Origin of the sequence: Streptomyces mangrovisoli, assembly GCF_000974985.2 — a bacterium.
In the GTDB taxonomy this organism is placed as follows: domain Bacteria; phylum Actinomycetota; class Actinomycetes; order Streptomycetales; family Streptomycetaceae; genus Streptomyces; species Streptomyces mangrovisoli.
Map to the genome: position 1 here is coordinate 1 of NZ_LAVA02000067.1, position 85395 is coordinate 85395.

69 protein-coding genes, 1 tRNA gene and 5 pseudogenes are annotated in these 85395 nt (G+C 71.5%); 34 read left to right on the plus strand and 41 right to left on the minus strand.

The features are described from left to right. Window positions 1-126 precede the first annotated feature (126 nt). The 9 genes and pseudogenes from WN71_RS25920 to WN71_RS25960 form a co-directional block, all read left to right on the plus strand. Window positions 127-2079 (plus strand): annotated as a pseudogene (locus tag WN71_RS25920) (sensor histidine kinase); the annotation flags it as partial. Window positions 2080-2356: 277 nt separating this feature from the next. Continuing rightward, entirely contained in the window at window positions 2357-4198 is a 1842-nt protein-coding gene (locus WN71_RS25925; RefSeq protein WP_046592328.1) for an APC family permease, read from the plus strand. Window positions 4199-4575: 377 nt separating this feature from the next. Next, the gene (gene kdpF, locus WN71_RS25930; RefSeq protein WP_016434100.1) at window positions 4576-4665 is read left to right on the plus strand and encodes a K(+)-transporting ATPase subunit F; all 90 of its coding nucleotides are present in this window, start codon (window positions 4576-4578) and stop codon (window positions 4663-4665) included. A 7-nt stretch (window positions 4666-4672) separates the two neighbouring features. Next, a complete protein-coding gene (gene kdpA / locus WN71_RS25935; protein WP_046592329.1) occupies window positions 4673-6337 on the plus strand; it encodes a potassium-transporting ATPase subunit KdpA in 1665 nt (554 codons plus the stop codon). Next, window positions 6334-8472 (plus strand): potassium-transporting ATPase subunit KdpB, encoded by a 2139-nt coding sequence (gene kdpB, locus WN71_RS25940; RefSeq protein ID WP_206300145.1) that lies wholly within the window; start codon window positions 6334-6336, stop codon window positions 8470-8472. The genes kdpA and kdpB overlap by 4 nt, the downstream gene beginning before the upstream one ends. 5 nt (window positions 8473-8477) lie before the next feature. Beyond that, complete coding sequence (locus tag WN71_RS25945; RefSeq protein ID WP_046592331.1) at window positions 8478-9146, plus strand: potassium-transporting ATPase subunit C; 669 nt, start codon at window positions 8478-8480, stop codon at window positions 9144-9146. A gap of 131 nt (window positions 9147-9277) precedes the next feature. Then, window positions 9278-9961 carry a response regulator gene (locus WN71_RS25950; protein WP_046592332.1) on the plus strand — a complete coding sequence of 228 codons (684 nt, stop codon included), beginning with the start codon at window positions 9278-9280 and terminating at the stop codon, window positions 9959-9961. 10 nt (window positions 9962-9971) lie between these two features. Then, a pseudogene (locus WN71_RS25955) lies at window positions 9972-11309 on the plus strand (HAD-IC family P-type ATPase); the annotation flags it as partial. Then, on the plus strand, window positions 11306-11704 hold the full coding sequence (locus tag WN71_RS25960) for a hypothetical protein (protein WP_046592333.1): 399 nt from the start codon (window positions 11306-11308) through the stop codon (window positions 11702-11704). The pseudogene WN71_RS25955 and the gene WN71_RS25960, both read left to right, overlap by 4 nt. A gap of 248 nt (window positions 11705-11952) precedes the next feature. On the opposite strand, the gene WN71_RS25965 is transcribed toward WN71_RS25960, so the two are convergent. Continuing rightward, window positions 11953-12744 (minus strand): alpha/beta hydrolase, encoded by a 792-nt coding sequence (locus WN71_RS25965; RefSeq protein ID WP_240529763.1) that lies wholly within the window; start codon window positions 12742-12744, stop codon window positions 11953-11955. A gap of 299 nt (window positions 12745-13043) precedes the next feature. On the opposite strand from WN71_RS25965, the gene WN71_RS25970 reads away from it, so the two are divergent. The 8 genes from WN71_RS25970 (at window position 13044) to WN71_RS26005 (ending at window position 20413) form a co-directional block, all read left to right on the plus strand. Continuing rightward, window positions 13044-14309 carry an amidohydrolase family protein gene (locus WN71_RS25970; RefSeq protein WP_046592335.1) on the plus strand — a complete coding sequence of 422 codons (1266 nt, stop codon included), beginning with the start codon at window positions 13044-13046 and terminating at the stop codon, window positions 14307-14309. A 276-nt stretch (window positions 14310-14585) separates the two neighbouring features. Further along, entirely contained in the window at window positions 14586-15029 is a 444-nt protein-coding gene (locus WN71_RS25975; protein WP_046592336.1) for a MarR family winged helix-turn-helix transcriptional regulator, read from the plus strand. Between the two features lie 167 nt (window positions 15030-15196). Beyond that, the gene (locus tag WN71_RS25980) at window positions 15197-15385 is read left to right on the plus strand and encodes a hypothetical protein (RefSeq protein ID WP_143074879.1); all 189 of its coding nucleotides are present in this window, start codon (window positions 15197-15199) and stop codon (window positions 15383-15385) included. 112 nt (window positions 15386-15497) lie between these two features. Continuing rightward, complete coding sequence (locus WN71_RS25985) at window positions 15498-15824, plus strand: hypothetical protein (protein ID WP_046592338.1); 327 nt, start codon at window positions 15498-15500, stop codon at window positions 15822-15824. Window positions 15825-15939: 115 nt separating this feature from the next. Then, window positions 15940-16563, plus strand: a complete 624-nt coding sequence (locus WN71_RS25990; RefSeq protein WP_046592339.1) for a TetR/AcrR family transcriptional regulator — start codon at window positions 15940-15942, stop codon at window positions 16561-16563. 396 nt (window positions 16564-16959) lie between these two features. After that, window positions 16960-18384 carry an MFS transporter gene (locus WN71_RS25995; RefSeq protein WP_052743233.1) on the plus strand — a complete coding sequence of 475 codons (1425 nt, stop codon included), beginning with the start codon at window positions 16960-16962 and terminating at the stop codon, window positions 18382-18384. 41 nt (window positions 18385-18425) lie between these two features. After that, window positions 18426-19769, plus strand: a complete 1344-nt coding sequence (locus tag WN71_RS26000) for an amidohydrolase (RefSeq protein WP_046592341.1) — start codon at window positions 18426-18428, stop codon at window positions 19767-19769. A 272-nt stretch (window positions 19770-20041) separates the two neighbouring features. Next, window positions 20042-20413, plus strand: coding sequence for a hypothetical protein (locus WN71_RS26005; protein ID WP_046592342.1), 372 nt, complete (start codon window positions 20042-20044; stop codon window positions 20411-20413). A gap of 2 nt (window positions 20414-20415) precedes the next feature. Here the strand turns inward: WN71_RS26005 and WN71_RS26010 are convergent, their stop codons facing one another. The 5 genes from WN71_RS26010 to WN71_RS26030 form a co-directional block, all read right to left on the minus strand. Further along, window positions 20416-21171, minus strand: a complete 756-nt coding sequence (locus tag WN71_RS26010; RefSeq protein WP_046592343.1) for an IS5/IS1182 family transposase — start codon at window positions 21169-21171, stop codon at window positions 20416-20418. A 66-nt stretch (window positions 21172-21237) separates the two neighbouring features. After that, window positions 21238-21447, minus strand: a complete 210-nt coding sequence (locus WN71_RS26015; protein ID WP_046592344.1) for a GMC family oxidoreductase N-terminal domain-containing protein — start codon at window positions 21445-21447, stop codon at window positions 21238-21240. 12 nt (window positions 21448-21459) lie between these two features. After that, on the minus strand, window positions 21460-22839 hold the full coding sequence (locus WN71_RS26020; protein ID WP_046592345.1) for an aldehyde dehydrogenase family protein: 1380 nt from the start codon (window positions 22837-22839) through the stop codon (window positions 21460-21462). Continuing rightward, complete coding sequence (locus WN71_RS26025) at window positions 22832-23902, minus strand: NAD(P)-dependent alcohol dehydrogenase (RefSeq protein WP_046592346.1); 1071 nt, start codon at window positions 23900-23902, stop codon at window positions 22832-22834. The genes WN71_RS26020 and WN71_RS26025 overlap by 8 nt, the downstream gene beginning before the upstream one ends. Next, window positions 23896-24990: an oxygenase MpaB family protein gene (locus WN71_RS26030; RefSeq protein WP_046592347.1), complete on the minus strand. Its 1095-nt coding sequence runs from the start codon at window positions 24988-24990 to the stop codon at window positions 23896-23898. The genes WN71_RS26025 and WN71_RS26030 overlap by 7 nt, the downstream gene beginning before the upstream one ends. Before the next feature lie 95 nt (window positions 24991-25085). On the opposite strand from WN71_RS26030, the gene WN71_RS42320 reads away from it, so the two are divergent. After that, complete coding sequence (locus WN71_RS42320) at window positions 25086-25772, plus strand: hypothetical protein (protein ID WP_052743234.1); 687 nt, start codon at window positions 25086-25088, stop codon at window positions 25770-25772. A gap of 413 nt (window positions 25773-26185) precedes the next feature. On the opposite strand, the gene WN71_RS26040 is transcribed toward WN71_RS42320, so the two are convergent. From WN71_RS26040 to WN71_RS26060, 5 genes are all read right to left on the minus strand, one after another. Then, entirely contained in the window at window positions 26186-26443 is a 258-nt protein-coding gene (locus WN71_RS26040) for an aldehyde dehydrogenase family protein (RefSeq protein ID WP_107469763.1), read from the minus strand. Beyond that, window positions 26440-27240, minus strand: coding sequence for an SDR family NAD(P)-dependent oxidoreductase (locus WN71_RS26045; protein WP_046592349.1), 801 nt, complete (start codon window positions 27238-27240; stop codon window positions 26440-26442). Before WN71_RS26045 ends, WN71_RS26040 begins: the two co-directional genes overlap by 4 nt. Before the next feature lie 46 nt (window positions 27241-27286). Then, the gene (locus tag WN71_RS26050) at window positions 27287-28153 is read right to left on the minus strand and encodes a fumarylacetoacetate hydrolase family protein (protein ID WP_046592350.1); all 867 of its coding nucleotides are present in this window, start codon (window positions 28151-28153) and stop codon (window positions 27287-27289) included. Then, window positions 28150-29022 (minus strand): fumarylacetoacetate hydrolase family protein, encoded by an 873-nt coding sequence (locus WN71_RS26055; RefSeq protein ID WP_046592351.1) that lies wholly within the window; start codon window positions 29020-29022, stop codon window positions 28150-28152. Before WN71_RS26055 ends, WN71_RS26050 begins: the two co-directional genes overlap by 4 nt. Window positions 29023-29135: 113 nt before the next feature. Continuing rightward, a complete protein-coding gene (locus WN71_RS26060) occupies window positions 29136-29717 on the minus strand; it encodes a carboxymuconolactone decarboxylase family protein (RefSeq protein WP_046592352.1) in 582 nt (193 codons plus the stop codon). A 112-nt stretch (window positions 29718-29829) separates the two neighbouring features. Here WN71_RS26060 and WN71_RS26065 point away from each other — a divergent pair, with 112 nt between their 5' ends. After that, window positions 29830-30648, plus strand: a complete 819-nt coding sequence (locus tag WN71_RS26065) for an IclR family transcriptional regulator (RefSeq protein ID WP_046592353.1) — start codon at window positions 29830-29832, stop codon at window positions 30646-30648. Between the two features lie 53 nt (window positions 30649-30701). Here WN71_RS26065 and WN71_RS26070 read toward each other — a convergent pair whose 3' ends face one another. After that, window positions 30702-31457 carry an SDR family NAD(P)-dependent oxidoreductase gene (locus tag WN71_RS26070; protein ID WP_046592354.1) on the minus strand — a complete coding sequence of 252 codons (756 nt, stop codon included), beginning with the start codon at window positions 31455-31457 and terminating at the stop codon, window positions 30702-30704. A gap of 312 nt (window positions 31458-31769) precedes the next feature. Here WN71_RS26070 and WN71_RS26075 point away from each other — a divergent pair, with 312 nt between their 5' ends. Continuing rightward, window positions 31770-32024, plus strand: a complete 255-nt coding sequence (locus tag WN71_RS26075; protein ID WP_046592355.1) for a hypothetical protein — start codon at window positions 31770-31772, stop codon at window positions 32022-32024. 116 nt (window positions 32025-32140) lie between these two features. After that, complete coding sequence (locus WN71_RS26080) at window positions 32141-32614, plus strand: DUF7919 family protein (protein ID WP_046592356.1); 474 nt, start codon at window positions 32141-32143, stop codon at window positions 32612-32614. 162 nt (window positions 32615-32776) lie between these two features. On the opposite strand, the gene WN71_RS26085 is transcribed toward WN71_RS26080, so the two are convergent. Then, window positions 32777-35281, minus strand: a complete 2505-nt coding sequence (locus WN71_RS26085) for a DEAD/DEAH box helicase (protein ID WP_079178128.1) — start codon at window positions 35279-35281, stop codon at window positions 32777-32779. 211 nt (window positions 35282-35492) lie between these two features. Here WN71_RS26085 and WN71_RS26090 point away from each other — a divergent pair, with 211 nt between their 5' ends. Then, complete coding sequence (locus WN71_RS26090) at window positions 35493-36338, plus strand: MOSC domain-containing protein (RefSeq protein ID WP_046592357.1); 846 nt, start codon at window positions 35493-35495, stop codon at window positions 36336-36338. Window positions 36339-36526: 188 nt separating this feature from the next. Here WN71_RS26090 and WN71_RS42895 read toward each other — a convergent pair whose 3' ends face one another. The 14 genes from WN71_RS42895 to WN71_RS26160 all read right to left on the minus strand — a co-directional run bounded on the left by WN71_RS42895 (window position 36527) and on the right by WN71_RS26160 (window position 55579). After that, window positions 36527-37714, minus strand: a complete 1188-nt coding sequence (locus tag WN71_RS42895; RefSeq protein WP_240529764.1) for a DUF2637 domain-containing protein — start codon at window positions 37712-37714, stop codon at window positions 36527-36529. A 290-nt stretch (window positions 37715-38004) separates the two neighbouring features. Next, complete coding sequence (locus WN71_RS26100) at window positions 38005-40515, minus strand: AfsR/SARP family transcriptional regulator (protein ID WP_052743211.1); 2511 nt, start codon at window positions 40513-40515, stop codon at window positions 38005-38007. Window positions 40516-40523: 8 nt separating this feature from the next. Beyond that, window positions 40524-41093 (minus strand): hypothetical protein, encoded by a 570-nt coding sequence (locus WN71_RS41085; RefSeq protein ID WP_071369880.1) that lies wholly within the window; start codon window positions 41091-41093, stop codon window positions 40524-40526. 186 nt (window positions 41094-41279) lie between these two features. Continuing rightward, window positions 41280-41510 carry a hypothetical protein gene (locus WN71_RS26110; protein ID WP_071369881.1) on the minus strand — a complete coding sequence of 77 codons (231 nt, stop codon included), beginning with the start codon at window positions 41508-41510 and terminating at the stop codon, window positions 41280-41282. Between the two features lie 168 nt (window positions 41511-41678). After that, entirely contained in the window at window positions 41679-42575 is an 897-nt protein-coding gene (locus tag WN71_RS26115) for a replication-relaxation family protein (RefSeq protein ID WP_046592061.1), read from the minus strand. Between the two features lie 260 nt (window positions 42576-42835). Then, the gene (locus tag WN71_RS26120) at window positions 42836-45385 is read right to left on the minus strand and encodes an ATP/GTP-binding protein (RefSeq protein ID WP_107469771.1); all 2550 of its coding nucleotides are present in this window, start codon (window positions 45383-45385) and stop codon (window positions 42836-42838) included. A gap of 50 nt (window positions 45386-45435) precedes the next feature. Beyond that, on the minus strand, window positions 45436-46131 hold the full coding sequence (locus WN71_RS42020; RefSeq protein ID WP_240529765.1) for a hypothetical protein: 696 nt from the start codon (window positions 46129-46131) through the stop codon (window positions 45436-45438). A 119-nt stretch (window positions 46132-46250) separates the two neighbouring features. Continuing rightward, window positions 46251-46613: a hypothetical protein gene (locus WN71_RS26130; protein WP_046592041.1), complete on the minus strand. Its 363-nt coding sequence runs from the start codon at window positions 46611-46613 to the stop codon at window positions 46251-46253. 80 nt (window positions 46614-46693) lie between these two features. After that, window positions 46694-47845 (minus strand): C40 family peptidase, encoded by a 1152-nt coding sequence (locus WN71_RS26135; RefSeq protein ID WP_240529766.1) that lies wholly within the window; start codon window positions 47843-47845, stop codon window positions 46694-46696. Further along, a complete protein-coding gene (locus WN71_RS26140) occupies window positions 47842-50628 on the minus strand; it encodes a hypothetical protein (RefSeq protein WP_052743212.1) in 2787 nt (928 codons plus the stop codon). Before WN71_RS26140 ends, WN71_RS26135 begins: the two co-directional genes overlap by 4 nt. 412 nt (window positions 50629-51040) lie before the next feature. Next, window positions 51041-53755 carry an ATP-binding protein gene (locus tag WN71_RS26145; protein ID WP_079178119.1) on the minus strand — a complete coding sequence of 905 codons (2715 nt, stop codon included), beginning with the start codon at window positions 53753-53755 and terminating at the stop codon, window positions 51041-51043. Next, window positions 53752-54288: a hypothetical protein gene (locus tag WN71_RS26150; protein WP_046592042.1), complete on the minus strand. Its 537-nt coding sequence runs from the start codon at window positions 54286-54288 to the stop codon at window positions 53752-53754. Before WN71_RS26150 ends, WN71_RS26145 begins: the two co-directional genes overlap by 4 nt. Continuing rightward, window positions 54285-54632 (minus strand): hypothetical protein, encoded by a 348-nt coding sequence (locus WN71_RS26155; RefSeq protein WP_240529767.1) that lies wholly within the window; start codon window positions 54630-54632, stop codon window positions 54285-54287. The genes WN71_RS26150 and WN71_RS26155 overlap by 4 nt, the downstream gene beginning before the upstream one ends. Beyond that, window positions 54629-55579 carry a conjugal transfer protein gene (locus tag WN71_RS26160; RefSeq protein WP_046592043.1) on the minus strand — a complete coding sequence of 317 codons (951 nt, stop codon included), beginning with the start codon at window positions 55577-55579 and terminating at the stop codon, window positions 54629-54631. The genes WN71_RS26155 and WN71_RS26160 overlap by 4 nt, the downstream gene beginning before the upstream one ends. A gap of 745 nt (window positions 55580-56324) precedes the next feature. On the opposite strand from WN71_RS26160, the gene WN71_RS26165 reads away from it, so the two are divergent. Next, window positions 56325-56861, plus strand: a complete 537-nt coding sequence (locus WN71_RS26165) for a hypothetical protein (protein ID WP_046592044.1) — start codon at window positions 56325-56327, stop codon at window positions 56859-56861. A 203-nt stretch (window positions 56862-57064) separates the two neighbouring features. Continuing rightward, window positions 57065-57661, plus strand: a complete 597-nt coding sequence (locus tag WN71_RS26170) for a class I SAM-dependent methyltransferase (protein WP_046592045.1) — start codon at window positions 57065-57067, stop codon at window positions 57659-57661. Window positions 57662-57962: 301 nt separating this feature from the next. Here the strand turns inward: WN71_RS26170 and WN71_RS26175 are convergent. Continuing rightward, window positions 57963-58034, minus strand: a tRNA-Ser gene (locus tag WN71_RS26175). A 633-nt stretch (window positions 58035-58667) separates the two neighbouring features. Here WN71_RS26175 and WN71_RS41095 point away from each other — a divergent pair. Beyond that, window positions 58668-58883, plus strand: a complete 216-nt coding sequence (locus WN71_RS41095) for a hypothetical protein (RefSeq protein ID WP_046592046.1) — start codon at window positions 58668-58670, stop codon at window positions 58881-58883. A 365-nt stretch (window positions 58884-59248) separates the two neighbouring features. On the opposite strand, the gene WN71_RS26185 is transcribed toward WN71_RS41095, so the two are convergent. Further along, window positions 59249-60115 carry a LysR family transcriptional regulator gene (locus tag WN71_RS26185; protein ID WP_046592047.1) on the minus strand — a complete coding sequence of 289 codons (867 nt, stop codon included), beginning with the start codon at window positions 60113-60115 and terminating at the stop codon, window positions 59249-59251. A gap of 188 nt (window positions 60116-60303) precedes the next feature. Between WN71_RS26185 and WN71_RS26190 the strand changes: the two genes are divergently transcribed. Beyond that, window positions 60304-60693, plus strand: a complete 390-nt coding sequence (locus WN71_RS26190) for a VOC family protein (RefSeq protein ID WP_046592048.1) — start codon at window positions 60304-60306, stop codon at window positions 60691-60693. Between the two features lie 440 nt (window positions 60694-61133). On the opposite strand, the gene WN71_RS26195 is transcribed toward WN71_RS26190, so the two are convergent. Continuing rightward, window positions 61134-61418 (minus strand): hypothetical protein, encoded by a 285-nt coding sequence (locus WN71_RS26195; RefSeq protein WP_046592049.1) that lies wholly within the window; start codon window positions 61416-61418, stop codon window positions 61134-61136. A gap of 545 nt (window positions 61419-61963) precedes the next feature. Between WN71_RS26195 and WN71_RS26200 the strand changes: the two genes are divergently transcribed. Both WN71_RS26200 and WN71_RS26205 read left to right on the plus strand, forming a co-directional pair. Continuing rightward, a complete protein-coding gene (locus tag WN71_RS26200; RefSeq protein WP_046592050.1) occupies window positions 61964-63598 on the plus strand; it encodes a M48 family metallopeptidase in 1635 nt (544 codons plus the stop codon). Between the two features lie 204 nt (window positions 63599-63802). Then, window positions 63803-64387 carry a DinB family protein gene (locus WN71_RS26205; RefSeq protein ID WP_046592067.1) on the plus strand — a complete coding sequence of 195 codons (585 nt, stop codon included), beginning with the start codon at window positions 63803-63805 and terminating at the stop codon, window positions 64385-64387. Between the two features lie 115 nt (window positions 64388-64502). Here WN71_RS26205 and WN71_RS26210 read toward each other — a convergent pair whose 3' ends face one another. The 3 genes from WN71_RS26210 to WN71_RS26220 all read right to left on the minus strand — a co-directional run bounded on the left by WN71_RS26210 (window position 64503) and on the right by WN71_RS26220 (window position 69195). Then, a complete protein-coding gene (locus WN71_RS26210) occupies window positions 64503-64892 on the minus strand; it encodes a hypothetical protein (protein WP_046592051.1) in 390 nt (129 codons plus the stop codon). 155 nt (window positions 64893-65047) lie between these two features. After that, window positions 65048-67072 (minus strand): outer membrane protein assembly factor BamB family protein, encoded by a 2025-nt coding sequence (locus WN71_RS26215; protein ID WP_167382959.1) that lies wholly within the window; start codon window positions 67070-67072, stop codon window positions 65048-65050. Window positions 67073-67137: 65 nt separating this feature from the next. Further along, window positions 67138-69195, minus strand: a complete 2058-nt coding sequence (locus WN71_RS26220; RefSeq protein ID WP_206300147.1) for a WD40 repeat domain-containing protein — start codon at window positions 69193-69195, stop codon at window positions 67138-67140. 271 nt (window positions 69196-69466) lie between these two features. On the opposite strand from WN71_RS26220, the gene WN71_RS26225 reads away from it, so the two are divergent. Beyond that, window positions 69467-71524: a WD40 repeat domain-containing protein gene (locus tag WN71_RS26225; RefSeq protein WP_107469765.1), complete on the plus strand. Its 2058-nt coding sequence runs from the start codon at window positions 69467-69469 to the stop codon at window positions 71522-71524. A 159-nt stretch (window positions 71525-71683) separates the two neighbouring features. On the opposite strand, the gene WN71_RS26230 is transcribed toward WN71_RS26225, so the two are convergent. From WN71_RS26230 to WN71_RS26240, 3 genes are all read right to left on the minus strand, one after another. After that, window positions 71684-74143, minus strand: a complete 2460-nt coding sequence (locus WN71_RS26230; protein WP_046592053.1) for a SpoIIE family protein phosphatase — start codon at window positions 74141-74143, stop codon at window positions 71684-71686. A gap of 218 nt (window positions 74144-74361) precedes the next feature. Continuing rightward, entirely contained in the window at window positions 74362-75015 is a 654-nt protein-coding gene (locus WN71_RS26235) for a hypothetical protein (RefSeq protein WP_046592054.1), read from the minus strand. A 156-nt stretch (window positions 75016-75171) separates the two neighbouring features. Then, window positions 75172-75504 (minus strand): hypothetical protein, encoded by a 333-nt coding sequence (locus tag WN71_RS26240; RefSeq protein WP_046592055.1) that lies wholly within the window; start codon window positions 75502-75504, stop codon window positions 75172-75174. A gap of 454 nt (window positions 75505-75958) precedes the next feature. Here WN71_RS26240 and WN71_RS40165 point away from each other — a divergent pair, with 454 nt between their 5' ends. Then, window positions 75959-76402, plus strand: a complete 444-nt coding sequence (locus tag WN71_RS40165; protein WP_167382960.1) for a DUF3566 domain-containing protein — start codon at window positions 75959-75961, stop codon at window positions 76400-76402. Between the two features lie 329 nt (window positions 76403-76731). On the opposite strand, the gene WN71_RS40170 is transcribed toward WN71_RS40165, so the two are convergent. Continuing rightward, the gene (locus WN71_RS40170) at window positions 76732-77388 is read right to left on the minus strand and encodes a cation efflux transmembrane domain-containing protein (RefSeq protein WP_420856529.1); all 657 of its coding nucleotides are present in this window, start codon (window positions 77386-77388) and stop codon (window positions 76732-76734) included. 293 nt (window positions 77389-77681) lie between these two features. On the opposite strand from WN71_RS40170, the pseudogene WN71_RS26250 reads away from it, so the two are divergent. Both WN71_RS26250 and WN71_RS26255 read left to right on the plus strand, forming a co-directional pair. After that, window positions 77682-79207: pseudogene (locus WN71_RS26250) on the plus strand (purine-cytosine permease family protein). Next, window positions 79204-79881 (plus strand): cyclase family protein, encoded by a 678-nt coding sequence (locus WN71_RS26255; RefSeq protein WP_240529768.1) that lies wholly within the window; start codon window positions 79204-79206, stop codon window positions 79879-79881. The pseudogene WN71_RS26250 and the gene WN71_RS26255 overlap by 4 nt, the downstream one beginning before the upstream one ends. Window positions 79882-80161: 280 nt before the next feature. Here WN71_RS26255 and WN71_RS26260 read toward each other — a convergent pair whose 3' ends face one another. The 3 genes and pseudogenes from WN71_RS26260 to istA all read right to left on the minus strand — a co-directional run bounded on the left by WN71_RS26260 (window position 80162) and on the right by istA (window position 82697). Then, window positions 80162-80503 (minus strand): hypothetical protein, encoded by a 342-nt coding sequence (locus WN71_RS26260; protein ID WP_046592056.1) that lies wholly within the window; start codon window positions 80501-80503, stop codon window positions 80162-80164. Window positions 80504-80550: 47 nt separating this feature from the next. Further along, window positions 80551-81102 (minus strand): annotated as a pseudogene (locus WN71_RS43270) (ATP-binding protein). Beyond that, the gene (istA, locus tag WN71_RS26275) at window positions 81099-82697 is read right to left on the minus strand and encodes an IS21 family transposase (protein WP_046592058.1); all 1599 of its coding nucleotides are present in this window, start codon (window positions 82695-82697) and stop codon (window positions 81099-81101) included. The pseudogene WN71_RS43270 and the gene istA overlap by 4 nt, the downstream one beginning before the upstream one ends. A 190-nt stretch (window positions 82698-82887) precedes the next feature. On the opposite strand from istA, the pseudogene WN71_RS26280 reads away from it, so the two are divergent. Continuing rightward, a pseudogene (locus WN71_RS26280) lies at window positions 82888-83232 on the plus strand (aldo/keto reductase); the annotation flags it as partial. Between the two features lie 98 nt (window positions 83233-83330). Then, window positions 83331-83687, plus strand: a complete 357-nt coding sequence (locus WN71_RS26285) for a hypothetical protein (protein ID WP_046592059.1) — start codon at window positions 83331-83333, stop codon at window positions 83685-83687. 217 nt (window positions 83688-83904) lie between these two features. On the opposite strand, the gene WN71_RS40180 is transcribed toward WN71_RS26285, so the two are convergent. After that, a partial coding sequence (locus WN71_RS40180; RefSeq protein ID WP_143074880.1) for a tetratricopeptide repeat protein occupies window positions 83905-85395 on the minus strand: 1491 nt, incomplete at its 5' end.

Below are 85395 nucleotides of genomic sequence, written 5' to 3' on the forward strand. Positions count from 1 at the left end.
CTTGGCGGGCCGTCATGCAAGATCGAGGCTAACAACCGTGCCGCCCCGCCGGGAAACGGCTTCCTTGGGAGGACAAACCCTTGTGCGCAAGAGAGTTGCACCAGTGAGCGGAGCGCGTCGGCGACGATGAGTGACGTACTACGGCCCGGACGACTGAAGATCTACCTCGGGGCGGCTCCGGGGGTCGGCAAGACCTACCGGATGCTCGACGAGGGACGGCGCCGCGCCGCGCGCGGGGCGGACGTGGTGGTGGGGTTCGCGGAGTGCCACGGGCGCTCGCACACGGAGGCGATGCTCGAAGGACTCGAGACCGTCCCCCGCATGTCCTGCACCTACCGTGGCGGACGGTTCGAGGAGATGGACCTGGCCGCGGTCATGGCGCGCCGCCCGCAGGTCGTGATCGTCGACGAGTTCGCCCACACCAATGTGCCGGGTGACGGGCGCAACCCCAAGCGCTGGCAGGACATCGCGGCCCTGCTCGACGCCGGCATGGACGTCGTGACCGCGCTGAACATCCAGCACCTGGAATCCCTGAACGACGTGGTCGAGAAGATCACGGGCGTCCCGCAGCACGAGAGGGTCCCGGACGAGGTCGTGCGCCGCGCCTCGCAGATAGAACTGGTCGACATGGAGCCCGAGGGGCTGCGCCGCCGCATGGCGCACGGCAACATCTACGCCCCCGAGAAGGTCGACGCCGCGCTCGCCAACTACTTCCGGCCCGGCAACCTCACCGCGCTGCGGCAGTTGGCGCTGCTGTGGGTGGCCGACCGGGTCGACGAGGGGCTCCAGGAGTACCGCTCGCAGCACGGCATCGACAAGGTGTGGGAGACCCGGGAACGGGTGATCGTCGCGCTCATCGGCGGGCCCGAGGGAGACACCCTGATCCGGCGGGCCGCCCGGATCGCCGACCGGTCCGCGGGCGGCGACCTGCTCGCCGTGCACGTGGCCCGCAGCGACGGCCTGGCCGGGGGTGTCTCCCATGCCTCGCTGGCCCGCCAGCGCAGACTGGTGGAGGACCTCGGCGGCAGTTACCACTCGGTGGTGGGCGACGACGTCGCCACGGCACTGGTGGAGTTCGCCCGCGCCGAGAACACGACACAACTGGTACTCGGCACGAGCCGCCGCGGCCGACTGGCACGCCTTTTGACCGGTCCCGGCACCGGGGAGACCGTGACCGAGCTGTCCGGCGACATCGACGTGCACCGGGTCACCCATGAGCGGGCCGGACGCGGCACCCTGCTGCCGTCCCGCCGCCGCACGCTGTCGACGGGCCGGCTGATCGTCGGCCCCGTGGCCGGGCTGGTGCTCCCCGTGCTCCTCACCCTCGTCCTCGCGCAGTTGCGGGACACGCTCAACCTGACCAGCGACGCGCTGCTGTTCCTGCTCGCCGTGGTCGGAGTGGCCTGCATAGGCGGCGTGACCTCGGCGGTGATCGCGTCGGTGACGGCGTCCCTGCTGCTCAACTACTGGTTCATCCCGCCCATCGGGCAGTTCACCCTGAGCGACCCGAACGCCCTGCTGGCCCTGTCGGTCTTCGCGGTCGTGGCCGCCACCGTGGCCGCGATCGTGGACCGATCGCTGCGTCTGTCGCGCCGCTCCGCCCGCGCGACGGCCGAGGCGGAGACCATGTCGTCCCTGGCCGGCAGCATCGTGCGAGGCGAGGCCACGATTCCGGCGTTGCTGGACAGGACGCGCGAGACCTTCAGCATGGAGTCGGCGGAACTGGTCGACGAGACTCCCGACTCGGCCGGTGCGACGGCCGTGCCCGCGGGCCCGGGCGCGTTCCTCGTGCTGCGCGGCCGCACGCTGTCGTCGTCCGAGCGCAGGGTGCTGGCCGCGTTCGCCGCGCACGTCGGCTCGGCGGTGGAGCGGGCCCGGCTCGCCGAGGCCGCGGCCGAGGTCGAACCGGTGCGGGCGGCCGACCGGCTGCGTACGGCGCTGCTGCGGGCCGTCGGCCACGACCTGCGCACCCCGCTCGCCGCGGGCTGGGCGGCCGTCACCTCGCTGCGCAGCCGGGACGTCGAGTTCACCCCGGACGACCGCGACGAACTCCTCGCCACCGCCGACGAGTCCATGGCGCTGACGGTAACGGCCGCCGCAGGCCGGTCGGTCCGTCCTGACGGGACTCTGACGGCTGCCCAGCGCTTTCTTGCCGTGCGGCCACGGACCGTCTCACCGCAGGGGAGTTCTTGACCGTCGCCCAGTTCACAGGCCCGTCAAGATCGCGTCAAAGTCGGTCCGCCGGGCGCGAAGATGCCGCCAGGAACCGTGGGAGGCGAGCGGGGAGGGACACAACCTTGATGCTGCCCGCGCATCAGCCTGTATGCGTGGCCGAGGCAAGAAGGAGCCCGCATCCATGTCCGTTCTCACCACTCGGCCGAGCGACGTTCCCGCCGGCGAGGAGCCTCCCGATACCGGTGAGCGCCACCGGCTGACCGCCGTGACGGGCCTGGCCGCGCTGTCGCTGGACGCGATGGCGTCGGTGGCCTACGGGCCTGAGGCGATCGTCCTTGTGCTGGCGGCCGCGGGTGCTCACGGCCTCGGCTTCACGATGCCGGTCACGCTGGCCATCGCCGGTCTGCTGGCGGTGCTGGTGGCGTCGTACCGGCAGGTCATCGCCGCCTTTCCGGACGGGGGCGGCTCCTACGCCGTCGCCAGGACCCATCTGGGCGCGCGTATCAGCCTCGTGGCGGCGGCCTCGCTGGTACTGGACTACGTCCTCAACGTCGCCGTGGCCGTCACCGCGGGCGTGGCGGCGCTGACCTCCGCCTTCCCGGGCCTCTACGACGACCGGCTGTGGTTGTGCCTGGCGGTGCTCGCCCTGATAACGGGCGTCAACCTGCGCGGGATCGTGGAGTCGGCCAGGGCGTTCATCGTGCCGACGGTCGTCTTCGTCGGCTCGATCTTCGTGCTCATCGCCGTCGGACTCTTCCGCAGCCATCCGGTCAGCACCGTGACCGCGGCCGGACATGCCTCGGTGCTGGCGGACAACGCCACGAGCGTCGGGGCCCTGCTCCTGCTGAAGGCCTTCGCCTCGGGCTGCGCCGCGCTGACGGGCGTCGAGGCCATCGCCAACGCCGTGCCGTCCTTCCGCACGCCGCGCGTCAAGCGCGCCCAGCGGGCGGAGGTCGCCCTCGGCGCCGTGCTGGGCCTCATGCTCGTCGGGCTGTCGGTGCTGATCGGCCGCTTCCACCTCCAGCCGGTCGAGGGCGTCACCGTCCTGGCCCAGCTGGCGGACGCCTCCTTCGGTCACAACGGGGCCTTCTACGTCATCCAGTTCGCGACGATGATCCTGCTGGCCCTCTCGGCGAACACCTCCTTCGGCGGCCTGCCGGTGCTGCTGAAGCTCCTCGCCCGGGACAACTACGCGCCGCATGTCTTCGCCCTGAAGGCGGACCGCCAGGTGCACCGGCACGGCGTCCTGGCCCTGGCCGTCGTCTCGGCCGCCCTGCTGGTCTTCTCCGGCGGCGACACCAACACCCTGGTGCCGCTGTTCGCCGTGGGCGTCTTCGTCGGCTTCACCGTCGCGCAGGTGGGCATGGTGAAGCACTGGCGGCTGGAGCGGGGCCGGGGCTGGCGTGGAAAGGCGCTGCTCAACGGATTCGGCGCCCTGCTCACCGGCGTCGCGGCCGTCGTGGTCACGCTGGAGAAGTTCGCGGCGGGCGCCTGGCTGGTCGTGATCGCCCTGCCGCTGATCGTGGCCGCCTTCGAGACGGTGCACCGCGCCTACGGCCGCATCGGCGAGCGGCTCGGCCTGGGCCGCATACCCGAGGTCCCGCACCGCGAGCGCTCGCTGGTGCTCGTCCCCGTCTCGACGCTGTCCCGGCTCACCTCGGAGGCCCTGACGGCCGCCTCCTCGCTCGGCGACGAGGTCCGCGCGGTGACGGTGTGCTGTCCGGATCCCGAGGACCGGGCCGCGCTGTACACCCTGGAGCGTTCCTGGGCCGCGTGGGACCCGGGAGTCCCGCTGGTGCGGCTGTCCTGCCGACGGCGCAGTCTGGGCCGTCCCATCGCCGCCTACGTCCGCGAGGTGACCGCGGCCGAGCCGGACACCCGCGTCACCGTGCTCATCCCGGAGACCGAGCCGGAGCGGCTGTGGCAGCGGCTGCTGCAGAACCAGCGCGGCGCGGTCGTCGCGCACGCGGTACGGCGGGAGACCGACGCGGTGATCTGCCGGCTCCGCTTCCGGCTGCCGTAGGGCGGGTCACCGTTTCGGCCTCCGTAGGACGCGTCAGCGTTTCCGGCCGCCCTGCGGCGGGCCACCGTTTTCCGGCCGCCGCCGAGCGGGTCACCGGGCGTGACGACGGCTCGCCCACCGGCCCGCTCACCAGCCCGTCCAGCGGCCCGCCCACCGGTTCGGACCTGGCGTCGTAAGAGTCGCGTCAAGGCCGTGGGCGGCGCCGTATGGGAGCCGTCAACGGACACCCCGATCCGGCCACAGAGGCGCTTTCCTCTACTCGTCCCGTTCAACCGAACCTCACTCCAGGAGTTCGCGATGGCCGATCTGGCCTTCGTCCTCGCCGCCCTCGCGGGATTCGCGCTGGTGGCTCTCGTCGCCAAGGGGGTGACCAAGCTGTGACCGCCGAGAACATCGTCGGCCTCGTCGTGGCCGTCGCCCTGCTGGGCTACCTCGTCCTCGCACTGATCTTCCCGGAGAGGTTCTGAGACTGACATGGGTCCCGTCCTCGCCGGCTTCCTCCAGCTGCTCGCCCTCATAGGAGCACTGGCGCTCGCCTACGTCCCCCTCGGCAACTACATGGCCAGGGTCTACTCCTCCGACAAGCACCTGCGCGTCGAGAAGTGGATCTACAAGGGCATCGGTGCCAACCCTGACACCGAGATGACCTGGCCCGCCTACCTGCGCGGTGTCCTCGCCTTCTCGGCCGTCGGCGTCCTGTTCCTCTACCTGCTCCAGCGGCTCCAGGGCATCCTGCCGGGCTCGCTCGGCTTCGACTCCGTCAACCCGGCGCAGTCGTTCAACACGGCCGTCTCGTTCGTGACGAACACGAACTGGCAGTCGTACTACGGCGAGCAGACCATGGGTCACCTCGTGCAGACCGCCGGTCTCGCCGTGCAGAACTTCCTCTCGGCCGCCGTCGGCATCGCCGTCGCGGTGGCCCTGGTGCGAGGATTCGCCCGCTCCCGCACCGGTGAGCTGGGCAACTTCTGGGCCGACCTGGTGCGCGGCACCGTCCGGATCCTGGTTCCCGGCGCGACGATCGCCGCCGTCGTGCTGGTCGCCTGCGGCGCGATCCAGAACTTCTCCGGCATCCACGAGGTCGGCCAGTTCATGGGCGGCTCGCAGCAGTGGAACGGTGGCGCGGTCGCCTCCCAGGAGGCCATCAAGGAGCTGGGCACCAACGGCGGTGGCTACTTCAACGCCAACTCCGCCCACCCCTTCGAGAACCCCACCCCGTTCTCCAACATCTTCGAGATCTTCCTGATCCTGGTGATCCCGTTCTCGCTGACACGCACCTTCGGCGTCATGGTCGGCTCGGTCAAGCAGGGCTACGCGATCCTCGCCACCATGGCGGCCATCTGGGTCGGTTTCGTCGCCCTGATGATGTGGACCGAGTTCGCCCACCACGGCACCGCGCTCCAGACGGCGGGCGGCGCGTACGAGGGCAAGGAGGTCCGCTTCGGCGTCGGCGGCTCGTCGATCTTCGCGGTGTCGACCACGCTCACCTCGACCGGCGCGGTGGACTCCTTCCACTCCTCCTTCACCGGCCTCGGCGGTGGCATCACCATCCTCGGGATGCAGTTGGGCGAGATCGCGCCCGGTGGTACGGGCTCCGGCCTGTACGGCATGTTGATCATGGCGGTCATCGCGGTCTTCATCGCCGGCCTGATGGTCGGCCGCACCCCCGAGTACCTGGGCAAGAAGATCGGCTCCCGCGAGATCAAGTTCGCGGCCTGCTACATCCTGATCACCCCGGCGCTGGTGCTGACCTTCACGGCCGCCTCGATGGCCCTGTCGACCCCGCAGCACTCGATGCTCAACTCCGGCGCGCACGGGTTCTCCGAGGTGCTCTACGCCTTCAGCTCGGCCGCGAACAACAACGGTTCGGCGTTCGCCGGCCTGAACGCGAACACCGACTGGTTCAACACGATGACCGGGCTCGCGATGCTGCTGGGCCGGTTCCTGCCGATGGTGTTCGTGCTGGCGCTGGCCGGCTCGCTCGCCGAGCAGAAGCCCGTCCCGGAGACCGCGGGCACGCTGCGCACCGAGAAGCCGCTGTTCACCGGCCTGCTGGTGGGCGCGATCCTGATCGTCACCGGTCTGACCTACTTCCCGGCACTGGCGCTGGGGCCGCTGGCCGAGGGGCTGGCGTCATGACCACCCGAACAGAGAAGTCAGAGGACTCGATGTCCACAGCCACCCCGACCCGTGCGCCGCACAGCGACGTACCCACCGGGCACAAGCCCGCCGAGAACCGTGTCGGCGCCGGCCTGTTCGACCCGAAGCAGCTCGTGAAGTCGCTGCCGGACGCGCTGCGCAAGCTCGATCCCCGGGTGATGGTCAAGTCCCCGGTGATGTTCGTGGTGTGGATCGGTTCCGTGCTGACCACGGTGTTCTCCTTCAAGGACCCGGGCGACTGGTTCGGCTGGGCGATCAGCGCCTGGCTGTGGCTGACCGTCGTCTTCGCCAACCTGGCCGAGGCGGTGGCCGAGGGCCGCGGCAAGGCGCAGGCCGACACCCTGCGCAAGGCCAAGACCGACACGGTCGCGCGCCGGCTGTCCGCCGAGGGCACGGGTGAGGAGCGGATCCCGGGCACCGACCTGAGGATCGGTGACCTGGTCGTGTGCGAGGCGGGCGACATCATCCCGGGCGACGGCGACGTCGTCGAGGGGGTCGCCTCGGTGGACGAGTCCGCGATCACCGGTGAGTCGGCGCCCGTCATCCGCGAGTCCGGCGGCGACCGCAGCGCCGTCACCGGCGGCACGAAGGTGCTGTCCGACCGCGTCGTCATCAAGATCACGACGAAGCCCGGCGAGACGTTCATCGACCGCATGATCAGCCTGGTCGAGGGCGCGGCCCGGCAGAAGACGCCCAACGAGATCGCGCTGAACATCCTGCTGGCCTCGCTGACGATCGTCTTCCTGCTGGCCTGCGCCACCCTGCCGCCGTTCGCCGACTACGCGGGCACCCACCTGACCATGGTGGTGCTGGTGGCCCTGCTGGTCTGCCTGATCCCCACGACGATCGGCGCGCTGCTCTCGGCGATCGGCATCGCGGGCATGGACCGCCTGGTCCAGCGCAATGTGCTGGCGATGTCCGGCCGCGCCGTCGAGGCGGCCGGTGACGTGTCGACGCTGCTGCTCGACAAGACGGGCACCATCACTCTCGGCAACCGTCAGGCCGCCGAGTTCCTGCCGGTGCGGGGCACCACCGACGCGGAGGTGGCCGACGCCGCCCAGCTCTCCTCCCTCGCGGACGAGACCCCGGAGGGCCGCTCGATCGTCGTGCTCGCCAAGGAGGCGTACGGGCTGCGCGAGCGGCACCAGGGCGAGCTGGCGCACGCGCAGTGGATCGCCTTCACCGCCCAGACCCGCATGTCGGGTGTGGACGTGGACGGCCGCAAGATCCGCAAGGGCGCGGCCGGTTCGGTCATCGCCTGGGTCCGTGAGCGCGGCGGCACGGTGGCCGAGGACGCGGGCGCGCTGACCGACCGGATCTCCGAGGCGGGCGGCACCCCGCTGCTCGTCGCGGTGGAGGACACGGACGGCGCCCGAGTGCTGGGCGTCATCCACCTCAAGGACGTCGTCAAGGACGGGATGCGCGAGCGGTTCGAGGAACTGCGCCGCATGGGCATCCGCACGGTCATGATCACGGGTGACAACCCGCTGACCGCGAAGGCGATCGCCGAGGAGGCGGGCGTCGACGACTTCCTCGCGGAGGCCACCCCCGAGGACAAGATGGCCCTCATCAAGCGGGAACAGGCGGGCGGCAAGCTCGTCGCGATGACCGGCGACGGCACCAACGACGCACCCGCGCTGGCCCAGGCGGACGTCGGCGTGGCGATGAACACCGGCACGTCGGCCGCGAAGGAGGCCGGCAACATGGTCGACCTCGACTCCAACCCGACCAAGCTCATCGAGATCGTCGAGATCGGCAAGCAACTCCTGATCACCCGGGGCGCGTTGACCACGTTCTCCATCGCCAACGACGTGGCGAAGTACTTCGCGATCATCCCGGCGCTGTTCGCGGCCGTCTACCCGGGCCTGGACAAGCTGAACATCATGCACCTGTCCTCGCCCCACTCCGCGATCCTCTCGGCCGTGATCTTCAACGCGCTGGTCATCATCGCCCTGGTGCCGCTGTCCCTGCGGGGCGTGCAGTACCGGCCGGTCAGCGCCGACAAGCTGCTGCGGCGCAACCTCACGATCTACGGCGTCGGCGGGCTGATCGCGCCCTTCGTCGGCATCAAGATCATCGACCTGCTCATCTCCCTCATCCCCGGGATCGGCTGAACGCCATGAACAACTCCCTCACGAACACGGCCCGGTTGCTCGGCGCGGGCCTCAGGGCCCTGCTCGTGCTGACCCTCGTGACCGGTGTGATCTACCCGCTCGTGGTCACCGGCCTCGCCCAAGGGCTCTTCCACGACAAGGCGAACGGCTCCGAGACCACGGCGGACGGCAAGGTGGTCGGCTCGTCCCTCATCGGGCAGTCCTACGACCTGCCGCTGAAGAAGGGCCAGGACACCCCGGACGCGGACCTGAAGTGGTTCCAGGGCCGGCCCGCCAACGGCCTCGGCTCCAACAGCATCAACACCCAGTACAAGCTGATCCTTTCCGGCGCCACCAACCTGTCCGCGGACAGCAAGGTGCTGCTCCAGCAGGTGAAGGACGCCCAAGCCGCGGTCGTCAAGGACAACTCCGTGCCCGGTTACACCGTCAAGCCCTCGGACGTACCCGCGGACGCGGTCACCTCCTCCGGCTCCGGCCTGGACCCGGACATCTCCCCGGCCTACGCCGACCTCCAGGTCCACCGGATCGCCCAGAAGAACGGCCTGACCGTCGCCCAGGTCCAGAAACTGGTCGACGAGCACACCGACGGCCGTACCCTCGGCTTCATCGGCGAGCCCCGGGTGAACGTCCTGGAACTCAACATCGCGCTCAAGGACCTCACCGCGAAGCAGTGACGGCCTTACGCGACCCACGCGGGAGTCGGCGGCCCGGGAACCTCCCGGAGCCGCCGACTCCCACCGTCATGACGCAGCCTCCCGGCTTCCCGCGGGGACGGCCCAACGGACGACAGGAGAGGCACACCCCCATGACCCGGGTGCTCGTCGTCGAGGACGACCCGCAGCTCGTACGGGCCCTCGTCATCAACCTGCAGGCACGTGGGTACGGAGTGGACGCGGCGCCCGACGGCGCCACCGCCCTCCGGCTCGCCGCCGCGCGTCAGCCCGACGCGGTCCTGCTCGACCTCGGACTGCCCGACATGGACGGCGTCGACGTCATCAAGGGCCTGCGCGGCTGGACCCGCGTGCCGGTCCTGGTCCTGTCCGCCCGGCAGGCGTCCGACGAGAAGGTGGCGGCGCTCGACGCCGGCGCCGACGACTACATCACCAAACCGTTCAGCATGGACGAACTCCTCGCCCGGCTGCGGGCGGCCGTGCGCCGGACCGAGGACACCCCTCTGGTGCCCGAGACGGCGCTCGTCCGGACCGGGGAGTTCAGCATCGACCTGCGCGCCAAGAAGGTCGTCCGGGGCGGGCGGGACGTACGGCTGACCCCGACCGAGTGGCACCTGCTGGAGATCCTGGTGACCAACCCGGGCCGGCTGATCACGCAGAAACACCTCCTCCAGGAGGTCTGGGGCGTCTCGCAGAGCAACAAGACCAACTATCTGCGCGTCTACATGGCCCAACTGCGCCGCAAGCTGGAGACCGACCCGTCCCACCCCCGCTACCTGATCACGGAGCCCGGCATGGGCTACCGCTTCGAGGGCTGAGATGGCACGTGGCAAGCTCCGGATCTACCTCGGCGCGGCGCCGGGCGTCGGCAAGACGTACGCGATGCTCTCCGAGGCGCACCGCCGTATCGAGCGCGGCACGGACTGCGTGGTCGGCTTCGTCGAGCACCATCACCGGCCGCGCACCGAGGTGATGCTGCACGGCCTGCAGCAGATCCCCCGCAGGGAACTCGCCTACCGGGACGGCGTCTTCACCGAGGTGACTACTCCCCCGCATTCATGCGGGGGAGTAGTCACGACCTTCATGATCGTGGCTTCGCCGTGCGCGGTCGTGCTGGCGACGATGCCGCCGTTGCTGTCGGCCGTCGCCAACGCCGGACGGCACGGCGTACTGGTCAAGTCGGCGGTCGTCATGGAACGGCTGGGGCAGGTCGACGCCGTTGCGCTCGACAAGACGGGCACCCTGACGGAAGGCGCCCCGCGCGTCACGGATGTCCTGCCGCTGGCCGGATCGGGCCTGGACGAGGAGGAGTTGCTGGTTCTGGCGGCCGCCGCGGAGCACCACAGCGAGCACCCGTTGGCGCGAGCCATCGTCGACGTCGCGCGCGAGCGCAGGCTCCTGCTGCCGGTGGCCGAGGAATTCGGCTCCACGCCCGGCGTCGGGGTGACGGCCACCGTGCAGGGACGAGTCGTCTCTGTCGGGGCGCCGGCCCGGCTGCTGCACGGCGCGTCGGACCCCGGCTCCGCCCGAGCGGCCCTGCTCGCCGGCGAGTTGGAGCAGGGCGGGCGGACCGCCGTCCTGGTCACGGCCGACGGCAGGCCGGCGGGCCTGCTCGGCATCGCCGATCGGCTGCGCCCCGATGCCGCCGCCACCGTCACCGCGCTGACGCGCCTCACGGGAACCGCACCCGTCCTGCTGACCGGCGACAACGAGCGTGCCGCCGCCCGTCTCGCCGCCGAGGTGGGCATCGAGGACGTGCGCGCCGGACTGCTGCCTCAACACAAGGTGTCCGTGGTCAGGGAGCTGGCGGTGGCCGGGCGCCAGGTGCTCGTGGTCGGTGACGGCGTCAACGACGCGCCGGCGCTCGCGGCCGCTCATACCGGTGTCGCCATGGGCCGCGTGGGCTCAGACCTCGCCCTGGAGACGGCGGACGCGGTGATCGTGCGCGACGAACTCGCCACGGTCCCCGCGGTCGTCGCGCTGTCCCGTCGGGCGCGCACTCTGGTGGTGCAGAACCTGGTGGTCGCCGGTGTCTTCATCGCGGGCCTGGTCGGCACGCTGCCGCTCCCGCTCGGCGTCGCCGGGCATGAGGGCTCCACCGTCCTCGTCGGTCTCAACGGCCTGCGGCTGCTGCGCGAACGGGCCTGGCAGAGGGCGGCCGCATGAGCCGCCGCAGGACGGCGGCCGTCGCACCGGCGCCCCGGTGCACGGTGACCGTGTGCCGGGGGTGCTGCTGCGGAACGGCCGAGGTTCCCGGTGTCGACCACGCCGCCCAACTCGCCTTGCTGCGGGCCGAGCTGAGTCAGATCGCCCGGATCCGCGTCGTCACCTGCCTCGACGCCTGCGAGCAGGCCGATGTCGTCGTCGTGCAGCCTTCGGCGGCGGGCCGGGCGAGGGGCGGACGGCCGGTCTGGCTCGGGAGGGTCAACGATCCGGACGCCACCGCTGACATCGTTGCGTGGGTGCGGGCGGGGGGACCGGGGATCGTCGATCCGCCGGAGATCCTCGACCTGTACGCGTTCGGACCGTCGCGGCGGGTTCGGCAGGGCCTGGCGGACTGAGTCCTCTCAGTGGCTCGCGTGCGGGGCGTCGGCGTCGGCCGGGTGATGGTGGCGGTGGCGCCGATCCCCTCCCGTGGTTCCACGCGCACGCGGCTCGTGGCGAGTACGGCCTTGCGAGCGGCGTGTTCGACGCCGCCGGGCACGCCCGGACCCGACCGCACGATGCGCGGCGGAGGTCCTGCGTACGCGGCGAGGTGCATGCCTCGGATGGTGAAGGCGCTTCAACGCACCCTGGCCGCCACGGCGCTTCATCGCGCCCCGGCCGTGACGGCCCTGGCGAAGTCGAGCGCCTCCTGGAAGAGCGGCTCGGGGTCCTCGACGTTCATCCACATGTGGTCGGCGCCCTCTACCGGCCTGAACCGGACGGCGACCCCGGCCCTATCCAGTGCGGCCGCGAGGTCGGAGCTCTGCCGGTAGGGGACGTGGTGGTCGGCTGTTCCGTGAACGATCAGGAACGGTGGTGCGTCGCCGCGGACGTGGGTCACGGGGCTGGCCCGGCGGGCCAGGTCGGGCACGTTCCGGGGCGGTGCGCCGAGCAGTCGGGCCTCACGGGAGTCGTCCGCGGCGGGATCGCCTACCGGGTCCGGTCCTGCCTGGTCGGCGAGGGCGAGCAGATCGGTGGGGCCGAACCAGTCGACGACCCCGACGATGCCGTCCGCCGGAGTCGACAGGGCGAGCAGGCAGGCCAGATGGGCGCCGGCGGAGGACCCCCACAGCACGGTGCGGTCGGCGTCGAAGCCGTAGGTGCCGCTGTGCTGGGTCAGCCAGGTGCGTGCTGCGGCGAGATCCTCGAGCTGGGCCGGGAACCGGGCCTCGCCGCTGAGCCGGTAGCTGACCGAGGCGACCGCGTAGCCCTGGGCCGCGGCCCGCTCGAAGGGGCCGGGCCGCCAGTCGTCGTACGCGGGCACCAGGACACCGCGGTGTCCTCTCATCCACCCGCCGCCGTGCACGAAGAGGATCAGGGGCGGGTCGGGATGTTCCCGGGGAGGCAGGTAGAGGTCCAGCCGGAGGGCACGGAAGCCGAGCGGCTGACCGAACACCAGTCCTTTGTGTCGGCGCACTCGCAGGGGAGTGGGGGAAACGCCTTCGGTATCCATGCCCATGCCCAGCGCCCGTCTCGATGAGATGGCCCCCGTCGGCGGCGGAGCGGGGCCAGACTTTCGGTGAACGAAAACGACTTTTGCAGTGCGCTCAAACCTAGCCCCGAGTGCGGGTGCTGTCCATGATGTCAGGCTCCTTGACAGTCATGAAGAGGGATTCAATACTCCCCGTCAGGGAGCCTGACATCAAAAATGGCTTTCAGCTGCTGAAACTGGACGATGGAGTCTGGAGCATTCGCATGAGCCGCGTGATCTTCACCAAGGGTCTCGTCTTCGACGGGACCGGGAGCGAGCCCTTCCCCGGCGAGGTCGTCGTCGAAGACCGGCGCATCAGCCGGGTCTCCGCCGGATGGACCGACCACGACGACGAGCCCGCCGGTACCCGCGTCGTCGACTGCACCGGGTCCACCGTCATGCCCGGCCTGATCGAGGCACACTCCCACCTGACCTTTCCCTCGGCCGTCGGCCACCTCGATCCGGGCTTCAACCCGCCGCTGGACGTCTCCTTCTTCCGCCGCGGGATCACCCCCGACCAGCACCTGGAGATCGCCGAGCGCAACGCCCGCATCCTCCTCGACGCGGGTTTCACCACCGCCTACTCGGCAGGCTCCCTCACCCCCGGCACGGTCGAGATCCGCCTGCGCGACCGCATCCGCGCCGGCTCCGTCCCCGGACCGCGCCTGCGCGCGGCCAGCCACGAGCGGGACAGCGCCCCCATCGGCAACGACGGCAAGCCCGTTCCCCAGGGACCCGACGCGGTCCGCGAGTTCATCCGGCAACAGGCCGAACTCGGCTACGACAACGTGAAGTTCCTGCTCAGCAACGACGACGTCTTCGTGCCCGGCGGCTCCCAGCAGACCCAGTACACCGCCGAGGAGACCCGGGCCGCTGGCGAGCAGGCACGGGAGTCCGGCGTCTGGCTCAACTGCCACGCCCAGTCCGCCGAAGCCGTCAAACTGGCCGTGCGCAACGGGTTCCGCGCCATCTACCACTGCACCTACGCCGACGAGGAAGCCCTCGACCTGCTCGAGGAACACCGCGAGGACCTCTTCGTCGCCCCGGCCGTCGGCATCATGTACGCCAACGTCCACGAGGGCGAGGAGTTCGGCATCGACCTGGCCATGGCCGAGAAGATGGGCTCGGTCACCGCGCTGGAGACCATGACCGAGCTCTACCCCGAGATGCGCCGCCGGGGCATCCGGGTCCTGCCGGGCGGCGACTACGGCTTCCCCAACAACCCCATCGGCCGCAACGCACGCGACCTCGAACTCTTCGTCAGCCTCTTCGGCTACCCGCCCGGCGCCGTGCTCAGCGCGGCCACCATGCTCGGCGGCCAACTCATGGGGATGGGCGACGAACTCGGCCTGCTCGCCCCGGGCTACCTGGCCGACCTGCTCGTGGTGCGCGGCAACCCCGTCCAGGACATCACGCTGCTCCAGGACCCCGACAACCTCCTCGCCATCGTGCAGGAAGGCGCCTTCCACAAGAGCGACCCGCGCCGGTAGTCCCGGGCGAGAGGCGCGTCCACCCGGCGAGGGCCACACCTCCACCGGTCGGCACCGCTCCCCGAGAGGGATTGGTGCCGACCGGTCTCGACGCCGGTCATGGAAGTACTCCCGATCATGGAAGTACTTTTGGACTGCCGCTGCCGCTGCCGCTGCCGCTGCCGCTGCCGCTGCCGCTGCCGCTGCCGCTGCGGACAGCGGCGGGCGTCAGCCGCCCGGCATCATCGACGTTCGAGACGAACCACCCGCACCGCCCGCGTGACCTTGCGAGGAGCCATGAACCAGCACACCGCCAACCTGCCCCAACTCTTCTCCGAGGGACGACGCTGGTTCGAAGAAGCCCTCTTCGCGAGCATGGAAGCCGCGGGAGAACAAGCGGTGACCACCGCCCAGGCCCAGGTGTTCGCGATGCTCGACCCGGAGGGCACGACCGTGGCGGAACTGGCCCGTCGGATGGGCGTCGCGCGGCAGTCCGCCCACCAGGCGGTGCACAGCCTGATCGGAATGGGCCTGCTGCGCCAGACACCGGCCCCCGGCTCCGCGCGCGACATCCTCATTCGCACGACGCAGGAGGGGCAGCGCGTGCACGAGCGTGCCCAGGCCACCATCAAGGTCATCGAGGACGTGCTGGCCTCGCGCATCGGGGTGGGAGAGCTGGAACCACTGCGCAAGCTGCTGGCAGCGGACTGGGGAGAGCCCCCCTGCGTGACCGCCCCCTGACCACCTGCGGGCGCACCGCACGCGCATCGCGATCCACCGCCGTCGGACGCGACGACCGCTTGTCCGGCCGCAGTACGCCGGGTGATCCTCGGAGTCGTCCTGATCGCGCCCGTTCTGCCCCTTATGCAGGACCACTTCGACCCCTCGGCGCTTGAGGCGCGGTGGCCGTGACGTCAGCGGAGGGCTGTGGCACCGCTGTCGCCGGCTCCGCCCAGCGGTGCGACGCCCGCCAGGAACACGTCGACGGAGAACTCCAGCTGCCGCCGGTCGCAGGTGTCGACGGAGTGGGTGACGAGCCGCTCGGCGAACGGGAACTTCCCGAGCGGGTGCTCCTGAAGCGCCGTGCAGCGAAGTGACCCCGCGGACCTCGCGGCTGCCGGCCCGGCTCGTTCCCCGGTACCTCGACCAGCGGGTGATCACCCTGGTGGAGGGTGGCGTGGCAAGTTCCTGAACAACGGGCAGACGCGCGTGGCCCCCGACTACGTCCTGGCGCCACCGGCCGTCGTGCCCCGGCTCGTCGAGGCCCTCCGCCGCGAGATCGCCGCCCTCTACGGCGAGGACCCCCTGACGTCGCCGGACTACGGGCGCATCGTCGACGAACGTCACGTCGACCGCATCGCCGCCCTGCTGGACGACCCCTCGAAGGTGGCCGTCAAGGCCCCGTGGTCCGGGGCGGTGGGGTTCGAAGAGGAGCCGAGGAAACCATGTGTGTCGAAATGGACCCGCCCGGCCTTGGCAGGATCGTCCCTATTGGCGCTGAGTTCGCTTTTGACGTTACGTCGCGATGACATTTGAAGGAAACTGGCAGTGACATATTGACGTCCGCGCGGGGACAGGGATCATGGGTGCACGCGCTCGGCAGATCCGGCCGGAGCGCGGCACGCGAAACCGTTCGACCCGAGGAACTCTCATGTCTGCTGCCGAGCACTCCGACACGCCCGCGTCGCGGGGCCGGGTCGGCAGGCCCCCGTCGGTCGAAGCACGGCAGCGGACGCTGAAGCTCGCCGGGGAACTGCTCGACCAGCACGGCTACCAGCGGATGACCATGGACGACCTGGCCACCGGGGCCGGCGTGTCGAAGAAGACCGTCTACCGATGGTGGCCGCACAAGGCGGCCCTGGTCGCCGACGTCATCGCCGACCGGTCCTTCGTCCGCTCCGTTCCGGACTCCGGTGACACCCGGGAGGAACTCCTGGAACTGTTCGACGCCATCCAGGCGTACACCCGCAGCCGGGACGTGCACCTGATGACGATGCTGGTGGACATGGCCGTAGCCGACGACGGAACCCTCCAGCGAGCCCTGTCCAACACCATCTCCCTGCGGCGCAACGCCGCTCGCCTCGTTCTGCAGCGCGGGATCGCCCGGGGGGATCTCCCCGTCGACCTCGACTGCGACACGCTGCTCGACCTCTGGAACGGTCTGGCCGCCTACCGCCAGTCGGTCCGTCCGGCGCCGTTGCCGGATACCACGGTCGCGCAGCTGGTCGACCTGGCTCTGGCGGGCCACACCCCGCGCATCGGCGAGGCCGGCTGACGCCTTGACCGACGTCCGGTCGGGGCCGCCGCAGCGGCCACGGCCGGCGACACCGCCGTACCGACACCGGTCGACACCCTCGCACCGGCGCCGGCCGACCTGCGTATCCACCACCGGTCGATCCGTCCGTACCCACCACTGGCCGATCCCTACGCACCCGCACCGTTCGACGCCGCCCCACCGGCCTCGCTGATGCCGTCCCGCCGACGCCCCTGACGTCGGCGCCGCAGCCGCGTCGCGCGTCGATGTGTCCTGCCCGCGAACCTCCCGCACCACCGCCGAGCACAGCCGTGCCCGCGCGGCACCCCGTCATACCCTGATGGAGCCTTCATGCCCGCGTCCCCGTCATCACCCCCGAGAGACCGCCGGCAGCCCGCGGCCGCAGGTACGGCGACCATGGCCGTCGTCGGATTTCTCGTCTTCGTCGAGCTGTGCAGCGGCATCCTCCAGGGCTCGGTGCCCACCGTGGTGCCGGTCATCGGCGCCGACCTGCACGTCAGCTCCGGTGACCTGAACTGGGTCACCAGCCTCACCCTGTTGGTCTCGGGCATCTCGGTGCCGCTGGTGTCCAAGCTGGGCGACATCTACGGCCACCGCCGCATGATGCGCCTCACCATGGCCGTGGTGGCGCTCGGCTCCGTCGTGGTGGCCACGGCCGGCTCCTTCTGGCTGCTCCTGGTCGGCCGCGCGCTCCAGGGACTGTTCGCGACGTGGCTCCCGCTGGAGTTCGCCATCGTCCGCGACCGCCTGCGCGGCAAGACCGCGGGGACCGCGATCGGTCTGCTCGTCGGCGCACTCACCGTCGGCGCCACCGTCGGCTCCGTCGGCATCGGACTGCTCGCCCAGAGCGTCCACACCGCCCACGCGCTGCTCTGGTTCCCCGCCGTCGCCGTACTGCTGTGCCTGCCCGTGGTGTTCTTCCTCGTCCCGGAGTCGACCACCCGAAGCCGTTCCCGCGTGGACTGGACCGGCGCCGCGCTCCTGTCGACCGGTCTCGGCGCCGGAATGGTGGCGCTGGCACAGGCGAGTTCGTGGGGCTGGGGCTCGTCCGGCGTGATCGCGCTGTCGTGCGCGGCGGTGGTCCTGCTGGTCCTCTTCGTCGTGCTCGAACTGCGCAGCGACGACCCGCTGGTCGACATCCGGCTGATCACCCGCCGTTCGATGGCACCGCTGTACGTCCTCAGCTTCGTCCTGGGCTTCGCCATCTTCGGCAGCGGCACCGCCAACGCCACCTTCATGGCCACCCCGCGCACGCTCGGCTTCGGGTTCGGATACGGCACGCTCGGCATCAGCCTGATGTCCCTGCCGATGGCCCTCGCCGCGTTGCTCGCCGGAACCATGGCGTCCCGCGTCGTGAGCGGCCTCGGTGCCCGCGCCACCACGGTCGGCGGCTTCACGCTGATCCTGGCCGGCTACCTCACCCAGGCCCTCGCCCACGCAGCCGTCTGGCAGTTCGCGATCGCCGGCGTGCTGCTCGGCCTGGGCGCGGGTGTCGTCATCGGCTCCATCCCGGCCCTCATCATGCAGGGCCTTCCGGCCGACCAGACCGGCATCGGCACCGGCATCTACAACACCCTCAAGACGCTGGCCGGTTCGGTGGCCGGGGCGGCCTTCGCGGTCGTCATGAACCAGAACCAGCTCAAGATTCCCGGGGTCCACCTCTCCGACGAACACGGCTACGTACTGGTCTGGTCGATCTGCGCCGCCGTCGCCGTGATCGGAGTCGCCGCCGCCGCGCTGGTGCGCACCCCCGCCGCGGCCGACCCCTCCACCGCACCCGGCGCCCTCCCGCGTGCCGAGGGCGAACCCCAGCCCGCCTGAACCCCGCCCGACCGTACGAACGAAGAACGGACACGACACCCATGACCAGTGTGGACGACATCAAGGCCCGGGTCTGCGAGGCCATCGACCGGGCGGCCGACCGGATCACCGCCCTCAGCGACGACATCCTGCGCCACCCGGAGACCGGCTACAAGGAGACCCGGACCTCCGGCGTGGTCGTCGAGCAGATGAAGCAGCTCGGCCTGGACCCGCAGACCGGCCTGGCCCGCACGGGCGTCAAGGGCCGCCTGCGCGGGCGCTCACAGGGCCCGACCGTGGCGGTCGTGGGCGAGCTGGACAGTCTGATCATCCCCGACCACCCCTTCGCCGACCCGGTCACCGGCGCGGCCCACGCCTGCGGACACAACGCGCAGATAGCCTCCATGATCGGCGCGGGCATCGGCCTGGCCGAGGTCTCCGGCGAACTGGACGGCGACGTGGTGCTGTTCGCCGTGCCGGCGGAGGAGTGCATCGAGGTGGACTGGCGGCTCGGCCTGCGCGACCAGGGCGAGCTCCACCACACCGCGGGCAAGGCGGAGTTGATCCGCGCCGGCCACTTCGACGACGTCGACCTCGCCATGCTCACCCATGCCGGACCGGCCATGCTGCCCATGGGGGTCGGTGCGAACGCCAACGGCTCGCTCGTCAAGAGGATCCGGTTCCACGGCCGTTCCGCGCATGCCGGTGCGGCGCCCTGGGCGGGGGTCTCGGCCTACAAGGCGGCCACCGTCGCCATCGCCGCGATCGACGCGCACCGGGAGATGTTCCGCGACGAGGACGGCGTCCGCGTCCACCATCTGATCACCCATGCCGGGGACGCGGTCACCGCCATTCCGGCCCGCACCGACATGGAGATGCTGATCCGGGCCCGCACCATCGAGGGCATGAAGCGTGCCTCCGAGCAGGTCGACCGTGCCCTGCGCGGCGGCGCGCTGGCCATGGGCGCGGACGTGGAGATCACCACCGCTGTCTCGTTCCTGCCCTTCAGCGACGACGCGGCGCTGGTCGAGGTCCTGGAGCCCAACGGGCGTGCCCTGGTGGGCGACGGCTTCGTCGACCTGAAGGATCTGGCGGCCGGAGGCTCGACGGACATGGGCGACCTGGGCTCCGTCATGCCGGTCGTCCAGCCGATCGCCTCGTGCGGAACGGACGCGGTGGCCCACGGCAACGCGTTCTACACCAAGGACCACGTGGCCGCGGCCGTCCTGCCGGCCAAGGTCATGGCCATGACGGTGGTGGACCTGCTCGTGGACGGCGCGGCACGCGCCCGCAAGGTCCTGGACGCCGGCGGGCCGAAGATGACCCGTCAGGAGTTCGTCGACCTGCACGACTCGCTCTCCACCGACGAGCGGTTCTCGGGCGGCGGGCTGAGCGCGGAGGCCTGACCCTGGGCCCGGGGCCGGCCCACGCCGGGGCCGGCCTCGGGACGGTCCGCGCAAGGGAGGGCGAGTGCGCGCGCCTTGTCCGGCGGCGCGGACGAACGCCTCGTCGATCGGGTGCCGGTTGCCGCACAGGACACGCCGTCGGTCCGCCGCCGCGGTGGTCGTCCGCGCCCTCGATCCAGCTCTCCAGGTCCCGGAATGTGGCAGTGAGCCCATTCCAACTTCGGGCAACCGCTGATCCGCGCTGTGTCATAGGCATCTGATAGACCCTGGCTATGACGTTCTTGGCAGTGGTCGAGGGTGATGCGGGCGGGTGGCACGTCGATCGGGATGCGCTGACCGAAGCGATCCGTGCTCGGTGGGCCGAGGTCGAGATCGATTCGTCGCACCGTAGTGAAGTGCGCAGTCTTATCTGGAGGTTCGACACGGAGTACGGCCCGCGTGAGGCTTATCTGCACGAGGACGGGACCTGCCTGTACATGGACGTTTGGGAGGAGGACGTGATCTGGTTGGCGATCGCCTTCCGTAGGCTGGTACCCATGCACCTTTGCCTGGTGTTCTGCGATGAGGGCTACACCATCGACGTGCGTCTGCCAACCGGGACCAGCGAGGCCGAATTGATGGCTCTGGTGAATGCTGCGGGCTGAGCTCAGCCCGCAGTGGCGAGGTGGAGGACCAGGACGGCCTTCACGGTGTCGGTGATACGGGTCGTGCTACACCGGAGCTTCCGCAGCAGGCGCCACTGCTTCAGGGCAGCCATGGCCTGCTCACCCAGCGCGCGGATACGCGCATGTGACAGGTTCACGGCTTGCTGACCTGTAGAAAGTCGATCCCACCTGTCGCGGAAGGGCACCCGGACGGGCCCACCGGCACCCTGGTATCCCTTGTCCTCCCAACAGGCCAAGCTCGCATCGGTGAGGGCGTCGATGATGCCGTGGGTGCGGGCGGCCTTGATGTCGTGAACGGCGCCCGGCGAGGCCCACAGCAATCGGCCATGCGGATCGGCGATGACCTGTACGTTCATGCCGTGCTTTTTATGCTTCCCGGAGTAGAACGGGCGGTCGGCGGCGATCCGGTCGATTGGCAGCAGCGTCCCGTCGAGGAGCACGAACGCTTTGCGTGCCGCCATCTTCACCGCGGTAGCCATGTCCGGGGCGAGTGCGGCCAGAACATCGACGGCCTCAGCGATGTACCGGTGGGCGGTGGTGGTGCCGACACCGAACCCGGCCGCGAGCTGGGAATAGGTGTGCCCGCACCGCAGGTGGGCCAGCGCCAGCAGGGCCTGGTGGTCGGCACTCAGTCGTCGCCAGCGGGTGCCGCGTCGTCGACGATGGGCCCGCAGCTGAGCCGACAGGAAGCGCAGGGCGGAGCTGGAGAGGTCGATCCCAGACGGATAGACAAGCATGCGAAGCCTCTGGTGGAGATGGTTCTCTTGGTCGAAAACCCATCTACCAGGGGCTTCACTGCGCTGTCAGCCCAACTGGCCATCGTAGGGACGAGGTTGGAAAAGGCTCAGTACCTGGTCGTAGGACCAGTCCTCGGCACCCTGCGCGGCCCAGCCCCCGTAGTCGGCGTGGGTGTCTCGTACGTAGGCCATGGCGTTGATCGCTCCGCTGCCGCCGACGATGCGGCCGGTCTCGAAGGTGCCCGCGGCTGCGTCCTTGCTGGGGTCGGGCTCCATCGGTTGACCTCTCTAGGACCCGCTGCGGAGCATCCGCTCCTTGCGTGCCGTGAAGGGCGGCCGGCCCATGGCGGTGAGGTTGGGGCCGCGGAGTTTGCGCAGGACGGCGCGTTCGTGGCTGAACAGCCGGACGGTGTGTTCGCCGTGGTAGGCGCCCGTGCCGCTCTCGCCGACGCCGCCGAAGGGCAGGGCGGGTGCCCCGAGTTGGATCATGTCCGCGTTGATGCCCATCGAGCCGGAGGTGGTGCGGGCCAGGAAGGCGTCACGGACCGCGGCGGACCGGGCGAACAGGTAGAGGGCCAGGGGCTTTTCGCGGCTGTTGATGACATTGATCGCCTCGTCGGAACCGGAGACGGTGACGATCGGCAGGATCGGGCCGAAGATCTCCTCGCCCATGACCGGGTCGTCCAGGGACACGCCGGTCAGGACGGTCGGGGCGACGTACTTCTCGTCCCGGTCGGACTCGCCGCCGATGACGATCTCCCCGGTGCCGCCGAGCAGGCCGGCCAGGCGGTCGACGTGCCGGGTGCTGATGATCCGGCCGTAGTCCGGTGAGGTGCGCGGTTCGTCGCCGTACAGGACGGTGATCTCCCGGCGCAGCGCGTCGACCAGCTTGGGTACCACCGTCGGCGGGGCGAGGACGTAGTCGGGCGCGACGCAGGTCTGGCCCGTGTTGAGCAGCTTGCCCCAGGCCAGCCAGGCGGCGGTGGCGTCGATGTCGGCGCTCTCGTCGACGTAGACCGGGGATTTGCCGCCCAGTTCCAGGGTGACCGGCGTGAGGTGGCGGACGGCGGCGGCCATCACGATCCGCCCGACGGCGCCGTTGCCGGTGTAGAAGATGTGGTCCCACCGCTGCTCGAGCAGTTCGGTGGTCTCCTCGACGCCGCCCTCGACCAGGGTGACCGCCCGCTGGTCCAGGTACTTCGGGAAGAGCCGGGCGAGGACGGCGGAGGTGTGCGAGGAGACCTCGCTCGGCTTCGCGACCACCGCGTTGCCGGCCGCGATCGCACCGGCCACGGGGATCAGCAGCAGCCGGACCGGGTAGTTCCAGGGCGCGATGACCAGTACGGTGCCCAGCGGCTGTCGGTGGATGCGCCCGGTGGCGGGTCGCAGGGGCAGCGGCACCGGCACCCCGCGCGGCTTCGTCCAGCGCTTGAGGTTCTTGATCGTCAGGGCGATCTCTGTACGCACCGAGTTGATCTCGGTCATGTGCGCTTCGAGCAGGTGTTTGCCGAGGTCGGCGCGGACCGCTTCCTCGATCGTCGCGGCGTTCTCGGCCAGCATCCGGTCGAGCTGCTTCAACTGCTGGCGGCGCCATTCCAGGGGGCGGGTGATGCCGGCGTCGAATCCGCGGCGCGCCGTCTGCGCGAGCTCGGTGGGCGTCTCAGCCATCTGCTTCTTCCTTCATCAGCAGGACCGGTTTGATGACGGTGCCGATGGCCGAGGCGTTCTCCGCCTCGTTGATGTCCGCCAGCGGGAAAGACTTGGTCAGGGCGTCGAACGGGAACCGGCCGCTTTGCCAGAGCCGGATCAGCTCCGGGATGAACACCGGCGGGTTCGCGTGGCCCATGTAGGCGTACGTGATGGTCTTGCCGGGCATCAACGCCGGCAGGATCGTCAACGACTCCTGGCCGGCGCCGACCAGCACGCACAGACCGGGCCGGCCGAGCGCGTCCACCGCGGCGCTCATCGCCGACGCCCGGGCCGTGGTGTCGAAGGAGAAGTCGAAGCCGCGCAGGCCCGCCACCTCCGACGGCTCGAGCGCCCGGTCGGCTCCCAGTTCGAGGGCGAGCGTCCGGCGGTTCTCGTGCGGGTCGACCGCGACGACCTCACCGGCACCTGCGGCCTTGGCCGCCAGGACGGCGGCGAGGCCGACCGCTCCGGCGCCGAAGACCGCGAGCCGGTCACCGGGACGCAGCCGCATCACGTTGAGCACCGAGCCCGCGCCGGTGGTGACGCCACAGCCGAGCGGCGCGAGCAGCTCCAGCGGCACGGTGGGGTCGACCTTGACGGTGTTGCGCTCGGTGGAGATGCAGTACTCGGCGAACGAGGACTGCCCGAACCATCGGTTCCCGACCTGCTCCCCGGTGTCCGAGGTCGCCGAGGGTGCCCGTCCGTGACCGCCGAGGCCGAGGTTGAGCGCCTCGAACGCCGTGCAGTGGTACGGCATCGCCCGCGCACAGACCGGACACGTCCCGCAGGAGTCGAAGGTGAGGACGACGTGGTCGCCCGGCGCGAGGGTGGTCACCGCCGAGCCGACCGCTTCCACCACTCCGGCCCCTTCGTGGCCGACAACGGCCGGACCGTTGAAGATCATCCGCGCCATCGCGTCGGTGTGACACATCCCGGCGGCCACGACCCGGACCAGGACCTCGTGCGGGCCGGGCTCGCCCAGCTTGACCTCTTCGATCCGGAACGGCCCGTCGGCGGACCGCAGCACCGCCGCCCTCACCATGTCAGGTCCTTCCGGGCCTGGGCGTGCAACTTGCGGGCGCTCTCGATCAGTTCGACGCCGTCCGGGCCCCAGAGCAGGCGCATGTGCCGTCGTTCGAACGGGCGTCGCTGCATGAGCCAGAAGACCGGCATGAGCACGCGCTTCGCCGTGAAAGCCAGCTTGATCTTGCGTGGACCGGCGCCGAGGTTCGCCCGGGCCTTGCCGGACATCGCCGCCATGACGGGGATGTTCCAGAGCTGCATCTTGATGATCTGCTTGAGGACCCGCAGCTGGGAGATGTGGAAGTTCTTCTTCGCGGTGGCCAGGACGGTCTGCTGGAAGCTCTGCCCGGTCTCCGGGATGGTGTCCATCGTGTCGCTGTGCCCCCAGAGGGCGTCGTACTTGACGTAGAGGGCGTCCAACTCGGCCATCGTCCGGGGTAGTTCGTCCTCGTACGGGCCGAACAGCTCGCAGTAGGCCACCGTCTCGGCCATGAACCGGTCGCGCACCGCGGGCGGCAGCCGGCGCGGCGGCTTGCCGCCGCGCCAGGCGAACGTCTCGTAGAGCCAGAGGATGGAGTGCATCTCGGTGAGCGCGGCCCACATGGCGTCCCGGCCCGAGGATGCCTGGTAGCCGCCCAGCTCGGGCTCGCCGACGTCGATGACGTCGCCCGCGACCTTCTGGTGGATCTGCACCAGGTGCTTGGCGATCCGCTTCGCGGTGGCGGTGTCGCCGAACCACATCGGGGCGTGGATGCCCGAGTTGCGCTGCGCCCGGTCGAAGATGTCGAAGAAGGTGAGCGTGCCGGCCTGTGCCTTGCGCGAGATCGGGTCGCGGTCGCGGATCCCGGCGGAGATCGGCTTGTAGGTGAGCTGCAGCATGCCCTGGGCGAGCGTTTCGAAGTACATCATGACCGGGTGGAGCATCAGCTCCCACGCGACCGAACCGGGGCCGAAGACCCCGTAGTCGACCGATCCGTCCTCGTTGCGCGAGCCGCCTGCCGGGGTGGGCTCGCCGAAACGCCGCCAGCGTCCGGCGGTGCCGAGGATGCGCTCCTTGGTGACGATGCGGTCGTCGGTCTTGCGGGCTCCTTCGGTGACTGCGGACATTGCGACCTCCCTCACATGTTCTCGGCTTGTTCCCTCGCGGTAACAATGTTCCCGCGCGGTAACAATAGGGTGGGCCATATCGAGGGTCAAGAGACGTGCAGGAGGAGGACCACGTGCCGGTGGCGGAGGAACGCAGGGCCCGGGGCAAGTGGGCCGGGCTGGACATCAACCAGATCATCGAGGCCGCCCGCGGCCTCGACCCCGACGTGCTGACCATGAAGGCCGTCGCCGACCGGCTCGGTGTCGACCGCAAGGCGCTCAGCTACCACATCAGCGACCGCGACACCCTGCTCGGCATGGTCGCTGCCGACACCGTCGCCGCCGGGTTCGCAGACGTCGAGATCGCCACCCAGGCCACCTGGCAGCACGCCTGCCGCGCCTACGCCGTCGCGCTCACCGACAGCGCGAGCGCCCTGGGCAGACTCGCCGACCACCTACGGCTCAGCAACTCGACCTACCTGCAGTTCCTGACCCCCACCGAAGCACTGCTCGCCAAGTTGGTCGGCGCCGGCTTCTCCGACGAGACCGCCCTGCGCCTGCTGGTCATGCTCACCAACATCTGCCTCAGCCACGCCCGCGACGCAGCCTTCGCCGCCCGGGCCGACGAGCGGCCCCGGCCCGCACAACTGCGCCGAGCCCTCGATGACCCCGCCGCCCGCGGCTTCGACCATCTGGAGCGGATCGCCTCGGCGGCGATCGACACGTACGGCACAACTCAACTGCACCTGAGCATCGACGTGTTCCTGGCCGGCGCGGAGGCACTGCTGGGCCCGGGTGGCTGACCAGTCCGTCGGCGTGCCGAATACCGGGTCGCGCGAGTCGGCCCCCGGCTGGGAGGCCCCGTGTGACCGAACCGATCTCGCCGTGCACCTGACCGCCTCCTGAGGGCCGCCCCGACCGTGCCGTGCGGGGCGGAGGGTCCTGCGTACACGCCGCGAGAAAGCCGCCTTGCCGCGGATCGCCCCTGACGTCCCCAGCGCTTTCCGCGGGGTGAACGGCCGCCGCTGTGCACGGCACATCGCGCCGCGTCGGAGCCATCTCGCTCGGCAGGGGCAGCAACTCGCGGGCGCGGCCGCTCTGCTCGGCGATCCTGGCGTGATCACGCCCCGCGCGCCGGTCAACGGCCGCGATGGGGCAGGGGCGTTGTGGGCTCGTCCGTGCCCTGGCCTACGGTCTCGCCATGGAAGGCCGTGCCCTACGGCTCTGCTCCCACCTCAGTGAGCGCGGCGGCTCGCAGGAAGACCTGGGAGCGCTCGACGTAGGGCAGGCGCGCCCAGTCGCGCTGTGCGGTGCGGGCGCGGGCCACCAAGGGGTCGAAGCCTTCGCCTGACGCCGTGGCCACGGTGGCGAGCACCTGGCCGGTCGCGGGCGCGGTGAAGACGGGGCCGGAGCGCGGCTGGACGGCCACGGCGGTGGACAGGCCTGCCGCGCCCCCGGTTTGTGGACGTGTCACGCGCCGATCATGTTGAAGCCGCCGTCGGCATTGAGGTACACGCCGGTCATGTGGGCGGCGTCGTCGGTGGCGAGGAACAGCGCGGTCCCGGCGAGTTCGGCGGGGCCGGGGATGCGGCCCATCGGCGTCTTGGCGATCATGTCCTCGCGGCGGCCGCTCTTCCAGTCCGCCCGCTGCAGGAGGGTCTCCGTCTCGATGAACCCGGGCGCGAAGGTGTTGACCCGCACGTACGGCGCGAAGGCCTGGGCGTAGGACTTGGTGATGCCGAGGATGCCGTACTTCGCGGCGGCGTACTGCGGTGCCCGCGCGCTGCCCCGCACGATGACGGTGGAGCCGATGTTGACGATCGCGCCGTGGCCCTGTTCGAGCATCCGGGACCCGAACTCGTGCACGCACAGCAGGGTGCCCTTGACGTCCACGGCCAGCACATGGTCGAGGGACTCCTCGGTGAGGTCGCGCCAGGACATCTGCTCGCCGGCCACGTCGCCGACGTTGTTGACCAGGACGTCCAGCCCGCCGAAGTGAGCGAACACCTCGTCGGCCATCCGGATGATGTCCGCGTGCCGGGCGATGTCGGCCTGCACGGTGACCGCTTCGCCGCCGACGTCCCGGATGCGGGCGACGGTCTTCTCCGCTCCCGCGGCGGAGCTGCGGTAGTGCACCGCGACCCGGGCGCCTTCCTGGGCGGCTCGGACGGCGATCTCGGCCCCGTACCCGGTGCCGGCGCCGGTGACCAGGACCGTGCGGCCCTCGAATCGCCGTGGGATCGGGGTGGTGCGCGCAGTGTGCTCGGGCATCGATGTTCCTTGTCTGTGGAGGGCCGCCGGTAGCTGCGACGGGCGCTCAGCGGGCGGCGGTCGAGGGCTCGGCCGGACCGCTGAAGCGTTGGCGGATCTCGCCGAGTCCTTCGATGCGGCTGACGAGTTCGTCCTCCGCGGTGAGGTAGCGGGGTGGACTCATGCGGTTGCCGACCCCTGCGGGGGTGCCGGTGAAGAGGAGGTCGCCCGGGTACAGGGGGAGCACCGCGGAGAGACGGGCGACGAGTTCGGGAACCGGGAAGATCATGGACTTCGTACGGTCGTGCTGGACGACGTCGCCGTTGAGCAGACCGGTGATCTCGAGATCGTCGGGGTCGCCGAGTTCGTCGGGCGTGACGAGGAGCGGACCGATGGGGCCGAAGCCGGGGAAGGACTTGCCCAGGCTGAACTGGGGAGGGGTGCCCCGGAGTTGGCTGACCCGTTCGGAGAGGTCCTGGCCGACGGTCAGTCCGGCCACCGCCTGCCAGGCGTCGGCCTCGCTCACCCGGTAGGTCTCCCGGCCGATCACCGCGACGAGTTCCACCTCCCAGTCCACTCTGCCGGGCGGAAGCACGACGGTGGTGTCGGGGCCGGCGATGGAGGAGGGGAACTTGGTGAAGACAAGGGGTGCGTCGGGCGGGGTGTATCCGGCTTCCGCCGCGTGCGGAGGGTAGTTGAGGGCCACCGCGAACACCTGACGGGGGCGGGGGACCGGTGCGCCGAGAGCCGGCGGGTCGACCGGCCGGCCGAAAGCCGCGTCGGGCAGGGCCTGCGCCCATGCGCGCAGCTGCGGCCATTGCTCCAGCAGGAGCAGGGGATCGGCGGGGAAGCGCCGGCTCGACGCTGTGGCGATGTCCGCGGCGAGGCCGCCTCGGACGACGACGGCCCGGCCGTCGAGAACTCCGAACCTCACCAGTCCACCCTCTTGGGCGCCGGGGTTCCGTGTCCTTCCTGCCAGGAGACGATCGGGGTGCGCAGGACACCGAGTCGCTCGACCTCGGCCTCGACGATGTCGCCGGGCTTGAGGTACATGTCCGGGTCGCCGCTGAAGCCGGCCACGCCCTGCACCGTCCCGGTCGATATCAGGTCGCCCGCGCTGTACCCCTGAGGGGAGTGGTAGGCGACCAGGTGCGGGATCGACACCGACATGCGGCTGGTGTTCGACTTCTGCCGGATCTGGCCGTTGACCCGCAGCTCCATGTCGAGGTTCTGGGCGTCGGGGATCTCGTCGGCCGTCACGATGTAGGGGCCCACGGGGCAGAAGGTGTCGATGGCCTTGCAGAAGGAGAAGACGCCCGACTCCATCTCCCGGCGCTGGATGTCGCGGGCGGTGATGTCGTTGAAGACGACGTAGCCGGCGATGTGGTCGGGGGCGTCGTCGACGCCGAAGAACTTGCCGGGCCTGCCGATGACGACGGCGATCTCCAGCTCGTAGTCCAGCTCGCTGGTGAGGTGCTCGGGGTAGATGACGGGCTCGTCCGGGCCGACGATCGCGTCCACGTTCTGGAAGAAGACGATGCCCTTGTGCATCGGGTGCGACCAGTCGACGTTCTTCGACTCGTCCTCGTGCTCACGGAAGTTGCCGGAGGTGTGGAAGAACTTCTTCGGCACGATCGGTGCCCGCAGTGTCACGTCGTCCAGGGAGAGCCGGTCGCCGGTCTCCGCGACCTTGCCGTCACGCTCGAAGTACTCCCGGGTGCTCGGTACCTCCAGCGGCAGCACCAGCCGTTCCTCCAGTTCCAGCCTGCCGACCCTGCCGTCGTCGAAGGTGACCAGTTTCATGAGCCCCGCCTTCTCTCACTTGATGAAAGTGAAATTCGCTCAGTGAACTTTGTGAGGGAGTATTGATGCGTGTCCGACGGCGTGTCAAGGCTCGCGGAGCGGGGAGGTGCAGGTCAGCCGTCCGCCGCACCTCTCGCCTCACCTGCGAAGACGCGCAGCTGAAGGGCGAGCGTCGCGTAGTACCCGACGAGCGTCGTCACGTCGAACAGGCCCCGCTCCCCGAGGGCCGCGACGGCGGCACCGTACTCCTGTTCGCTGAGCGAGCCGTGCCGCAGCAGCAGGTGCGTGGCCCGCACCGCCGCTGCCTCCTCGGTGTCGGCGAGATCCGGGGACACCCCCGCGCGCAACGCCGCCATCTCCGGCTCCGTCAGCCCGACGGCCCGGCCCACCGCTTCATGCGCATCCCGTTCGAACGTGCTGTGCCAGTGCGCCGCCACGGCGAGGATCGCCATTTCCCGGGCCCGGTCGCCCAGCGCGGATCCGTAGCGCACCGCGCCGCCGAGGCCCTGGAGCGCAAGCCCGACGGTCGGGCTCAGGAGCATGGCGTTGAAAGGGCCCCGCAACCGTCCCCGCTCGTCCGTCAGCGGGAACGCCTGCGGGCCGGACGAGCGGGGCCCTGAGGTGATCGCCTCGTAGACGGCGCGCTGTCCGTCGTCCAGTTCCTCCGGCGCCGGCCGACGCAGTCTGGCCTCCATCCGTTGGGCCCTCCTCGATCTTGCGACGCCCGACCACGGCGTGATATCGACTTCCGTACAATGAAAGTGGTGGGGTTCGGTGCAGAGGACCCCCGCAGGAAGTGAGCCCCGAGTGCCGCCACGTGACGACGCCAGCGAGACCTTGGTCCCCGACGGCCCCGCCGCCAAGCGCAGCTATCACGTCGAGGCCCTGGCCAAAGGGCTCCGGCTGCTCGGGCTGTTCTCCGAGAAGCGCCCGTCGATGAAGCTCACCGACATGGCGGCCGAGACGGCGATCCCGCTTCCCACGGCCTTCCGGATGGCCGCCACCCTGGTGACCGAAGGCTTTCTCGAACAACTCCCGGACGGGGCCTACCGTCCCGCCCCGAAGGTGCTCACCCTCGGGTTCTCGGCGCTGCGCAGCATGGATCTCGTTGAGCTCGCCGACGGCCCGCTGCGCCGGCTCGCCGCGGCGACCGGGCAGACGGTGAACCTCGGCTCGCTCTCCGAGGACCGGGTGCTGTACCTGATCCGGCTGCGCAACAACGACCTGGTGACCGCCAACATCCAGGTCGGCTCGCGGCTCCCGGCCGTCGGCACCTCCATCGGCAAGGTCCTCCTCGCCCACCTCGACGGCGAGGCCCTGGACGGGTGCGTGACGGAGAGATCGTTCGGCGGGACGACGGGCCCCAACGCGTTCAGGTCCCTCGCCGCGCTGCGGCCGGCGCTGGCCGAGATCCGCAAGCAGGGCTGGGCGATCCAGGACGAGGAACTCGCCTACGGGCTGCGGTCGGTGGCCGCGCCGGTCTTCGACGCCGCCGGGACGGCCGTGGCCGGGGTCAACGTCGCCGTGCCGGCGATGGAGTTCCCCGTCGAGCGCCTGCACGACGAACTGCGTCCCGCTCTGCTGGACGCCTGCCGCGAGATCACGCGACTGCTCGGGGGCGGCTGAGGCCGCCGGGCCCGCGGGGCGGGGAGGGGGCACGGCGCTGTCGCTCCGCTCGTTCAGACAAGGGTCCGGCCGCCGTCCACGTACAGGACCTGCCCGGTGACGAAGGCCGCCTGACGCGAGGCGAGGAACAGCACCGCCCCGACGGCGTCCTGCGGCGTGCCCAGCCGCCCGGCCGGCACCAGACCCACCATCTCCTCCCGCATTCCCGGCTTGGCCAGGTACTCCTTGGTGAGCTCCGTCTCCGTGTAACCGGGCGCGACCGCGTTCACGGTCACCCCGTCGGCCGCCCACTCGCGGGCCATCACCTTCACCAGCTGGTCCAGGCCACCCTTGGTCGCCGCGTACGGAGCGTGATGCCGGTGCGCGAGCCGGGAGGAGACCGAGGAGAAGAACACCATGCTGCCCTGACCGGCCTCGCGCATGACGCGTCCGGCGGCCCGCCCGGCCCAGAACGCGCTCGACAGGTTCAGGGTGACGATCCGATCCCACACCTCGTCCGGCATGTCCAGGACAGGACGGCGGTCGTTCGTACCGACGGCGTGCACGAGGACGTCCAGCCCTCCGAGACCGTCCGCGGCCGCCGTCACCGCCTCCTCGCAGCCCGCCGAGGAGGCCACGTCCGCACAGACCGTCCGCAGGGCGGCGGACGAGAGGGCCGAGTCCTCCCGCAGCGCCTTCAGCCTGGCCTCGTCCACATCGACCACCGCGACGCGCGCGCCCACCGCGGCCAGCTCCCGGACACAGGACGCCCCCAGCCCTCCGGCGCCCAGGACGAGCGCCCGGCGGCCTCCAAGCCCCAACCAGTCCATCGGCATCCTTTCGTCAGTCGAAAGCCACTTTCACAATCGCTTGGACGATAGACCGCGCCGCCGCCGGATGTCCACCGCCTCGAAGCTCTTGACCGCCTGCGCGCCCGTGGCTTGTCGGCTGAGGCGGCAGGGCGGTTCGGGCGCCGGCTCGCGTCATCCGCCTACTGATCAGGGGGCTCCGCCGCCGCGGGTGAGCCCGGGGCTCAGCGAGCACGCCGGCCAGGCGCCGGGGCCTGCACTGCCGAGGCGGCAGGGATCTCGGAGAGCGAGTCGCCATGGCGTGACCGTTCTGCCCGGCGTAGAGTCCCGTCCGTGTCCACTCGCCTGGATCCGAACTGGGCCGTTCTTGCCAGTTGGGAGTCTGCCGACCGGTTCCGGTGCGTCGACATCTTCGCCCGTCCCGACGGGTCGTTCGGGTTCGAGGAATTCCGTTGCGATCCCGAGGACATGGGAGCGTGGACGCCGGTGGCGTACTTCTCCGGTGCCACGTACGCCACCCGGGCCGATGCCGAACAAGCCGCCGAGCGGGCTGTGTCGTGGCTCGCTGACGAGCGCTCACAGGGCTGATTCCGCTGGGGCTGAGGGCCGCCGCGCACGCGGGTTCGCCGGCGGAACCTCAGGAGGTGAGGTCCACTCCGGGCTCAGCCCCATGTTTTGTCGGCAGGTGCGGCGATGATGTGCGGGTGTTCTACGAAGATCTCAGCGAGTACACCTATCAGGACGAGGATGCCTTCGGTGACAGGGAGTCCTTCTACGAGCTCTGGTATCGCCCTCAGTACATCCGCCTGAATGTCGGATGGCTGGCGGCAGGCAAGCCGTACTCGACAGGGCCCGTTCCCGCGGGCTTCGTGGAGAAGTTGCAGGCCATCCAGCATGTTCAGTGGATGAACGTCTGCCTCGGTGTCCACGCATGCGACCTGTGTCCTGAGGTCGAGGCTCCGGAAGGAAATGGGGAGGTGCGGATCCCGGGCGAGGTCGGCATCGCCTACGCCGCCCCGTTCCTGGTCACCCACTACATCACCGTGCACGGTTACCGACCGCCGGAGGCTTTCGTCGACGCCGTGCTCGCCGTCGACCTCGACGTGTGGGCGGCCGCCCGGTGGCCTGACGTGCCCTTCCCCTGGGTCCCGGAAGACGCCGAACGCCTCACGGAGTAGATGCAAACGATCTCCACCAGAGCAGCCAAGGCCGGATCGAAGTGACAGTTACCGGCTGGCGGAAGATGCAGACCCTCCTGCCGAAGTGGGTCTCGATCGCGTGGTCTTGATGACGACGACCCCAAAAGGGCAGGCGCGACGGCACACCCGCATGAGGCGCCGCTACCAGCGCATGCCGAGAGCATCGAGGTCGGCCCGCCGCTCCGTGCTCAACTTCTCTGCTCGGCGGCGGGTGTTGTCCACGAACGCGCCCAGCTTCACGGCATGCTCCTGGCCCCCGTCGCCCTCATCCGTCGTGATCAGTTCGACGTGGGTTCGGGCCGGGTGCAGGTGTCCTTCGCGGGAGTGGAACTGCCGGGCGGCGGCGATGTTGAGGGCCCAGCGTGCGTCCTGGGAACGGGCCACCGGCCGTGTCGGCCCGCCCTCGTCGGGATCGACACCGACGGTCTCCAGGAGATACCGCTGCGCCCGCACCAACTGGTCCCACGCGGCGCGCTGGGCGGAGATCCAGGCTCCCAGGTCTTCGCCCTGCACGATCACCTCACCCGGCATCGACGGCAGGGCGCCCCCGGCCTTCACGTGGGCGAGCGTCAGCCTGTAGTTGCGCTGCCAGGAGATGTCCCATTCAGGGGCCCACCCAGGGTCGATCTCGTTGAGCGCCTCCGCGCGTTCCTGCGAGAGCTCTCCGGCGTAGGAGACGCCTTCCTCTCCGTCGGCGCGGCGTTGGTCATTCTCACGGGCTCTGCGGGCCGCGGCCCGGGCGTTCTTGGCGAACACGCCGATGGCCATCCCCTCCCACACGGCCGTGGTCGGCGGGAGGAAGTGCTGGTGGACGGCCGCGTAGGAGCGGGCGACGGCGAGGCCGGCGTCCCATGCGGAGGCGTGGACCGACCACACCATCCCCAGAGCCTCCAACTCCGCGACACGGGAGGCATCGAGCCCACCGGCCGCGTAGTAACGCCTCACATCGGCGATCCAGACCCCCAGCGGATGATCAGCTGGAGACCAGTCACCAGGCGTTCGATACGTGTACGGCACCCGCAGCTCACTGTTCCCGGTCTCCTTCAGCCACCGGGTGGCGGCCTCGATCCCGCGCCGCCAGTACGCCATCTCGGGATCGATCACCCGCAGGCGCACGAACTGCGCGAGCACGGCCGGGTCGCGTTCCTCGGTGAACCGCAGCACCCCGGCCGCCCGCGCCGAAACGCCTTCCGCCTCATCGTCTGCGACGCTGAGGAACTGATCCTCGCCGTCCTCCGAAGGCTCAGCGCCCTCCCCTTCAGGTAGCGGGCGGCTATTGCGCAGCCGGGGATCCGCGAGCGCCTCGATGACGTCCGCGTCGTGCGCCCTGAGGGCGCCGAGGATCTTGGAGAGGTCGTCGTAGGCCCGTGAAGTGAGCATCCCGTCCGGACTCTCACCCGGCCCGAGGAACACCGGCACGACCAAGGTCGCGAGCTTCCCGCGGTCCGGCCGCAACCGCAGTGCCCGGCCGACCATCTGCACGATGTCGATCATCGACCCCCGTGCGTCCGAGAAGAGCACCGCGTCACATTCCGCGGTGTCGACCCCTTCACCGAGAACCCGGACCGAGCTCAACACCCGCAATTCAGCACGCAGATCACGCCCCGCATACTCGGGACCGCCGAGGAAATCGGAGGCGAACTCGTCGAGCACCGCCCGTCGGTGGCCGGGGGAGTGCTCCCCGTAGAGCCAGTCCGCCCACACCTGCTCCACGGGCGGGTAGGCGTCGGGATCCTCCTCGGCCAAGCGGGCTGCGACGGCCGGTACCGAGGCGGCCATGGCTTCCGCCTCCTGGACCCGGCTGTGGAACGACAGCACCCGCCGGAACCGTTCGGTCGCGGCCGCATGCATGAGACCCGTCTGTACGGCGGCCAGGCGTGCGCCGCGCACCACGTCCGACGCCGGTTCCTCGCCGGTCAGGGCGGCGTAGAGGTCGGGGTCGCGGATGTCGAGGCAGAGCACCTGGTAGGGGGCGACGATGCCCCGGCTGATCGCCTCGGACAGCGTCAGCCTGTAGGCCACCGGGCCGAACACGGGCGAGTCGTCCTCCATGGACGCCACCAGCCGCGGCCGCTCACCCTCCGCCTCCCACACCCGCGCGGTCGCCGTCATGTACAGCCGACGCTCCGCCGGAATCCTCGACTGGTCGTGCACCGCGGCCCAGGGCTTCAGGCCGTCACCGCTCGTCCGGTGGGCCTCGTCCACGACCATGAGGCTCCACACCCCCAACCCCGCGGCGTGAGCGCGTTGCAGGACACCTAGCCCCACGGAGGCGTACGTGGCGAACACCGTCACCGTCCCCACCCCGGACGTCCACGCCACCAGTTCATCCGGGTCGGTCGTGCACGGCAGACCCCCGCTCTCCTCCGCCCGCAACGAGCACACCCCGATCATGGCGCCGCCCCGACCCGCGGCGCGCCACGCGCCCGCCGTCTGCGTCAGCAGATCCAGCGTCGGCACCAGCACCAGAACCTGACGGGCCGAAAGACGATGCGCGCACTCCGCGCCGACCAGCGTCTTGCCCGAGCCGGTCGCGGCGACGACCTGGGTCCGCAGACCCTCCGGCGGCATGAGCCCGCCCGGCGGGGTTCCGAGAATGCGCACGACGTTCTCGACCGCCTCCGACTGATGCGGACGCAATTCCATCCGGGCCACGAGACCTCACATCCCTCACGTTGGGGGAAATGCTAGGCAGTGACCGCCCCCGGCACGCTCACCCGGGGTGCTTCGCCGTGATCGGGTGTCGGCGGCGGCAGCGAGGCCGCCGTGCGTCAGCCGATCCATCTCGGCGACCGCGCGCCGGAGTTCGAAGGCCTCTACGACGAGCCGCTCTGCGTCCGACCGTCATAATCGATCGATGGGGACTGTGGCAGCGCTCTATCGCTATTCGGTGAAGTCCATGCTGGGGGAGTCCCTGCCGGCCGCGGCCGTCACGGAATCGGGCTTCCATGGCGACCGCGTGTACGCCGTGCTCGACGGGACAGGGGCGGTGGGCAGTGCCAAACACCCCCGCAAATGGGGTGAGTTGCTGCGTTGCCGGAGCCGGCTCGACGACTCCGGAGCGGCGCGGGTCGTTCTGCCCGACGGGGCGGCGTTCTCGGTGGAGGACCCCGAACTGGACGAGCGACTGTCCAAGTTGCTGGGCCGCCAGGCATTCGTCTCTGCTGCCGTACCGGAACACAGCAGACTGGAGCGTGCCGTACCGGACTACGAAGGCGGTGTGCCGGAGGTGGTGCGAAGGACCGCCGAGGCCGACTCCACCGGGGCGACCATCACCACGGGCAGCGTGGCTCCCGGCACGTTCTTCGACTTCGGACGGATCCACCTGGTCACGACGGCGTCCCTGGACCGGATGCGGACCGTGTACCCCGCCGGGGACTTCGACGCGCGCCGCTTCCGGCCGAACCTGGTGGTGGACACCGATCACGGGCCGGGCTTCCCCGAGGACGCCTGGCTGGGATCGCGTCTGCGCGTGGGTGAGGCGTTGTTCCGGGTCGTGGTGCCCACGCCGCGCTGCGTGGTACCCACGCTGGGCCATGACGAACTACCGCCGGACCACGGCATCATGCGTGCGGTTGCCCGCGACCACCGTGTTCCGGTCCTCGACCTGGGCCGGCTCTCGTGCCTCGGCGTGTACCTCGACGTCCTCGAAGCGGGGACGGTTCGGCTGGGCGACGCGATCACCTTGCAGGGGGATGCCTGACCGGGACGGGCGTGCCTGTCCGACAACCCGGCGACGGGCGGCGCCCAGCCGGTGTCGTCTCGGTGCCGTCGTGGGGCGGGCGGCCGTTGCTGCCGTGACGCCTTGACGCGGACGATGCCGTGGCGCACGCGCAGCCGGGCGGGTCGCGGTTTCCGGCGGCTTCGTAACAGGGTCGGCCAGGTGGAGGCTCACCTGTCGGCCGCGGGGGCTCCGGGTGGTGTGAGTGTTTGCCGGCGGCGTTCGAACAGCTCGCTGTACGCGCCGAGTTCGGCTGGCCCGATGCTTCTGCGGTACTGGCCGGTGATTCCCTCAAGGGCGAGGTCTTCGCAGATCAGGGCGGCGTCGGGCGCTTCCGTCGCTTCACGGTGCCTGGTCCACACGTCGTAGATGCGGAACTGCAGGAGGTAGCGGGCCAGCGTCTTGGCCTGGATGGGGTGCCCCGACCGGCTCAGCGTTCCGTGCGCGGCCAGGTGTGCCGCGAGGTCGCTGGGTGTGGGCTCTTGTCCGTGGCGCCGACGGTAGTCGGACCAGGCGAGGTAGTAGTGGTCGACCGCGGTGAGTCTGTTCCGGTGAGTGTTCCGGCCGTTGGCCGCGCGGTCCCGCCGGACGGAGTCTTTGGGCGCATCTTCCTCCCGGTGGGCCGTGCCCATCGCTGGGCTGGTGTCGCCGGGTACAGGAGCGGGAATGCGCCCTGCATTTGCTGATTCAGAGGCGGCGTCGGACATCGGCGCGGGGACGGGTTGCGGCGCTCCAGCGCTGTTCGCGGCTGCCGTGCGTCCCTGTTCTGGCGTATCCGTGAGGGGGATGCCGTAGCGGGCGAGCCGGAGCGGCATCAGGGACTCGACGGGTGCTTTGCGGCGCCAGGCGCGGCCGAAGTGGGAGTGCAGGCGCGCCTGGTAGACGAGACGTTCCTGCTCCAGTTTGATGACCTGTTCGTAGGAGCGCAGTTCCCACAGCTTCATCCGGCGCCAGAGCAGGAAGGTGGGGATCGGGGAGAGCAGCCAGCGGGTGATCCGCACGCCCTCCATGTGCTTGTCGGCGGTGATGTCCGCGATCCGCCCGATGGCGTGCCGGGCGGCCTCGACGGCGACGACGAACAGCATGGGGATCACCGCGTGCATGCCGACGCCGAGCGGGTCGGGCCAGGCGGCGGCGCCGTTGAAGGCGATCGTCGCCGCCGTGAGCACCCAGGCGGTCTGGCGCAGCAGGGGGAAGGGGATGCGGATCCAGGTCAGCAGCAGGTCGAGCGCGAGCAGCACACAGATGCCCGCGTCGATGCCGATCGGGAACACGTACGCGAAGTCCCCGAAGCCCTTCTTCAGGGCCAGTGCCCGGACGGCCGCGTACGACCCGGCGAAGCCGATACCGGCCGTCACCGTCGTACCGGCCGTGATGAGTCCGACCAGGACGCGCTGTACGCGCCCGGCAGGCTTTCTGAAGTGCGGCTCCTGCGCCGCGACCGGCGTGGCCGGCCGGGTGTGTGCAGGGGGAAGAAGCCAGGCCGTCGGTGTCCCGGTCCGTGGGGCGGCCGTGGGTGACGTCGGAGCGGGAAGTGGTGCCGCTGCGTCCGGAGCGGGGGAGCGGGGACTCGCGGGAGGCTGGTGTTCCGGGGCGAACCGGGATGGCGCGTCGTGCGGCGGCGTACGACCGTTGACGCGCTGCGCGGTCATCGGTCCCCTCCCTGTCCGGAGGCGGAGCCGGAGAGGAGGTGGTGGATGAGGTCTTCGGTCTCCTTCTCGAGGGCGACGCCGAGGGTGCGGCTGACGTCGTGGACGCGGGTGACGGCTGCGTGCACGCCGGAGCGGTTGCCGGACATCGCCTCGATGTTCATCCAGGCCCGGTAGAGGACTTCGGCTCCTGCGTCTGCCTCCAGACCGATGGTGATGGCCTGGCGGGCGGCGGTGAGGTCGAGGTGGCGGCCGGGCTGGATGCGCAGCGCGGCGACGGTGTGGGCGGTGTAGACGATCTGGGTGACCATGTCCTGCTGGAGGGGTTCGGCCCAGGGCAGGGGCCGGTTCCCGAAAGGGCGGCCGCGCACGAGCTGCAGGGCCTGCTCCAGTGGGGCCAGCCCGTCGGTGCCTTGGGTGAGTGCGGTGCGGGTGAGGTGCTGGAAGGCGGTCCAGTCGCAGCGGATGCCGGGGTGCAGGCGGTAGGCGTCCTCCGTGCGGCCGCGGCGGGGGACGTAGGGGTTGCCGTCCGCGTCGTTGCCGAGGGCGCGGCGGAGTTGGTGCAGGCGGGCGTAGAGGGTGTTGGGGGTCCACGGGGTGTGAGGGTCCATGTCCGTGCAGACGGCGTCGGTGGTACGGCCGGGCCGGAAGTAGAGCAGAGCGGCCAGTTGCGCGGTGCGGGGCCCGTGACCGGTGGAGGCGATCCCGTCGACCTCGACCGCGCCCAACACTCGGATCTGCGGCGCCTGTGGGCGGTTGCCGGCGTCAGCTGCATCGGGTGGTACGACCGCACCGGCTGGTTCTGGTCCCAGTGTGAGCGAGGCCGGGGGGCGGGGGACGGCCGCGGGGAGCGCAGGAGAGGGGACGTCGGTTGCTTCGCTGGATGTCCTGTCGTAGCGCGGTGCAGGCGTTTCGGCATGTTCCGGCGGTTCGCAGGGGGCGTCTCCGGGCGGAGTCCGAGGCCGGGTGTCGGCACTGCTGCTCTCTTCACGCCTACCGGTCCCGGGTGGCTGCGCGAGGGCCGAGATGATCTGCCGGTAGGCCGTCTCGTCGAGTCGCTGCAGGATGATCGGGCCGGTGTCGGCGTCGAGGTGTTGCGGGCCGTGGTCGCCGGCGTCGAGGACCGGCGCGTGGGGGAGGTGCGCGATGGCCTTCTGCGCGGGTGCGACGACGGTCAGGGATGTGGGGCCGTCCTGGGCGAGGAGGGCGGCGAGGTGGCGTGCGGTGTCATTGTCGAGGGGCTGGGCGGACAGCAGCAGGCACGGGTTCTGGGGGGTGTCGGGGTGCTGGTGGGCTTCCAGCAGCCGTTCGCCCAGCTCGCGCAGTGCTTGCGTCGTGTCGGCCACCGGGTGGATGCGGCGGCCGGGGAACAAGGCGGGGAGGTCCTGCCCGAAGGCGACGGTGAACAGCGCCGCGCCTCCCGCCCAGGGTGCGAGGGCCAATTCGAGGGCGAGTGCGGCACATATCTGTGTGACATCGCCTGCCGGGCCGTCGAGGAGGAGCACGGGGTGGCGGTTGAGGTCGACGAGGATCAGGCCACCCCCGCCCGGGGTGGTGCCCAGGGTGGCCAGGGCCGGGTAGGGGGCGGGTGTGTGCCGGGCCTGCTCGGGGGTGAGGAGCTCGGGCTTGTCCGGCAGCAGCCACCAGCCGTCGGCGCCGCGGGTGAACGGGGCGATCGGGCGCAGGAGTTGGTCGTGGGGGAGCACCTCCGTGGTGTGCGGGGTGAGGCGGGCTGCGCGCAGGGCCGGGATCCAGCCGCTGCTGTCGTGGCCGCTGTGGTGGGCGAGGGTGCGCAGTGCGAGGTCGAGGCGTCGCAGGTTCTCCGGTACGGCTTCGTCCGTGCGGCCGGGTGCCGCTTGGGCGGAGGGAGTCTCGTGTGTGGGGGAGGCGTGGTGCCGGCGCAGGAGGCGGGCCAGGGCCAGCAGACAGAGGAGGGCGGTGGTCAGGAAGCCTGCTGCTGCCAGGAGGGGGCGTGCCGTCCACCGGTGTGCCGTGGTGTGCAGGGCGGGCGCGTGGGACGTACCCGGGGCGGGCGAGGCCGTGTGGGGGACGGCTGGAACGAAGGCGCTGGCGCTCGGCGTTGCGGTCGGGGACTGGCTCGCGTCGGGGTTGCTGGTGTGGCTGCTTGGTGCGGTGGCCGACGCGGACGGGTCGGCGGTGGTGGTGGATGGTGTCGTGCGCGTGGCTGTGCTCGGTGCGCTGCCGGCGTCTGGAGCGCTGTGGCTGCTGTGCTGCTTGCTGGTGGCGGGGCTGCGGGTGGTCAGGTCCTGCACGGCTTGGCGCAGAACGGTGGTGGGGGTGGTGAGCGGGAGGATTCTGGGTGCGGCGAGCGTCGCATCGCCGCGTGAGGCCAGGAGTTGCTGCGTGTTGTCGGCGGGGGTTGGGGTGTGTCGGCCGGTGTCGGGGTGGGTGATGGCGAGGGTGAGGGTGAGGGCCCCGGCGAGGACGGCGGGTATGGCGGTGCGGCGGCCGGGCGCGGTGGTGTGGTGGGTGTGTGGGGTGGTGGGCATGGGGGCGTTCACCGGGTGAGGGTGAGGGTGGCGGTGTCGAACAGGGGGAGTTCGAGGTCGAGGTAGGTGGTGGTGGCCGGTGGTGCGGGGAACTGCAGGAAGATGCGGACGCTCTCACCGGCTTTGAGGGTGCTGAGGCCGGTGGTGGTCAGGGGCTGGTTGTCGGTGTCGCGCAGGACGTAGTAGCGCTTGCCGGCGGTGAAGTCGACGAGGGTGGCTCCGGCGAGCGAGGGGCCGGTTTTGAGGATGGCGGTCTCGTTGCCGCGCAGTTCGGCGGGGACGACGGCGAGTTGGCGGCCGGTGTTGGCCAGGGTGCCGCGCAGGGTGAGGACTCCGGCCGCGGCGCGGCGGGCGGAGGTGATGGTGAGGGCGAGGTGGTTCTGTCCGTGGAGGGTGACTGGAGGCGCGCTGGCGGGGGTGCGGGAGGGGGTGGGGCTGGTGTCGGCGGCCGAGGCGGCGAGCGGGCTGGGGTGGTCGGCGTGGAGGGCGAGGTAGCCGGCGGCTGCCAGGGCGAGGACGGCGGCCAGGGTCAGGGCGGTCAGCCGGACGGGTAAAGCGCGCAGTGAGCGAGAGGTCATGAGTACGCGTTCCTTCCTGTGGTTCGGCCGTGTACGCGGGTGCAGGTGGCGTGGGACGTGGGCAGGCCGAAGGGGCCTGGTGGCCTGGTGGCCGGGACGAGAACGGGGTGGGTGCAGGGTGGGGCGAAGCCGGGTGGCGCGGCCCGCGCGCTCGGCCGCGAACGGTGGAGGCGGTGCGGGCCGGGTCTACCGCTCGGGGGTGGGGTGGGGCCAGACGGTGATGGTGTCGCCGTCGAGGGTGACGTGCCGGTCGGGGAAGTGGCGGCGGACCTGGGTGAGGTCGTCGGGGGTGAAGTCGCCGGTTGCGGTTGCGACCCAGGCGTCGCCGATCCGGCTCAGGTCTCGTGTGTCCGCGGGCCAGACGACGGTGCCGGCTAAGTCTTCCTCGGCGCGAACCTCGTTCCCTCTGTGGGGCATTGCTCTTCTCCTTCACGTGTGGTGTGCAAGGTGTGAGCTGCGAGTTTGTGCGGTGCCGTGCTGTTGTCATGTAACGCTAAATGTTCGCGCGAGCAAATATCAAGGGGGTTTTGGTGGCAGTCACAGAACTGCGACAAACGCCGCCCGTGTCCCGGGACCGCGCCGGCGTCACAGGTGTGTCCACGGCCGTGGGCCGCCCCCGGTGAGCGGTGTCCATATCGCGGCGCTCGGCCCGTGTTCCTCGAGGTCCTCCAGTACGGCCGCACCGAGCGGAACCTCCTCGGCGAGGCCGGAGATGTCGGGATGCTCGGCGGCCGTCGCCTGGAGGTCTTCGATGCGGTGGGCCAGTTCCGGGCGGCCGGCACCGGTCAGCACGAACAGCACCGCCGGGAACAGGGAGTACCCGCGCGACCATGCCGGCCTCCCGTGCGGGGTCCCCGGCTGGGCGGGCCGATGACGGCCGACGGCCGAGGCCGCGGCGTGCAGGCGGGCGTGGGTGACGAGCCTGGCCGTCAGGCGCTGGCTGCTCATTGTGGTCCGGTCGACCTCGACGAGCGCGCGCAGCGGCGTGCGCGTGCCCGCGGTGACGCGGGTGTAGTGCAACAGCGCGTCGGACACGACGAGTTCCCCCGTGCAGCCGCCCACTGCATGGACGGCCTCCGGGATCCAGTCCAGGAAGCCGTGTTCGTCGCCGCGCCGGCGGGCATCGGCGGCGAACGCCAGGTGTGCCCGCACCACCGTCAGCGTGTGAGCCGACTTCAAGGAGGCCTCGTCGGCCGAGGCGACGGGGCGGGCGGGGCGGCCGCGCAGTTCGGGGAAGCCGTTGGCGATCCGGGCGCCGTCGGCCGTGAGGAACCAGGCCCGAGCCCGATGGGACTGCGGCAGGACCACGAAGTCGACGAGACCCCGCTCGTGCAGCACGGTCAGCGGGTTGGACACGGTGCGCCGGGTGGCGCCGGGGCGCAGCATGGCATGCAGCTGGGTCAGGGTCGCCATGCGGTGCTGCGCGAGCGCCGCCACCAGCTGGTGGGGCAGCCACTCGCTGCGCCGCGGCAGCCCCCGCACGGGCGGCCGGGGCCCCTGCGTGAACGTGCGTGGGTTCTGCGCGGATGCCGTCCCGCGGCCCGGCTCGGACGCGCCCGTGACGGAGGCCGGTTCTGCGAAGCGGCGCCGGGACGCGGGTCGCGGCGCCGACGGCGCGAACCCGGCGGGCACGGGCGGTGCGTGGGGACCGCGCACGGGCTCGGTCCCGGCTGCGGGGGCGGGCGTGTGGGAGGGCTCCGCAGCAGGTGAGGGCCCGGAGCGGTGCGGGTGCGGGGTGGCGGTCACGTGTACCTCTCTTTCTTGGGCGGGGGCACGTTTTCCTGCGTGGAGGCGTGCTCGGTGAGGAAGGCGAGCACATCCCTTCCGTGGAGTGCGGCGTGGGCGGAGAGCTCGTGAAGCGGCCTGCAGCCGGCCCGCTGCTGCGCGGCGCTCTCCAGCGCGGCCGCGCGGCGGGGCCGGGCGAGGTCGGCGAACACGTCGTCGAGGTGGGGGCCGGTGATGCGGACGGGGCCGACGCGGCCGCCGTGGACGGTGAGGGTCATGTAGTGCTGGTAGCGCTCCAGGGCGGCGACCTCGGCCGGGCTGGGACGGCCGCCCCATTCCGCGGTGAGCGCCGCGATCGCGCTCACCGAGCCGGACGTGGAGGCGAGGGTGGAGGCGTTCTGGGTGAGGGATGCCTGCACGGGGGCGGGCAGGCGGCTGAGCAGCTGGGTCAGGCCGTGGACGGTGACCCGGTACTTGCGCAGGTCCTCGAACATGGCGGCGATCGTCTCCGGGGCCGCTCCGGTCAATGTGATGAGTTCGTCGAAGTACAGGCGGAACAGGCGGCGTTGCGCGAGGGGGACGGCGCGGCGTGCGCGCGCAGCGCGCAGCAGGTCGCGGGTGAGCAGTGCGGTCAGCAGCCGGTCGGTGGGGCCGTGTCCTCCCGGGCACACCCAGACGATCATTCCGTGGTCCATGGCGGCCCGGCTGTCGTAGTGGCCGACGGGCTGCCCGAGGAAGGCGTGGGTCACGGGATGGGCGGCCAGCCGGGCCAGCGGGTTGAGGACCACGGTGAACGCGTCGTCGGGCAGGCGGGGGAACACGGCCTGCCACCAGGCGCGGACGTCGTCGTCCAGCCGGTCCGCCGCCACGGTCAGGGCCGTGGCGCGAAAGGCCGTGTCGGTGAGCAGGGCCCGGATCTGGAACACGGTGGCCTGCGCGTCGCGGCGGTCTGCCGTACAGGCGGCCTGGTTGACGGCGGTCAGCACGGTCAGGCAGGCGGTCAGGATGGTCTGGGCCCTGGGTGCGGTTGCGTCGTCCCAGCCCAGGACGGTCGCGAACGCGTCGGCGACGGCCTCGACGACCTCGTGCGCGGCCTGTCCGTCCTGCATCGCGAGCGGATTCCACGCGCTGACCGAAGGCGTCGGCCCGATCGCGCCGAGGTCGATGAGGGCGATGCGGGCGGCGATGTGGTCGTGGGCGAGAAACGGCAGAGCGCGCGGCCAGGAGTCGCGGTGCGGGTCCATGAACAGCAGGCCGCCGCCGGCGTGGGCCCAGCCGATCGCCTGGGCCAGGGCCCGTTCGGTCTTGCCGCCGCCGGCCCGGCCCACCCCGACCTCGAACAGGGTCTCGTCGGCGTAGGTGGCCACCAGCCGCCGGCGCCCGTCGGGACCCTGGTAGTGACCCTGCAGGAGGAGTTCGGGGTTGCCGAGGTCGAAGGTCGGCAGGTCCGTGGGCAGCAGCGGCAGCCGGCAGTGCACCGTGGGGGGCTTGAGCAGCCCGGTCAGTTCGTCCAGCCGGACCCAGTTCGCGCGCGGCGGCCTCAGCCAGCCGTACTGCCACCGCCGATCGAAACCGCGCCGGCCGGGCCACCGATCGGCCCCGGCCCGCCACGGGCCCAGCCGCCATCCGCGCATCGCCCACCGCGAGGAGCCGCCGAACACGTCCAGCGCCGCCTGGACCTGCGCCAGCCGGGCGAACGCGCGGCCCTCCACGTCGGAGGCGCACAGCACCAGCAACTGCACGCGGACCAGATGCTCGTCCCCGGAGAGTTTGCCCAGGGCCTCCTGCGGGTCGATCCGGCGCGGCACCGGCGGCATCACCAGCCGCCGTCCCGCGCCGGTGTCGCCTTTGCCCGCGAGCAACTGCCGTACCTGCCACAACAGTGAGTCCTCGACACGGGCCGCGTCGCGGCGCAGCCAGCGTGCGGCCCGCTCGGCCTCCTTGCGTTCCTGGCGCCGGGCGGCGGCCAGCAGTTCCAGCCGCCGTGTGCGCAGCGCCCACTTCGGGGCGCGCTGGATGTCCAGGCGGATCTCCGCGAGGTCTCCGAGCCCGGCGCGCAGGTCGGCCACGGCGTCGACGAGGGGCTGCAGGGGGTCGGGTGCGAGCGGCACCTCCCGCAGCGGGCCGGTGGGGCGGCCGCGCAGGACGAACTCCGCGCGCACGGTGTGGCGGCGCGCCGCGTCCTTGATCGGGACGGCGGGACGGGCGGTGACGTGCGGCCCGAACGGCGTGATCGCCAGCAGGCGTTGGGCGCCGGCCGGTCCTTCGATCCGGTAGCGCAGCGGGCTCGTGCCGTCCGCACGCAGCCGGATGCGCACCGCCTTGGAGCGGCGCGGTGCCCACCAGGGCATGCTGGTCGAGGCCCGCGCCAGCTGCACACCGTGCCGGAAGATCTCCTCCAGGCTCGGCTCGAACAGCCGGCCGGCCACCACCTCCAGCGCCGTCCGCTGCGCCGACGCCCGCACCGCCAGCCGGCTCGCCACCATCTCGCCCGCGCCCCACAGCGCGCCGACCACCGTCACGAGCACGTACCAGTGCCCGCCCAGCCACACACCACCCGACCACATGCGCGCGACGAGCGCGGGCAGCAGCGCGGCCGTCGCCAGCACCGTACCGCTCACCGCCGTGCCGGTCGGGGTGTCCACGACGAGCCTCCTCCCGCGGATCCGTCACGTGTGAACACCCAGTCGCTGACCCGTCCGTCGGTGCACACGCCCGCCCGGTCGCAGCCCGCCCACACCAGATGCACCACCGCCCGGTCCGGGCCGCCGTCCCGGCGCGCGATCGCCGCCTGGATCCGCAGACGGCTGAACGCCGCAGTGACCGGATCACCACGGCCGGGAAAGAGCGTCGGCCAGGCGGCGCGGCCGACCCCGGTCGCGTCCGCACGGAGCACGAGGCGCCCCGCCGTAACCAGCCGCCGCTCGTCGACGGCGGGAAGATCGGCCGGCCAGGCCGCGTCGAGCGCGCGCTGGATCGCCCGGTCACCGGCCCTTCCCTCGCCGAACGGTGGCAACGCCGATGCCTGCGATACCCCCGGCCGGGCTGCGCCCGGACCGGCTGCCGTGGAGACGACTGGCGTGGAGGCCGCGGCCGTCGTGGCAAGACTGGAGGGCACGGGGGCGGGGACGGGCTCGGGGAGGTGCACACCGGCGGACGCCGTACCGGCACGGGCAGGCTCGGATGCCCCGGCGGGGGATGTGGCGTCGGTGGTCGGCTGTTCGCGCGGATGCGACGGGGCGAGCGCCAGTGCGCCGCAGACCGTGACGAGCACCGCGGCTGCCACCAGCCACCGCACGCGACGGTGGCGCACCGGACCTTGTACCGGGCGTGTCACCAGCGCCGGTACAGGGTCCGGTGCAGGAGCAGCTGCGGGAGGCTGCCGGTGCTGCGGGAGGGCGGGGGAGCGGCGGGTGTTCAGGCGTCGGCGCATCACGGCCTGCCCTGCCCGCGCCGGTGCCCGCTGCGGTTCGTTCGGCTGGTGGGGGAAGCCGTTCCGGCCGGTGGGGAGGGGCGGTGCAGGTGGGTGAGCCAGGCCGTCGCGGCCGTCACCGAGAGCACCAGCAGCGGTGCCACCCAGCCGGTCCACCCCCGTGCGCCGGCGGCCGGGGCCGGGTGCAGCAGGGTCACCGCGCGGGACAGCGCGGCCAGGACGGTGCCCACGATGAGGAAACGCAGCGCGTGGGCCCGGCGCGGGTGGGCGGGCCGGCCCCAGTGGGCCAGTACGAGCCCCCAGACGACGAGCGCGGCACCGGCCAGTCCTGACGCGGTGAGCAGAGCTGCAGGATCGAACATCACGAAGCTTCCTCTCCGGGAGTGCGAAAGAAACGGGGAACGAGTCGAATCCGGTGTGGAACAGGGAAGTTGATGGCGGGTCACAGCAGGCGGGCCGCTCCGGCGTAGCCGGACATCGCGGCTACGGCGTCCAGGCGGACGACGGTGCCGGGCCGGGGCGCGTCGATCATCTGGCCGTTGCCGAGGTAGATGCCGACGTGGTGGATGGTCGGGTCCCGGCCGGGGGCGTAGGCGTAGAAGACCAGGTCACCCGGTTTGAGGGCGGCGGTGCCGAGGGATGCGGGGATCCGCCGGCCGTAGGCGGCCTGTGCGGCGGCGTTGTGCGGCAGACGGATCCCGGCCTGCGCGTACGCGTAGAGGGTCAGGCCCGAGCAGTCGAAGCCCGTGATGGTGGTGCCGCTGATGCCGCTGGGCGTGCAGCAGACGCCGGTGCTGGGCCCGTGGGCGGTGCCGCCGCCCCAGGAGTAGGGCACGCCGCGCTGGGAGAGCGCAGCCTGAAGGACGGTGCGCACCGTGCCCGTCACACCGGTCAGGTCGGGGTCTTTCGCGGCGGCCGTGTACTGCTCGATCCAGCCCAGCACGTCGTGCAGGTAGGCGGTGGAGTGGTTGTACTGCAGGATCGCGGCGTCCAGTTGGGAGGACCGGGCGAGGTTGCGGCCGCGGCCGCAGAGGTGGACGGCGGCGCCGACGGCGGCATCGTCGGCGTTGTGGGGATCGGCGACGTGGTCGCCGTTGCCGTCCTTGCCGACCGCCTGCCAGGTCGCGGGCAGGAACTGGAAGGGGCCCACCGCCCGTTCTCCGGTCGCGGTCCCGTCCCACCGGCCGTGGTCGGTGTCGGCGACCGGTGTGGTGTTGCCGCCGCTGCCCGAGCCGTCGAGCAGCACCCCGTAGATCTTCGGGCGGATGTCGCCGTTGGCGGAGATCGTGTGTCCGGTGGCGTGGTTGGATTCGACTTTGGCGATGCCGGCCAGGATCGGCCAGCGCAGCCCCCGGCAGCCGGGCACGTACCGGGTCACGTGTACGGCGGCGCTCTGGTAGGCGGTGAGCATGCGGGCGGGGATGTCCGCCACCGTGCCGGCGGTCCCGCCCGCATCCTGGCTCTTCAGCGCGGCCAGTGCGCCGAGGGCGCCGGTGAGCGGTGCCGCGCAGCACACGGCCGCCAGCAGCAGGACCATCACGACACAGCCCCACCGTGCCCGCCGCCCGCCCCGGGAGCGGGACGTCGCGGTCATGAACCCTCACCGTCCTCGCCGCCGGTCATGTCTTCGCCGTTGGCGGCCGACTCCGGGCGGGGATGCGGTGGTGGCGCCAGGAGCCGGGCCAGCCGCTGGTCCGACGGCTGGGGCGGTCCACTGGGGGTGGTCCACCAGTGCGCTGCGGTAGCGCCCGGCCCGCGGCGCGCGGTACCGGACCCGCCGCCCTGTCCGCTCCCGCCGGTGGCCTGCCCGGTGGAGCCCCGGGTGGCGGCGGGCCCATCCGGCAGCCGCCCGCCACCGCTGCTGCCGCCGCGCGCACCTCCCCCGTCTGTGCGTCCGGTGGGGGCCGACCGGTCGGTGCCCGTCGGTGCGGTGCCGGGCGCGGCCGCCGTGGCGGGGCCGTTGCCGGTGAGGCGGCGGGTCGTGAAGGGGCCGGTGCCGCCGTGGTCGCCGGCGTCACGTGCCGCGCGCACGATGTGCCGCCCCGTGTCACCCCAGGCGCGGCGGTCCTCGCGCACGGTGTTGGCCCACACCCGCACCTGCCGGCGCACGTCCTGGGTGAAGTGCGACTCTCCGGAGCGCAGGCGGCGGACGTTCTCGGGCAGGCCCGCGGTGGTGGCGTACGCGGCGCGGCCGCCGCGGTTGAGGAGGCGGTAACCCCGGTAGCGCACCAGCCGGTTGTGCGCCCGGGTGGACAGCAGGGGGCGGTCGGCATTCTGGTCGTGGAGGATCTCGCCGGTCGTGCGGTCGATGATGCGGCCCTGATCGTCGCGGTAGCGGTCCGCCGGCCCCCGCCGGACGACCGGAGCACTCACCTGACCCGCCCGGCCGGCCGTTCCGCGCCCGCCTGCACCGGCGGCCACCGCGGCACCGTCGGTGCCGGTGGGCTTTTGCCACTTGGCGATCTGGTCGCGGTCGGGCCGCCGGCCCACCAGCAGGCTGTAGGCGCCGCGGGAGCCGAGGCTCACTCCGGCTCCGGCTGCGGCGGCAGCCGCCGTCAGGGGGGCCAGGCCGCGGCCTGCCTCCGCACCGGCTTCGGCCAGCAGGCGCCCGGTGTCCACCGGAACACCCGCCCCGTCGACGGCCGAGGCCAGCGCCCCCAGCAGGCGGTGGCGGGTGCCCAGCAGACCGAGGCGGCCCCCGCCTCCCAGCACCCGCCCCCCTCCAGCCGCGCTCAGCGCGCCACCCAGCAGGTGCGGGGAGTGCAGGGCGAGCGCGGCGCCGAAGTCGGAGGAGTCGCCGGGCAGATGGGTGCCGCCGACCTTGGCGTAGCGCATCCGCAGCGCCATGCGCCGGCTGAACGCGCTGATCGCGGTGAGCAGGCGGCGGTGCCCGGCCGCGCCGGCGACAGCGAGGGCGTCCAGCAGCAGGAGGCGTTCCACCTCGAGCTGGGGGCCGTGGGTGAGGGTGGCGTCCATGGCGATGCCGGCGAACGGCACGAACGCGCACACGCCGACCATCGTGGCCAGGGCGATGCCCCACAGCGACAGCCACTTCCACACCGACTGCCGGGCCGGTCCGGGCAGCATCCCTGTGACGAACGTGATGCCTCCGGCTGCGGCCGCGCCCGCGCACACGGCCTGCGTGGCCAGCAGCATCATCGCGCTGGAGAGGAACATCCCGCACAGGAACAGGGCGGCGACCAGCAATAGTCCGGCGCCGCCGAGCCGCCACCAGGTCGGCGTCTGCGCGTAGGCGGCACAGGCTTTGCCGACCGGGCCGGCCTTCTTCAGATCGGTGAGGAAGGCGTCGAACTCCCGGTCGTCGTCCGTGACGAGAGCGTTCTGCGCGTCCAGCAGCTCACCGCCGGGGGTGAGCGCGGGCAGACTGTCACTGCTCTTGCCCGGGGTGCCGTCGATGCCGCGTTCGCAGTACGTCTTCGCCGGGCCGATGATCTTCTTGCAGGTGTCCTTCGCCTCCTGCGAAGCCCCCGCGGTGGCCGCCTTGTAGCCGCCGGTGACCCATTTCAGATGCAGCGCGTAGGCCGCACGGTCGGCGGTCTTCGCGGGGTCGAGGATGCGCCCGTACTCCAGCAGCATGTACGGCTTGACGACGAGCGCGTTGGTCAGGGCGTCCTGCAGTGGCCGGGCCACCTGGGCGGCGGACACCGGCGCCGAGCCTTCCTCCTGGAGGCAGGTCAGTTCGGCGTTGCCGGACAGCGACGCGCAGGGGTCCGTGCTGGCGATCTTGCCGCCCCAGTCGTAGGAGGCGACGCTCTGCTGGGCGACCTGGCCCGCCATCTGCTGCGCCTGCCCCAGCGGGCCGTCCGCTCCGAGGAGGTAGTCGGGGCGTACGAACACCGACGCGGCCAGCGCGCCGATCAGCAGGGTCAGGACGATCTCGCCGAGGCCGCGGGCGAGGCGGCCGCGCACGATGAGGAACGCGGAGAAGACGAACGCCCACGACAGCAGCAGCCCTTTCAGCCCGAGGGTGTCGACGGCGAGCCGCGTGTAGCTGTCGGCGGTCTTCTGCGCCGGGGTGATGAGCAGCTTGAGCAGTGGGAAGCGGAAGGCGACCTCGATCGCCCACCCGGCCAGGCCCACCAGCAGGCGGATCAGCGTGAACAGGCCGGACAGGGCGAAGGCCAGGGCCTGCGTCTTGAAGGCGACGATCGAACCGCCCGCGGAGGCGAGGTCGTAGCCGTCGAGGGGGACGCCCTCGCTGGAGGTGATGTCCAGCGGCGCGAGGAGATCGCCGGTCCCGCTCGTGGCGCCGCTGCTGGTGGCGGCGTAGACGACCTGGCTGTTGACGACGACGAACACGGCCGCCGACAGCACGACGAAGCCGACCGCGCGCAGCCGGCCCGGTGCGCGGCGCATCACGATCGCCTCCGCAGCACGCGCCGGCGCCGCCACCAGGTTGCCGCTGTCGTGGCTGCGGCGGCCGGCACGAGCAGGCGTGCCGCCGAACCCGCTGTTGTACCGGCACTCGGACCGGGGCGGGCATCGTTTCGCGGCCCTCGCGTCGCCGTGGCGGCTCCGCGACGGCAGTACGTGCGGGCCGGGCCTGCGATCAGAGCACAGGGACCGTCCTCGGCGCGCTGAGTCAGCGACGCGCCGGCCGCCGCGGTGGCGGCGGTGCCGGAGTGCTGCGCACGGGGCCACCACGGTTCGGGCAGGCACGAGGCGAGCACGATGAGGAGTACGGCGCCGCCGACCGCCACCGCGAGCACCCACCGTCCTCGGGATGCGCGGGAGAGGGGTTCGCTGCGTGCCGCGCGAGGAGGGGCGCTCATCGGATCTGCTCCTGTGAGGAGGGGAGGTCCGCCGTGGAGTGGGCCGGGTCTGTGCCGAGGCGCAGGCCGCCGGTGGTCTCGACCTTCGTGGCCCGGCGGCCGGGGGTGGTGGTGATGGCGTCGGCGATCCGCGCGATGCGGGGGATGACGACCTTGACGCGGCCGGTGTTCTGCCGTGGGCAGGTCAGCAGGAACTCGCCCTCGCGGCCCGGCTGTCCGACGGGGGACAGGCCGCTGGTCACCAGCCGCAGCAGACGGTCGTCGCCGGGGTCGAGGCCGATGAACTCCAGGCCGCGGCGGGCACGTTCGCGGTCCGTGGTGCGCGCCAGGGCCCGGTAGGCCATCAGGCCGCGGTCGGGGCCCAGTTCGTTCGCGTCGTGGGAGCCGGCCAGGAGTCCCGCGCCGTGCTTGCGGCCGTCGTGGAGGATCTCGTGGACCAGGGCGGTGCCCTCGGCCGAGGAGGTCAGCCAGTACAGCTCGTCCGCGACGACGGCGCAGAACCGTGTCGGGTCCTCGAACGCGGTCTGCCGGGCGATGGCCGCGATCAGGTAGAGCACCGCCCGCCCGATCAGCGCCTCCAGCGGCTGCTGGTGCAGTACCTCCGGTGTGTCGAAGGCGGCCCGCGGGGGCAGGGTCAGGCCGGCCGTCGTGATCACGATCAGGTCGGAGGCCGCGGAGGCGTCCAGCCGGACCGGGGCGAGCGCCGGATCGAACACCATCGCCGCCAGTGCGTTGCCGGCCACGACGCGGAGGAGCCCGGCCAGGGTCGCGGCCGCGTCCTGGCGCCGCCCGCTGCCGCGGGCGGCCATCTCCTGGAGCACCTGAAGGACACGGTGCATGGAGGGCTGCGGGCCGTCGGCGGCCTGTTCGACCGCGTGGTGCAGGACTTCGCCGTTGGTGCTCATCGGGGCGATGCCGAGCTGCAGGGTCAGGTAGGACAGGGCGTAGTGGCGCCCCGCCGGCCCGGGGAACAGGCGCAGCGGGTCGATGGAGACCCGGGCGCGGGCGGCGTCGATGATCTGGCAGCGCTCGCGGGTCGCGCTGCGGGCGAAGGCGGCCCACTCGCGCACGGGGGTGCGGTCGATGCAGACCGCGATCCCGCCGCGCGCCCACACTGCCTCGGCGACGAGTTTTTGCAGCACGCTCTTGCCCGCGCCGAGGTCGCCGACGACGCCCATCGAGGCGGAGGCGTCGTGCTTCGGCGCGTCCCCGATGTTGATCGTGACGGGGCGGGTGGTGCCGCTGTCGAGATCGACCCCGAGGAACATCCCGTCCGGATCGCCCACCTCGCAGACGGTGAAGGCACCGGACATGGCCCAGTCCTCGGACAGCTGATGCTGCGTGAACTCCCGCACCAGCCCCGGCCGCAGGCTGCCGGGCAGGCCGAGCGTGAACAGGGCCTCCTGCAGTCCGGCCGGGCGCACCGCCCGGTAGTCCGCGCCGGACAGCAGCGCGGCGAGGGTGCGGGCGCGCGCGTCGCAGACGGCGGCGGTCGGACCCCACACGGTCAGCGCGGTCACCGACTGCACCTCCACCTCGACGGAGGTCCGTGACAGGCGGCCTTCCAGTTCGCCCAGGTCCCGGCCGGCCTCCGCAAGAGAGGCGGGCGTGCCCGTGGGGCGGGCGTCGTACTGGTCCACCTGGTCGACCAGTTCGTTGCGTTTGCGGCGTACCTGCTGGCGGGCCGTCTCGGCCGGCACCAGGGTGAGGTCGACCGTGTAGTCGACAGGAAACGTCAGGCTCTCCAGCTGGGCGAACAGATCGGCGGCCTCCGCGCTCAGCGCGGGCGGGCACTCGGCCAGCGCCAGATGGGCCTGATAGCCGCACCCTGCCTCCGTCTCCACCTCCAGCCAGCGCCGCGCCAGGGGCGAGCCGCCCGCTGCACGCAGCCGTCGCGGCCGCCGCCGTGCCGGGTGCGCGGCGGAGCCGCTCGTCCCGGGGGCGTCGGCGCGTTCTGCGGCCTGGGAGAGGGTGCCGCCTTCCTGCAGACGGGCCTGGCCCAGGTCGGCGTAGCTGGGGGAGTACAGCACCCCGTCACGCAGCTGCCCGCCGTACAGAGCGCCGGACTCGGCCTCGGCGAGCAGCGGCTCCGCAAGACCCCGGTGCAGCGCGTGCTGGATCATCCACACGATCTCCGCCGGGCGTGCCGCACGCACCGCGACCGAGCCCGCCAGCGCCGCCTCGACCCGCGCCGCCTGCTCCCGGTAGGCGGTCACCTCGCGCACCCCCACCGGCGCCGCACGCAGGCCGAGCGAGGGCGCGAACTGCGCCCACACCGCCGCCAGATGCGCACCGTGCAGACCAGGCGCATCCCTCAAAGGCACGGCCAGCCACAGGGTGCGCCGGTGCATCTCCTGCCCGCCCAGCAGATCCAGCACGGCCTCGACGCCCTCGGCCCACGGATGCGGGCCGGCACCGGGCGGCGCGTCGTCGGGGTCGACACCTTCGATCATGCGCAGCGCGACCTCACCCGGGTCGACCCGGGCGCAGAGGCCGAACAGGCGCGGCGCTCCGGACAGGGAGCGGACCAGGTGCGTGATCCTTGCCAGCTGCTCGTCACGGACCGCTGCCGCGGTGTAGGTGCCCTGGACCGTCTCCTCCCGTCCCTGCGCCTGCTGACCGGAGCCGGGGCGCAGACGGTAGAGCGCCCACACCCCGCCCTGCGTCGACCACAGCAGATGCCCGGCGATGTGCCGGATCGGCACCCTCACCGCACACCCCCTTCGGGCCCTTCGCGCTCGGCGAGCAGGAGGAGCCGCTGGACGCCCGACACCGCGCCGACCGGGCTGCGCGCAGCGCAGCGGACCGGCTCGGGGCGGGAGTCGTGCCGGGGGGCCGAGGCCCCGGCGCCGGAAGCGGATGGTGAACTCTCAACGGTGAAGCCGCCCAGCAGCGTGCGGGGCGTCCTCGGGCGGGCCGTTGTGCCGCCGATACGGCCACCGCGCGGTTGCGCGGCCAGCAGTGCCCAGCCCAGCGCCGCCGACAACGGGGCACGGCCGCCGATCCTTGGGCGGCGTACCGCCCAGATCGCCACACCCCACACGATCACCGGCACGGGCCCCAGCCACGACCACCAGGCGATCGTCTTGACGAGGAGATAGCCGCCGACGACTGCCACCGCGATCTGCGCGGGCGTGTAGGGCCCCAGCGGCACGCGCCAGTCGCCCATCTTGCCCAGCACCCACGGATGACGCCGGGCCGCGGTGTAGTACCGGGCCACCTGCTGCCCGCCGGCCGCGCTCACAGCTCACCCTCCGCGCGGGCAACAGACGTTGACAGTGGCGGCACGGAAACGGCGTACGGCCGGCTGCCGGGGGTGGTGGGGGCGGACTTCGCGGGGTGTTGGACCTCGTCGCTGAACATGTCCGCCAGCTGCTCGCGGGAGTTGTACAGGCCCAGCGCGATGACGAGCAGGATCAGCGCGCCGATGCCGGCCTTGACGCTGAATTTCTGGATCATGCCGACGACCACCAGGACGACCAGGCCCGCCTGCAGTCCGGTGTCGCCCCAGTGCTGGAACATCGCGATCCAGGAGTTGCCCAGATCGTCCAACTGTCCCGCCAGCAGCACTTCGTGGACCGCGCTCATGAGCGCCCGCCCCCGCTCTGCGTGGCTGAGCCGGCTTCGAAGGCGGCCACTTCCCACCGGCCGGAGCGGGCCCGCAGGGTGAGGGCGTAGGCGAGCGGCCACCGCGCAGCGGCGTCCCGGGCCTCCACCTGGGCCAGCACGTGCACCGTGGTGCCGTCCGCGGCAGCCGTGCCGGCGATCGGCGTGGTCTCTCGGGCCTCGAGCCCGGTCACCGACACGGCCTGGTAGGCGGCGGGTTCGACGGCGGACAGCGAGACGTCAGGGGCGAGGTAGCGGTCGATCCGCCCGGCACCGGTCAGATAGGCGGTGAGGAACTCGCCCACCGACGAGGCCACTTCGCTGCCGGTCGGCACCGTCACCGCGTACGAGGACGGTCCTGCCGTGGCGCGTCCGGGACCGGCCACCGCGGCGGGCGCCGCCGTCACCACGCACCGGGCGCCGCCCTCGTCCGCGGCCACCGGCACCGCGTAGTAGCGCACCCGACCGTCGGCGTCCTGCGCAGCCACCGTCACCAACGACTGTGCAGCCGACACCTGCGCACTGCGCACCGCCAAGACGGCCTGCAGCCCCGGCTGCGCATCAACAACGCGATCGGGCAGGTCGACCGCCGGGCCGAGCCGCCGCGCAAGCCGCGCCTGCGCAGAGTCCGCATCGCCGGCACTGCTGCGCAGCCACGCGCCGACGAACAACTGCGCACACCCGCTCGCCCCGTCCGTGGCCGCGGCATTCGTGCGCAGGGGAGCCGGCGTGCGCGGGGCGGCGTCGGTGTCGGTGTCGGCATGCGCACCCGAGGTGACGGACAACGCGAGTGCGAGCGGCCCGGTCGCCAGGGCGACGCATACGGCCAGGCGGGAAAGGCGGACGCGGCGGCGCATCCGTTGCAGCCGGATGCTGCCGGCAACCGGCCCGGCATCGCGGCGAGGTGAAGCCTGCTTGCCAGGAGACATGGTCGAACTCCCAGGTCGGTACGGGTGGATACCGGCCCGAGCCAAACCGAGCCCCCTGACCGCAACGCCGACCACGGGCACCTGACCACGGTCACGATCCCGACACGAGGCTTGTGGTCACCCGACCACGGGCTGACCAGGCCCCCGACCGCACGCATGCATGCGAGGAACGCCCGGAGGGTCCCAGCTCCCGGCAGGTATGGCTGGCGGTCCCGCGCGCGAGGGCACCGCACCGTCCGCCGTGGCACCGACAGCCGGCGCCGCGACGGTGGACAGCGTGAACTGCGGTGTCACACCAGGCCGCCGCCACTGCGCAGGTGCGCAGTGGCGGCCTGCGGCCAGTGCGCACGGCGTCGAGTGCACTTCCCAGCTGCACTGCGCAACCCCGGACGGAGCCTCGAGTGCGCACGTCCACCGGAACGCTGCGCAGTCCGCTTGCGCAGCACGAGGCCGTGCTGCGCAAGCGGACCGCTGTCCTCGCGTGACGCGCTCGGGAGGCGCGGTCAGCTGACCATGGACCCGCTGGTGCCGTGCGGCCACCGGTGTTGCCCGATCGTGATGGATGGTCAGGTCCGCTGGCCGCCGGTGTGGTCAGGGTCGGCGGATGAGCTGGCGGCAGGTACACGCGGGGGACACCAAGCCCTCGGCGGCGGCCTGGATTTCACAGCAGTTCGCAGCCCCGGCCGCCCACCAGCCCCACGCAGCGCATCCGCCACCACCCAGATCCTCGAAGGGAGCCATCCCCGTGTCCCGACCCGACCGGACCGCTCCGCACGTCTACCTGCTCTTCGCGCACGAGCCCTACTACCCCGCCTGGGCCGGGGAGATCAACACCACGATCGTGGCCGCGGCGTCCCTGCTGCACCCCCAGGTGCGCCAGCCTGACGGTGCCCGCATCCACACCCACCTGGTGAGCGCCCGCCGCCCCGGCGAGATCGTGCCGATCTCCACCCTCACCCACGAACTGGACGGCGGCGCACGCTGGCCGGACATCGGAGACTGGGAGGCCGTCACCGGCGATCTCCTGCGCCTCGTCCACGATCGCGGCTGCGACGCGCTCAGCCTGGAACTGCCGTCGCTCGCACGGGCCTTGGTGTGCGCGGGCCCGGACAGCGAGGTCCGGGTCGTCGATTCCGTGTCCGGGGCCCAGCGGGCCTACGGTCCCGCGGACCGTCGCGAGGTCCTCGCCGGGGCGGAGTGGCACCTGAACTGGATGGAAGCAGGATCACGCCTGTGGCCCGGTGACGGATTGCTGCACCCGTTCAGCTCTGCCGCCGAGTGATGTCGCAGGGACCTGGGGCGTGGGCCTGCGCAATCCGCCGTGCATCCGCCAGCCGCCGTGGTTCTGGCGAAGCAGTCCGCTCCGAACTCCCTCCTTCCACGTACGCGGGAGGTGTTGTCAGCGGGGTCCCGTAGCGTGTGGCCATGGTCGTTACAGGTGAGAACTCGACTGCATCCGGCGGGCCTTCACCGGCGGATGCGGTGGTGGCGGGTGTCCAGCCCTACTACGCGCACAACGCCGCCGCCCTCGGGCAGCGTTACGGCAGCGTCGCCTTCGAGGACGTGCACGGCGCGGTTCTGGACCTGCTGCCGCCGGCCCCGGCGAAGGTGCTGGACGTGGGCGCCGGTACCGGGCGGGACGCCGCAGCACTGGCGGCCCGCGGCTACGAGGTGGCCGCGGTGGAGCCGGTGACCGAGTTGCGCCAAGTCGCGCAGCGCCTGCACCCGGACGCGAACATCCGGTGGGTGCAGGACGCGCTGCCCGACCTTTCCCGCCCGGAGGGGCCTTTCGACCTGGTTCTGCTGTCGGCGGTGTGGATGCACCTGCCTCCCGCGACACGTCTGCGGGCGATGGAGCGTCTGGCCGCGCTGCTGGCCGAGTCGGGCCTCCTGGTGGTGTCGCTGCGCCGCGGTGAACCTCCCGTGGACCGGGTGATGTTCGACGTACCCGCCGAGGAGGTCGTACGCGACGGAGAGCGGGCGGGGCTGCACCGGGTGCGGGTCACCGAAGAGGGCACCGACCGGCTCGGCCGGGCCGAGGTGTGGTGGCAGACGGCCGTCCTGCGCAAGGAGAGCCGGTGAGCGGGCGCGAGTTCTACGCCCAGGACGCCTGCGCGCGGGCGTCCTGGCGGCCCGCAACGAGGCCATCATGAACTCGCCCCACCCGCTGCACCGCACCCTCCACCTCAGCCTGAACGGAGCGCTGTCCCGGCGTAAAGCACTCTCCTGGAGGGAGGTCCTGCGGGCGGTGCAGGCGGAGATCTGAAAGGGGGACGGCACTACTTGAAAACAGCTGTGGCCGTGATGGTGCGAATCATCCTGCATCGGCCCGGGGGCGCATCGCGGACCGGCCGGAAGCAGCCGCAGCTGATCCACGCTGTGCAGACTCGGCAGGATTCGAACCTGCGCGCCCCGACAAGCAGCCGGGAGCTCTGGCCGACTGAGCTTACGAGCCAACCGCCCCGCTCCAGGCTGTCGCCCTCGTCGGCCGAGACCAACTGCGATCCGGGGCAGGTCGCATGCACTGATCGTAGGAAGTTTTCGGGCGCTGGTCGAAGGGTTTGTGAGCGGGCGAGGTGTCGGTGGAGTGGACGGGCGTCCGAAGCGAAGGAACTCGCAGCGGTCCTCGGCCGGCTGGAACGTGGTGTCGACGCGTGGGCGTTGTCGTCACAGACGACGAGGCCCACCCCGGTGCGGCAGATGCGGCGTCGTGGGTCGGTGCGCGGGCGAGGACGACGATGGCGGCTCGGGCGACGGGCGGATCGAGTACGCGATCGACCCGGGTTCGCAGTGGGGTCGGTACGAGTACGTCACCGGTATCGCATTCCCGGCGCAGGCGGCGCCGGCCGTAGGCCGCCCGCAGCCGCTACGGCAGCGCGCCCGTCGGCATCGTGCGGGACGGGAAGGTGCACGGCATGTACGTCCCGCGGAATTTCACGTTGCCGCTCCATCGCGTCCACCTGTCTGGGCGGGAAGGCCACTGGGCACCCCGCAACGGTGCACACCTCGAACAGCCACGGCACTGCGCAGCTGTTCGCGCACATCAAGGGGGTAGGAGATATGGCTCCCGCGACCGTACGATGATCACGTGACAGCCCGCCGCACACTTGGCGACGGCCCTTCGGCCCCGCACAACATCCGCGCCGCCCAGGCCGACCTGATCGATGGCCTGCCGGGCGTCCGCCTGCCCGACCTGGACGAGATGCGTGCCCGCGGAGTTCTCGGCACCTCCCAGGCGACAGCCCCGACGACACGGCGCACCCTCGGCACCGGGGGCCGCGCAGACGAGGACCCCGCTGCCTGAACCGGCCTGCCGATCGTGGGAGCGGGCGCGTTCCGCGTCGATCCGCAGCCGTCCGCGGTTGGGTCGGTGTCGTCGCTCATCGAGGTGTTCGGGGACGGTGTGGGAAATGCCAAGTCGTCGCAGGTAGCGGCGGTTCTCGCGGGATGTGTAGGCCTTGCCGGCCACGACGTGGTCGGACCGGGTGCGAGGCCGGCCGACCCCGATGCGGGGCGCCGACACCGGCACAGACATCCGCTCTCCCGTGAAAGCGCGAGGCTGAAGATCCTCCTCGGGGTGGCGGCCCCGATCGCGCTGCCCGCACGGCTCGCCGATCCGCGTGAACAGCCCCCGGCTACCGGTTCAACAACCGTCTCACGGACGGGGGGTCATACGTCGAGCAGGGCGAGGAATGCGGCGGCCGCGGGCGTCGGGGGAAACCGGCTCCACACGAGTCGCTCCACCCGTACCGGGCCGTCGGTGATCGGCACGCACCGCAGTCCGTGCAGTTCCGCGCCGAAGGCGCCGGGCAGCAGCGCGATGCCCAGTGCCTGGCGGACCATACGGAGCATGAGCTCGACCCCGGACACCTCGAAGGCGACCTCGCGACGCAGGCCGAGTGCGGCGAACGCCTGGTCGGACTGGGCGCGGGCGGCGCTGCCGTCGGCGAAGTCCACGAACACCTCGCCCGCCATCAGGCGCAGGTCCACCTCGTGACGGGCGGCCAGCGGATGGTCCGGGGCCATCACCGCGACGTGCCGGCCCTGGCCGATTTCTCTGTCCCGGACCCCCTGCGGAAGGAAGCCGGGCTGCACACCGAGGAACGCCGCGTCCAGCGCGCCGTCGCGCACCTGCTCGACGAGCCTTTCGCTGGAACCCGCCCGGAGGCTGAACCGCACCTGCGGGTAGCGCCGGCGGTAGGTCCGGATCACGGAGGGGAGATCGACGGCGGCGACGGTGGGGATGGAGCCGACGGTCAGCCGCCCGCGTATCTCACCGGTGGCTGCTGCGACCTCCGCCCGTGCCCGCTCGGCCGCCTCGAGCGCCTGGCGGGCCGCGGGCAGGAACGCCTCCCCGGCGGTGGTCAGCCGCACCCGGCGGCTGGTCCGCTCGAACAGCCGGGCACCCAGCTCCTTTTCCAGCCGGGCCACTTGGTGGCTGAGCGCGGACTGGACGACGTGGCACGCCTCGGCCGCGCGGGTGAAGCTGGCAGTCTCGGCCACGGCGACGACGTACCGCATCTGCTGGAGATCCATGCGATCAATCGTGGAACACGATCGATCGCATGACAAACATGCGTTGGACCGATGGATGCCTGTGCGGCGATGCTCGGACCGTGGCCGACCGCACCGTCGGCGACAGCCCCCGCCAGGCACGGCCCGCACCGGCCATGCCCGCCCTTCCGGCTGGCGCACCGCGCGCCCCGACCCCCGCGGAGACACCCATGCGTGTGATCGACTTCGACCACCTCGTCCTGAACGTCACCGACATCGAACGCTCGCTCGCCTTCTACCTCGGCCCGCTGGGCCTGCAGCCGGTGCGGGTGGAGGAGTGGCGGGCCGGCACCGCACCCTTCCCGTCCGTACGGGTGAGCCCCACCACCATCATCGACCTCGTCCAGGAGCCGGCCGACCGGACGCATGGATCCAACGTCGATCACATCTGCCTGGTGGTCGAGCCGCTCGACTGGCAAGAGGTCGTCGATTCCGGCGTCTTCACCGTGCTGGACGGACCCGGCAGGCGCTTCGGCGCCCGGGGCACGGCGGTCTCCCTCTACGTTCAGGACCCCGACGGCAATACGGTGGAACTGCGCTGGTATCCGCCGGAGGCGTGAGCGCACGACGTCGGGCCCTCGGACCGGTGAACCGATGCGGCCCGGATCCCGGACCAGGAGCCCGGGCACGGCGCCCCGGGCACAAGGCTTCGACGACGCTCGCAGACGGACGACCGCGACCCACAGGTGATGATGGCAGGACTTCGCGGCCACCCCTCGCCGGCCCACCGGGCGAACCCGACGCGTCCCGCTCGGCGACCCGGCCCCCGGGCCGCTGCAGACTCCACCCCAGCCGCCCGGTCAGCAGCCGCCGGCCAAGGCCCGGGCCAGCTTGACGCCGGTCACCCGCTCAACCACACCACACCCCGCCCGGCCGGCGTGCCCAGGAGCCGCACGTCTTCGGTGCAAGCGAGGCGGAGATCAATGCGGTGCAGGCCGACCAGGTGTGCGCTGCAGGCCGGTCAACCCCGGGAGGCGTGGTGTGGCCGCTCCGCACACCGTCACGAGGAAGCCACCACCTCGCCCGCCATGACCTGGGGCGGGTTGGGGAGCAGGGACGCGAGGTTGTCCCGCACGAAGTCCGCAGCCCTCGAGATCGATTCCTCGGCACCGGCCCGGTCCTGGAAGATGCTGGTCGAGACCATCACTCCGTCGCCGGCATCGATCCAGTAGTAGGCCACGAAGCCGGAGACCTCCCGCATGAGCGCCACGAACCCCTCGTTCACGAGACGGGCCGCCTCGGCCGCATCGGTCACCCCTTCGTACCGCCGGACTGCTGCGTACATCGCCAGACTCCTCAGGGGGTTGTGGGTTCGTTCTCTGCTGGGACGGCGTACCCCTGCGACGGCTGCCTGCCTCATGAGGCTTCCGGCAGTCACCTGAAGGGCCGCCTCGGGTGATCCGAACGGCGGCCGCCGGCCCGGGCGTACGGCCTGGCGCCCGTCCGCCACGAGAGGGCGTCGCCGTGGAGTGGGGCAGCCTCGGAGGAGTACGACGGCGAGGTGCTCCTGCGGGCCGACATGCTGACCCCCGCGGACATGAGACGGATGCGGGGCGTGCCTCCCGACGCCGAGTTCTGCCATGTCCACCCCGCGGGGACCACGTGACACCTCACGGCCGGTGCCGTCACCATCCGGCACCTCGCCCCCGATGGTGCCCGCGCCAGGACGGGACACTCATCCGTCCGACATCCAAGAGCGACGACGCGCCGGCCTGCACGTCCGACTCGATGCCTCGGGGGGAGGCGGATCCGTCGGGAAAGCCGCAGGTAGTATCCGCGAGCGCGTCGGCCTTCTCAGGCTGCTGAACCAGGTGGGTGGGAGATTTCTCGATGACGTTTCGACTGCGGGCCGCCCGCGCGTTCGCGCTGCTGGTCGGCTTCTTCCTGATGGGCGTGGTGCTGCTGTCGGCCATGGCGGTGCTCGACTGGCTGCTGATGACACGCCTGTTCACCGCGCGGGCGGCCTGGCTGGAAGGCATGGTCGTGACCATCACCGTTCTGCTGGCGGCCGCGATCGTGCGAGGCATGTTCGCCTTTCTGCGAGCCGGACGCCTCGGCCCGGTGGTGGACGCGGTTCCGGTCCCTCCTGAGGACCAGCCCGAGCTGTGGGAACAGATACGAGTCGCCGCCGAAGCCGCGGGGCAACGGCCGCCGGACGAGCTCTACCTGGACGCCGAGGTCAACGCGGGAGTCGCCGAACACAGCCGCCTGCTGGGGCTGCGGCCCGGACGCCGCCGCATGCACCTCGGTCTGCCGCTGCTCGCCGGGCTGACCGTCCCGCAGCTGCGCGCCGTCCTCGCCCACGAGTTCGGCCACTACGCGAACCTCGACACCCGGCTCGGCGGTGTCACGATGCGCGGCCGGAAAGCAGTGGTGCACACGGTGGAGGCCTTCCAGCGGGGCGGAACCAGGTTCCACTTCGTGATCGGTTCCCTGTACGTCGGCTACGCCCGGATGTTCCTGCGTACCTCACAGTCCGTCGCACGCCACCAGGAGTTCGCCGCCGACCGGATGGCCGCCCGGTACGCAGGGCGTGACACGACGGCCGCCGCCCTGCGCCTCCAGCCGGTGCTCGCTGGTGCGTACGCCCACTACCGGGAGACGTACGCCGGGATGGGCAGGTCGCAGGGAGCGCTGCCGCCGGTGGGCGAGGTGCACGGCGGATTCCGCCGGCTGCTCGCCGCCCGTACCGGGGAGCGGCTCGCCGAGCTCTCCGCCGGGCAGCGTCCACCGCGGCCGCACCCGTACGACTCGCACCCGCCGACAGCGCAACGCATCGCCCGGATCGAGGAACTGCCCACCGACGAGCGGCCCTCCGACGAGCGGCCCTCCGAGCCGGCCGACGGACCGGCCGCGCTCACCCTCCTGCGGGACACGGACCGGGTCTTCGCCGCACTGGAGGAACACACGTTGTCGCAGGAGACGGCACTCCTGCGGCGCAGGAGTTGGGACGACCTCGTCCTGGCCCGCGCGGTCGAGGACGCGGACCACTGGTCCCGGCCGCTGCGTACCGCCGTCGCCAGGGCACTTCGCGCATCGGCGCAGAGCACCGAGGGAACGGTGCCCGCACCCCGACAAGCCCCGGCCGAGGACGCGGGGACGGCGGGGAACGACCCCTTGCCCGGCTTGGAGGAGATACTCGACGCGATCGACCGCGGCCTGCTGTGGATGGCCGTCGCCGACCGCATGCCCAAGCCGCATCAGGCGTCCCGGCTGACAGGCCCGTCCGCCCGCAACTTCATCCGGCCCAAGATCTTCGACGGGCTCGCGGGCCTGATCCACCTGAGACTCGTCGAGTCGGGACACGCCACACCGGACATCGCCTGGTCGGGGCAGCCCGGACTCCTCCTGCCCGAGCCGTGGGAGAAAGGCATGGACGACGCCATCGACGCGGCCGTAGCCGACACCCCCGACACCGCCCCGCTGCGCGCCCTGCTCATCGGCCCCGACGGCGCGTCCACATAGCCGGTGCGCGGCCGGATCCTTTCTCGACGGATCGGTCCCGGTCCGTCTCACGCGGCTGTCTCACGTGGCACGGTTCGCGACCTTCTCCAGCGGCTCGGGGCGGCGTCCGCGGGCAGGCCCGGCTCTGCCGGCCGGCGCGGACCAAGTACGCGATCACGTAAGGGACCTTGAGGCCACGAACAGCCCATGGCAGGCTCGCGCCACATGATCGATGAATTCGCGAAGGACATCCTGCACGGGAGACTGCGGCGGGACCGCCAGGCGCTGCTCTGGAAACTCGACGGCTTGTCCGAATACGACGCCCGCCGACCTTTGACAGTGACCGGGACCAACCTCCTCGGCCTGGTCAAACACGTGGCGTCCGTCGAGGCCAGGTACTTCGGCGAGGTCTTCGACCGCCCCTCCCCGGAACCCCTGCCCCGGTGGCAGGACCACGACGGCGGCGACCTGTGGGCGACCGCGGACGAGACCCGCGACCAGATCATCGGATTCTGCCGACGCACGTGGGAACACGCGGACGCGACGATCGACGAGCTTCCCCTGGACGCCCCCGGCCACGTGCCGTGGTGGCCGGAACCTCGTCCCAACACGAACCTGTTCGCCGTCATGGTTCACGTCCTCGGCGAGACCAACCGGCATGCCGGGCACGCCGACATCCTGCGTGAGGGCCTCGACGGCCGGACCGGAATGCGCCCCGAGCACGAGCAACAGATCGACGAGGAAGCCCGCGCAGCGTACTGGGCGAAGATCGAGCAGGCCGCCGTGACGGCCGCACCGATCAAGGCCTAGATGATCAATTCCGGGGGCTTCCCGGGAAGGGTGTGGAGGGGGCGACGGCCGAAGCCGTCGCTCGACGGTCAGGCGGCGGGCTGCCGTCCCCGGCCGTCGAAGCGGCGGCGGGCGGTCAGGCGTCGGGGTCGACTTCGGGGTGCGTGAACCGCACGGGCTTGCCGAGCGACCGGGCGTAGGCGATCTCGGCCCGGGTGCTGTCTCCGATGTAGTCGCCGACCACGAGGACCTCGTCGGCGAGCCGGATCTTCGCCCGGTGCAGATCGTCGAGCCGCACCTTCAGCGCCGCAGCCTCGGCAGGATCGGACCAGAGTGCGTGCGGCGACTTCAGGTCACAGCCCGGCTTGACGACGATTCTTCCGGCTGTGGTCTCCCGCAGGTCGGCCTCGTTCATCTTGGCCATGAAGCGGGTGGAGCCGCAGATCACGACGATCTGCGGGAGGCCCAGCAGCCTTTTCGCGTCGGTGAGTTTCTCCTCGGGGGTGAGCAGTTGCGGGTACGACACCGGTTCCTCCTGGTGGTGTGGTCCAACGGGGGCCTGCCCGGACGAGAGTGACGACGTCCGGGAACGTTCTGTGGCGAACGACGTGGGCACGGCACGGTGACTCGGCCTCACGCACCCCGCACGCACGCACCCATGGCCGGGCGCACCGGGGTGGGTCAGCAGTGAATCGCGTACAGGAATCCGTCCTCGCTGCCGACATACACGGTCCCGTCCGCCACGACGGGCGTCGCACCCACCTCCCCGCCGGTGCGCAGGCGCCAGCGTTCCTCGCCGGTGACCGCATCCACCGCCCAGAGCGACTCGTCCTCGCTGCCGATGTACACGATCCCGTCCGCCACCGCCGCCGACGACTCTCCGGCGGCGGCCGTCTCCTGCTTCCAGCGTTCCTCCCCGGTGGCCGCGTCCACGGCCCACAGGTACCAGCCGTTGCTGCCCATGAAGACGGTCCCGTCGACGACCGCGGGCGTGGACCACGTCGGACTGCCGAAAGGCCGCCGCCACCGCTGTTCGCCGCTGACGGCGTCCAGCGCGACGAGGCCGTGGCCACGGCCGACGTAGACGGTGCCGTCGGCCACCACCGGTGCCGCGCCGGGTGAGGCGTCCGTCTCCACCTGCCACAGCCTGCTTCCCGTGGCGGCGTCCAGAGCCCACAGGCAGTCGCGGGGGACGGAGACGTAGACCCGGCCGTCGGCCACCGCGGGGGACGTCAACTCCTCGTAGGAGCGCGGGTAGCGCGGTCTGAGCCGCTGCTTCCACCGCCTGCGGCCGGTGGCCGCGTCCACGGCCCAGATCGCGTCGCCCACGCTCAGGAACACTGTGCCGTCGGCAACCGCCGCCCGGCTGTCTCCCGCATAGTCGGCGGCTCGCCTCCAACGCACGCGGCCGCTGCCCGTCTCCACGGCCCACAGGTGTTTCCCGTTACGGACGTACACAGTGGCGTCGGCGACCACCGGCGACGAGTGGAACGGGAGAGCGGACGTCAGCCGCCACCGTTCCTCGCCGGTGGCGGCGTCCAACGCCAGCAGGTCACGGTTGCCGGGCTGGTACACGACGCCGTCGGCGACAGCCACCGTGAAGTCCCGCGCGCCCGCGACCCGCACCCGCCAGCGCACGGTGCCGCTGGCCGGAGCGGGTCCCGGTGCGTGAGCGGGAATCGTCGGCGCCGGTGCGGCGGGTGCGGCGCGGCGGTCCTCGGCGGGTGCGTCACCCTGCCGATGGGCTCGTATGGCGTAGAGGTGTTCGTCGAGGCTGTCGACGTACACCGTGCCGCCGCTCACCAGGGGTGTCGAGTGCACGGGCTCGGTGGTTCTGACCTTCCAGTGCGTCGTGCCGGTGGCCGCGTCCACCGCCCACAGGCGCCCGTCGTGGCTGCCCGCGTACACCGTGCCGTCGGCGATCGCGGGCGTCGCGTGGATCTCACCGCGGGTCTTCACCCGCCACCGCTCCTGACCGGTCCCGGTGTCCACCGCGATCAGGAACCAGCCCTCGACACCGGCGACCGCGATGCCCTCGCCCACCGCGGGGCTCGCCCACACCGCACCCTCGGTGGACAGCCGCCAGTGTTCCCGGCCCGTCGCCGTGTCCAACGCGACCAAGCCGTCGTCGTTGCCGACATACACGCCGTCGCCGGTCACCGTCGGCGTCTGCCGTACGCCTCCGGCGGGGTGCACGTCCCATCGCCTGCTCCCGGTGGCGCAGTCCAGGGCCAGCAGCCGTCCTCCGACGGCCGCGTAGAGGACCCCCGCGGACACGGCCGGCGGCGGGTTGTCCGCTGTGCGGTGGTCCGCCACCTTGACGTTCCAGAGGGGCCGGCCGGTGAGCCCGTCCACCGCCCACAACTGGCCGTTGTGCGCGACGGAGTACACGACGTGGTCGGCCACCGCCGGCGTGGACATCTTGGAGCGGCGCGCCCGCCACTTCCACCGCACCTGGCCGGTGGCGGCGTCCACCGCCGTCAGAGCGCCGACGGTGTCGGAGAAGTACACGGCGCCGCCGTCGGCCACCGGCGAGGTGGCGATCCCGGCGTCGTCGAGCAGAGTCCAGCGGCGTTGTCCGGTGTCCGCGTCGATCGCCACCAGGTCGAAGTCCTCGTCCAGGGCGTAGACGGCGCCGTCGGCCATCGTCGTCGAGCGGTAGAGCACGCCTCCGCCCGGCACTCTCCACAGCGTTCTGTCGTTCACGTCGACACCAGTCACTTCTTCCCCTCTCTGTACGGCACCGTCGCGGGGGTTGTGGCTCCACGCGTTCACCGCCGGGTGAGCGGGAGGCTGAGGACTCCGCGGCTGTGTCCGACGATCAGGTCCGCACCGGCGGCTGCCAGGCAGGTGAGCGACAGGTCCAGGATGATGTGCCGCACCGTGCCGGTCTGCGGTTCCCACACCCGCAGCCGCTGTCCCTGCCGGGCGCCGGTGACCAGGATCGTGCGGCCGTCGTCCGCCGTGCCGGCGGCGATGAGCGGCGGGCCCGCGGTCCCGGTGGAGCTGGGCAGACCATCGCCGACCGAGGCACCGGTGGCCGGGTCCCACAGCATGACGGCGCCGAGGCCGTCCGCCGTGGCCAGCAGGGCTCGATCGGGGGTCGGGACAGCCTCTACGGCCGCCACCCGGTGGTCGGCATCGGCGAGTGCGCGCGGGTCCGGTGGCACGGCCGCGCCACGGTCCCAGGGGTCGTCCACGGCCGGATCCCACACATGGACGCGGCCCGCGGTGTCCGCGGCGGCGATCAGCGTGTGGCCGGCGGAGACCGGGACGGCGGTGAGCGACCGGATCGGACTGCCGTAGGGGTTGAGGCGTCCGACGCACTCACCGCTTTCCGGTTCCCACATCCGGACAGCGCCACGGGGGGTGGCGGTGACGAGCAGGGTGCGGCCGTCGGGGAGGACAGCGGGGCACATCGCGATCACCCCGTCGGGTCGGTCGCCGGCCGGTTCGCGAACCGGCCGCCCGGTGACGGGGTCCCACACGGCGATCGTGCCGCTGTCGCCTCCGCTGGCCACGAGGGCACGGCCGCCGGGCAGGAGCAAGGCGGTCATCGAGCGGACGGCGTCAGGATGTTGCCCTGGCGGCGCGTCCTGGGCGATTCGGCCGTCGGCCACGTCCCACAACCACACCACCCCGTGGTCTCCGGCGCCGGCCACGAGGGTCGGACGGCCGGGGCGGGACACCACCGCCAGGGCGTCGATCCCCGCGGGCGATCCGGCCGCGGGAGGGGAGAACACCGCTATACGGCCCCAGGGTGTGCCGTCGGCCGCGACCACCCTGCTGTCTTCCTGGTGGAAGCGGGTCGCCGTCCGGCTGCTTCGCCCGGCTGCGGCTGGTGGCCCTTCGGCGGCCGCTGGTCGTGCTTCGGCAGCCGACTCCTCGCTGTCCGTGCATGCCTGGGACGGAGCACTCGGGGAGGGAGTGGCATCGGGGTTCTCCCACAGGCCGTCCGCGATCGTCCACGTCCGTTCGCAGTCCCAGCAGCGAAAGCGCCCGGTGAGCGACATCAGTCGGCGGGCCAAGTCCCTCGCTGCCGGCTCGGGGGTGCCCCTGACCGCGACCATCGCGGCGACCAGGCACAGGACGGCCTGTCCCGAGGTGTCGGAGGACACGCCCCGCACCGCGACGTCGCGCGCCACCCGCAGGAAGGGTTCCCACTCCTCTCCCAGTGCTTCCTCCCGCAACGCCGCGGCGGCCTCTCCCCAGGGATGTCCTTCCTGCCGCGCCCCGGCCGCAACGGGCAGGAGAGGAATCTCAAGGGGTGGATGTGCCGGGGCGGCGAGGAACTTGGGGATCTCCGTGTCGCTTCCGCACGCGGGACACGACAGCAGCAGGGCGCCTTCTTGGTCATCCGGGAACCGCCACAGCACCTCGCCCATCGGGTGACCGGCGAAGGCCGCGCAGGAAAGGGCGAGTTGGGCACAGTCCGGCCCGGGAGCGCGGGCGGCGAGGAGGCTTCGGACGGCCGCCCGCTCGGCCAGCCGCAGTGCGGCGCCGAATCCCGCTTCGAGACCGGCAGGGACGGGGGGCCGGTGCTCGGCGGTCACCATGAATCCGAGGTCCACCCAGAAGCCCACGGTCTGCTCGGGCGGCTGGATCGCTGCTGCCTCGACAAGATGAGGCAGGGCCGCATAGGCCCCGTCGGCGAGGACTCCGTCGTCCACCAGCCGGCCGGCCAGGTCCGTCCAGTTCCGCCGCCACGCGTCGCCGCCCCCGAGGGCGGCCGCGGCGGCGAACTGCTCAAGGAGCACCTGCATCTCCTCGACCTCCACGCCGTGCAGTTCACGCCAACGAGGGCTGTCCAAGGGCAGCTTCGCAATCATGGAACGAGTCTCGCAGGCGACACTGACAATCAAGCGGCGGTTCGATGTCCGGTGCCGCGGGACAGGGATGTGCCTTCGGCGTGTGTACGCGGGCGGCTGGCGAGGGCGGCCTGGTTACGATGCCAGGTGTGTCCGGTGAACTCCCCAGCAGCGGTCAGGGCCGCGAAGTCATGGCGGCGGATGGCCGGTTGACCGATCCTCCCTGACGGGTGCACGGCGCCCCGAGCTGATCCTCGCGAGCCTGGACCGCCCGGCCGGGCAGCAGGAGCTGGTGGCAGCTGCGGTGTACCGGGCGTCGGGGCACGTGCACCGTGATGCCGGTCCGGGGGTGCGGCGGCAGGTACTTGCGCTGGATGCCGCCCGGTACGGGAACCGGGAGCTGGCGAGAGCCATCGCCCGCGTCGCAGTCCGCCACGAGCGGGACGACCCCTGGGTCGTGCAGTGGGCGACCGGCAACGACCTGGACTCCCGGCTCCGGTACGCGTTGCCGGTGCCGGCCGCGGTGGTCGTGCTGGCGACCGTGGTCGCGGACGACGCCGCTCTTGCCGTCGCCGGTTGCAGGGACGGCACACTGCACGCATGGGACCTGGCCACCGGCGGCCGGTACGGCCAGGCCGTGCCCGCCCACCCCGATGCCGTGACCACGCTGGCGACGACGGTGTTGGAGGGACGTCCCGTCGCTGTCACCGGCGGCTTCGACCGCACCGTTCGGGTGTGGGACCTGGCGCGGGGAGACCTGGTCGCCACGTGCTCGACCGGCGCCGACTCCTGGGTGAAACACCTGGCCGTGGGACTGGCCGACGACGGGCGGCCGGTGGTGGTCGGCGCCTGCGTCGACGACGTGGTGAGAGTGTGGGATCTGGCCGCCCTCTCCCAGCACAGCGAGCCGGTGACCCTGCGCACCGGTTTCGTGTCCGCCTTGGCGACGGCGGTTCTGGACGGCCGCGGTGTCGTTGTCACCAGCCACTCCCCGGAACCGGGGGCGACGGACCTGATCACGGGGGAGGAAACCGTCCGCGTGTGGGACATGAGCACGGGACGGGAGTTCTGCACCCTCGGCGACCGTCCCGACGAGCCTCCCGAGTTCGCGGACCAGTCGTACGACCGGGCCGCGGAAGTCGACGGTGACGACGGCGACGACGGCGACGACCCCGATCGGGAGACACGGCAGTGCGTCAGCCTGGACCTCAACGCCAGGGCGCACTTTCTGGTGACGGACCCGGCGTCCGAGTGCCCGATGGCCGTCAGCGCCAACGCCTACGAGGTGCACGTCTGGGACCTGTCCACCCGCGAACAGGTCGGTGAGCCCGTCGCGGCCGGCTTCGTGGAAACGGCCGCCGTGAGGGTGCTGCACGGCCGCCCCACAGCCCTCCTCGCATCCGCCCATGGGGCGGTCGCAGTATGGGATCTGTCCACCCAGCGGCCGTCACGGCCACCGCTGACGGGCCACAAGGCGCCGGTCCGGGGAGTGTCGACCGCGGTGGTCGACGGGCGCCATCTCGCGGTCACCGGTGGCGACGACGGATCGGTCCGGATCTGGGACCTCGACGGCGAAACGGAGACGGGCAGCCGGCTGACAGGGCACACCGGCTCGGTCACCGCGATCGCCACGGCGGTCGTGGACGGCGGTTGCGTCATCGTCACCGGCTCGGACACCGGAGTGCGGATCTGGGACCTCGGCGGTGACGGACAACTCGGCGAGCCCCTGACCGGCCGTACCACTGCCGGTCCTGGCGTGGATCTGCTGACGGTGGGGACGGCGGACGGACGGCCCACCCTCCTCACGCGCGGCGAGCGGCATCCGACCGTGCGGGTCTGGGACCTGACCACCCGGCAGGAACTGCACGGTCGGTCGACGAGCGCGTACTCCAGCCCCTCCATCGCGTTCTTCGCGACTGTTGACCACCGCTTCGTCGGTGTGACGGGGGAAGGCCGGGTCTGGGACCTGACCGCGAGCCGGTGGATCGGAGTGCAGCCGCGCCAACGGGGCGCCCTGGCCCTGGAGACGCTCGCAGGCCGCGACGTCCTTCTCACCAGCTGCGGGGCAGAAGGGGTCCATCTCTGGGACCTGGCCACGGGCGAACTGCTGGCACCCCCGCTGACGGGACATGCCGGCGAGGTGCGCGCTGGGGCGACCGGCACGCTGGACGGACGCCCCGTCGTCGTCGCCGGCGCCGGTCGCACTGTGTGGATGTGGGACGCGAGCAGCGGGCAGCAGCTCGGTGCGCACGCCTTTCCTTCTCGTGTCGGAGGACTGACGATGGCACCCGATGGACGGCTGGTGGTCGGGTTCGGCGCGGACCTCGCGGTACTGACCCCTCGCCACTGACACCGCTGTGGTCCGGCGCCGGCTCGATCGGCGGGACCTGACGCTGCCGCGGGCTGCGCCCGTCACCCGTTGCCCGCTGCGGACCGCGGCCGCGGGCAACGGGTGACGGGTGACGGGTGACGGGTGACCGCGCGAACGCCGCCGTCGGCGGAGCGCCGTTCAGTGGCTGTCCAGCCCCGTCGCGTCCTCGGCCCCAGGGCCGGAGCGGGGGAGGAGCTGTTCGGTCCAGATGGTCTTGCCTCGATCGGAATAGCGGGTGCCCCAGCGGTGGGCGAGCTGGGCGATGAGGAACAGGCCGCGGCCGCCCTCGTCGCTCTCGTAGGCGTAGCGCAGGTGCGGTGCGGTGCTGCTGCCGTCGCTGACCTCGCAGATGAGGGTCCGGTCGTGAATGAGGCGGAGGGTGATGGGCTCGGCCGCGTGGCGGATCGTGTTCGTGACGAGCTCGCTGACGATCAGCTCGGTGACGAAGCCGAGTTCCTCCAAACCCCACAGAGCCAGCTGCCGCAGGCTCCAGCTACGGGCCGTGGCCACCACCTCGGGATCGCTGGGAAGAGCCATGACGGCACTCCGGTCCGCGGCGAGCGACCGGGTACGGGCCAGCAGGACGAGGAAACCCGCGTCGTCGGAGTGGTGTGCCTCGGCGAGGGCGGCGCAGGCCGCGTCCAGGGGGCGTTGCGGGTCGCCGCCGAGTGCCTCCCGTACCGCGGCGGCGGTCAGGCAGACGCCGTGACCGGGTCCTGTGGGGCTGGTGGTGCAGAGCACGAGCGTGCTGGCCTCGGGCAGGGTCATCGTGAACGTCCGATACGGCGGGTGCCCGGTTCCCAGGGCGGGCCCCTGGGGGGCGTCGGGGATCGTCACCGTGCCGTGCGGGTCGACGATGACGGGCGGCAGCTGTCCGGCCAGCGCCACGGTGCAGCGTCGTGAGAGCGGGTCGTAGACGGCGTACGTGCAGGTGGCGCCCTGCATCGGCCCCGGCCCCGGTCCTGTGGCCGGGTCGGCCTCGGTGGCCGGCTGTCCGGTCTGCGCGGTCACCATGTCGTGCAGCCGGCCCAGGAGTTCGTCGGGGGCGAAATCCTGTGCGGCGAGCGTGCTGATCGTCATGCGTAGCTGGCCCATCGCGGCTGCCGCCCCGATGCCCTGGCCCGCCGTCCGGCCGGCGACCAGCGCCACGCGCGCTCCGGACACCGGGATGACGTCGAACCAGTCGCCTGGTCTGCGTCCCGTCGCCGGGTCGTGGCGCCAGGCGACCTCCACGGCGTTCTGCGGGGGGAGCGACCGGGGCAGAAAGGTGCGTTGCAGCGTCAGGGCGGCGTCGCGTTCACGCGTGTACTGGCGGGCGTTGTCGATGGCCAGGGCGGCCCGGGCACACACCTCGCCGGCCAGGCGGAGATCGCTCTCCTGATAGGGGCCGGGGTTCTGCAACCGGTAGAAACTGGCCAGGCCGAGCACGACACCGCGGCAAGCCAGCGGCAGGACCATCAGGGAGTGGGCGCCATCCGCACGGATGAGGGCGGACCTGGGGTCGTCTCCCGGCAGCTCCTGCTGGTGCAGGTGCGGTACCAGGACGGGGCGCAGCTCGGTGAGGCTGGTGACGAAGGAGGGCAGCAGGTAGCGCACCCGCTCGCCGGGGTTCCAGGCGGGCGGTGTGTCGCGCCGGTGCGCGGTGGCGAAGGCGACGCGCCGCATCGGTACCTGGGCGTTGAGCGGTCCCGGCGGGAACGCCTCGCCGTGCAGTACGTCCTCGAGGACGTCGACCGTGGCGATGTCGGCGAGGGCGGGCACCACGACGGCCGCGAGTTCCTCCGCCGTGGCGGTCACGTCGAGGGTGGTTCCGATGCGGGTGCCCGCCTCCACCACCAGGTCCAGGCGGGCGTTTGCGCGCTCCTGCTCGGTCACGTCCTGGGAGGCGACGAGGACGCCGAGGATGTCCTGGTTCTCGGCCCTGAGCGGGAGCAGGGTGACCGTGTAGACGTGGTCGTGGTGGGGGTCGGTGGGCGGGCGGCCGACGTGGCGGAGCGCGATGACCGGCTGCCCGTGTGCGAGCACATGACGGATGCGCTGTTCGATCGCGTCGTCGACCAGCCCGGGCGCCACGTCGCGGATGGGCCGGCCCACGGCCTCCTCGCCCACGGCTCCCCGCACGCCCGGTCCGGAGACGTTCAGCCGGGCGATCCGCAGATCCGCGTCGATGACCTGGAGACCCAGCGGGGAATCGGTGAGCAGCGCACGCAGCAGGGCGGCGTCGAGTTCGTCCGGGGCCGCGTCCGCCTTTGTCGGCGGGACCTGCCGGGTCTGGGTGCCCGCGGCTTGAGTCAGCCGGACGGCCCAGTGCAGGCCGTCTCCGCTGCCGGTCAGCAGCCGCACCGCGGCGCGGACCGGCACCGGGCGGCCGTCGCTGTGCCGTGCGACGAGGTCCTCCGCAGCGTCGGTACGGGGGCCGGACGGCGGCTGTGGATCCAGTATCGAGGCGATGTGCCGGCCGACGGCCTGGTCTGCGGCGTATCCCAGCAGGCGCTCGGCGGAGGGGCTCCACTGCGTCACGAGCCCCCGCGAGTCGAGGACGAATCGGGCCTCGGACGGCTGCGCCTTCAGGAAGCTAGCGTCACCGGGCAAACCCATGGTCCGGTCATGATCTCCTGTGTCGGGCGGTATGTGTGCAGATTTCAGCTTCGTCCGTCAGCTGGGCGCGGGCAACCGCTCCGCGACAGGCGTCCGACGGCAGGAGGCAGATGCCCTCTCTGGCGGCGGACCCGCCGACGGTGGAAGGGCCCGCGCTCAAGGGCGGTGCCGGTCCTCGCTGGGAGCGCGCATACCGCGGCGCGCTCCGCACCGTCGGGTCAGGGGCGGGGGTCGGGCTCGCTGATGTCCTGGTGCAGATGCCCCATGAGGTCGCCCACCTCGTGCAACTCGGCGCCGGCGTCCGGAACGTCGCGTGCCGCGTGCTGCAACCAGTCGGTGGTGGCCAGTGCCAGGGCGGTCGCCTCGTCGTCGTGTCCCTCGCTGAGCAGGCCCTCGATCCGCGACGCAAGTTCGGCCAGAGTCCCGTCCGTGGTGGCCGGGCTCAGGTACCCGCGCAGGCCGTCCGGGAACGGGGTCTGCTCCCTCGCGCGCCGCACCGCGTCCACGACGGCGGCATCGTCGCTGTACTGGTCCAGATTGCCCATGAGCACGTAGATCCGCGCCATGCGCCGGGGCTTTCCCGGGTGGTCGTCGAGCCACCGCATCAGTTCCTTCTGCCCGCCCAGATGGTCGACGACCGAGCTGAGCTGTTCGATCGCCTTGGTGGGCAGATCCCACTGATGGGGCAGCGCGGCGGCGACCTCCTCGGCGAGCCGCGCCTCGTCGTCCGGCGTGAGGGTGCCGGCGGTGAAGCCGCCTACCAGCAGGCTGTCCAGCCCGAACCGGTCCGGTCCTGACGGCCGCGCGTGCGACGAGCCGTGCCGTCGGCGCAGCAGGTCGCCGGCGCTCTTGAGAAGCGGCTTGTCGTGCACGAGGCCTCCTGGGACGAAGCGATGCGATGTTCTGGGGCGCTGCCTCACCACTGTGCCGCCCGTGCGGTCTTCAGCGCGCGCCCGATGATCCGGACGGGTGCGAGCGGCGAGGGCGGGCCGGGCTCACCGGCTCCGGGGCGGGTACGGGCGACGCCCTCACCCGGCCGACGGCCGCCTCGCGCGTTCCACGAGCAAGGGCATGAGCCGGTCCCGCCAGGTCTGCAGACAGACGTGACCGCTGGACATGCCGCCGTGGGCGTACTGCTCCCGGTACACCTGCGAGCGCGTGTCGGTGTCGAGGTCGACGCCCACGACGTCCTCGAAGGCCGTCCGCAGCAGGCCGGGCGCCTCGTCGGCCGACGCCGTGGCGCCCGCGTCGGCCAGGTGGTCGCGCAGGGCCCGCCAGGCGTACGGGTCGCCCCGCAGACCCCACACCTCCGGTTCGGGATCGAACAGATCGGACAGGATCACCGCGCCGTCATGTGCCATGACGAGAGCCTCGCACGATCGAACGGCCCACGGCAGGGGCGCGGCCGGACGAGGCCACACCGCCTCGGGGCCGCCCGTCGTGCTTCGTCGCCGGGCGGCGCAGGCGCCCGACGCCCGGCGGACGGCCGGATCGGCATCTCCCGGCCCGAGGTGCTGGGGGAGGGCGCCGGCGGCCGGTCATCACTCAACGTAACCGTCCAGGTGTGCGCGGTCGCACTCCTGCACCTAACGTCGCAGGAGTGGACGAGTCAGGGAGTGGGACATGAGCCAGACCAAGCGCAACAGGACCCCCGCCACGCCTCGTGAACGATCGCCGCTCATCGTGCCGGCCACGATGGCGGCACGGCAGACGGCGGCGGTGGAACCCGAGCCTCCATCGGAAACCGCCGAGGCGAGACCGGAACGGGCCATAGGCCGCGTCTCCCCACACGCCCCGCCACACCGGTCAACCCGCGTGCGCATATCCGAGACCAATCCCTGGTCGCTCACGGTGATGGCCTTCCTGTTCCTGGCCGGCCTGGGCATATGCGTCCTGGGCACCGTGCTGATCGCGTCGGTGATCCTGGCGGTCGCGGCCCCGGGCGCATGGCCGTCGCTGCCGGATTCGCTGCTCATCGCCACCGTGGTCATCGCGATGGAGGTCTTCCTGGGCACGGCCATGGCGTGCTTGTGCGGCCTCGCGTACAACTACACAGCCCGGTTCAGCGGCGGCGTCCAAGTGGACCTGACGGACGACCTCACCGATCCCGCGCCGGTGACCGAGGCGCTCGGCCTCGCCAGGCGGCTGCAGGCCCGCGCACGGGAGCGCCTGCGCGGCGCGAAGCCTGTCCCGGCGTCCGCCGGTGACACGGACGGCGGCGAACCCCGCACGTCGGCGCCGGACCTCGACGGACCATGACCCGGCGCGCGGCGCCAGGGCTGTTCGGGGACCACGGTGCAGAGCATCTGACCCGACTCTTTGGCTCCACGGCGTGTCCTGACCGCGCTTCAGACTTCTCGGTGCGCGGCCGGGTCGCAGCCTTCCAGGCGCAGCAGTCCGGGAGCGTCGGGCTGTCCATCCTCAATCCGCTCGCGTGGTCGTGAGGGTTCGGACGGGTCTCTTGGCCAGGTGAGTTGATCGATGCGGGGGCATGGAAGCAGGGCCTGTTGGTAGCTCGCGGTTGTCGAATCCAGCGAGCAGCAGCAGGCCCTGTTGTCGTGTGATGGTGGTGGCCGGGTCCGGTTCGTTCACTCCTGCGTGTGGCTGTCTCGCCGTGCGAAGGGAGAGCTTGTCAAAGACGATGGCGACGGCCGGCGCGATTGAGGAGACCAAGGGATCGCCCGGGCGCTTGCCCTGCTCGGCGAGTGGATTCCGTCGTAGAGGGCGAAGACCCCACCGCCGACGCAAGTGGGGACCGACGCGAGCAGCGCCCAGACGTATCGCTCGGCTCCGTACCCGAGCGGGTGGTCCTCGCCCGCCGGCTTCTTGCTGCGCTTGAGGGCCACGAACAGCGGCGCCTCGTTGATGGTGTCGGCGACCGAGTGCCCGCTTCGGCCGGCATCGCGCTGGAACTGCTGAGCACACCCACGACGGCCGTGGCGAGCGCGACACCGAAGTCGGCGGCCGCCGCGACGACGACGGTGGACGTGGAGCCATCGGCCCACGGACAGCTCGGGGAACCCACTCGGGCATCCCCTACAGGACCGGCAGGACCGATCTCCGCGGACGGACATCGCTCCGGACCAAGCGCACCCTGGGTGTTCATATCGGGCGAACATCGCGCCCTCGTGCGCGCACGGCGCAGGCTCCGGACCACAACGCAGCCCGACGTCGCGCCTCATGGGGCACACACAGGACCCGCGGGCCGGACCGGGGCTTTGTGGGCTGGCACATAAACGGATCATGCCTCTTCATCCCGCCCACAATTGTCATGACCGTCAACAATTCGCAGACTGAAGCATCTCCCCGAACGGATCTTGCGGCGGGACGGGGCAGCCCGCTTCACCCGGAGGCGAACGTCCCCGTCCGCACCGCCCACGACCCGATCACCCTGTTCCCCTCACCGCCCTCACCCCTGCCAGCAGCAGCGATGACCAGCAGCCCGCCCGGAGAGCAGATCGAGCCTCCCGCGCCGACCGACGTCGAGCAGCGCGAGCTTTCCGCGCCGACCGAGACCGGTCAGCACGAGCCTCCCGCGCTGACCGAGATCGAGCAGTACGGCGTCGAGCGGATCCCGGACGCCGATCGCACCGCCACGCCGTTCGACTCTTCCGGGTCGCCTTCGGCGGCGCCAACACCTTCGCCACCTGCGTGCTCGGCGCCTTCCCGATCCTGTTCGGGCTGTCGTTCTGGCAGGGTCTGGCCGCCACCGGGCTCGGGCTCGTGGCCGGCGCGCTCATCCTGGCGCCGCTCGCGGTGTTCGGTCCGCTCAACGGCACCAACAACTCCGTGTCGTCCTCGGCGCACCTGGGTGTCCACGGCCGGGTCGTCGGCTCCTTCCTCTCCCTGCTGACCGCGGTCGCGTTCTTCTCCATCTCGGTGTGGTCCTCCGGCGACGCGCTGGTCGGCGGCGCGCACCGGATGTTCCACCTGCCGACCGGCGAGGGCGTCTACGCGGTGGCGTACGCCCTGTTCGCCGTGCTGGTGCTGGCGGTGTGCATCTACGGCTTCCGCTTCATGCTGTTCGTGAACAAGATCGCGGTTGCGACCGCGTCCCTGCTGTTCGTCCTCGGATTCTTCGCCTTCGCCGGCGACTTCGATGCGGGGTACCAGGGCAGCTTCCAGTCGCTGAGCACGCCGGGGTTCTGGCCCGCGTTCATCGGCTCCGCGCTGATCGTGCTGTCGAATCCGGTCTCCTTCGGCGCGTTCCTGGGCGACTGGGCCCGCTACATCCCCGCGGACACCCCGCGCCGCCGGGTCATGGGCGCGGCCTTCCTCTCCCAGATCGCGACGATCCTGCCGTTCTTCTTCGGCCTGGCCACCGCGTCCATCATCGCCGCGAAGGCGGGCGGCTTTCTCGACCCGAGCGCGCCCGACTACGTCGGCGGTCTGCTGGCCGTCTCGCCGTCCTGGTACTTCGTGCCGGTCTGCCTGCTCGCCCTGATCGGCGGCATGTCCACCGGCACCACCTCGCTCTACGGCACCGGCCTCGACTTCGCCAGCGTCTTCCCGAAGTTCAGCCGTGTGCAGGCGACCGTGCTGGTGGGCGTGTTGTCGATCGGCTTCATCTTCCTGGGCCGTTTCGCCGCCAACCTGTCGCAGTCCATCTCCACCTTCGCGACACTGATCATCGTGTGCACGGCTCCCTGGATGATCATCATGACGTTGGGCTACGTCACCCGCCGAGGGTGGTACGACCCCGACTCGCTGCAGGTCTTCAACCGCCGCCAGAAGGGCGGACGGTACTGGTTCACGCACGGCTGGAACTGGCGCGGCATGGCCGCCTGGCTGGCCTCCGCCCTGGTCGCGGTCCTGTTCGTCAACCTGCCGGGCCAGTTCGTCGGGCCGCTCGGCGACTCCGCCGGCGGAGTGGACATCTCCCTGCTCGTCGGGCTCGGCCTGGCCGCGGTCGTCTACCTCGCGCTGCTGTGGATCTTCCCCGAGCCGCGCGCCGTCTTCGGCCCCGAGGGCCCGCGCCTGGTCCGCGCCTCCGACGCCGCGGTCCCGCCCATCACCGAGGCCGACGGCACCGCCGTGCGCGAGGCCGACCCGGTGGGGGTGTGACCGCCGTGCGCCTGATCGACCTCTCCGTGCCGCTGGCCACCGGGATGCCGGTCTACCCCGGCGATCCGCAGGTGCGCATCGGGCCCGCCCTCACCATGGAGCGGGACGGCATCAACGTCCTGCACCTCGACATGGGATCCCAGTCCGGAACCCATGTCGACGCCCCCTCGCACATCGACGACGCCCTCCTGACGCTCGACCAGCTGCCGCTGGAGCGGTTCGACGGCCCGGCCCACGTCGTCGACGCCCGCGGTCTCGCCCCGCGCACGCCCATCGGTGCCGAGGCGTTCGCGGACGTACCCGACGGGTGCATGGTGCTGATCGCCACCGGCTGGTCCGCCCACTGGGGTACCGACTCCTACCTCGAACACCCCTACCTCACCGAGGCGGCGGCGGTCCTCCTGGTCGCCCGCGGGGTGCGGACCGTCGGCATCGACGCGCTCAGCGTCGATCCCACGCCCGCTGAGGACTTCCCCGCCCACCGGGTGCTGTGCACGGCGGGCGCCGTCATCTCGGAGAACCTCACCAACCTGGGCGAGGTCCTCGACGCCCAGCAGGCAGGTCACGGCGTGCACGTCAGCCTGTTCCCCCTGAGCCTGCCCGGAGCGGACGGAGCCCCGGTCCGCGCCGTGGCCCGCGTCACGGAACCGGCCCCGCCCGCCGACACCGTATGACACTCCGTTCCCGCTCCTGACGGACACCAGGGCCCGCCGCACCCCCGTGCGGCGGGCCTTCGTCGTGTTCCCGGCACCGGTAACCCGGCTCCACCGACGCGTGGCCGAAGCCCGCCCGAGCCGCCATGAAGCGGAGTGAGAAATTCAGGCGAAGCGGGTGTCGTAGTCCGCGCGGTTGGCGAGCACATCGTCCATCTGTGGACGTTCGCGATATTCCCCAGGGGTAAGTTCACGTAATTCCCCAGGACCCCGCTTCGTCGGGGACAGGCGGTTCGCTCGTTCAGAGGTCCAGGCGACGTTCGGGCGTCGATGGATCGGCTGCTGATCCGTAGCGCAGAGTCACGTGCGCTGGGCGGAAAGGGAGCTCGTGCAGGACTGGTGCCATCACGCTGTAGAGGGCATCGGCGTCAGGGCCGTAGGCGTAGAGAGCGACCTGGCCACCTCCGAACTCGTTGCCGTCGAACTCACCGACGCCGGCCTGGTTGATGGCCTTGGTCAAGCACTCTTGGGCCTGGCGGACGGTGGTCCGCTGGTGCGGCTCGCCGAAGCCGTCATTGGCCAGTTGGTAACGCGCGATGACGGCCTGCTCGGCATCGGATACTGCGTCGTCGGTGTCAGTCATGCGGGAACGATCTCATCCCGGGCTGACACCATCGGCGGCAGCTCGATCTAGGCGACGGCGGGCTTGGCAGGCTTCTCGGTCGGGTTCTTGGGGCGCTTGTTGGGGCGGTAGCTGGGTCCGTTCATGATCACCTGGTGACTGGTGTTGATCAGCCGGTCCAATAGGGACTCGGCGACGACGGGGTTCGGGAAAAGCGGATACCAGTCACTGGGCGCCCTGGCGGACCGCGAGATGACCGAGCGCTTGCGCGATGTGTGTCTTTCCGACCCCGACCGGCCCGAACAGAATTACGGACTCGCCCGCGTGGAGCCAACGCAGGGCCCCAGGTCGCGGATCTGGGCCGCGGGGAGCTTGGAGGAGGCGGTGAAGTCGAACTCCTCCAGGGTGACCTGCTGCTCGAACCTCGCTCGCTGCAGCCGCCGCTGGAAGGCGACGGTCTCGCGGCGGGTGATCTCGTCCTGGCAGAGGACCTGGAGGAAGTCCAGGTGTCCGAGTTCGCCGCCATGGGCCTGGGCCAGGCGGGCGTCGAGAGTCTCCAGCATGCCCGACAGCCGAAGCGACTTGAGCGACTCTCGCAGGGCCGTGTCCATCACGCTCATCGGGCGTCCCCTTCACCTTCGGCGTGGACCTGGTCCCGGCGGAGCTCGTCCGCCGGGACGGGTGGTGCGACGGAGGCGAACAGCTGCTGGGGCCCGTGGAGGAAGGCCGCGGCGCCCGCGTCGCCGGTGGTTTCGGGTTCGGGGTCGGTCTCGGTGCCGGCGATCAGGATGCCCTTGACCGTGCGGTAGGACGGGTCTCCGACCGAGATCGCCTTCGAACAGGCCGCTTCCAGGCGGGTGTCGCCGTACTTCTTCCGCAGTCCGAGGATCCCCTGGGCAGCGCGGAGCCGGTAGAGCGCGTTGACCTCCAGCAGCTGGTCGATCACCTCCCGGCAGGCGTCCCCCACCTCGGATGCCTGGGTGCGGCACCAGATCGGTGTGCGCATCTGGAAGGCGATCTTCTCCGGCGGGTAGTCGCTCTTGTCGGTGCGTTTTCCCTGTTCAAGGGCCGCGTGGGTCTTGACGAGGTCGCCGTCGAGGAAGACCTGGACCATCGTGTCGGTGGAGCGGACGTCGACCTTGCGGCCGATGAGCTTCCAGGGCACCGAGTAAAGGGTGCGGCCGACCTTGATGTGAATGTCCGGGCCCACGGTCGCCGTGGACCAGCGGGCCAACACGAACGGGGTCGGCGGCAGCGGCAGCAGCGAGCACCCCTCCAGGGCCTCGAACACCGCCAGCGGGGCGGCCCCGCCCAGCGGCCGGCACGGCCTCCGCCCTGCGACTTCACGATCCCAGGTGACGGCCTCGGCCTGCATGTGCTCGATCGAGGTGAACTCCCTCCCACGCCAGAACGAGTCGCGGATGTAGGGCATCGGGCGCTCGACCCGCGGCTTGTCCTTCGGGCGGAGTGCGCGGGCTGGGTCCACCAACGCCCCGTAATGGGTGGCGAGTTCGGCGTATGCCTTGTTGATTTTGGGGTCGCATAGGTCGGGCTTGTCGACGCCGGTCTTCAGGTTGTCCGGCACGAGCCGGCGCGGGGCCCCGCCGAAGTAGCGGAAGGCCGCGACGTGCGCTTCGGTCCATGCGTGCTGGTCGAGGGTAAGGACTGGGCGGACGAACATGTGCCGCGAGCAGGGCAGCACCATCACGAAGGCCCAGACCCGGTGGCGGGTGCCGGTGCGCGGATTGATCCACTGCCCGAGGAAGCCGTAGTCGATCTGGGCCTCCTCGCCAGGTTCGATGTCGTCGCGCAGAACGGTGACCTGCGATCTCATCGACTCGTCGGGCAGTGTGGCATGGACCCAGCGGCGGAACGAGGAGATCGACACGTCGAGCTTGTGTTCGTCCCGCAGTCGCTGGTGGATCGTGGTGACCGTCACCGTGCCGAGGAGGCTCTCGATGTAGTCGCGGTGTTGGTCGATGTCGGCCCAGGTGATCTGCCGCAGCCGGGAGTTCACCAGGCTTGGGAACCAGGCCCTGCTCAGCTTGGCCCAGTCCGCCTCGCTCATGGGCGGCCCGCCCGGGGTCATTCCGGACGCCTCCGCCGGCGCCAGGTACTTCCTGATCGTCTTGCGATCCAGCCCCAGAGACGCGGCCAGTTCGCTCTTGGAGCGGCCCGCGTACCAGTGGACGTAGATCTCGGTGATGTCAACCACGACGAACGTTCTCCTTGCCATCCGGGCAGACCGTCGGCCTTCCGACCCGGGCCGAGGGCCGCCCACCGCGAGCTCCGCGATGACCAGGTCCCTCGATCCCGAACTCCGCCGTACCCATGGCCAATTAGGAGAATTCGGGATGAGGAATTACGTGATCGTCAAACCACCCAAGATGGGGAAAAACTTGATCGCCGACACCATCTCCCCGATCGTGTCCGTGCAGAACATGTACAACCTCGCGCACCGTCGTGACGACGAGCTGATCGACGAGCTCGCCGAGGCGGGCATCGCCTACGTGCCCTTCTTCCCGCTCGGCGGCTTCACCCCGCTGCAGTCCTCGGCGCTCACCGCCGTGGCCACCCGGTTGGAGACGGCCGCGATGTCGGTCGCACCGGCCTGGCTGTTGCAGCGCTCGCCGAACATCCTGCTGATCCCCGGCACCTCCTCGGTCGCGCACCTGCGCGAGAGCATCCTCGGCGCCGGGCTCACGCTCTCCGCCGAAGACCTCGCCGAGCTCGACAAGATCGGCCGCTAGGGCGTGCCTTGGAGAGATCTCGAGCGGTGTATGGCCGGCAGGTTCGGTCGGCTGACGCCGGTCGGCCCGGCCCTCGCGCGAGCCCATAGAGTCCGTGGATGAGGTTTCGCAGAGCCCTTCTCGCCCTGTTCATCGTGCCGGTCGTCGTCGGTCTGTTCCTGATAGCCCGGGGAGCGTGGGTGCCGGACGGCGCGCAGTGCCCGGGAATGATGGTGGACGACGAGAGCGAGGAGCGGTCCGGCCCGATGAGCGAGAAGGACGTCTGCGACGTCTACTCCTACAGGACGAACCTCTCCTACGGCACTCGGACCCGCATCCAGCAGCTCAACTACCAGGATCAGCAACGCGGCCACTACTACAAGACCGGCGTGCTCCTCACCGGCTACGGCCTGCTGGGCTCCGCTGTCGTGGTCGCCGCCGCATGGCCCTGGCGACGCGAGCTGGACGCGGCCTGAGTCCTGGACGTGCTCCCCGGGCCCTGGGCCAGGGCGCACGCCACCTGCGGCTTGCGGCAGTCGTCAGCAGGAAGGCACCCCCACCGACATGGCTCGGACGGGGAAGGAAGTCCAGGGGCCTGAGGGGCGCCGAACGCGCCTACCAGACTGCTGTCGATGCAGGCTGACACGCCCTGGGGCTGTGCGGTTCGGTGACGAGACGGTCCTGTACGGGGTGTCAGGAGTCGCTCCACCAGCGAGGCGTCGGTGTACCGTCCGGGTCCAGTCCGTACTGCCACAGCTCCTTGAAGACTCTCCTGATCGCGGCGAGCCGCGACATGGCACGGGTGTCGCCGTGGTCGGCGGCTCGCCGTGCCAAGGACTCGACGCCTTGGCTGTCTCCGTCGGCTTCCCGGCAGAGGACGAGGTGGACCAGAGCGCGGGTGTTGCCGTGCGCGTAGGCCTGCAGATACAGGTCTTCCGCGCCTCGGCGGTCCCCGGCCTCCTCCCGGTGCACCGCCAGAGAAACCATCGCGTCGGTGTTGCCATGCTCCGCGGCCTGTCGGTAGAGGCTTTCGGAGCCTTCGCGGTCCCCGGCCGCTGCCCGCATTTCAGCCAGCCGGTAGAGGGCTCGGGTGTCGCCGTGGTCGGCGGCTTGCCGTGCCAGGTCCTCTGCGTCGCCACGGTCCCCGGCCTCCTCGCGGTTCACCGCCAGGCGGTACAGGGCGCGGGAGTCGCCGTGCTCGAGGGCCTGTCGTGCCAGGCTTTCAGCGCCTTGCCGATCTCCGGCCTCGCCGCGGCTCTCGGCCAGGCGGACCAGGGCGCGGGTGTCGCCGTGTTCGAGGGCCTGCTGGTAGAGGGCTTCGGCTCCTTTGCGGTCGCCGGTCTCCTCCCGGAGCTGGGCCAGACGAACCAGGGCGTACGGATCGCCGTGGCGGACGGCTTCTTGGTAGAGGGTTTGAGCGCCGTGGCGGTCCCCGGCAGCCTCGCGGTTGACGGCCATGCGGTACAGGGCATCGGTGTCGCCGTGTTGAGCGGCCTCGCGGGCAAGGTCTTCGGCGCCCTCCTGTTCCCCGGCGGCCTCCCAGATCTCGGACAGTCGGGCGAGGGCGTCGGGCTTGCCGTGTTCCGCGGCCTGGCGTGCAAGGGCCTCGGGGCTCTGCCGTTCCCCGGCCTCTGCCCGCATCTCGGACAGCCGGACCAGCGCGCCGGCCTCGCCGAGGCCGGACGCGCAGCGTGCCAGCTCTTCAGCCGCTTGACGGTCTCCGGCGGTCTCGCGGTTCACGGTGAGGTGGACCAGGGCGCGGGTGTCGCCGTGGTCGGCGGCTTGTCGGTAGAGGTCTGCCGCACCCTCTCTGTTCCCGGCGGCCTCCCGGCTCAGGGCCAGGTGGACCAGCGCGTCGGCGTTGCCGTGCTCGGCGGCTTGCCGTGCCAGGGTTTCGGCGCGGTCATGCTCCCCAGACCTTTCCCGCCGCTCGGCCAGGCGCACCAAGGCGCGGGTGTCGCCGTTGGCCGCGGCCTGTTGGGCCAGGGTTTCCGCACCTTGAGGGTCACCACGCTCCTCGCGACCCAACGCCGCGCGCACCATGGCACGGGCGCTGCCGTGTTCGGCGGCGCGGTGTCGGAGGTGATGGGCCCATTGCAGGCGGTGCCTGATGTCGGCCGCGTCGGCGAGGCTGTTGAGTTCGTCGGGGTGGGTGGAGCCTCCCCCTGAGTGGTGGACACGCTG

Bases quoted from the DNA above. Each gene is read 5' to 3' on its own strand.
- WN71_RS26045 (WP_046592349.1), bottom strand. From the start codon at position 27,240: ATGCCCGAGCACACTGCGCGCACCACCCCGATCCCACGGCGATTCGAG.
- WN71_RS26070 (WP_046592354.1), bottom strand. From the start codon at position 31,457: ATGGACTGGTTGGGGCTTGGAGGCCGCCGGGCGCTCGTCCTGGGCGCC.
- WN71_RS25925 (WP_046592328.1), top strand. From the start codon at position 2,357: ATGTCCGTTCTCACCACTCGGCCGAGCGACGTTCCCGCCGGCGAGGAG.
- WN71_RS26230 (WP_046592053.1), bottom strand. From the start codon at position 74,143: ATGGGTTTGCCCGGTGACGCTAGCTTCCTGAAGGCGCAGCCGTCCGAG.
- WN71_RS25990 (WP_046592339.1), top strand. From the start codon at position 15,940: ATGTCTGCTGCCGAGCACTCCGACACGCCCGCGTCGCGGGGCCGGGTC.
- WN71_RS25975 (WP_046592336.1), top strand. From the start codon at position 14,586: ATGAACCAGCACACCGCCAACCTGCCCCAACTCTTCTCCGAGGGACGA.
- WN71_RS26195 (WP_046592049.1), bottom strand. From the start codon at position 61,418: ATGTACGCAGCAGTCCGGCGGTACGAAGGGGTGACCGATGCGGCCGAG.
- WN71_RS26060 (WP_046592352.1), bottom strand. From the start codon at position 29,717: ATGGAGGCCAGACTGCGTCGGCCGGCGCCGGAGGAACTGGACGACGGA.
- WN71_RS25945 (WP_046592331.1), top strand. From the start codon at position 8,478: ATGAACAACTCCCTCACGAACACGGCCCGGTTGCTCGGCGCGGGCCTC.
- WN71_RS26185 (WP_046592047.1), bottom strand. From the start codon at position 60,115: ATGGATCTCCAGCAGATGCGGTACGTCGTCGCCGTGGCCGAGACTGCC.
- WN71_RS26140 (WP_052743212.1), bottom strand. From the start codon at position 50,628: ATGCGCCGCGCACCGGGCCGGCTGCGCGCGGTCGGCTTCGTCGTGCTG.
- WN71_RS26155 (WP_240529767.1), bottom strand. From the start codon at position 54,632: ATGAGCGCGGTCCACGAAGTGCTGCTGGCGGGACAGTTGGACGATCTG.
- WN71_RS26190 (WP_046592048.1), top strand. From the start codon at position 60,304: ATGCGTGTGATCGACTTCGACCACCTCGTCCTGAACGTCACCGACATC.
- WN71_RS25960 (WP_046592333.1), top strand. From the start codon at position 11,306: ATGAGCCGCCGCAGGACGGCGGCCGTCGCACCGGCGCCCCGGTGCACG.
- WN71_RS41085 (WP_071369880.1), bottom strand. From the start codon at position 41,093: ATGACCTCTCGCTCACTGCGCGCTTTACCCGTCCGGCTGACCGCCCTG.
- WN71_RS26120 (WP_107469771.1), bottom strand. From the start codon at position 45,385: ATGTGGTCGGGTGGTGTGTGGCTGGGCGGGCACTGGTACGTGCTCGTG.
- WN71_RS26030 (WP_046592347.1), bottom strand. From the start codon at position 24,990: ATGTCCGCAGTCACCGAAGGAGCCCGCAAGACCGACGACCGCATCGTC.
- WN71_RS26090 (WP_046592357.1), top strand. From the start codon at position 35,493: ATGGGGACTGTGGCAGCGCTCTATCGCTATTCGGTGAAGTCCATGCTG.
- WN71_RS26020 (WP_046592345.1), bottom strand. From the start codon at position 22,839: ATGGCTGAGACGCCCACCGAGCTCGCGCAGACGGCGCGCCGCGGATTC.
- WN71_RS26205 (WP_046592067.1), top strand. From the start codon at position 63,803: ATGATCGATGAATTCGCGAAGGACATCCTGCACGGGAGACTGCGGCGG.
- WN71_RS26025 (WP_046592346.1), bottom strand. From the start codon at position 23,902: ATGGTGAGGGCGGCGGTGCTGCGGTCCGCCGACGGGCCGTTCCGGATC.
- WN71_RS26240 (WP_046592055.1), bottom strand. From the start codon at position 75,504: ATGGCACATGACGGCGCGGTGATCCTGTCCGATCTGTTCGATCCCGAA.
- WN71_RS26220 (WP_206300147.1), bottom strand. From the start codon at position 69,195: ATGATTGCGAAGCTGCCCTTGGACAGCCCTCGTTGGCGTGAACTGCAC.
- WN71_RS26055 (WP_046592351.1), bottom strand. From the start codon at position 29,022: ATGAAACTGGTCACCTTCGACGACGGCAGGGTCGGCAGGCTGGAACTG.
- WN71_RS26005 (WP_046592342.1), top strand. From the start codon at position 20,042: ATGACGTTCTTGGCAGTGGTCGAGGGTGATGCGGGCGGGTGGCACGTC.
- WN71_RS40170 (WP_420856529.1), bottom strand. From the start codon at position 77,388: ATGATCCGTTTATGTGCCAGCCCACAAAGCCCCGGTCCGGCCCGCGGG.
- WN71_RS26100 (WP_052743211.1), bottom strand. From the start codon at position 40,515: ATGCCCACCACCCCACACACCCACCACACCACCGCGCCCGGCCGCCGC.
- kdpB (WP_206300145.1), top strand. From the start codon at position 6,334: ATGACCACCCGAACAGAGAAGTCAGAGGACTCGATGTCCACAGCCACC.
- WN71_RS25950 (WP_046592332.1), top strand. From the start codon at position 9,278: ATGACCCGGGTGCTCGTCGTCGAGGACGACCCGCAGCTCGTACGGGCC.
- WN71_RS26160 (WP_046592043.1), bottom strand. From the start codon at position 55,579: ATGTCTCCTGGCAAGCAGGCTTCACCTCGCCGCGATGCCGGGCCGGTT.
- WN71_RS26015 (WP_046592344.1), bottom strand. From the start codon at position 21,447: ATGGAGCCCGACCCCAGCAAGGACGCAGCCGCGGGCACCTTCGAGACC.
- WN71_RS25970 (WP_046592335.1), top strand. From the start codon at position 13,044: ATGAGCCGCGTGATCTTCACCAAGGGTCTCGTCTTCGACGGGACCGGG.
- WN71_RS26200 (WP_046592050.1), top strand. From the start codon at position 61,964: ATGACGTTTCGACTGCGGGCCGCCCGCGCGTTCGCGCTGCTGGTCGGC.
- WN71_RS26110 (WP_071369881.1), bottom strand. From the start codon at position 41,510: ATGCCCCACAGAGGGAACGAGGTTCGCGCCGAGGAAGACTTAGCCGGC.
- WN71_RS26135 (WP_240529766.1), bottom strand. From the start codon at position 47,845: ATGACCGCGACGTCCCGCTCCCGGGGCGGGCGGCGGGCACGGTGGGGC.
- kdpA (WP_046592329.1), top strand. From the start codon at position 4,673: ATGGGTCCCGTCCTCGCCGGCTTCCTCCAGCTGCTCGCCCTCATAGGA.
- WN71_RS25995 (WP_052743233.1), top strand. From the start codon at position 16,960: ATGGCCGTCGTCGGATTTCTCGTCTTCGTCGAGCTGTGCAGCGGCATC.
- WN71_RS26085 (WP_079178128.1), bottom strand. From the start codon at position 35,281: ATGGAATTGCGTCCGCATCAGTCGGAGGCGGTCGAGAACGTCGTGCGC.
- WN71_RS26130 (WP_046592041.1), bottom strand. From the start codon at position 46,613: ATGTTCGATCCTGCAGCTCTGCTCACCGCGTCAGGACTGGCCGGTGCC.
- WN71_RS26260 (WP_046592056.1), bottom strand. From the start codon at position 80,503: ATGACTGACACCGACGACGCAGTATCCGATGCCGAGCAGGCCGTCATC.
- WN71_RS26010 (WP_046592343.1), bottom strand. From the start codon at position 21,171: ATGCTTGTCTATCCGTCTGGGATCGACCTCTCCAGCTCCGCCCTGCGC.
- WN71_RS26285 (WP_046592059.1), top strand. From the start codon at position 83,331: ATGAGGTTTCGCAGAGCCCTTCTCGCCCTGTTCATCGTGCCGGTCGTC.
- WN71_RS26000 (WP_046592341.1), top strand. From the start codon at position 18,426: ATGACCAGTGTGGACGACATCAAGGCCCGGGTCTGCGAGGCCATCGAC.